The organism is Massilia sp. UYP32 (assembly GCF_050434365.1).
In the GTDB taxonomy this organism is placed as follows: domain Bacteria; phylum Pseudomonadota; class Gammaproteobacteria; order Burkholderiales; family Burkholderiaceae_D; genus Telluria; species Telluria timonae.
Window position 1 is genome coordinate 1 of the sequence record NZ_JBNDIK010000016.1, and the last position, 113,237, is coordinate 113,237.

100 protein-coding genes (1 of these 100 running past the window's edge) are annotated in these 113,237 nt (G+C 66.2%); 31 read left to right on the forward strand and 69 right to left on the reverse strand.

Annotated features, from left to right (window positions below; all coding sequences use genetic code 11):
• Positions 1-520, forward strand: a 520-nt coding sequence (locus ABIB42_RS13910; RefSeq protein ID WP_429248517.1) for a PH domain-containing protein, incomplete at its 5' end; no start/stop codon positions are given.
• 88 nt (positions 521-608) lie between these two features.
• On the opposite strand, the gene ABIB42_RS13915 is transcribed toward ABIB42_RS13910, so the two are convergent.
• From ABIB42_RS13915 to rpsP, 11 genes are all read right to left on the reverse strand, one after another.
• Positions 609-1,301: a choice-of-anchor E domain-containing protein gene (locus tag ABIB42_RS13915; protein WP_219863017.1), complete on the reverse strand. Its 693-nt coding sequence runs from the start codon at positions 1,299-1,301 to the stop codon at positions 609-611.
• Between the two features lie 162 nt (positions 1,302-1,463).
• Positions 1,464-2,255: an SDR family oxidoreductase gene (locus ABIB42_RS13920; protein WP_219863015.1), complete on the reverse strand. Its 792-nt coding sequence runs from the start codon at positions 2,253-2,255 to the stop codon at positions 1,464-1,466.
• A 103-nt stretch (positions 2,256-2,358) separates the two neighbouring features.
• Positions 2,359-5,124, reverse strand: a complete 2,766-nt coding sequence (locus ABIB42_RS13925; RefSeq protein WP_429248555.1) for a M16 family metallopeptidase — start codon at positions 5,122-5,124, stop codon at positions 2,359-2,361.
• A 145-nt stretch (positions 5,125-5,269) separates the two neighbouring features.
• Positions 5,270-5,719, reverse strand: coding sequence for a CBS domain-containing protein (locus ABIB42_RS13930; protein WP_005668893.1), 450 nt, complete (start codon positions 5,717-5,719; stop codon positions 5,270-5,272).
• A gap of 97 nt (positions 5,720-5,816) precedes the next feature.
• Complete coding sequence (locus ABIB42_RS13935; RefSeq protein WP_005668891.1) at positions 5,817-6,170, reverse strand: DUF3579 domain-containing protein; 354 nt, start codon at positions 6,168-6,170, stop codon at positions 5,817-5,819.
• A 131-nt stretch (positions 6,171-6,301) separates the two neighbouring features.
• Positions 6,302-7,261, reverse strand: a complete 960-nt coding sequence (locus ABIB42_RS13940) for a CobD/CbiB family protein (protein WP_005668890.1) — start codon at positions 7,259-7,261, stop codon at positions 6,302-6,304.
• A 91-nt stretch (positions 7,262-7,352) separates the two neighbouring features.
• Positions 7,353-8,063 (reverse strand): CoA pyrophosphatase, encoded by a 711-nt coding sequence (locus ABIB42_RS13945; protein ID WP_184234737.1) that lies wholly within the window; start codon positions 8,061-8,063, stop codon positions 7,353-7,355.
• Positions 8,064-8,097: 34 nt separating this feature from the next.
• Positions 8,098-8,484, reverse strand: a complete 387-nt coding sequence (gene rplS, locus ABIB42_RS13950) for a 50S ribosomal protein L19 (RefSeq protein ID WP_005668886.1) — start codon at positions 8,482-8,484, stop codon at positions 8,098-8,100.
• Positions 8,485-8,600: 116 nt separating this feature from the next.
• Positions 8,601-9,362, reverse strand: coding sequence for a tRNA (guanosine(37)-N1)-methyltransferase TrmD (gene trmD, locus ABIB42_RS13955; RefSeq protein WP_005668885.1), 762 nt, complete (start codon positions 9,360-9,362; stop codon positions 8,601-8,603).
• A 27-nt stretch (positions 9,363-9,389) separates the two neighbouring features.
• Positions 9,390-9,920 (reverse strand): ribosome maturation factor RimM, encoded by a 531-nt coding sequence (gene rimM / locus ABIB42_RS13960; RefSeq protein ID WP_005668883.1) that lies wholly within the window; start codon positions 9,918-9,920, stop codon positions 9,390-9,392.
• Positions 9,921-9,962: 42 nt separating this feature from the next.
• Entirely contained in the window at positions 9,963-10,211 is a 249-nt protein-coding gene (rpsP, locus tag ABIB42_RS13965; protein ID WP_005668882.1) for a 30S ribosomal protein S16, read from the reverse strand.
• A gap of 240 nt (positions 10,212-10,451) precedes the next feature.
• On the opposite strand from rpsP, the gene ABIB42_RS13970 reads away from it, so the two are divergent.
• On the forward strand, positions 10,452-10,865 hold the full coding sequence (locus tag ABIB42_RS13970; RefSeq protein ID WP_005668880.1) for an NINE protein: 414 nt from the start codon (positions 10,452-10,454) through the stop codon (positions 10,863-10,865).
• On the opposite strand, the gene ABIB42_RS13975 is transcribed toward ABIB42_RS13970, so the two are convergent.
• From ABIB42_RS13975 to ABIB42_RS13985, 3 genes are all read right to left on the reverse strand, one after another.
• Complete coding sequence (locus ABIB42_RS13975) at positions 10,862-12,652, reverse strand: acyl-CoA dehydrogenase (RefSeq protein WP_429248518.1); 1,791 nt, start codon at positions 12,650-12,652, stop codon at positions 10,862-10,864. The genes ABIB42_RS13970 and ABIB42_RS13975 overlap by 4 nt on opposite strands.
• 110 nt (positions 12,653-12,762) lie before the next feature.
• Entirely contained in the window at positions 12,763-13,692 is a 930-nt protein-coding gene (locus ABIB42_RS13980; protein WP_184234744.1) for an electron transfer flavoprotein subunit alpha/FixB family protein, read from the reverse strand.
• A 34-nt stretch (positions 13,693-13,726) separates the two neighbouring features.
• Entirely contained in the window at positions 13,727-14,476 is a 750-nt protein-coding gene (locus ABIB42_RS13985; RefSeq protein ID WP_005668874.1) for an electron transfer flavoprotein subunit beta/FixA family protein, read from the reverse strand.
• A 262-nt stretch (positions 14,477-14,738) separates the two neighbouring features.
• Here ABIB42_RS13985 and ABIB42_RS13990 point away from each other — a divergent pair, with 262 nt between their 5' ends.
• Complete coding sequence (locus ABIB42_RS13990) at positions 14,739-17,063, forward strand: DUF4214 domain-containing protein (RefSeq protein ID WP_005668871.1); 2,325 nt, start codon at positions 14,739-14,741, stop codon at positions 17,061-17,063.
• Between the two features lie 137 nt (positions 17,064-17,200).
• On the opposite strand, the gene ABIB42_RS13995 is transcribed toward ABIB42_RS13990, so the two are convergent.
• From ABIB42_RS13995 to ABIB42_RS14015, 5 genes are all read right to left on the reverse strand, one after another.
• Positions 17,201-17,428: a sulfurtransferase TusA family protein gene (locus tag ABIB42_RS13995; RefSeq protein WP_040777452.1), complete on the reverse strand. Its 228-nt coding sequence runs from the start codon at positions 17,426-17,428 to the stop codon at positions 17,201-17,203.
• 370 nt (positions 17,429-17,798) lie between these two features.
• A complete protein-coding gene (gene alaS / locus ABIB42_RS14000; protein WP_313633888.1) occupies positions 17,799-20,408 on the reverse strand; it encodes an alanine--tRNA ligase in 2,610 nt (869 codons plus the stop codon).
• A 113-nt stretch (positions 20,409-20,521) separates the two neighbouring features.
• Positions 20,522-20,740: a hypothetical protein gene (locus ABIB42_RS14005; protein ID WP_040777067.1), complete on the reverse strand. Its 219-nt coding sequence runs from the start codon at positions 20,738-20,740 to the stop codon at positions 20,522-20,524.
• A gap of 94 nt (positions 20,741-20,834) precedes the next feature.
• The gene (gene ugpQ / locus ABIB42_RS14010; RefSeq protein ID WP_005668863.1) at positions 20,835-21,587 is read right to left on the reverse strand and encodes a glycerophosphodiester phosphodiesterase; all 753 of its coding nucleotides are present in this window, start codon (positions 21,585-21,587) and stop codon (positions 20,835-20,837) included.
• Positions 21,588-21,606: 19 nt separating this feature from the next.
• Entirely contained in the window at positions 21,607-21,951 is a 345-nt protein-coding gene (locus tag ABIB42_RS14015) for a DUF1294 domain-containing protein (RefSeq protein WP_005668861.1), read from the reverse strand.
• A gap of 687 nt (positions 21,952-22,638) precedes the next feature.
• On the opposite strand from ABIB42_RS14015, the gene ABIB42_RS14020 reads away from it, so the two are divergent.
• Positions 22,639-23,091 carry a DUF3597 domain-containing protein gene (locus ABIB42_RS14020; RefSeq protein WP_040777446.1) on the forward strand — a complete coding sequence of 151 codons (453 nt, stop codon included), beginning with the start codon at positions 22,639-22,641 and terminating at the stop codon, positions 23,089-23,091.
• 23 nt (positions 23,092-23,114) lie between these two features.
• Here the strand turns inward: ABIB42_RS14020 and ABIB42_RS14025 are convergent, their stop codons facing one another.
• Complete coding sequence (locus tag ABIB42_RS14025) at positions 23,115-24,164, reverse strand: zinc ribbon domain-containing protein (RefSeq protein ID WP_005668857.1); 1,050 nt, start codon at positions 24,162-24,164, stop codon at positions 23,115-23,117.
• Between the two features lie 124 nt (positions 24,165-24,288).
• On the reverse strand, positions 24,289-25,332 hold the full coding sequence (gene trpS / locus ABIB42_RS14030) for a tryptophan--tRNA ligase (protein ID WP_005668855.1): 1,044 nt from the start codon (positions 25,330-25,332) through the stop codon (positions 24,289-24,291).
• Positions 25,333-25,635: 303 nt separating this feature from the next.
• On the opposite strand from trpS, the gene ABIB42_RS14035 reads away from it, so the two are divergent.
• The gene (locus ABIB42_RS14035; RefSeq protein WP_313633884.1) at positions 25,636-27,954 is read left to right on the forward strand and encodes a family 1 glycosylhydrolase; all 2,319 of its coding nucleotides are present in this window, start codon (positions 25,636-25,638) and stop codon (positions 27,952-27,954) included.
• 276 nt (positions 27,955-28,230) lie between these two features.
• Here the strand turns inward: ABIB42_RS14035 and ABIB42_RS14040 are convergent, their stop codons facing one another.
• The gene (locus ABIB42_RS14040; RefSeq protein WP_040777063.1) at positions 28,231-28,893 is read right to left on the reverse strand and encodes a hypothetical protein; all 663 of its coding nucleotides are present in this window, start codon (positions 28,891-28,893) and stop codon (positions 28,231-28,233) included.
• Positions 28,894-29,084: 191 nt separating this feature from the next.
• Here ABIB42_RS14040 and ABIB42_RS14045 point away from each other — a divergent pair, with 191 nt between their 5' ends.
• Positions 29,085-30,338 (forward strand): CaiB/BaiF CoA transferase family protein, encoded by a 1,254-nt coding sequence (locus tag ABIB42_RS14045; RefSeq protein WP_005668845.1) that lies wholly within the window; start codon positions 29,085-29,087, stop codon positions 30,336-30,338.
• A 4-nt stretch (positions 30,339-30,342) separates the two neighbouring features.
• On the opposite strand, the gene ABIB42_RS14050 is transcribed toward ABIB42_RS14045, so the two are convergent.
• Both ABIB42_RS14050 and ABIB42_RS14055 read right to left on the reverse strand, forming a co-directional pair.
• Positions 30,343-30,666, reverse strand: a complete 324-nt coding sequence (locus ABIB42_RS14050; protein ID WP_005668842.1) for a hypothetical protein — start codon at positions 30,664-30,666, stop codon at positions 30,343-30,345.
• A 127-nt stretch (positions 30,667-30,793) separates the two neighbouring features.
• A complete protein-coding gene (locus ABIB42_RS14055) occupies positions 30,794-31,708 on the reverse strand; it encodes a LysR substrate-binding domain-containing protein (RefSeq protein WP_005668840.1) in 915 nt (304 codons plus the stop codon).
• Positions 31,709-31,813: 105 nt separating this feature from the next.
• Between ABIB42_RS14055 and ABIB42_RS14060 the strand changes: the two genes are divergently transcribed.
• The gene (locus tag ABIB42_RS14060; protein WP_040777433.1) at positions 31,814-33,010 is read left to right on the forward strand and encodes an MFS transporter; all 1,197 of its coding nucleotides are present in this window, start codon (positions 31,814-31,816) and stop codon (positions 33,008-33,010) included.
• Positions 33,011-33,184: 174 nt separating this feature from the next.
• Positions 33,185-34,843 (forward strand): DUF4394 domain-containing protein, encoded by a 1,659-nt coding sequence (locus ABIB42_RS14065; RefSeq protein ID WP_005668836.1) that lies wholly within the window; start codon positions 33,185-33,187, stop codon positions 34,841-34,843.
• A 209-nt stretch (positions 34,844-35,052) separates the two neighbouring features.
• On the opposite strand, the gene ABIB42_RS14070 is transcribed toward ABIB42_RS14065, so the two are convergent.
• From ABIB42_RS14070 to ABIB42_RS14085, 4 genes are read right to left on the reverse strand one after another with little or no spacing between them, the layout of a single operon-like run.
• A complete protein-coding gene (locus ABIB42_RS14070; RefSeq protein ID WP_429248519.1) occupies positions 35,053-35,745 on the reverse strand; it encodes an anti-sigma factor in 693 nt (230 codons plus the stop codon).
• Positions 35,742-36,299, reverse strand: coding sequence for a sigma-70 family RNA polymerase sigma factor (locus ABIB42_RS14075; RefSeq protein WP_005668832.1), 558 nt, complete (start codon positions 36,297-36,299; stop codon positions 35,742-35,744). The genes ABIB42_RS14070 and ABIB42_RS14075 overlap by 4 nt, the downstream gene beginning before the upstream one ends.
• Positions 36,296-38,050, reverse strand: coding sequence for a response regulator (locus ABIB42_RS14080; protein WP_429248520.1), 1,755 nt, complete (start codon positions 38,048-38,050; stop codon positions 36,296-36,298). Before ABIB42_RS14080 ends, ABIB42_RS14075 begins: the two co-directional genes overlap by 4 nt.
• Positions 38,037-39,515, reverse strand: coding sequence for an ATPase domain-containing protein (locus tag ABIB42_RS14085; RefSeq protein WP_005668828.1), 1,479 nt, complete (start codon positions 39,513-39,515; stop codon positions 38,037-38,039). Before ABIB42_RS14085 ends, ABIB42_RS14080 begins: the two co-directional genes overlap by 14 nt.
• A 561-nt stretch (positions 39,516-40,076) precedes the next feature.
• On the opposite strand from ABIB42_RS14085, the gene infA reads away from it, so the two are divergent.
• Both infA and ABIB42_RS14095 read left to right on the forward strand, forming a co-directional pair.
• On the forward strand, positions 40,077-40,346 hold the full coding sequence (gene infA / locus ABIB42_RS14090) for a translation initiation factor IF-1 (protein WP_005668826.1): 270 nt from the start codon (positions 40,077-40,079) through the stop codon (positions 40,344-40,346).
• Positions 40,347-40,526: 180 nt separating this feature from the next.
• On the forward strand, positions 40,527-40,760 hold the full coding sequence (locus ABIB42_RS14095) for a hypothetical protein (protein ID WP_040777052.1): 234 nt from the start codon (positions 40,527-40,529) through the stop codon (positions 40,758-40,760).
• A gap of 5 nt (positions 40,761-40,765) precedes the next feature.
• On the opposite strand, the gene ABIB42_RS14100 is transcribed toward ABIB42_RS14095, so the two are convergent.
• From ABIB42_RS14100 to ABIB42_RS14120, 5 genes are all read right to left on the reverse strand, one after another.
• The gene (locus ABIB42_RS14100) at positions 40,766-41,974 is read right to left on the reverse strand and encodes an MFS transporter (protein WP_005668822.1); all 1,209 of its coding nucleotides are present in this window, start codon (positions 41,972-41,974) and stop codon (positions 40,766-40,768) included.
• A gap of 2 nt (positions 41,975-41,976) precedes the next feature.
• Positions 41,977-42,855 carry a hypothetical protein gene (locus ABIB42_RS14105; protein ID WP_005668820.1) on the reverse strand — a complete coding sequence of 293 codons (879 nt, stop codon included), beginning with the start codon at positions 42,853-42,855 and terminating at the stop codon, positions 41,977-41,979.
• A gap of 17 nt (positions 42,856-42,872) precedes the next feature.
• Entirely contained in the window at positions 42,873-43,655 is a 783-nt protein-coding gene (locus tag ABIB42_RS14110; protein WP_005668818.1) for a hypothetical protein, read from the reverse strand.
• On the reverse strand, positions 43,645-44,157 hold the full coding sequence (locus ABIB42_RS14115) for a hypothetical protein (RefSeq protein WP_005668816.1): 513 nt from the start codon (positions 44,155-44,157) through the stop codon (positions 43,645-43,647). The genes ABIB42_RS14110 and ABIB42_RS14115 overlap by 11 nt, the downstream gene beginning before the upstream one ends.
• A 76-nt stretch (positions 44,158-44,233) precedes the next feature.
• A complete protein-coding gene (locus ABIB42_RS14120; protein ID WP_005668814.1) occupies positions 44,234-44,527 on the reverse strand; it encodes a DnaJ domain-containing protein in 294 nt (97 codons plus the stop codon).
• Positions 44,528-44,703: 176 nt separating this feature from the next.
• Here ABIB42_RS14120 and ABIB42_RS14125 point away from each other — a divergent pair, with 176 nt between their 5' ends.
• From ABIB42_RS14125 to ABIB42_RS14145, 5 genes are all read left to right on the forward strand, one after another.
• Positions 44,704-46,458, forward strand: coding sequence for a glutamine--tRNA ligase/YqeY domain fusion protein (locus ABIB42_RS14125; protein WP_040777049.1), 1,755 nt, complete (start codon positions 44,704-44,706; stop codon positions 46,456-46,458).
• Between the two features lie 203 nt (positions 46,459-46,661).
• A complete protein-coding gene (locus tag ABIB42_RS14130; protein ID WP_219863001.1) occupies positions 46,662-48,710 on the forward strand; it encodes a PKD domain-containing protein in 2,049 nt (682 codons plus the stop codon).
• A 115-nt stretch (positions 48,711-48,825) separates the two neighbouring features.
• Complete coding sequence (locus tag ABIB42_RS14135; RefSeq protein ID WP_313633877.1) at positions 48,826-51,030, forward strand: metallophosphoesterase family protein; 2,205 nt, start codon at positions 48,826-48,828, stop codon at positions 51,028-51,030.
• Positions 51,031-51,266: 236 nt separating this feature from the next.
• Positions 51,267-53,108, forward strand: a complete 1,842-nt coding sequence (locus tag ABIB42_RS14140; RefSeq protein WP_229520366.1) for a sensor histidine kinase — start codon at positions 51,267-51,269, stop codon at positions 53,106-53,108.
• 254 nt (positions 53,109-53,362) lie between these two features.
• Positions 53,363-54,184: a glycine-rich domain-containing protein-like gene (locus ABIB42_RS14145; RefSeq protein WP_429248521.1), complete on the forward strand. Its 822-nt coding sequence runs from the start codon at positions 53,363-53,365 to the stop codon at positions 54,182-54,184.
• Between the two features lie 57 nt (positions 54,185-54,241).
• On the opposite strand, the gene ABIB42_RS14150 is transcribed toward ABIB42_RS14145, so the two are convergent.
• On the reverse strand, positions 54,242-54,514 hold the full coding sequence (locus ABIB42_RS14150) for a hypothetical protein (protein ID WP_005668804.1): 273 nt from the start codon (positions 54,512-54,514) through the stop codon (positions 54,242-54,244).
• Between the two features lie 159 nt (positions 54,515-54,673).
• Positions 54,674-55,558: an NAD(P)H-binding protein gene (locus tag ABIB42_RS14155; protein WP_005668801.1), complete on the reverse strand. Its 885-nt coding sequence runs from the start codon at positions 55,556-55,558 to the stop codon at positions 54,674-54,676.
• Positions 55,559-55,728: 170 nt separating this feature from the next.
• Here ABIB42_RS14155 and ABIB42_RS14160 point away from each other — a divergent pair, with 170 nt between their 5' ends.
• Positions 55,729-56,757, forward strand: coding sequence for a CDP-6-deoxy-delta-3,4-glucoseen reductase (locus ABIB42_RS14160; RefSeq protein ID WP_429248522.1), 1,029 nt, complete (start codon positions 55,729-55,731; stop codon positions 56,755-56,757).
• 76 nt (positions 56,758-56,833) lie between these two features.
• A complete protein-coding gene (locus ABIB42_RS14165; protein ID WP_312488727.1) occupies positions 56,834-58,081 on the forward strand; it encodes an MFS transporter in 1,248 nt (415 codons plus the stop codon).
• Positions 58,082-58,083: 2 nt separating this feature from the next.
• Here ABIB42_RS14165 and ABIB42_RS14170 read toward each other — a convergent pair whose 3' ends face one another.
• Entirely contained in the window at positions 58,084-59,706 is a 1,623-nt protein-coding gene (locus tag ABIB42_RS14170; protein ID WP_429248556.1) for a methyl-accepting chemotaxis protein, read from the reverse strand.
• 313 nt (positions 59,707-60,019) lie between these two features.
• Between ABIB42_RS14170 and ABIB42_RS14175 the strand changes: the two genes are divergently transcribed.
• Positions 60,020-60,397: an HPF/RaiA family ribosome-associated protein gene (locus tag ABIB42_RS14175; RefSeq protein ID WP_005668793.1), complete on the forward strand. Its 378-nt coding sequence runs from the start codon at positions 60,020-60,022 to the stop codon at positions 60,395-60,397.
• Between the two features lie 44 nt (positions 60,398-60,441).
• Here ABIB42_RS14175 and ABIB42_RS14180 read toward each other — a convergent pair whose 3' ends face one another.
• Positions 60,442-61,254 (reverse strand): helical backbone metal receptor, encoded by an 813-nt coding sequence (locus tag ABIB42_RS14180; protein ID WP_005668792.1) that lies wholly within the window; start codon positions 61,252-61,254, stop codon positions 60,442-60,444.
• Positions 61,255-61,367: 113 nt separating this feature from the next.
• Between ABIB42_RS14180 and ABIB42_RS14185 the strand changes: the two genes are divergently transcribed.
• Positions 61,368-62,327 (forward strand): GGDEF domain-containing protein, encoded by a 960-nt coding sequence (locus ABIB42_RS14185; protein ID WP_005668791.1) that lies wholly within the window; start codon positions 61,368-61,370, stop codon positions 62,325-62,327.
• An 87-nt stretch (positions 62,328-62,414) separates the two neighbouring features.
• Positions 62,415-63,860: an exodeoxyribonuclease I gene (gene sbcB, locus ABIB42_RS14190; protein ID WP_040777047.1), complete on the forward strand. Its 1,446-nt coding sequence runs from the start codon at positions 62,415-62,417 to the stop codon at positions 63,858-63,860.
• A 37-nt stretch (positions 63,861-63,897) separates the two neighbouring features.
• Here sbcB and pyrF read toward each other — a convergent pair whose 3' ends face one another.
• The gene (gene pyrF, locus ABIB42_RS14195; protein WP_040777044.1) at positions 63,898-64,722 is read right to left on the reverse strand and encodes an orotidine-5'-phosphate decarboxylase; all 825 of its coding nucleotides are present in this window, start codon (positions 64,720-64,722) and stop codon (positions 63,898-63,900) included.
• A gap of 149 nt (positions 64,723-64,871) precedes the next feature.
• On the opposite strand from pyrF, the gene ABIB42_RS14200 reads away from it, so the two are divergent.
• The 3 genes from ABIB42_RS14200 to ABIB42_RS14210 are packed head-to-tail and all read left to right on the forward strand — an operon-like array spanning position 64,872 to position 66,829.
• Positions 64,872-65,483: a LemA family protein gene (locus ABIB42_RS14200; RefSeq protein ID WP_005668788.1), complete on the forward strand. Its 612-nt coding sequence runs from the start codon at positions 64,872-64,874 to the stop codon at positions 65,481-65,483.
• A gap of 6 nt (positions 65,484-65,489) precedes the next feature.
• Complete coding sequence (locus ABIB42_RS14205; RefSeq protein WP_005668787.1) at positions 65,490-66,317, forward strand: TPM domain-containing protein; 828 nt, start codon at positions 65,490-65,492, stop codon at positions 66,315-66,317.
• Positions 66,317-66,829, forward strand: coding sequence for a TPM domain-containing protein (locus ABIB42_RS14210; protein WP_429248523.1), 513 nt, complete (start codon positions 66,317-66,319; stop codon positions 66,827-66,829). The genes ABIB42_RS14205 and ABIB42_RS14210 overlap by 1 nt, the downstream gene beginning before the upstream one ends.
• Here the strand turns inward: ABIB42_RS14210 and ABIB42_RS14215 are convergent.
• The 5 genes from ABIB42_RS14215 to ABIB42_RS14235 are packed head-to-tail and all read right to left on the reverse strand — an operon-like array spanning position 66,819 to position 71,214.
• On the reverse strand, positions 66,819-67,412 hold the full coding sequence (locus ABIB42_RS14215; protein ID WP_005668784.1) for a hypothetical protein: 594 nt from the start codon (positions 67,410-67,412) through the stop codon (positions 66,819-66,821). The two genes, ABIB42_RS14210 and ABIB42_RS14215, sit on opposite strands and share 11 nt — an antisense overlap.
• A complete protein-coding gene (locus ABIB42_RS14220) occupies positions 67,409-67,909 on the reverse strand; it encodes an RNA polymerase sigma factor (RefSeq protein ID WP_005668783.1) in 501 nt (166 codons plus the stop codon). The genes ABIB42_RS14215 and ABIB42_RS14220 overlap by 4 nt, the downstream gene beginning before the upstream one ends.
• Entirely contained in the window at positions 67,909-69,087 is a 1,179-nt protein-coding gene (locus ABIB42_RS14225) for an ABC transporter permease (protein WP_429248524.1), read from the reverse strand. The genes ABIB42_RS14220 and ABIB42_RS14225 overlap by 1 nt, the downstream gene beginning before the upstream one ends.
• Positions 69,084-69,818, reverse strand: coding sequence for an ATP-binding cassette domain-containing protein (locus tag ABIB42_RS14230; RefSeq protein ID WP_005668777.1), 735 nt, complete (start codon positions 69,816-69,818; stop codon positions 69,084-69,086). The genes ABIB42_RS14225 and ABIB42_RS14230 overlap by 4 nt, the downstream gene beginning before the upstream one ends.
• 10 nt (positions 69,819-69,828) lie before the next feature.
• Positions 69,829-71,214: an alpha/beta hydrolase gene (locus ABIB42_RS14235; RefSeq protein ID WP_005668775.1), complete on the reverse strand. Its 1,386-nt coding sequence runs from the start codon at positions 71,212-71,214 to the stop codon at positions 69,829-69,831.
• Positions 71,215-71,354: 140 nt separating this feature from the next.
• Between ABIB42_RS14235 and ABIB42_RS14240 the strand changes: the two genes are divergently transcribed.
• From ABIB42_RS14240 to ABIB42_RS14255, 4 genes are all read left to right on the forward strand, one after another.
• A complete protein-coding gene (locus ABIB42_RS14240; protein WP_429248525.1) occupies positions 71,355-72,122 on the forward strand; it encodes an SDR family NAD(P)-dependent oxidoreductase in 768 nt (255 codons plus the stop codon).
• 621 nt (positions 72,123-72,743) lie between these two features.
• Positions 72,744-73,046, forward strand: coding sequence for a hypothetical protein (locus ABIB42_RS14245; protein ID WP_005668771.1), 303 nt, complete (start codon positions 72,744-72,746; stop codon positions 73,044-73,046).
• Positions 73,047-73,126: 80 nt separating this feature from the next.
• Positions 73,127-73,540, forward strand: a complete 414-nt coding sequence (locus ABIB42_RS14250) for a VanZ family protein (RefSeq protein ID WP_219862975.1) — start codon at positions 73,127-73,129, stop codon at positions 73,538-73,540.
• Between the two features lie 158 nt (positions 73,541-73,698).
• Complete coding sequence (locus tag ABIB42_RS14255; RefSeq protein ID WP_429248526.1) at positions 73,699-74,307, forward strand: hypothetical protein; 609 nt, start codon at positions 73,699-73,701, stop codon at positions 74,305-74,307.
• A gap of 66 nt (positions 74,308-74,373) precedes the next feature.
• On the opposite strand, the gene ABIB42_RS14260 is transcribed toward ABIB42_RS14255, so the two are convergent.
• The 6 genes from ABIB42_RS14260 to ABIB42_RS14285 form a co-directional block, all read right to left on the reverse strand.
• Positions 74,374-76,185, reverse strand: coding sequence for a glycoside hydrolase family 2 protein (locus ABIB42_RS14260; RefSeq protein WP_314440341.1), 1,812 nt, complete (start codon positions 76,183-76,185; stop codon positions 74,374-74,376).
• The gene (galK, locus tag ABIB42_RS14265; RefSeq protein WP_005668765.1) at positions 76,172-77,281 is read right to left on the reverse strand and encodes a galactokinase; all 1,110 of its coding nucleotides are present in this window, start codon (positions 77,279-77,281) and stop codon (positions 76,172-76,174) included. The genes ABIB42_RS14260 and galK overlap by 14 nt, the downstream gene beginning before the upstream one ends.
• Positions 77,278-78,381: a M24 family metallopeptidase gene (locus ABIB42_RS14270; protein ID WP_429248527.1), complete on the reverse strand. Its 1,104-nt coding sequence runs from the start codon at positions 78,379-78,381 to the stop codon at positions 77,278-77,280. The genes galK and ABIB42_RS14270 overlap by 4 nt, the downstream gene beginning before the upstream one ends.
• Complete coding sequence (gene galT, locus ABIB42_RS14275; protein WP_071360060.1) at positions 78,378-79,472, reverse strand: galactose-1-phosphate uridylyltransferase; 1,095 nt, start codon at positions 79,470-79,472, stop codon at positions 78,378-78,380. Before galT ends, ABIB42_RS14270 begins: the two co-directional genes overlap by 4 nt.
• Positions 79,473-79,841: 369 nt before the next feature.
• Positions 79,842-82,094, reverse strand: coding sequence for an ATP-binding protein (locus ABIB42_RS14280; RefSeq protein ID WP_429248528.1), 2,253 nt, complete (start codon positions 82,092-82,094; stop codon positions 79,842-79,844).
• Positions 82,095-82,307: 213 nt separating this feature from the next.
• Complete coding sequence (locus ABIB42_RS14285; protein ID WP_429248529.1) at positions 82,308-83,855, reverse strand: dipeptidase; 1,548 nt, start codon at positions 83,853-83,855, stop codon at positions 82,308-82,310.
• 131 nt (positions 83,856-83,986) lie between these two features.
• On the opposite strand from ABIB42_RS14285, the gene ABIB42_RS14290 reads away from it, so the two are divergent.
• Positions 83,987-84,853 (forward strand): pirin family protein, encoded by an 867-nt coding sequence (locus ABIB42_RS14290; RefSeq protein WP_219862963.1) that lies wholly within the window; start codon positions 83,987-83,989, stop codon positions 84,851-84,853.
• Positions 84,854-84,877: 24 nt separating this feature from the next.
• Here the strand turns inward: ABIB42_RS14290 and ABIB42_RS14295 are convergent, their stop codons facing one another.
• Positions 84,878-85,270, reverse strand: a complete 393-nt coding sequence (locus tag ABIB42_RS14295; protein WP_071360064.1) for a hypothetical protein — start codon at positions 85,268-85,270, stop codon at positions 84,878-84,880.
• Between the two features lie 365 nt (positions 85,271-85,635).
• On the opposite strand from ABIB42_RS14295, the gene ABIB42_RS14300 reads away from it, so the two are divergent.
• Together ABIB42_RS14300 and ABIB42_RS14305 are read left to right on the forward strand one after the other, a co-directional pair.
• Entirely contained in the window at positions 85,636-86,670 is a 1,035-nt protein-coding gene (locus tag ABIB42_RS14300; protein ID WP_429248530.1) for an asparaginase, read from the forward strand.
• 20 nt (positions 86,671-86,690) lie between these two features.
• Entirely contained in the window at positions 86,691-88,388 is a 1,698-nt protein-coding gene (locus tag ABIB42_RS14305; protein WP_429248531.1) for a methyl-accepting chemotaxis protein, read from the forward strand.
• A gap of 27 nt (positions 88,389-88,415) precedes the next feature.
• Here ABIB42_RS14305 and ABIB42_RS14310 read toward each other — a convergent pair whose 3' ends face one another.
• Both ABIB42_RS14310 and ABIB42_RS14315 read right to left on the reverse strand, forming a co-directional pair.
• Positions 88,416-89,273, reverse strand: a complete 858-nt coding sequence (locus tag ABIB42_RS14310) for a hypothetical protein (RefSeq protein WP_219862959.1) — start codon at positions 89,271-89,273, stop codon at positions 88,416-88,418.
• 121 nt (positions 89,274-89,394) lie between these two features.
• Entirely contained in the window at positions 89,395-90,330 is a 936-nt protein-coding gene (locus ABIB42_RS14315) for an alpha/beta fold hydrolase (protein WP_429248532.1), read from the reverse strand.
• A 109-nt stretch (positions 90,331-90,439) separates the two neighbouring features.
• Between ABIB42_RS14315 and ABIB42_RS14320 the strand changes: the two genes are divergently transcribed.
• Positions 90,440-91,318: a hypothetical protein gene (locus tag ABIB42_RS14320; RefSeq protein ID WP_429248533.1), complete on the forward strand. Its 879-nt coding sequence runs from the start codon at positions 90,440-90,442 to the stop codon at positions 91,316-91,318.
• Here the strand turns inward: ABIB42_RS14320 and ABIB42_RS14325 are convergent.
• From ABIB42_RS14325 to ABIB42_RS14405, 17 genes are all read right to left on the reverse strand, one after another.
• Positions 91,219-91,908, reverse strand: a complete 690-nt coding sequence (locus ABIB42_RS14325) for a fumarylacetoacetate hydrolase family protein (RefSeq protein WP_005668748.1) — start codon at positions 91,906-91,908, stop codon at positions 91,219-91,221. The two genes, ABIB42_RS14320 and ABIB42_RS14325, sit on opposite strands and share 100 nt — an antisense overlap.
• A 68-nt stretch (positions 91,909-91,976) precedes the next feature.
• Complete coding sequence (locus tag ABIB42_RS14330) at positions 91,977-94,223, reverse strand: hybrid sensor histidine kinase/response regulator (RefSeq protein WP_273027944.1); 2,247 nt, start codon at positions 94,221-94,223, stop codon at positions 91,977-91,979.
• Positions 94,224-94,404: 181 nt separating this feature from the next.
• Complete coding sequence (locus tag ABIB42_RS14335; RefSeq protein ID WP_005668746.1) at positions 94,405-95,346, reverse strand: LysR family transcriptional regulator; 942 nt, start codon at positions 95,344-95,346, stop codon at positions 94,405-94,407.
• A gap of 40 nt (positions 95,347-95,386) precedes the next feature.
• Positions 95,387-96,367: a galactofuranose ABC transporter, permease protein YjfF gene (gene yjfF / locus ABIB42_RS14340; RefSeq protein WP_184234858.1), complete on the reverse strand. Its 981-nt coding sequence runs from the start codon at positions 96,365-96,367 to the stop codon at positions 95,387-95,389.
• Positions 96,364-97,458 carry an ABC transporter permease gene (locus ABIB42_RS14345; protein ID WP_312487508.1) on the reverse strand — a complete coding sequence of 365 codons (1,095 nt, stop codon included), beginning with the start codon at positions 97,456-97,458 and terminating at the stop codon, positions 96,364-96,366. The genes yjfF and ABIB42_RS14345 overlap by 4 nt, the downstream gene beginning before the upstream one ends.
• Positions 97,455-98,978: a sugar ABC transporter ATP-binding protein gene (locus tag ABIB42_RS14350; RefSeq protein WP_429248534.1), complete on the reverse strand. Its 1,524-nt coding sequence runs from the start codon at positions 98,976-98,978 to the stop codon at positions 97,455-97,457. Before ABIB42_RS14350 ends, ABIB42_RS14345 begins: the two co-directional genes overlap by 4 nt.
• Before the next feature lie 7 nt (positions 98,979-98,985).
• Positions 98,986-99,957, reverse strand: coding sequence for an ABC transporter substrate-binding protein (locus tag ABIB42_RS14355; protein WP_429248535.1), 972 nt, complete (start codon positions 99,955-99,957; stop codon positions 98,986-98,988).
• A 101-nt stretch (positions 99,958-100,058) separates the two neighbouring features.
• Positions 100,059-102,404: a beta-L-arabinofuranosidase domain-containing protein gene (locus tag ABIB42_RS14360; RefSeq protein WP_429248536.1), complete on the reverse strand. Its 2,346-nt coding sequence runs from the start codon at positions 102,402-102,404 to the stop codon at positions 100,059-100,061.
• Positions 102,401-103,399, reverse strand: coding sequence for an arabinan endo-1,5-alpha-L-arabinosidase (locus tag ABIB42_RS14365; RefSeq protein ID WP_229520365.1), 999 nt, complete (start codon positions 103,397-103,399; stop codon positions 102,401-102,403). The genes ABIB42_RS14360 and ABIB42_RS14365 overlap by 4 nt, the downstream gene beginning before the upstream one ends.
• Positions 103,400-103,433: 34 nt before the next feature.
• A complete protein-coding gene (locus ABIB42_RS14370) occupies positions 103,434-104,981 on the reverse strand; it encodes an alpha-N-arabinofuranosidase (RefSeq protein ID WP_429248537.1) in 1,548 nt (515 codons plus the stop codon).
• A gap of 25 nt (positions 104,982-105,006) precedes the next feature.
• The gene (locus ABIB42_RS14375) at positions 105,007-106,917 is read right to left on the reverse strand and encodes a glycoside hydrolase family 97 catalytic domain-containing protein (protein ID WP_429248538.1); all 1,911 of its coding nucleotides are present in this window, start codon (positions 106,915-106,917) and stop codon (positions 105,007-105,009) included.
• A 97-nt stretch (positions 106,918-107,014) separates the two neighbouring features.
• Positions 107,015-107,782 (reverse strand): SDR family NAD(P)-dependent oxidoreductase, encoded by a 768-nt coding sequence (locus ABIB42_RS14380; RefSeq protein WP_429248539.1) that lies wholly within the window; start codon positions 107,780-107,782, stop codon positions 107,015-107,017.
• Between the two features lie 53 nt (positions 107,783-107,835).
• Positions 107,836-108,828 carry an AraD1 family protein gene (araD1, locus tag ABIB42_RS14385; protein WP_005668732.1) on the reverse strand — a complete coding sequence of 331 codons (993 nt, stop codon included), beginning with the start codon at positions 108,826-108,828 and terminating at the stop codon, positions 107,836-107,838.
• A 46-nt stretch (positions 108,829-108,874) separates the two neighbouring features.
• On the reverse strand, positions 108,875-110,617 hold the full coding sequence (locus ABIB42_RS14390) for an IlvD/Edd family dehydratase (RefSeq protein ID WP_005668729.1): 1,743 nt from the start codon (positions 110,615-110,617) through the stop codon (positions 108,875-108,877).
• Between the two features lie 189 nt (positions 110,618-110,806).
• On the reverse strand, positions 110,807-111,688 hold the full coding sequence (locus ABIB42_RS14395; RefSeq protein ID WP_005668728.1) for an SMP-30/gluconolactonase/LRE family protein: 882 nt from the start codon (positions 111,686-111,688) through the stop codon (positions 110,807-110,809).
• Positions 111,685-112,740, reverse strand: coding sequence for an aldose epimerase family protein (locus tag ABIB42_RS14400; RefSeq protein WP_040777038.1), 1,056 nt, complete (start codon positions 112,738-112,740; stop codon positions 111,685-111,687). Before ABIB42_RS14400 ends, ABIB42_RS14395 begins: the two co-directional genes overlap by 4 nt.
• Positions 112,741-112,763: 23 nt before the next feature.
• Positions 112,764-113,237, reverse strand: the 3' portion of a protein-coding gene (locus tag ABIB42_RS14405) for a glycoside hydrolase family 43 protein (RefSeq protein WP_429248540.1). 477 nt of this gene lie beyond the right edge of the window; only the last 474 of its 951 coding nucleotides appear in the window; its start codon lies beyond the right edge, outside the window; its stop codon occupies positions 112,764-112,766.

Sequence of the window (113,237 nt, forward strand, 5' to 3'; positions counted from 1 at the left end):
TCTTGGGCTTTTTGGTGGTCATCACTTCGGTCATGGAACAGTCCTTTCGGGATTATTTCATGACCCCGTTCCACACAGAAAATCTGACAGGCTCGTCGACGGCGACTCGGCCGTGTCGTCGAAGCGCGCGATCAAGCGCTACGAGTATGCGTCGAACCTCATCACCGACGTCAGCATCGAAACCGCCGGAACGCTGGACATGGACATCGAGCTGAAGTTCAACGTGGATGACACGAAGTTCTCGATCGACGTTAAAAAATCCTTCATCGAACAGCTGAAGGACATCTACAAGGCCTTGATTACCATCGGCAAGCAGCAGCGGCGCGATGCCGTGTGCCGCGACAATGCGCTGCGCACGCTGGATGCCACCGCCTCGGTCCACAAGCTCAATATCGCCCCCGGCGCGGGCAGCCTGGTCAGCCAGTACGGCGAACTGCTGGAAGCGCTGAATACGGCCATGCTCGACACCCACACCAAACGCGATTTCAGCGACGTGTTCGCCAAATACATCCACAACTGACGCAGCGGTCGCCGCCAACAAAAAACCACCATGCCGGCGTGCGCCGGGATGGTGGTTTTTTCATGCGGCGCTGCCGCCTCGCCTGCAATCAGGCAGGCTTGCCGGCGCGGCGGCGGCGCACGGCGCCCATCAGGCCCAGGCCTGCGAGGATGGTCGCCAGGCTTGCCGGTTCCGGCACTTCGACCGCAAATGGCGTGTAGTCGTAGGTCACATTCACATTGCCAGACGCGAAGGTCTGGAAAATGGCTGCCAGGTTACCCGCGCCGTTCGCACCCGATGCGCCGGTCGCTTTCAGCGACAGATTGATCTGCCCCCCGCCCAGCGCCGAGAACAGGGCGAAATCGCTGGAACTGGTGCTCAGGAAGAAGTCATGCGCGTTGGCCGTGACCAGGCCGGTGCTGCCGCCGGAAGTGCCTGCAAAATCGATGTCGCCGTCGCCTGCGCTGAACTCGAAGACATGGTTGAATACCGGATTGCTCAGCACCAGCAGGCTGCCGTCCGGACGCGACAGCTTCAGGATCGACGCCAGGCTCGGGTTGACCGTGGTCGCTTCCTCATCGTCGCTCTCGGCCCTGCCAGTGCCCTGGATCAGGCCGCTCAAATCGAACCTGATCGAATTGAGGGTGCCCAGGCCGGTATCGAACTTGCCAAAGCTGAGGGTATTGGTCCAGTTGGTCTTTTTGAGCGCAGCGGCATCACTGAAGCTGATCGTGGCAGCCTGGACGCTGGCGACAGGGATCAGGGCGGCTGCGAGCGCCAGTGCGGCGAAAGTCTTTTTCAAGTTGATCGCACTAGTTGGATGGACGTCGGGACCATACGGCGACGTTGCAACCAATAAGCATAATTTATGCCACTAAGAAATACTTGATTAAAAACAGAGACTTGAACTTTCCCGGAGCGTCAATACGCCCCGCGCTGTAAAGATTTCCAACAAGAAAACTGCTCAAACGGCGGTGAACCCGCCATCGACCACCATCTCATGGCCATTCACATACGACGCCATGTCCGAGCACAGCCACAGGGCGGCCTGCGCCACCTCGCTCGCCTCGGCGAAACGCCCCATCGGATGCGCCGCCTTGAGCTTCTTCTCGATCGCCGGATCGCGCTCGAAGGCGCGCGCCAGCATCGGCGTCTTGACCGCGGCCGGGCACAGCACATTGACGCGGATACCCTCGCGCGCATATTCGGCGGCGGCGCTCCTGGTCAGGCCGACCACCGCGTGCTTGCTGGCGCCATAGATCGCATGGTTCGGGCTGCCGACCAGGCCGGCGATGCCGGCCATGTTGACGATCGCGCCGTGTCCCTGCTTGAGCATCTGGCGCAACTGGTATTTCATGCACAGCCAGACGCCCTTGACGTTGACGTTCATGATGCGGTCGAACTGCTCGTCGTCGGCGTCGGCCAGCGGCTGGCGCTCTTCCTCGACCGCGGCATTGTTGATCGCGAAGTCGAGACGGCCGTAGTAATTGATGGTCTTGTCGACCAGGGCTTCGACGTCGCCGGCACGGGTGACGTTGCTTTGCACGAACAGCGCCTTGCCGCCGTTTTCGACGATCATCGCCGCGGTGGCGTGTCCACCGTCGATCGAGACGTCGGCCACCACGACACAGGCGCCGGCGCGGCCGAACGCCAGGGCGATGGCGCGACCGATGCCACTGGCGGCCCCGGTGACCAAAACGACCTTGCCGGTGAACGAGAAACCGCTCGCCGGCTGCTGCTTGCTGATGGCCTTCATGATGCTCCCTGGATGAAACTTTTGCTTCTGAAAAGAAACATTTTAACGCATGGCTTCGTGCATTGTCACAATCCAGAGAGTTTTTGTCAGGAAACTGTTGTAGTTACGGCATAGTGACTGACGGTGTCGCCGCGCCGCCTGCCTTGGCCTGGTCGCCCGCCATGAATACCGATAGCTTACCCGGATCAATCGCCTTGCGGAATGCTGCATTCAGCTGAGGCAGGGTCACCGCCTGCATCTTGCGTTCGAGCTCGGCCGATGCCTCGAAGGTCTTGCCGCGATACAGGAACGAGGTCCAGCCGGATGCCAGCGCCCCATCGTTGGAGCGCGATTGCAGGCGCTGCTGCATCAGGCCCGACTTGGCGCCGGCCAGCTCCTCGGCAGTGAAGCCATCCTTGAGCGCCCGCGCCAGTTCCGCGCGCACGGCGGCGTCGAGCCTGGCCAGGTTCTGCGGCGCCGCGATCGCATTGATCGTGAAGCTGCCGGCGCGGTCCAGGGTGCCCGGCGACACGTCCGAGCCGCCGCCATACGACAGGCCATCGCGCTGGCGGATGCGGTCCATCAGGCGCGACTTGAGGCCGCCGTCGCCGAAGATGTAGTTGGCCAAGGTCAAGGCCGGATAGTCCGCATCGTCGATGTTCAGGTCCAGGTTCAGGCGCGCGATATAGAAACCGTTTTCCTTGTCCGGGGTATTCAGGGTGCGCGCCACCGGGGCCACCTCGGCATGCGCGACCAGCACCGGCGCGTGCGGTTGGGGTGCGCGCCAGGCGCCGAACAGGGTATTGACCAGCGGCGTGATCTCCTTCGGATCGAAGTCGCCCACGATGGCCATCTCGGCCGGATTGGCGCCATAGAACTGCGCGTGGAAGGCCTTGACGTCCTCGAGCCGCGCCGCCCTGGCGTCGTCGAGCTGTTCTTCCAGGCTCGGCGAGTAACGGATGTCGCCGCGCGGATAGCGGTTGAAATGCTGGCTGAGCGCGCGCACGGCGGCGCTTTGCGGCTCGTTGCGGCCCGCTTCGATGCCAACCACGAGTTGCTGGCGCAATTGCTCGAACTCGGATTCAGGGAAAGCCGGCTCCTTGAGCACGTGGGCCATGAGCTTGAGCGCTTCAGGCAGGTGTTCGCGCGTGGTCTGGAAATGGGTCGGACCGCCGGCGATCTTGAGCTTGTCGAAGGCGTCGGCCAGTTCGGCGCGCGTGTAGCGGGTGGTGCCGCGCGTCAGCATCAGGTTCGTCAGGGCCTGGGTCGTGCCCTTGCCGAACAGGCTTTTCTCGTCGCCGAAGTGCTGGCGCAGGTCGACCGTCACGGTTTCGCCGCGGTTCTTTTTCGGCAGCAGGGCCAGCTTGACGCCGCCGGCGGTCGTCAAGGTGGTGCGCTTCATGATGTTGTGCTGGCTCGGATCGAAATTCTCCGCCACCAGGGTCGAGACGGCCGGCTTGAAGTCCTTCATGGCATCAAGCACCGTGGGCGCCGGCGGCAGTTCGGCGCGCTTCGCCGCTTCTTCGGGGATGAACGTGCCGACCGTGCGGTTGCTGCGCAGGTAATAGCGCCCGGCGCTGGCGGCGACCTGTTCGGCCGTCATCTTCTGCACGCGCTCGCGGCCCACGAAATACATGCGCCAGTCGCCCAGGGCGATCGGTTCGGACAGGGCCACGCCCACCGCCTGCGGATTGTTCAGGCTGCGTTCGATCGTGTTCAGCCAGGAGCGGCGCACCCGTTCCAGTTCCTCGGTGGTGGGCGGCTTGCTGGCGAGTTCCTCGACCGCCTGGACCAGCGCCTCGCGCACCGGCTCGATCGGCTCGCCCAGCTTGACCACGGCGCCGAAGAATTGCAGGCCCGGCGCGTAGCCGGTCTGGCCGAAGCTGAACACCTGGCTGGCCTTGCCGGTCTCGACCAGCAGCTTGTGCAGGCGCCCGTTCGGCGCGTCGCCCATGATCTCGGAGGCGAAGCCGAGCGCCTCGGCTTCGGGATGCAGGTCGGACGGGATCTTGTAGCCGACGGCCACGAACTGCATATCGCCCTGGCGCCGCACGGCGAAGCTGCGCTCGCCGTCCTGGGTCGGCTCGACCGTCCAGAAGGCCGGCAGGCTGCGCTTCGGTTTCGGGATCGCGCCGAACAGGCGGTTGATCTTCGCTAAAGTTGCGCGCTGGTCAAACTGGCCGGCCACCAGCAGCACCGCATTGTCGGGCTGGTAATAGGTGCGATAGAAATTCTGCAGGTTCTCGATGCGCACGTTCTCGATGTCGCTGCGGTTGCCGATGGTCGAGCGGCCATAGCTGTGCCAGTCGTAGGCGACGCTCTGCATGCGCTTGAACAGCACGTTGCCGGGCTCGTTCTCGCCGGCTTCGTACTCGTTGCGCACCACGGTCATCTCGGACGCGAGATCCTTGCTTGATACGAAGGAATTGACCATGCGATCGGCCTCCATCTGCAAGGCCCAGTCCAGGTTTTCCTGGGAGGCCTGGAACACCTCGTAGTAATTGGTGCGGTCGAGCGAGGTGGTGCCGTTGAACTGCATGCCGCGCTCGGAGAACTGCCTGGTGATGTCGCGGTTGTTCTTCGCGCCCTTGAACAGCAGGTGCTCGAGCAGGTGGGCCATGCCGGTCTCGCCATAGTTCTCGTGGCGCGAACCGACCAGGTAAGTGACGTTCACGGTCACGGTGGGACGCGAGGCGTCCGGGAACAACAGCACTTTCAAGCCATTCGCCAGGCGGTATTCGGTGATGCCTTCGACCGAGGGGCCGAGGGTCACGCCCTTGGGGAGCGTTGCGCCGGCGGCGGACTTGCCGGCGGCCGGGGTTGCAGAGGCGGCGGTCGCCGGCGCGATCATGACCAGGGCCAGGCAGCCCGCTGCTACATGCGCGGCCATCCCGCGCAACTGAAATCTCGAATCCATGGTGTCCCGTTGACTCGGCGGGACGCCAGCCGTCCCGCCTGCCGCACGATGGTAGCAGACGGACGTCTTTCCTGTGACCTAACCAGCCACCCAGTTGACAAGACTTGCCGATAGGCAGCTATTGACGCACGCGGCGCTCGTGCGATTGCTGCCAGGAGCCGATGCGCGACAGCTCGCTCATTTCTTCGGCCAGGAATTCGAGCAGGTCGTCGGCGCTGACGATGCCGCTCAGGTTGCCCTGGGCGTCCACCACGGGCACCCGGCGGATGCCGCGCAGGCGCATGTGCTCGATGGTCTCGTAGACATCGTCGGACTCGCCGGCGGTGAGCAGGTCGTCGCTCATGATGTCGCCGGCCAGCAGGCTGGCCGGATCGAGGCCGGGGGCGATCACGGCCAGCACGATGTCGCGGTCGGTCAGGATGCCGAGCGGGACGTTGCCGCCGCCGTCGGTATCGATCACGACCAGGTCGCCGACGTGGTGGCGCCGCATCAGCATGGCGGCGCCCTGCACGGTCTCGTCGCGCGTGCAGCAAATGGTGTCAGTGGTACAGATTTCGCCGATGCGCATGGTGCCCCTCCCCCGTTGTCGCTTGAGGCTAGGCCGAAACAAAACTGGCGCTTTGATTTCGATCAAAGCGCCAGTGGTGGCAGGCTTGCAGCGACGGTCAGGCCGCGCCTGGTTTCTTTTCGCCCGGCAAGGGCACGAAACAGGCGTCGACGACTTGCATATCGTTGTCTTTGGCGAAATTGACCACGAAGTGGTAGGCCATCGGTTCGATCTTTTGCAGGGTGCGGTTGACCACGACGGCCTTGGTGCCGTTGACCACGGTCGGGTAAACGTAGGGCGAAAACTTCAGGTGGGCATTGGGGCCGCCGGCGCCGGGGCAATAGCAGGACATGACGCCGCACAGGCGCTCAGCCCAGTCGCTCGGGCGGAACGTCTTGCCTTTGTTCGTGATGCCCAGGATGAAAAACTCGCCAGACAGTTCATCATCCTTGGGGGGCGCTTGGTCGGTCATAGTCCTACGGGCTCAGACAGAAAATACTGCGTGGATGAGAGCAAATTCGGCTCGGTGCAATACGGCTTTGCTCGGCTCAGGCAGTATTATATCTTATAGAAGACTTGAGGACGAGGCCCGGCGCGCCACACTCAGCGCAGCCAGGCCACGCTCGAGGTCAGCAGCAGCAGGATCATCCACAAGATCAGGGCGCGCCACACCAGGCCAACCGTGCTCTGCAGCGCGCGCACGTTCGGCTCCTCGCCCGGCAGCACGTCGACGTCGCTTTCGCTCAAGTCCACCGTGGCGGCGTCCGCTGGCAGCAATTGTGGCGCATTTTCGTTCGGCGTGCCGAGGCGCACACCCATCGCGCCGCCGCCGGCCGACAGGATGATGCCGCGCGCCTCGTCGGCCCAGCGGTTGGCGAAATTGCGCCAGGCATAGACGGCATCCTCGAAATTACCGACCACGGCAAAGGCCACCGCCGTCAGGCGCACCGGCACCCAGTCGATCCAGTAAAAGGCCCTGGCGGCGAACTGGCCGAAGGCTTCGTTGCGCATGTGGTCGGGCTCGTTCCAGGCGCGCGACAGGTATTCCGACACGCGGTACATCACGGCGCCCGCCGGCCCCAGCGGCATCAAGAACCAGAAGAACACCCCGAACACGTTGCGATGGGTTGTGATCAAGGCCTTTTCGACCGCGATGCGGGTGATCTCGGTGCTGTCCATCCCGACGGTGTCCAGCCGCGTCCATTCGGCCAGGAGGGTACGCGCCCTGGCGTCATCCCCTGCATTGAGCGCGAACTGGATGGAGGTGAAGTAATGGCTGTAGTGACGGAAACCGAGGGTCAGGTAGACGATCAGGACATTCCAGGCGAAGGCCAGGAATACCAGGTTGTAGTGCATGAAGAACCAGTAGACGAGCCAGGTCGGCAGCATCAGCGCGGTCATCATCAGGATCCAGCCCATGCGCCCATTCTTTTGCTCGCCTGCATTGAACCAGGTCTCGATGCGCACGGCGAGCGACTTGACGCCGCCATACACCTGGTTATCGGCGCGCAGCGGTTTCAGTTGCTCGATGAGCAGTGCGCACAGGATGGAAAAGAATGTCATTCAGGAACCCTTTTTTGTTATGGCAATACGACTGCCCCGTTACGATAACGGAGAAGCCAGCCAGAATCAAATCCGGACCTGCGATAAAGCGTTACGCGCGCAGAAAATGGAAGAGGTTGCGCAGCATGGCCGCCGTGGCGCCCCAGATGAAATATTGCTCGTACGGCATCGTGTAAAAAGCGCGCCTGCCGGCCCCTTTCGGCAACTCGACTACCCGGCGCTGGTGGTTCAGGCCATCCATCAGGAAGCTGAGCGGCACTTCGAACGCTTCGGCCACTTCGCCCGGATCGGGCTGCAGCTCGAATGGCGGCTGGACCAGGGCCACCACCGGCGTCACGCGATAGGCGCTCACGGTGGTGTAGTCGGGCAGTACGCCGATGATCTCGATATGACGGCGGTGCAGGCCGACCTCTTCCTCGGTTTCGCGCAGCGCCGTCTCGATCGGGGACGAATCGAGTTCTTCGGCGCGGCCGCCGGGAAAACTGATCTGGCCGGCATGGCTGGACAAATGGTCGGTCCGCAGCGTCAGCAGCACGGTCACACCCTCGGGGCGCGCTACCAGCGGCACCAGCACGGCTGCACGGCGCAGCGTGGCGCCCGTCATGCCGCGGCCCTCGTCCGACACCTCCTCTTCCCACGGCAGGGTTTGCGCAAAGCGTGCGCGCAGCGCGGCCGGGATCAGGCGCGCGGGCGCAACCGGCGCTTCACCGGCAAGGCCGGCAACCGGCAACTGGGTCGGATCGAAAATGAGTTTGGCCAAACTGAATCCTTTGCAATACTCCGCCGGAATAGAAAAAGGCATCCTTGCGGATGCCTTTTTCTGAGCACGAATGCTATTACTCAGCAGCAGCGGCGGTCTTGACGCGACGCTGTGGCAGTTTTTCTTTGATACGCGCCGATTTGCCCGAACGCTCACGCAGGTAGTACAGCTTCGCACGACGGACGTCACCACGACGCTTCACTTCGATCGAAGCGATCAGCGGCGAGTACAGCTGGAACGTACGCTCGACGCCTTCGCCGGACGAGATCTTGCGAACGATGAAGTTCGAGTTCAGGCCGCGGTTACGACGCGAAATCACGACGCCTTCGTATGCCTGGGCGCGCTTGCGGTTGCCTTCGACGACGTTGACGCTGACGACAACGGTGTCGCCAGGTGCGAAATCAGGGATATCACGGCCGAGGCGCGCGATTTCTTCTTGCTCGAGTTGTTGAATCAGATTCATTTTTTTATGACTCCAAAAACCATCTTGCTGGCACTACCTTCGCCCAGTAGAGGATGGGGTTGAACCACGGGCAACATGCCCGTGATTGCATGCGCCATACTGCCGCGCATATTCTTTTAATCAGCAGGTTTTTCCAAACCCGCCAAAAACTGTTCATCGGCCTTGCTCAACTGGCCGGCGGCGCGCGCCTTGTCTAGCAGATCGGGCCGCTTGGTCGCGGTCGCTTCCAGCATGCGCTGGCGGCGCCACTTGACGATCTCGGCATGGTTGCCGCCCATCAGGACCGGCGGCACTGGCACGTCTTCGTACACTTCCGGCCGCGTGTAATGCGGCGAATCGAGCAGGCCGTTGACGAAGCTGTCTTCGACCGCCGAGGCATCGTCGCCCAGCACGCCGGGAATCAGGCGCACCACCGCATCCATCAAGGCCATGGCCGGCAATTCTCCGCCCGACAGCACGAAGTCGCCGAGAGAAATTTCCTCATCGACACAGCGGTCCAGCAGGCGCTGGTCCACCGCCTCGTAGCGGCCGCACAGGATCACCAGGCCGGGCTCGTCCTTCAGCGCCATCGCGCGTTCATGGGTCAATGGCTTGCCTTGCGGCGACATGAACACCACGCGCGGACTCGGCAGGCCGAGCTCGATTTGTCTTTGCTTTGCTGCATTGATGGTCGCTTCGAGCGGCTTGGCCATCATCACCATCCCGGGGCCGCCGCCGTAAGGGCGATCGTCCACGGTGCGGTGGCGGTCCTGCGTGAAATCGCGCGGATTCCAGAGGGTCAGGCCCCAGCGTTGCTGCTCGAAAGCGCGCCGGGTCACCCCCGACTGCGTCAATGCGGCGAACATTTCGGGGAACAAGCTGACGACGTCAAACTGCATCGCGCTGTGCTCCTCTATTGGATGGGCTCAAAAATCGAGACCCCAATCCAGGGTAATCAGTTTTTGCTCGAGACTGACGGTCTTGACGAACTGGTCCACGAACGGCACGAGGCGCTCTTGCGCCTTGCCTTCGGCAGCTGGATCAGCGACCGGAGTGATGCGCAAGATCGATTGCGCGCCGTTGTGCATCATGTCGGTCACCTTGCCCAGGGCTTCGCCCTGCAGGTTGACCACGTCCAGCCCGATCAGGTCGGACCAGTAATACTCGTCTTCCTCGAGCGCTGGGAACTCGCTGCGCGCGACTTGAACCGACGCACCTTTCAGTGCCTCGGCCTCATTGCGGTCGCGCATGCCGACCAGGGTCGCGACGACGTCGCCACCATGCAGCTTTGCACTCCGTACGGTGACGGCGTGCAGGGTCGGCTTGTCGAGCCACCAGGTCTTCACGTTCAGCAGCGCATCGGCGTCTTGCGAATACGGGGTGACACGGATGCCGCCCACGATGCCATACGCCCCGGAGATGTGCCCGACCTGGGTCAGGTCATCGGGGACGGCCACCGGGCTTGCTGCTGAATCGCTCACTACGTGTTGCTTGATAAATTAAGCAGCTGGCTTGTTCTGGGCGACCAGACGAGCGACGGTCGGCGACAGTTGTGCGCCAACGCCTTGCCAGTGAGCCAGACGGTCAGCAGCGATACGCAGGCCGACTTCGGCGCCCGAAGCCATCGGGTTGTAGAAGCCGATGCGCTCGATGAAACGGCCATCGCGACGGTTACGCGAATCGGTTGCAACGATGTTGAAGAACGGACGCTTTTTAGCGCCACCACGAGCCAAACGAATAACGACCATAATATTTCCGAAAAAGTTGTTCTGGACGGAGAAAGTCGACGATTATAGCGCGCGACACCGAACAGCAGCAAGCGTTAATGACAACAGGGCGCGCAGTCCCAGCAGAATCAACCATTATCGCTGATTTTTCACCACACCGCCACCGGCCATCCCGCCATTTCGCCAGCCTGTCGCCTGAAACGTGCCATTCCTGCAAATATGGACGATACTCTTGCTGTCCTGAATCCTGAACAACACGACATGGCTGCTACTCACAAGAACAAGACCGTCGCCACCCTGCTCGCCCTGCTGCTGGGCGGGTTCGGCGCGCATCGCTTTTACCTGAAGGGCGGCGCCGACCGGCTCGGATTGCTGCACCTGTGCGCGCTGCCCATCACCGGCATCCTGTACGGCGCGGTCAAGCCGCATCCCTTCTATGTGATCCTGCCGCTGCTGGTATCGTTCATCGCCGGCTTCATCGAGGCGCTGGCGATCGGCCTCACGCCCGACGAGAAATGGGATGCCAAACACAACGCCGGCAGCGGCCGCCAGTCGCGGTCGAACTGGACCTTGCCGCTGCTGCTGGTGATCACGATGCTGACCGGCGCCATCGTCCTGATCGGGACGATGGCGCGACTGTTCGACCTGCTGTTTACCGGCGGCGCCTACGGTTAGAACTGCTCGACGTCGAGCGCCAGCACGCCGGCGGCGCCTTCCATGATCGCGTGACGCAGGCTGTGCGCCTGCGACAGGATGTGGTCGGCAAAGAAGCGCGCCGTGGCGATCTTGGCGCGGTAGAAGGCGGCGTCGCCCTCGCCCGCATCCAGCTTGCGCTGCGCCACCAGCGCCGCGCGCGCCATCTGCCAGCCGCCCAGCACGATGCCGGCCAGTTTCAGGTACGTCACGCTGCCGGCGTACACCCCGCGCGGATCGTTCTTTGCGTTTTCCACCACGAAGCCGACCACGGACTCGAACGCGCTGGCGCCATCGCGCAATTGGCGGGCGATCGCGGTGAGGTCGATGCTCTGCGTTTCTGCCAGCTGCTGGACGACCTCGTCCATCTGCGCCCGCAGCGACCTGGCCACCGCCCCGCCATCGCGCACCGTCTTGCGGCCGACCAGGTCGTTGGCCTGGATCGCCGTCGTGCCCTCATAGATGGTGAGGATCTTGGCGTCGCGGTAATGCTGGGCCGCGCCGGTTTCTTCGATGAAGCCCATGCCGCCGTGCACCTGCACGCCGTCGCGCGCGACGTTCTCGCTCATCTCGGTCGACCAGCCCTTGATGACCGGGACCAGGTATTCATACACCGCCAGGTTCGCCTGGCGCGTCGCCTCGTCCGGATGGTGATGCGCCAGGTCCGAGATGCCGGCGCCGACGTAGGCCAGCGCGCGCGCCGCCTCGGTCTGCGCGCGCATCGACATCAGCATGCGGCGCACGTCAGGGTGGTTGATGATCGCCACCGGGCCGCTCGAGCCGGCCACGTCGCGCGACTGGATGCGGTCCTTCGCGAACGCCACCGCCTGCTGGTAGGCATGTTCGGCCAGGCCGACGCCCTGCATGCCGACGCCGAAGCGGGCCGCGTTCATCATGATGAACATGTATTCGAGGCCGCGGTTTTCTTCGCCCACCAGGGTGCCGATCGCGCCGCCGCCGTCGCCGAACTGCAGCACGGCGGTCGGGCTGGCCTTGATGCCCAGCTTGTGCTCGATCGAGACGCAGTGCACGTCGTTGCGCGCGCCCAGCGAACCGTCGTCGTTGATCATGAACTTCGGCACGATGAACAGCGAGATGCCTTTCACGCCCGGCGGCGCGTCGGGCGTGCGCGCCAGCACCAGATGGACGATGTTCTCGGCCATGTCGTGATCGCCATAGGTGATGAAGATCTTGGTGCCGAAAATCTTGTAGGTGCCGTCGCCCTGCGGCTCGGCGCGGGTGCGCACGGCGGCCAGGTCGGAGCCGGCCTGCGGCTCGGTCAGGTTCATGGTGCCGGTCCACTGGCCCGAGACCAGCGGCTCGAGGAAGCGCGCCTTCTGCGCATCGGAACCGGCGGTGAGCAGCGCCTCGATCGCGCCGTCCGAGAGCAGCGCGACCAGCGCGAACGCCAGGTTGGCCCCGTGCAGCATTTCCATGCACGGCGTGGCCACCAGCTTGGGCAAGCCCTGGCCGCCGAATTCCTGCGGATGCTGCACGCCCTGCCAGCCGGCGTCGGCGTAGGCGCGGAAGGCTTCCTTGAAGCCCCTGGTGGTGGTGACCTCGCCATCCTTCCAGAAACTCGGCTCCTGGTCGCCGGCATGGTTCAGCGGGGCGATCACTTCGCCGCAGAATTTCGCGTTTTCTTCCAGCACCGCTTCCACGGTGTCCGGGGTCGCGTCCTCGCAGCCGGGCAGCGCATTGACCTCGGCGAGGTTGGCCAGTTCATTGAGGACGAACTGCATGTCTTTCAGCGGGGCGTTATAGCTCACCTGTTGTCTCCTGATTGTCTCTCATGCATGAAAAACGCCGTTCCTGCGCGGGCGGGAACGGCGTGTGCGGGGTGCTTGTGGCGCGCCTTGCTGGATGGCGCGCCGCGCGATCAGCCCAGTTCCTTGACCAGCTCCGGCACGACCTCGAACAGGTCGCCCACCAGGCCGTAGTCGGCGACCGAGAAGATCGGCGCTTCCGGATCCTTGTTGATGGCGACGATGGTCTTCGAGTCCTTCATGCCGGCCAGGTGCTGGATCGCGCCCGAGATGCCCACGGCGATATACAGGGTCGGGGCGACGATCTTGCCGGTCTGGCCCACCTGCCAGTCGTTCGGCACGAAGCCGGCGTCCACCGCGGCGCGCGAGGCGCCCATGGCGGCGCCCAGCTTGTCGGCCAGCGGCTCCAGGATCTTGAAGTTGTCGGCCGAGCCGATGCCGCGGCCACCCGAGACGATCACCTTGGCGGCGGTCAGCTCCGGACGGTCCGACTTGGCCAGCTCGCGACCGACAAAAGTGGAGGTGCCCGAGTCGGCGACCGCGGTCACATTCTCGATGGCGGCCGAACCGCCGGCGCCCGCGGCGTCGAAGGCGGTGCCGCGCACGGTGATGACCTTGACCTTGTCGCCCGACTGCACGGTGGCGATGGCGTTGCCGGCATAGATCGGACGCTCGAAGGTGTCGGGCGAATCGACCTTGGTGATCTCGGAGATCTGCGCCACGTCCAGCTTGGCGGCCACGCGCGGCAGGATGTTCTTGCCGTAGGCGGTGGCTGGAGCCAGGATGTGCGAGTACTCGCCGGCGACGGCAAGGATCTGCCCGGCCACGTTCTCGGCCAGGCCGTCGGCGAAGTGCGGCGCGTCGGCGACCAGCACTTTCGACACGCCGGCGATTTGCGCGGCGGCTTCGGCGGCGGCGCCGCAGTTCGAACCGGCGACCAGGACGTGCACGTCGCCACCGCACTGGGCGGCAGCCGTCACGGTGTGGTGGGTAGCGCCCTTCAGGGAGCCGTTGTCGTGTTCAGCAATGACTAATGCGACCATGTTGATTCCTATGTATTAAGTAACGACAGACGACTCAGATGACCTTGGCTTCAGTGCGCAGCTTCTGCACCAGGGTCGCCACGTCCGGCACCTTGACGCCGGCCGAGCGCTTGGCCGGCTCGACGACCTTCAGGGTCTTCAGGCGCGGCGCGACGTCGACGCCCAGGTCTTCCGGCTTGACGGTCTCGAGCGGCTTCTTCTTCGCCTTCATGATGTTCGGCAGCGTCACGTAGCGCGGCTCGTTCAGGCGCAGGTCGGTGGTGATGATGGCAGGCAGGGTCAGGGCAACGGTCTCCAGGCCGCCGTCGACTTCGCGGGTCACGGTCACCTTGCCGTCTTCCAGCACGACTTTCGAGGCGAAGGTCGCTTGCGGCCAGCCCAGCAGCGCAGCCAGCATCTGGCCGGTCTGGTTCGAATCGTCGTCGATCGCCTGCTTGCCCAGGATGATCAGTTGCGGCTGTTCCTTATCGGCCAGCGCCTTGACGATCTTGGCCACGGCCAGCGGCTCGGTGTCGCCGGCGGTTTCCACCAGGATGCCGCGGTCGGCGCCGATCGCCATGCCGGTACGCAGGGTTTCCTGGCACTGGGCCACGCCCACCGAGACCGCCACCACCTCGGTGACCTTGCCGCCCTCTTTCAGGCGGGTCGCCTCTTCCAGCGCGATCTCGTCGAACGGGTTCATCGACATCTTGACGTTGGCGACATCGACGCCGCTATTGTCGGACTTGACGCGAACCTTGACGTTGTAGTCGACCACGCGTTTGACGGGTACCAGGACTTTCATAGGGTGCCTTTAAAAATGGAATGGATGACAGAACTGTGGCCCAGATTATAAGAGAAATTCGAGCGACGGGCTAAATTAAAGCACGATCGTACGATTTTTTGTTAGAGGAAACCGCCTAATGCACCCGTCCATTTCATGCACCTTGACTAAAAGTGATGCGCTACCCGAAAAGCGGTGATTATTTCCTACACACAATTACATTCTGAATACATAATGTTTCTACATGGCAATTTAACCATGCATAAAAACGAATGATCCTGATATGAACGAACTGACTTCCCACGCATCCGCGGTGCACGCCTTCTATCTCGCTTTCCTCGGCCGTCCGGCCGATCCTGACGGCCTGGCGTACTGGTCCGCGCGTCTCGCCGCCAATGAAAGCGACCTCGGCGCTATCGCCGCATCGTTCGCGCACTCCGAGGAAGCCCAGGACCGCTTCGGCGACGACACGCCGGCCGAGCGCATCGCCGAGATCTATCAACAGTTGTTCAGCCGCGCACCCGATGCCGGCGGCCTGGCTTTCTGGAGCGACGCGATCGGCGCCGGCCATGTGTCGCTGGCCGACGTCGCCATCACCATCCTCGATGCCGCCCAGGGAACGGATGCGGACCTGGTCGAGCTGCGCAAGCAGGCCGCCGTCGACTTTACCGCCCAGGTGGCTGAGTCCGGCAGCAACTATGCCGGCGACGCCGCGCTCGAGGCGGCCGGCGTGCTGATGCGCGCCGTCACGCTCGGCGCTTCGCAGGACGACATCGACCAGCTGGTGCAGGCCACGGTCGCGTTCACCGACATCGCCTCATCCAATCCGAAGGTGGTCGAGGCGATCGCCACCGGCACCACCCTGCTGGCGCTGTTCGACACCGAGCGCGGCGCGGCCGACCCGGTGACCCTGGCGCAGGCCCTGGCCGACATGGCCAAGGCCGCTGCCGACGATCCCTCCGCGCTCGCTGCGCTGCAGCGCCACGGCGGCATGGCCAAGGTGCTGGACAAGCTGCCGGCCAGGGCCAGCCTGCAGGACGTGGTGGACGCCGTGGCCAAGGGCGGACTGGACGCCGTGATCGACATCGTCGACCCGCCGCGTCCGACCCCGCCGGCGCCCACGCCGCCAGTCGGCGTGACGCTCAAGTTCGCCGGCGTCGATCACGACGCCAACGACCGGGCTCCCGACGACAACGTCACCAATGCGGAAGTCGCCGACGTCCGCTTCAGCTTTACCGGCACGCCAGCCACGGGCCAGAAGTTCCAGTACCGGCTCGATACTGAAGCGGACTGGACCGATATCGCGCCGGTTGGCAAGACCATCACCGTCACGGACGTCGACCTGACCGCCAGCCCCGCGGGCACGAATGTGCAGGTACGCCTGGTGAACGCCGACGGCGCGGCAGTCACCGCGATCGACCAGGACATCGTCCACGACGCCACGCCCCCGACCGAGCGGCTGGCCTTCCTGCGCATCGAAGGCCAGTACGACGGCGCGGTGATCACGACGAAAGAAACCGTCGACGTGAGCTTCAGCGTGGATCAGCGCGACGACAGCATCCTCCAGTGGCGCATGACCGGCAGCGATGCATGGATCGACGTCGAGGACGATGCCGGCGCCGGCACCGTCACGCTGAAGGGCATCGACCTGACGCAGAACGATCCGACGATCGAGGTGCGGGCCATCGACGCGGCCGGCAATATCGGCGAGACGGCCGAGGTTCGTATCGACGGGCCAGGCGGCATCGACATCGGGCTGGGCATGCGCTGGGTGAGGCTCAACAGCCCGTTCGACGGCGAGATCACGCTGGAATCGGCGGCCGGCTCGTTCGTGGTGGAGTCGAACCACGCCAGCAAGGGGGCCGTCGCAGGTGTCTCCGTCCAGATCCTGGAACAGCAAACGCTGATGCAAGGCACGCTCACGGTCACGTCGGCGCAGGGCGAGACGATGACGACCGGCGACAACTACATCTACACCTTCGGCAGCGCTGCCGGTGAAAAACTCACGGGCAATATGCTTTGGGGGTTTGGCGGCGACGACACGCTCACCGGCACCAGCGACTCCTACAACTTGCTGAGCGGCGGCGCCGGCAACGACACCATCTACGCGAACGGCGGCGAAGACACCATTTCGGGCGGTCTCGGCGCGGACACGATCATCCTGACCGCGGATGGGATACCGGCCCTGTTCATGTACAACGTGGGCGAGGCCCTGAGCGGCGTATTCGCGAGCGGTGATTCGATTGCCGAACTGGACCGGATCACGAATGCCGAAGCCGGCGACATCTTCTTCGCCTCCTACATCGATCCGGAAGTGGCCGTCGTCAGCGACACCTTCCTCACGACCGGCGAACTGAACCAGGCCGCCCTCGTCCGCGGCGACATCGTGGCCGACGCCTTCGTTGCCAATACGGGCGGCGAGGCCTGGATGATGCAATGGACCGATGAGGTCGGCATCAACAGTGTCGTGTTCACCAACTTCGCCGGCGGCACGCCGGGCCTGGACCTGCAGTTCGGCACCCTCGACCTGGTCGACCTCGATGCCGGTGCGGAGGGAGAACGGATCGGGCTGGTCGGCGTGGCCGACGGCGCCGGCTTCGGCGGCTGACGGCATCCCGTCACCGCGCAGGCACGCGCCCCGCCATCCTCGGATGCGGGGCTTTTCTTTTTGCGGGAAGCGCACGGGGCAGGACGCCCCGTCGCGGGATACGCACGCGGCTGCAGCATGGACTGCAGCCGAATCGCTTATTTGCGGCGCATCAGGAAGGTGAACTCGCCATTCTCATGGGTATGAGCCAGCAAGGCATTGCCGGTTTGCTTGGCGAAGGCCTGGAAGTCGCGCACGGAGCCGGTGTCGGTGGCAACGATGCGCAGCACCTGGCCGGTTTCCATCTCGGCGAGCGCCTTCTTGGCTTTGAGGATGGGCAGCGGGCAGTTCAGTCCGCGTGCATCCAGGTCTCTCTGGAATTCCATGGTGTCGGTGTCGGTTTCAAAAGTGATATCGCTCATCGCATTACCTGCTTTGATTAAGTGGTCCAACTTCAGTCGCATACTACTCCAATTCGGGCAGTATGACGCACCGCACCAAAATAGTCACACATTGTTGCAGGATTGCAACCACAATGTGAAATGCTTGACCAAATAACATTGACTGTGTACTCGGTGCTCACAAATCGGCACCGCAGCGGTGCAGCACGCCTCCTAGATGCGGTCCGAATCAGGGCGCGCAATAGTCGAAACGACCATCAAAACAAAGTGTTACCACTTCAGTCCAGGTTTCGTGCGGCGCATGCAAAACGCCACCCGAAGGTGGCGTCGATGGTCAAGCCAAGAGACGGAACGATCAGGCGCGTTCGCCGACCCAGCCGGCCACGCCGGCCAGCGCCGCCGGCAGGCCCGACGGATCGGTGCCGCCTGCTTGCGCCATATCAGGACGGCCGCCGCCCTTGCCGCCCACCTGCTGCGCGACGAAGTTCACCAGCTCGCCGGCTTTCACTTTACCGGTGGCATCCTTGGTCACGCCCGCGATCAGGCTGACCTTGCCGTCCGCCACGCTGGCCAGCACGATGGCGGCCGTCTGCAGCTTGTCCTTCAGCTTGTCCATGGCTTCGCGCAGGGTGGCCACGTCGGCGCCTTCCATCGTTGCCGCCAGCACCTTGATGCCGTTGACGTCGACCGCCTTGCTCACCAGCTCGTCGCCCTGGCCGGCCGCCAGCTTCGACTTCAGCGCGGCGACTTCCTTTTCCAGGACCTTGACCTGATCCTGGACCTGGGCGATGCGGGCCGTCAGCTCGTCCGGGCTGGTCTTGAGCGCGCCGGCCGCTTCGACCAGCTTGCGGTTGATCGACTGCACCAGGGCCAGGGCGCCCTCGCCCGTCACCGCTTCGACGCGGCGGATGCCGGCGGCAACGCCGCCTTCCGACACGATCTTGAACAGGCCGATGTCGCCGGTGCGGGTCACGTGCACGCCGCCGCACAGCTCTTTCGACGAACCGATGTCCAGCACGCGCACGGTGTCGCCGTACTTCTCGCCGAACAGCGCCATCGCGCCATGCTTGACGGCGTCGTCGAACGACATGTGGTGTGACTGGGTCGGATGGTTCTCCAGGATCTCGCGGTTGACGATGGCTTCGACCTTGGCGATTTCGTCGGCGGTCAGGGCTTGCGGGTGGCTGAAGTCGAAGCGGGTCTTGTCCGGATCGACCAGCGAACCCTTCTGCTGCACGTGGCTGCCCAGCACTTCGCGCAAGGCCTTGTGCATCAGGTGGGTGGCCGAGTGGTTGCGGATGGTGCGGCCGCGCTTGACGGTGTCGACCTGCGCGTCGACGGTGTCGCCGACCTTCAGCGAACCCTCGCGCAGCACGCCGTGGTGGCCGAACACGTCGGCCTGGATCTTGAGCGTGTCCTCGACCTCGAAGCGTGAACCTGCGCTGCCAATCACGCCCTGGTCGCCGACCTGGCCGCCCGATTCGGCATAGAACGGGGTGGTGTCGAGCACGACGATGCCGGCCTGGCCAGCCTTCAGCTCGTCCACTTTCACGCCGTCGGCGTACAGCGCCAGCACGTGGGTGTTGTGGGCCAGCGATTCGTAGCCGACGAACTTGGTCTTTTCGCCCGCATACTCGACGTTGGCGGCCATCTTGAACTTGCCGGCGGCGCGCGCGGTCTTCTTCTGCTGCTCCATGGCGGCGGCGAAGCCGGCCTCGTCGAGCGTGACGTTGCGCTCGCGGCAGATGTCGGCGGTCAGGTCGAGCGGGAAGCCATAGGTGTCGTACAGGGTGAAGGCGGTGGCGCCGTCGAGGTTCTTCGGATCCTTGGCCAGCTGGGCTTCCAGGATCTTCATGCCGTTTTCCAGCGTCTCGCCGAAACGTTCTTCCTCGGCCTTCAGCACTTGCGCCACGCGGTCTTTCGCGTCGCGCAGTTCCGGATAGGCTTCGCCCATCTCGAGGTCGAGGTCGGCCACCAGCTTGTAGAAGAACGGTTTCGTCTGGCCCAGCTTGTGCCCGTGGCGCAGCGCGCGGCGGATGATGCGGCGCAGGACGTAGCCGTGGCCTTCGCTGCTCGGGATGATGCCGTCGACGATCATGAACGAGGCCGAGCGGATGTGGTCGGCGATGACCTTGAGCGAGTTGTTGCCCAGCTCGTCGATGCCGGTCTCGCGCGCGGCGGCGCGGATCAAATTCTGGAACAGGTCGATCTCGTAGTTGCTGTGCACGTGCTGCAGCACGGCGGCCAGACGCTCCATGCCCATGCCGGTGTCGATCGACGGCTTCGGCAGCGGGGTCAACTTGCCCGCCTCGTCGCGGTTGAACTGCATGAACACCAGGTTCCAGATCTCGATGAAGCGGTCGCCGTCTTCTTCGGGCGAGCCCGGAGGACCGCCCCAGATGTCGGCGCCGTGGTCATAGAAGATCTCGGTGCACGGGCCGCATGGGCCGGTGTCGGCCATCTGCCAGAAGTTGTCCGAGGCGTAGCGCGCGCCCTTGTTGTCGCCGATGCGGATGATGCGCTCTTTCGGCACCCCGATCTCGTTGGCCCAGATATCGTAGGCTTCGTCGTCCTCGAAATAGACGGTGACCGTCAGCTTCTCGGCCGGCAGGCCATAGACCTTCGTCAGCAGTTCCCAGGCATACTGGATCGCATCGCGCTTGAAATAGTCGCCGAAGCTGAAGTTGCCCAGCATTTCAAAGAAGGTGTGGTGGCGCGCGGTGTAGCCGACGTTTTCCAGGTCGTTGTGCTTGCCGCCGGCGCGCACGCAGCGCTGGACCGAGGTCGCGCGCGAATACGGGCGCGAATCCAGGCCCAGGAACACATCCTTGAACTGCACCATTCCGCTATTGGTCAACAGCATGGTCGGGTCATTGCCAGGCACCAGCGGGCTGGAACGCACGATGGAATGGCCTTTGGATTCAAAGAACTTCAGGAACTTTTCGCGAATGTCTGAGGATTTCATGTCTGTTGGAGGGCGGAATGAGGCAGCGTGCCGTATAAAGGAACGATTATAGCCTAGCCGCCGCCGTCAATATCAGTCCCACTAATATTGACAACTTGCCAGCAACAACGGATTCAGCGCAGCAGGTTCGAGATCGCGCGCGTCCTGGGCTCGACCGGGGCCAGCATCGTCATTGCGGCTTGCCGCAGGATGCGGGAGCGCGCCTCGCCATCCGCCTCGATGGCGGACCGGCGCACGCCGGCCATCGCGACCTGGCCGAGCCAGTGGCTGACGGCGGCCTGGGTGTCTTCGCCATGCGAAGTGAACGGGATAATGGTGGTCGAGGGTGCCATGCTAGCTGCTTCAAAGAGATCGTCTGTACTTAACGTCTCCCCGGCCTCCATTCTTGAGGCCGCCTCACAAATATATTGCTGAGCCGAAAGTATCTCAGGCGAAGTCCGGCCCGATCAGGTCGATGCGGTCGGTGCAGAAGGCATCCACGCCCCAGTCCAGCAAGGTGCGTGCACGGCCGGGATCGTTGACCGTATAGCAGAACAGGCCCAAACCCGTTTCCTTCACCGCCCGCGCCATCTGCGGCCCCAGGTGCTGGTGATTGGTGTGGATGGCAACCGCGTCCAGCGCCCGGGCGCGCAGCTCCCAATCCGGCCCCAGCGCGCTGATCAGGCAGGCGCGTGGGAGTTGCGGCGCGGCCAGGCGCGCGCTGGCCAGCGCCACGTCGCTGAACGAGGACAGCAGCGGAACCCGGGCCATGTCTCCGGCCGCGAGTTCGGCGGCGAACAGGTCGGCGGCAAGCGCGGCCACGACCGCGCCGGTTTCCGCTTCGAACCCGGGCGCCGGCTTGATCTCGATATTCATCCACACGCCCTGCTCCCTGCAGCGGCGCGCGAACTCGGTAAACAGCGGCACCGGTTCACCGACGAACGCCGGGCCGAACCAGGCGCCGGCATCCATCGCCACGAGATCGCCGGCATCGTGCTCGAACACGCTGCCGCTGCCCTTCACCGTGCGGCCCAGGCCGGGATCGTGCATCAACACCGGCACGCCGTCGCGCGCCAGCATGACGTCGAACTCGATCGCGCGAAAGCCGGCCTGCATCCCGCAGCGCAGTCCGGCATAGGTATTCTCGGGCGCCAGGGTGCCGCCGCCGCGGTGGGCCAGGATACGGGGGTAAGGCCACATGCGATCCTCCTTTCGACGATCAGGCCGGCACGCCGAAGCGCCAGGCCAGCCAGGCGAAGGCGCCCAGGTTCAGCGCCACCGTCAGCTGGAACTTGCGCTGGAACGATGGCTTGCTGCTTTTGTGGCGCAACCATTGTTGGGCCAGCAAGGCGCCGGGCCAGCCGCCGACCAGGCCCAGGATCAGCAAGGTGCTTTCCGGCGTGCGCCAGGACTGCGCACGCGCCGCCGACTTGTCGATGGCGTAGGCGACGAAGCAGGTCAGGCTGGTCGTCAGGTAGGCCGCGCCGACCAGCTGGGACATATCCCAGGCCAGGCTGGCGAACAGGTAGACGGCGAGGAAGATGACGAGCGGCAGGTAGGGCATGGCGACAGCTTACCGCTCCCGGCTTGCAAATGTCCACTGGGCAAATATGGGCCGATCGTCGATGAATACCCTTCCTGGGTTCGTCATCGAACAGAGCCGGCGATACCAAACGCCTACGCTGAGCAATCACAGGTATCACATCACGTAGGAGATGACATGGCTTTCGATTTAGGAAACTTATTGCAGCAGTATATTGGCGGCGCCGTCGCCAATAATGGCAAGGCTGCCGACGACTTCGACCAGGTGGCGCAAAACGCGCCCCGCGCCAGCATCGCCCAGGGCATCGCCAGCGCCTTGCGCTCGGACCAGACCCCGCCCTTCCCCCAGATGGTCAGCCAGCTGTTCGGCCAGAGCAATCCCGACCAGCGCGCCGGCATGCTCAACAACCTGATCGGCGGCGCCGGCGGCGGCCTGCTGTCCTCGGTGGCTGGCGGTGCGCTCGGCAAGATCTTCGGTGGCAACACCTCCCAGGTGACACCGGAACAGGCGGCCCAGGTCTCGCCTGAGCAAGTGCAAGAACTGGCTGAAAAGGCGCAACAACAGAACCCTGGCATTGTCGATCGCATGAGCGACTTCTATGCCGAGCATCCGACCTTGATCAAGGCTGCCGGCGGCGCCGCGCTGGCGGTCGCGCTCGGCTATATGGCAAACAATATCCGTAAACAATCACCAGAAAAGGAGGGTCCCGTGGGTATCCTGAGCAATATTTTCCACAAAATTTTCCCAGGTAAGAAAGATGCGGCGCCTGCCGCAACGACCGCCGCGCCAGCGGCCGCACCGGCAGCCCCGAGCGCCGCGCCGCAGCCGCAAGCCGCGCCCGCGCCAGGCGCACCGGCTGCCGCTCCCGCCGCTTCCGCCGCTCCGGCCGCCGCCCCGATGCAGCAAGTCGACGTCGAGCAGATCCTGAACGATATGCAGAAGTCGTCCGGCCAGCAGCTGAACTGGCGCACCTCGATCGTCGACCTGCTCAAGCTGCTCGGCCTGGACAGCAGCCTGCAGTCGCGCAAGGAACTGGCCGCCGAGCTGAACTACACCGGCGACACGGGCGACTCGGCCAAAATGAACATCTGGCTGCACCGCCAGGTGATGAACAAGCTGGCCGCCAACGGCGGCAAGGTGCCGGCCGACCTGCGCGACTGACCCTGTCGCACGGCGCTGGCCGCCTAATCGGCCAGCGTGGTGTTGGCCGCCGTCCCGCAGGCGAAGCAAAAGCGCGCGAACGCATTCTTGCGGGTCGTGCAAGCGCCGCATCGGTTGAACAGGCCGATGCCGCAGTGCGGGCAGAAGTCGGTCTTGCCATCCTTGAGGTCGACGGCGCGCTCGCAACCGGGGCACACGCTTTTCGTCAGGCGCGCCTGGACGAGGTCGTAACGCATCCCCTGGCGCCGCTCGGCGTCGGGCAATGCCTCGGCCAGCTTCTGGCGCGCCAGGTAGCCCTGCAGCCATGCGACGGCGTAGCGCCCCGCGACCACGGTGAGGATGATGCCGACGATGTAGCGCACATAGCCGCCATAGCTCGGCAGGTAGGGCACCAGCTCGAAGAAAAAGGTGAACAGGGCAAAGATGATGAAGCCCCAGGCGAACGGCCAGTCCGGCGTCTTGCGCTTGTGCCGGAACAGCCAGCCGGCCGCCAGCAGCAGCGGCAAGGTCAATGCCAGGCGATACAGAAAGACGCGCAGCTCGCGCGCCTCGACTTCGTCGGCGAAGGCCTGCTGCGCCGGTTCCTGCAGGGCGTTCCAGCGCAGGTTGGCGCGCTCGTAGGCCTGGGTGGCGTCCAGCATCGTCTGCTGTTCGCCTTCCACCGCCGCCAGGGCGGCGCGTTCAGCGCGCTCCAGGGCCTCCAGGCCCTGGGTACGCTTGATCAGTTCGGGGTCTTGCTCGGGCCGCGCGGTGGCCTGCCGGGTCGCGAGCCAGTTGTCGAAGGTCGAGCGCGCCGAGCGCGTGTTCGACTGCGCCACGGCATGCTTCTGGCTGGCCTGCTCGAGGCGCGTGCGTGCGCCTTCGATGCGCGCGCGCTCGCTGTCCATCTCGGCGCGCAGCTTGCCGACCAGGGCCGGGTTCATGAACTGCTCGACCGTCAGCGGCTCTTCGACGTCGCGCAGCTGCTGCACGACCAGGCCGCCCAGGCCGATCAGGAAGCCGGCGAAGACGAAGGCGACGAGCCACAAGGCCCGCTGCATCCATTGTTCGGTCAGGCGCAAGCCTTTGCTCATGAAGCGCTCCTCGGCGATGGACAAGCCCGCAGCTTGCCATCGTCGCCGGCTCCGTGCTACTGATAGTTATCAGAGGCACGGGTTGCGCTACCGCAGGTATCGCGCAGCGATACCCGTGCCCTCATCAGAAGTAGGACAGGCCCAGCGCCTTCTTGACCTCGTCGGTGGTCGCGGCCGCCACTTCGCGCGCCTTGAGGGTGCCTTCCTGCAGCATCTTCATCACCTGGGCCGGATCCTTGGCGAACTCTTCGCGGCGAGCGCGGATCGGCGCCAGCAGGTCTTGCAGGATGCCTTCGAGGCGCTTCTTGACGATGCTGTCGCCCAGGCCGCCGCGCTGGTAGTGCGCCTTCATCTCGGCCAGGCCTTCCTTGTCGGTGTCGAAAGCGTCCAGGTAGCTGAAGGCGACGTTGCCCTCGATATGCCCTGGATCCGACACCTTCAGGTGCAGCGGGTCGGTGTACACGTTCTTGACCGCGGCGCGGATCTCGTCGGCGCTGGCGCCCAGGTTGATGGTGTTGCCGAGCGACTTGCTCATCTTGGCCTTGCCGTCGATACCCGGCAGGCGGCCGACTTCCGGCACGAAGGCCTTGGCCTCGACCAGGATGTCGCGGCCGACGATGCGGTTGAAGCGGCGCACGATCTCGTTGCACTGCTCGATCATCGGGATCTGGTCTTCGCCCACCGGCACCACGCCGGCCTTGAAGGCGGTGATGTCGGCGGCCTGGCTGGCCGGATAGGTCAGGAAGCCGGCCGGGATGTCGCGCTCGAAGCCGCGCAGGACGATTTCCGCCTTCACGGTCGGGTTGCGCTCGAGGCGCGCGACGGTCACCAGGTTCAGGTAATAGAAGGTCAGCTCGGTCAGTTCCGGAATCTGCGACTGGATGAAGATCGTGGTCTTGGCCGGGTCGATCCCTACGGCAAGGTAATCGAGCGCCACCTCCAGCACGTTCCGGTGTACCTTACTCAGGTCATCCATATTGTCGGTCAGGGCCTGCGAATCGGCCAGCATGACGAATTGGCGGTACTGGTGCTGGTAGGTCACGCGATCGCGCAGGCTGCCCACGAAGTGGCCGAGGTGCAGCGGACCGGTCGGACGGTCGCCGGTCAGGATGATCTGGCTTCCAGGAGCGGAAGCAGAAGCAGGAGCGGTAGTTTGTTGCAGGGTCATCGAGATTCCTTGGTAGATGCCTCGATTGTCCTGCGTCAAAGAAAAAACGCCACCCAAATCGAGGCGGCGTTAGCTGAAATGCACATCATTTCCGGGGCCGCGCGCTAGGAGCGGCGCCACCAGGCAAGAATGAGATGTGCTTTCGGAAAGATCATGGACCGCATGGTTGCAGGTTGGCGCTCCGCTGTCAACCGCTACCCGCACCGTGACTCGGCAGGCAGGGCTCTCCCCACGCAGTTTGAACGTCGGTAGCGCCGCATTGTCGAAACTTTGTTGTCATAAAATTAAGGATTCAAGACCACCATGAACAAGAGCACGAACAGCCCAGCACACCCCCTCGAACTCTGGGGCGGCCTCGAATGCACGGTCAACCGCGTGCAGGACACCTACTTCAGCCAGCTGGACCGCAACGGCCATAGCGGACGCGCCTGCGACATCGAGCGCTTCGCCGCGCTCGGCATCCGCGCCATCCGCTACCCCATCCTGTGGGAACGCACCGCCCCCGATGGCGTCGACGGCGCCGACTGGCGCTGGCCGGACGAGCGCCTGGCCGCCCTGCGAGAGGCTGGCGTCACCCCGATCGCCGGACTGATCCACCATGGCAGCGGCCCGCGCCACACGAGCCTGGTCGATCCCGGTTTCGCGCAAGAGCTGGCCGACTACGCCGGCGCCGTCGCCGCGCGCTACCCCTGGCTCGAGTTCTATACCCCGGTCAACGAGATCTGCACCACGGCGCGCTTCGCCGGCCTGTATGGCGTGTGGTATCCGCACGGCCGCGACGACCGCACCTTCATCGACGCCCTGCTCAACCAGTGCCGCGCCACCGTGCTGTCGATGCGCGCCATCCGCGCCGTCAACCCGAACGCGAAACTGGTGCAGACCGACGACCTCGGCAAGACCTACAGCACGCCGGAGCTCAGCCACGTGGCCGAGTTCTACAACGAGCGCCGCTGGCTGGGCTGGGACCTGCTGTGCGGCATGGTCGGGCCCGAGCACAAGCTGTGGAACTACCTGCTCAAGAGCGGCGCCAGGCCAGAGGACATCCTGTGGTTCCGCGACAACCCCTGCCCGCCCGACCTCATCGGCGTCAATTACTATGTCACCAGCGAGCGCTGGCTGGACCACCGCCCCGAGCGCTATCCGGCGCACCACCGCGGCGTGGCCGACGGCATTCCCTGCGCCGACATCGAAGCCTCGCGCGTGCTGGCCACGCCGACGCCCGGCATCGCCCCGCTGCTGTCCGAGATCTGGGAGCGCTATCGCATCCCGCTGGCCATCACCGAAGCCCACATCGACGCCAACCGCGAAGACCAGATGCGCTGGCTGCTCGAGATCTGGGAAGCGGCCCAGCAGTCGCGCGACAACGGCGTCGACGTGCGCGCCGTCACGGTGTGGGCCCTGCTCGGCTCCTTCGACTGGAACAGCCTGGTGACGGTCGACCGCGGCTACTACGAACCGGGCCCGCTCGACGTGCGCTCGCCGCTGCCGCGGCCGACCGCGCTGGCGAACATGATGCGCGAACTGTCGAGCGGCGCGCCGCTGTCGCACCCGGTGCTGCGCGCCCAGGGCTGGTGGCGCCGGCCGGGCCGCTTCCTGTGCCAGCAGCCGGTGGCCACGCCGGCCGCCCTCACCTCGATCGCGGCCGACGGCCACCGCCTGGTGGGCAGCGACGCCGCGCCGATCCTGATCCTGGGCGCGACCGGCACCCTGGGCCGCGCCTTCGCCCGCATCTGCGACAAGCGCAACCTGGCCTACAAGCTGCTGTCGCGCCAGGACATGGACATCGCCGACGCCGACTCGGTCGAGCGCGCGCTGGCGCGGCACAAGCCGTGGGCGGTGGTCAATACCTGCGGCTATGTGCGGGTCGACGACGCCGAGCACGACATGGAACGCTGCCAGCGCGAGAACACGCACGGCGCCGCCATCCTGGCCGCCGCCTGCGCGCGCCACGCCATCCACCTGACCACCTTCTCGAGCGACCTGGTGTTCGACGGGCGCAACGAGCGTCCCTACGTCGAATCGGATACGCCGAATCCCCTCAACGTCTACGGCCGCAGCAAGCTCGACGCCGAACGCGCGGTGCTGGCCAATCACCCGGGCGCGCTGGTGGTGCGCACCAGCGCCTTCTTCGGGCCGTGGGACCAGCACAACTTCGTGACCCAGGCGCTCGATGCCCTGGAGCGCGGCGACGCCTTCGTGGCGGCCGGCGACATGACCATCACGCCGACCTATGTGCCCGACCTGGTGCACGCCTGCCTGGACCTGGCCGTGGACCGCGAAGCCGGCATCTGGCACCTCGCCAACAAGGGAGAATTGACCTGGGCCGAGCTGGCGCGGCGCGCGGCCGGGCTGGCCGGCGTCGATGCATCGACGCTGGAAGCGAAGCCGGCGGAGGAATTCGGCTTCACTGCGGCGCGGCCGGCCTACTCGTCGCTGCACAGCGAACGCGGCGCGCTGTTGCCAGCGCTGGACGATGCGCTGCGGCGTTATGTCGAGTTGCGCAATGCCGAGAAGGCCGAGCGCTGCGCGCTGCTGGCCGAGGCCGAAGGGCGCCAGGCGGTGGCGGGTGGCGATAGCCAGGGGGAGGCCGATTCGGTTGCGGTAGTGCAGTCCGGGACGTAAGCAACTGCAATTAACGGAGAGCGCTACGGCGCTTTCTCCTAAGAAGGGCCTATTTCATTATTAGCAAAAAAGCCACGAAGATCGTGGCTTTTTATCAATGCTCAGCAGTACGAGGCTTGGAGAAGGTGACAATTGTCCCAGCTCGCCGTCTGCGGTAAACATCTGCCTGAAAGGCAACTGCTCCATGCTGGGGAGTATCACGCTCCCTACGCTGTGCACGTACCTCTTCAAGCGAAGTCGATTTGAGCTGCGATAGCGCTTGCAAAAATTTTCTTGTCATATTGAAATCCCCCTCGCCTTGGCGTACTCATGCAGAAGTTTCCAACTCACACTATCATCGTCAAGTTCGAACGTCAATTCGAGTCCTACCCCGTTATAGTACCACCAATCAGGCCCTCCATCTGCCTGCATCAAATCAGATACCCGCGCGCACCACTGAAGCTCGTCAGGAAGCTTGCTCAATATCACGCTTGGCAAATCTGCATCGAAACCCAAAGATGGCCAGACGTGATAACCGAAAAACATGCTTCGATTGCTTGCACTGCCGGCAGCTTCCAAGCCAACTGAATGAAAACCCAATTCTTTTGCCTGGTCGATACTGATCATTACCGACCTGACGCCAATGCCTTTGTCCTGATCTTCTTTACGAACATAGATTGAATCGACGATCAGCTGAAACCTGAGTTCTCCACCGTTGTTAATGATGAAATATTCTGACGGATACTGAAACACCTCATTGTGCACTTTGAGGTTGAGCGTATCAACTGCCCCTATACCCCGCGAAACAAGGATGGTGCTTCGATCGGGTGCACCAGTGAGACGAGCAAGTAAATCCACATTGTTAAATGTATCAAACTCGTCGTCAGTAATTGACGATCCGATCTCCAACGTGATGCAATGCTGATTGAAGTACTTTTGAGAGGTAATATCGCGAACCATCCAGCATCTTAGCACTCACCAATCCTCCCCGTCCCTTGAGCTCTCAAAAGGTGACGAACGATGAAGGCAGGTCTGAATCATCAGTGAAGCGATACAGACTGCGCCTACGAGCCAAGCGCTCGTCCACTCACAATGCCGTTTCGTTCCTGCCAGCTATAATCAGCCTTCCTTGTTGCCGCGCAAAGAACGTCATGACGCTATCCACCTCTCCCCCCTCAGCGCTGCCGAAAGCCCTCGGCCACATCCGCGTGCTCGACCTGTCGCGCGTGCTGGCCGGCCCCTGGTGCTCGCAGAACCTGGCCGACCTCGGCGCCGACGTGATCAAGATCGAGCGCCCCGGCGCCGGCGACGACACCCGCGCCTGGGGTCCGCCATATGCCAGGGATGCGCAGGGCAACGATACGCAGGAAGCGGCCTATTACCTGTCGGCCAACCGCGGCAAGCGCTCGCTCACGGTCGACATCGCGAGCAGCGAAGGCCAGGCCCTGCTGCGCGAGCTGGTGCTGCATTGCGACGTGGTGCTCGAGAACTTCAAGGTCGGCCACCTGAAGCGCTATGGCCTCGACTATGACTCACTCAAGGCAATCAAGCCCGACCTGGTGTACTGCTCGATCACCGGCTTCGGCCAGGACGGTCCCTACGCCCACCGCGCGGGTTACGACTTCCTGATCCAGGGCATGGGCGGCCTGATGTCGGTCACCGGCGAGCGCGACGACCTGCCCGGCGGCGGTCCGCAAAAGGCCGGCGTCGCGCTGACCGACCTCATGACCGGCATGTACGCGACGGTGGCCGTGCTGGCCGCCCTCACCCACCGCGACCGCACGGGCGAGGGCCAGCACATCGACATGGCGCTGTTAGACACGCAGGTGGCGATGCTGGCCAATGTCGGCAGCAATTACCTCAACAGCGGCAAGCCGCCCAAGCGCTGGGGCAATGCCCACGCCAACATCGTGCCCTACCAGACCTTTGCCTGCGCGGATGGCCACATCATCGTCGCCACCGGCAACGACGGCCAGTACCAGAAGTTCGTCGAGGCCGGCGGCCGGCCCGAGCTGGCCGGCGATCCGCGCTTCGCCACCAATCCGCTGCGCGTACAGAACCGCGATGTGCTGGTGCCGCTGCTGGCCGAGATGGTCAGGACGAAACCGCGCGACGCATGGATCGCCCTGCTGGAAGAAAAAGGCGTGCCCTGCGGGCCGATCAACGACGTCGGCGAAGTGTTCGCCAACGAGCAGGTGCAGGCGCGTGCGATGGCGATCGACCTGCCGCATCCGAGCGCGGGTCAGGTCAAGCTGGTGCGCAATCCGATCCGGATGTCGGCCACTCCTGCGACCAGCGGGATGGCCCCGCCCCTGCTGGGCCAGCACACGACGGAAGTATTGCGCGAGATGCTGGGCAGGAGCGAGGAAGAGATCGCGGCCTTGCGCGAGCGGGGTGTGGTTTAAAGGCTCAGTGCAGCTGGTGCTTCAGGTTCGACAGCTCGTCGTGCACGCGCACGACGACGGATTGCACTTGCGGTGAAGGCCTGGTCGAGGTGCAGACGCGCTTGGCCTCGTCGCCCATGGCTTCCAGGTCGTCGATGCACTGGATCATGCTCGACTGGTCGTTCGACTGCATGACGCTTTGCGCGCGCCCGGCTTCCTCGGCGATCTTGTGGATGCAGTCGCGGATTTCGCTGGGGACGCTCTGGTCGCTCTGGCAGACTTGCTCGGCCTGGTTCACGACCTGCTGGACGTTCATGAAACGTTGCTGGATTTCGGCGGTTTGCAGCATGATGTTCTCCTGAGAAAGATGTGGAAAAAACCACTGGAGCCTTCCAGCTTAGGATGGATTCGTGGTTTATCAAGCATCGATTTCGCCCGTTCCGCGGGACAATCGCGGTGCACTCCAGATGGCAGTGTTACGCCGCCGGCTCCGACAGCGCCGCGCGCAAGACGTCGACCAGCTCGCGCACGCGCGGCACGTCCTGTTTCGCCTTCGGCCACACCACGTGCATTGTCAGGCCGGGCGTCGCATAGTCCGGCAGCACCTCGACCAGGCTGCCGTCCGCCAGGTGGCGCTCGATCAGCCAGGTCGACAGCTGGGCGATGCCGAGCCCCGCCACGGTCAGCTCGGCCTGGGCTTCGGCGTCGCCGGCGACGATCCGCGCATCGAAAGCGCGCTGCTCGACCAGGGCGTTGCCGCGCCGGATCAGCAAGGGACTGACGCGGCTGTCGGCCTTGCCGTACATGATCACCGCGTGTTCCACCAGGTCTTCGACCGAGGCCGGTGCGCCGTGCGCCGCGAGGTAGGAAGGCGCCGCGCAGAACACCTTGCGGTCCTGGCCCAGCAGGCAGTGGCCGAGCGCGGGCGACCAGGCTTCCGGACTGCCGATGCGCACCGTCACGTCAATGCCTTCGTCCTCGAGGTCGACATAGCGGTCGGTGAAGGACAGCACCGGCTTGATACGCGGATAACGCTGCAGGAAAGCCGTCAGCACCGGCAATACGATCAGGCGTCCATAGGTGGCCGGCAGGTCGACCCGCAGCCGCCCGGCCAGCAGGTCGCCCTCGGCGTGCAATGCATGCTCGGCTTCCTCGAGTTCGCCGAGCACCCGGGTGCAGGCGGCCAGGAAACGGGCGCCGGCGTCGGTCAGCGCCAGCCGGCGCGTGCTGCGCTCGAACAGGCGCGCGTTCAGGCGCGCCTCGAGGCGGGCGATGGCCTTGCCGACGGCCGATCCGGTCAGGTGCAGGCGCTGGGCCGCGCGGACGAAGCTGCCGGCCTGGGCCACGGCCACGAAGACATCGACCCCCTTCAGGCGTTCACTGGTTTGCATAGGCTATTGCGGAAAAATATTCCGCCAAGTATAGAAAAAATGCCCGAGATAGGAAATGGTATTTCAAATAGGATGGCGACCCTGCTTAATCCTTATAAGAAATCCATGTCCCGTTCAAGCTCTGCGCTCGCACAGGCGGCCCCGGCGTCATCGTCGTCCGGCGCGCTGCCCATCCTGATCCTGGCGGTCGCCGCCTTCATCATCGTCACCACCGAATTCCTGATCGTCGGCCTGCTGCCGGCCTTGTCGCGCGACCTCGGCATCTCGATCTCGCTCGCCGGGCAGCTGGTGACCCTGTTCGCCTTCACCGTGATGTTGTTCGGTCCGCCGCTGACGGCCTGGCTGTCGCACCTGGACCGCAAGGCGCTGTTCATCGGCGTGCTGGTCGTGTTCGCGCTGTCCAATGCCCTGGCCGCGCTGGCGCCGAACGTCTGGGTGCTGGCGCTGGCGCGCTTCATTCCTGCGCTGGCGCTGCCGGTGTTCTGGGGCACCGCGAGCGAGACCGCGGCCGAACTGGCCGGTCCCGACAAGGCCGGGCAAGGCGTGGCGCGGGTCTACCTCGGCATCTCGGCCGCCCTGCTGTTCGGCATCCCGCTCGGCACCATCGCCGCCAACAGCATCGGCTGGCGCAATGCATTCTGGATCCTCGCCGCCCTGTCGCTGGCGATGGCGCTCGCGCTGCTGTTCCTGATGCCGGCCGTGGCGCGCGCCAAGCGTGTGGACTTCCGTTCCCAGGCGCGCCTGTTCCGTGAGCCCTACTTCCTGGCCAACGTCGGCCTGTCGATCCTGGTGTTCACCGCCATGTTCACCGCCTACACCTACCTGGCCGACATCCTCGAGCGGGTGGCCGGCGTGGCGCCGCTGGACGTCGGCTGGTGGCTGATGGGCTTCGGCGCGATCGGCCTGATCGGCAACTGGGTCGGCGGCAAGGTGGTCGACCGCGCGCCACTGAAAGCCACGGCGCTGTTCTCGGGCCTCTTGGCGCTGGCGATGGCGCTGGCGGCGCCCAGCGCCGGCTCGACGATCCTGTTCTGCGCGGTGCTGGCGCTGTGGGGCATCGCGTACACGGCGCTGTTCCCTATCTGCCAGGTGCGGGTGATGAAATCGGTCACCCACTCGCAGGCGCTGGCCGGCACCACCAATGTATCGGCCGCGAATGCCGGCATCGGCATCGGCGCCATGCTGGGCGGCGCGGCAATCCCGCTGGTCGGCCTGGACAAGATCGGCTACTTCGCGGCCGGCTTCGCAGTGCTGGCCGTGCTGCTGGCGCCCCTGGTGGCGCGCTTGCGCCAGGGCGAGTGACGCCCCGGCGGCCACCGTCGCCATCACTATTCTCTGCACCTTGTGAAAATATTTTTTCACAAGGTGCATCCATTCCTGCATCTGGCGCGTAGTACCAACGCCAACATTGCAGCCGACCCGGCCGCGATGCGCCCCCAATGAATTCAAGCAAGCAATTCTTACTGAGGACACATCATGACCCAACCGCAATTCACCAAGCTCGCTCTCGTCTCGTCGATCGCCCTTGCCCTGGCCGCCTGCGGCAGCAGCAGCGACGACGATCACGCCTCGCCGCCGACCACCACGCCGCCGCCCGCCGCCACCGTCGGCGACGTGGTCGCCCTGACCACCAGCAACCGCCTGGTGTCGTTCGACCGCGCCACGCCGGGCGCCATTCGCACCAACGTGCTGGTGACGGGCCTGCAGAGCGGCGAGAACCTGGTCGGCATCGACGTGCGGCCGGCCGACGGCATGCTGTACGGCGTCGGCTCGACCGGCCGCCTGTACACGCTGGACGCCGCCACCGGCGCCGCCACCAACAAATCGCGCCTTGTCGCCGATGCCGCCGACACCACGGAACCGTTCACCGCATTGGCCGGCACGAGTTTTGGCGTCGACTTCAACCCGATGGCCGACCGCCTGCGCATCGTCGGCAATACCGGCCAGAACCTGCGCATCAACGTCGACACCGGCGCCACCACCACCGACGGCGGCATCAATGGCGGCGCGGCCGGCGCCGCGATCTCGGCCTCGGCCTACACCAACTCGTTCGCCGGCACCGGCTCGACCACGCTGTACGGCATCGATGGCGCCAACTCGACCTTGTACACGCAGAATCCGCCGAACAGCGGCGCCCTGGCCACGCCGGTGCCGCTGGGCGTGACCATCGGCGCCGCCAACGGCTTCGACATCGATGCGCGCACGAATATGGGATACATGGTCGCCACCGTCGGCGGCGCGCGTAACCTGTATGGCGTGAACCTGGCCGCCACCAGCGCCCCCACGACGCTCATCGGCGCGCTCGGCGTCACCGAAGACATCCGCGGCATCGCGCTGCGCGGCGCCGCGGCGCCGGTCGTGCTGGGTCTCTCGAACGACAACCGGCTGATGGGCTTCAAGGTCGGTTCGCCGAATACCATCGACACCAACGTCGCCATCACCGGCCTGGCCGGCGGCGAAACCCTGGTCGGCATCGACGTGCGGCCGAAAGACAGCAGGCTGTACGGCCTGACGAGCAACGCGCGCCTGGTCACCATCGACCCGGCCACCGGCGCCGCCAGCGTCAAGGCGACGCTCGCCGCCGACGGCGCCGACACGAGCGCGCCCTACACCGCCATGCAGGGAACCGCATTTGCGGTCGACTTCAACCCGGTCGCCGACCGCCTGCGCGTGATCAGCGACAGCGGCCAGAGCCTGCGCATCAACGTCGACACCGGCGCCACCACCACCGACGGCAACATCAACCGCGCCGGCGTGGCCCCACGCGTGGTGGCCGCGGCCTACACCAACAGCATCCCGACCCCGGCCTCGACCCAGCTGTTCGACGTCGACGGCGCCAGTTCGGTGCTGGCGCTGCAGAATCCGCCGAACGACGGCACGCTGGTCGACGTCGGACCGCTGGGCGTGACGGTGGCGGGCGCAGGCGCCATGGACATCGGCGGCGGCGAGAACGGCCTGGTGCTGGCGGCGCTGCGCACCACGGCCGGCGGCCCCAGCTCGCTGTACCGGGTGAACCTGAGCAGCGGCGCGGCAACCCTGGTCAATGGCGCGGCGACGCCGGCGACGTCGGTGATCGGCGGCAGTAGTGGCAACAGCGGGCCAGGCGTGCGCGATATCGCGATCTGGCTACGCTGATGATCCGGGCGGCGGCATGCGGGCTGCCGCCTAGGGAAGCACTGATTTATTCTGGCGGGCTGCGATCGGTCACGAAAAATGTGCCCGGCAAGGCCTCGCCGGCCGCGCACAAACCGCAGCGATACCGCGTGGTATCGCGAGGATTTGCAACGCCGCAGGGCGCATTTTCTCGTGGACGAGCGCGCCGCCATGAATAAATCAGTGCTTCCCTATATCCTGACCGCGCGCCCGATGTAGAGAATGGGGCCGGTCGGACGGCCGATCGGTGAGCCGGCGGCCGGTTCCAATGTAATCTCGAACAGCTGGTTCGGCACCACCTTCGGCAGCTTGGCGAGCTTGACCTCGACCGCCTCGCCCGGCTTGACCAGCCCCAGCGAGACCGGACCTTCCCAGTCGTCGGCCTTGGTCCACAGCTGCAGCGCGCGATCGGCCGGGACCTCGGTCGTGACCAGCGGCTCGAGGCGCAGCGTGTCGTCGGCCACCAGCTCCAGCACCCAGCCCGGCCCCGCGTTCTGCGGCGCCGCCAGCACCACCATGTAGCGCGGCTGCGCGACCTCGAACTGGCGCACGCCGACCACGGCCGCCATGATCGCGGCGGCGGCGAAGCCGCCGGCGGCCAGCGCGCGCCACAGGCCCAGGCGTTCCCACCAGCCCGGACGGGCGACGGCGGACACGGACGCCGGCCCGAGGCTGCGCTCGATGCGCGTCCACAGCGCGGGGGGCGGCGCCACCGGCTCGACCAGCGCGCTCAGGGGCAGCAGCCGTTCTTCCCAATAGGCGACGGCGGCGCGCAGCGTGGCGTCGTCCGGCAGCATGGCGTCCACCTCGCGGCGGCGCTCGCGCGACAGGGTGCCGAGCACGTACTCCCCCGCCAGCTCGTAGGGATCGAATCGTTCGCTCATACCATGCACTCCCGCAGCGCGCTCAGGCCGCGCTTGATCCAGGCCTTCACCGTTCCCAGCGGCGACTTGAGGCGATCGGCGATCTCGCTGTGCGACAGCCCATCGACATAGGCATGCAGGATGCTGTTGCGCTTGGCGACGTCGAGCCGGTTCAGGCAGTCGTGCAGGCGTCCCATGTCCTGGCGCAGTTCGAACGCGTCCTGCATGCCGGGATCGAAGGCATCGGTGCTCAAGGCATCGAAGGCTTCCTCGCCAACGTTGATTTCGCGGGCGCCGTCGCGCACCGCATCGAGCGCCGCGTGGCGCACCACGGTGTACATCCAGCCGCGGCCCGAGCCTCGGGTCGGCTCGAAGCTCGCGGCGCGGGTCCAGATGGCGACGAAAGCGTCATGCAATACGTCCTCGGCCGCCTGGCGCTCGCGCACGATGCGCAGGGCCACGGACAGCAGGCGCGGACTTTCCTGGTCATACAGGCGGCGCAGCGCATGGCGGTCGCCGCGCGCGCAGGCCGCGAGCGCGGCTTCATAGTCGAACGGCGCGGTGGAGTCGCTCATCTTTCTCCTTCGATCGGTGGAACCATGGCTGGCCGCTGTGATTCGTCGCCGGCGCGCTGGCGCTGCAGCGCCTGACCGACGCTGATCGCCAGCTCGGCCAGCTGGAAGGGCTTGCGCAGCACCGCGCCATCGCCGATCACCTGCTCGATCGCCTTCATGTCGGCGTAGCCGGTGGCGATGATCGTCGGCAGGCCGGGGAACATCGCGCGCGTGCGCTGCACCAGTTCGGCGCCGGTCATGCCCGGCATCAGGTAATCGGTGATGAGCAGGTCGGGCCGCTCGTCGTGCAGCGCGCAGAGGCCGGCCTCGCCGTCGGGCGCCTGGCGCACCGTGTGGCCGAGGGCTTCGAGCGAAGACACCATCGAGGCGCGCACGAAGTCGTCGTCCTCGACGACCAGGATGCGCGCCGCCTGGATGGCGGCCGGGATGCGCGCCAGGGGCGCCGGCTCGGCGTCTTCCGTGCCGCGGGCCGTGCGCAGCCAGATTTCCACCGTGGTGCCGGCGCCCGGCTCGCTCAGGATGCGCGCGGCGCCGCCCGACTGCTGCGCCATGCCGTACACCTGGCTCAGGCCCAGGCCGGTGCCTCCCACGCCCTTGGTCGTGAAGAAGGGCTCGAACACCTTGGCCACCAGCTCCGGCGTCATGCCTTCGCCGCTGTCGGTGACGGCGATGCGCACGTACTCGCCCGGCGGCAGGAAATCGGGCGGTGGTTCGTCGCAGGCGGCGACGAAGACCAGTTCGCCGCCGTCCTGCATCGCGTCGCGCGCATTGATGGCCAGGTTCAGGAGCGCCATCTCCATCTGGTTGGCGTCGGCCAGCACCGGCGGGCAGTCCATGGCGGCGTCGAAGCGCAGCCGGATGCGCGAACCGAGCGAGGTGGCGACCAGTTCGCGCACGCCGTCGAACAGAAAGCCGATATCGGTCTCGCGCAGGTCCAGGCTCTGGTTACGGGCAAAGGCCAGCAACTGGCGGGTCAGCTTGCCGCCGCGCTGGCAGGCCTTGCGCGCGATCTCGGCGCGGCCCTTCGCCACTTCGTCCTTCGACATCAGCAGGATCAGGTCCATGCTGCCCTGGACCACGTTGAGCAGGTTGTTGAAGTCGTGGGCGATGCCGCCGGTCAGGCGCCCCACCGCTTCCATCTTCTGGTACTGCGCCATGGCCTGCTGCACCCGTTCGCGCTCGATAATCTCGCTCATCAGGCGGTCGTTGGCCTGGGCCAGGGCGCGGGTGCGCTCGTCGATGCGCGACTCGAGCGTTTCGTTCAGCGCCACCAGCTGCTGGCGGCTGTGATGCAGGCTGGCGGCGGTGCGCTCGCGGTCGGCCAGCACGTCGCGCGCCTGGTACTGGCGGCGCCGCGCGCGCAGCGCCGACACGCTGGCGCTGCGCAGGGTCTGGACGTTGAGCGGACGCTCGAGCAGGATCACGTTGCCCAGGTCGCCCAGGCGCTCGCGCGCCGCGCCCTGCTGCAGGCCGATCGTCTTGCCAAGCAATACGACGAAGGGAAAGTCGGACCACGGCTCCTGGCGCCCCAGCCAGGCATGCAGCGCCGCGACATCGACGCCGTGCAGGGCCTCCTCGGCCACGATGGCGGCGCCCGCCCCCGCGCCGATGGCGCTCACCAGGGCGCCGAAACCGGCGGCGACCTCGCATCCGAGGCCGTCGCGCGCCAGCATCGAGGCCATGACCTCGGCATCGCGCCCGAGTGGCGCGAAGATCAGTATCCGCTCTTCGTGCAGGCTATTCCGGTGCATGCCCGGCCGGCGCCATCAGCGGCGTTTCTCCGCGGTAGGTTGGCATCCCCGACAGGACGCCCTCGAATCCCACCAAAGGCGCGCCGATGCGCACCCCGCCCTCGCCCAGCAACAGCTCGTGGATGGTGGTGGCATGCTCGGTGGTGCGGCTCTTGATCACGCTGATCGCGCGCCGCACCTTGCCGCCCGCCTCGAAGAAGCGCAGCAGCACCGTGCTGTCGCTCAGGTAGCTCAGGTCGACGTCGGTGCGCGCATCGGCCATCAGGCCATGCTGGCCGAGGATCATCACCGTGGTCACGCCCTGCTGGTTCAGGTAGGACAGCAGTTCGTGCATCTGCAGGATCAGGAAGTGCTCGCCCGGCATCGCCTGCAGATAGGCGTTCAGGCTGTCGATGACGATGAAGCGGCTGCGGCGCTGGTCGACCGCGTCGCGCAGCTTCTGGGCGAATTCGCCGGGCGACAGCTCGGCCGGATCGAAGTGGTCGATGGTCAGCTGGCCATTGTCGAGATAGGGACGCAGGTCGAGACCGAGCTGGATGCTGCGGGCGAAGAAGGTGCCGAGCCCCTCGTCGAACAGGTAGTACGAGGCCTGCTCGCCGCGCTGCAGCGCCGACAGCAGGCAGCGCGTCGACAGCGTCGTCTTGCCGATGCCGGACGGGCCCACCAGCAGGGTGTTCGTGCCGCGCACCAGCCCGCCGCCGAGCAGCGCGTCGAGGCCGTCGGAACCGCTCGAGCCGACCTGCGGCGCGAAGTCGCGCACGTGTTCGGCGGCCACCAGGCGCGGATACATGACGATGCCGCCGGTGTCGAGCGTGTAGTCGTGGAAGCCGCCCCGGAAACGGATGCCGCGCATCTTGAGGATGTTGACCCGGCGCCGCTCCTTGCCGTATTCCCTGGTGATCTGCTCCAGGCTGATGACGCCGTGGGCCAGGCTGTGCAGGTGCTGGTCGGATTCCGCGGTCTTGTCGTCGAGCAGCAGCACGGTGCAGTCGCGCGCCGAGAAGAACTGCTTGAGCGCCAGGATCTGGCGCCGGTAGCGCAGCGGGTTCTGGGCCAGCAGGCGCACCTCGGACAGGCTGTCGAACACGATGCGCATCGGCCGCAGCGCGTCGACCCGGTCCATTACCTTGCGCGTCGTTTCACCCAGCTCGACTTCGGAAGGATGGAACACCGATTGCTGCGAGTGGGGGTCGAGGTCGTCGTCGCCGGCCAGCTCGACGATCGCCAGGGCGCCCAGGTCCCATCCATGGCTGTGACCCACCGCGACCAGCTCGTCGGTGGTCTCGGACAGCGTGATGTACATACCGCTCTCCCCCCGGGCGACGCCGTCGAGCAGGAATTGCAGGCCGAGGGTGGTCTTGCCGGCGCCGGGAGAACCCTCGACCAGGTACAGGCGTTTTGGCGTCAGGCCGCCACCCAGGATGTCGTCGAGACCGGGAATGCCGGTCGAAGTGCGGTCGTTCATGCAATGCAACCCTGGCTGTAGGCCGGTTCACGCGCGTCCGCGCCTGCGCACGAGGGACGGAACGGGGGATGGCCCGGGATCGGGAGGCGTCGCGCGCGGTACAAGCGCAGCGTAACGAATATTGCTGGGATTATATCCTCATCAAGGCCGACCCGGGACAGCAAGGCGCCAACCGTGCTACACTATCGGTTCTGCGGCATCGACCGCCCCTCGCGCGCGTTGCGCGTCATGCAGTGCTGGGGCTGGCGACACGAGATTGCCTCTGGAAATTCCTGATTCCGTCCCCATATCGTGTTCCTGCGGACGAATACTGCGCCAGCAGCGCAGCCCTGAAGCGCGACGCGGAACGCGGGCCGTCGCACCCAACGAAGTAACCGTCATACCTGACATCGAATCGAGGCCTGCAGCATGTGCGGGCTTTTTCATTCCCCGGCACGGCGCCTGCGCCGCGCCGCCACGGTCACCTACACTGCCCGCTTGCGCGGGCCGCTTCACCGCCCGCCCGTGCGCCTTCGCGCCAGGCTGGCCTGATATCGTATTTGCAACTAACAGGAGCCCATCTTGGCAAAAGAAGAACTCATCGAAATGAATGGCGTCGTCGCTGAAGTGCTGCCCGATTCGCGTTATCGCGTCGATTGCGAAAACGGCCACAAGCTGATCGCCTACACCTCCGGCAAAATGCGCAAGAACCACATCCGCATCATCGCCGGCGACCAGGTCAGCCTGGAGCTGTCGCCTTACGACCTGAGCAAGGGCCGGATCACCTTCCGCCACCTCGGCAAGACCGGCAGCGGTCCGCGTCCGCCGGTGAACCGCGCGGCGCGTCGCTGATCGGGGCGCCGCTCATCGGCAAGCAACGCCACGCCCAGCGTGGCGTTTTTCATTGGCGCACACTTTTCGGACCAGGCTGGCAGATCGTCTTCGTCACGGGGTATCATCCCCGGACGCGCGGATGCATACCGAACCATCCGCACTCGACAGTAAATGATGCAAAGGTGTTGTGAGATGCAAATGCGGCAACGACGCAGCGATGAAACCACCGCGAACGCCGTGGCGCGCGGCCTGAACATCCTGGCCGTGCGCGATGCCACCCAGGCGCGGCGCTATATGGAATACAAGAATGTCCCTGCAACCGTGATCGAGCGCGTCCTGCAAAGTCCGCACGCGTGCCGCCGGCTGACGCCCGAACAGGCGGTGTCCGAGGCGATCCTGCCGCTGCCGCGCAACGGCCGCTTTCCGAACTGAGCCGCTCAGCTCAGCAGCGGCACCGGCGCCAGCCTGCGCAGGCGCAGCGCGATCAGCAGGCCGACGCCGAGGATCGCGCCCAGCAGCGCCACCACTCCGGGCCAGGCCCAGTGCTCGTAGACATAGCCGGTAAACCACCCCACCACGCTCGAGCCGAGATAATAGAAGAACAGGTAAATGCCCGAGGCCAGCGCCTGCGGCGGCTGCGCACGCCGTCCGACCCAGCTGCTGGCCACCGAATGGGCGGCGAAGAAGCCGAAGGTGGCCACGCCCACGCCCAGCACCACGGCGACCACCGAATCGACCAGGGTCACCAGCAAGCCCGCGATCATCACCCCCATCAGCAGCCAGAGCACGTTGCGCCGGCCCAGGCGGTCGCCCAGCTTGCCGGCCCACATCGAGCTGAAAATGCCCAGCAGGTAGAGCAGCGACAACAGCCCGACCGCGCTCTGGCGCAGCCCGAACGGCGGCGCCAGGAGGCGGTAGCCGATGTAGTTGTACAGGCTGACGAACGCCCCCATCAGCAGGAACGGCAGCGCGAACAGCCACGGCAGGCCCGGGTCGCGCAAATGGATGCGCAGGCCGTCGACGAAGCCGGGGCCGCGCGCCGGCAGCGCGCCGCCATGGCGCGACGGCGGCAGGCTGCGCGAGAATTCCCAGGCCGCGTACAGCCCGGCCGCGCCGAGCAGCCCGACCGCCACGCGCCACGACGCGACGTCGCTGATGAAGGCCGAGATCACCCGCCCGCTCATGCCGCCGAAGGCGCTGCCGCTGATGTACATGCCCATCGACAGGCCGAGCGAGGTCGGCTCGATCTCGTCGCTCAGGTAGGCCATGGCCACGGCCGGCAAGCCGCCCAGCATCAGGCCCATCAGGCCGCGCACGGCGACCAGTTGCGTGTAATTGGCGGCGAAGGCGCAGGCCAGGGTCAGCACCGCCCCGCTGATCATCGAGGCCACCATCACTGTCTTGCGGCCGAAGCGCTCGGCCACGCTGGAAGAGCCCAGCAGCGCCAGCGCCAGGGTGGCGGTGGACACCGACAGCACCAGGCTGCTCTGGGCCGGCGACAGCCGGAAGTCATGGCCCAGGAGCGGCATCAAAGGCTGGACGCAGTACAGCAGGGCGAAGATGGAAAAGCCCCCGAACGCCATCGCGCGGTTGATGCGCCGGAACTCCGGGCTGCCGGAGGCGATGCGCGCGCCGGGGGCGGTCATGCTCAAGGGTATTCCGGATCCAGTTCGGAACCGGCGTAGTTCTCCAGCTCGGCCATCAGCTGGCCCATGGTCGCATTCGTCCCGATCTGCTCCAGCACCGTGCAGTGCTTGCGGTAGATGTCGATACGCTCGGCCACGACGGCCTGGTGGGCCGGCGGGATGCGCGCCATGAACTCGGCCCAGCCCTGCTCGAAATCGGGCCGGTGCTTGCGCACCGCCTTCACGAAGCGCTCGAACTCCGCCTGGCCGGTGCGCGCCGTGATGCGCGCGCCGCCTTCCGCCGCGAAGATGATCGCCATGGCGATCACGCCCTCGGCGTTCAGGTCCGGATCCTTGACCGGGCCTTCGTAATGGTTCTTGCGCAGCCATTCGGCGGCCTTGACGATCGCCTGGACCTGCTGGCGCTGCTGGACCTGGCCCAGGAAGCGCTCGTAGCCCGACCACGATTCGCCCGGGTCGGCGGTGCAGATGTCGACGAACAGCTCCTTCAGGCGCCGCTGGGCGTAGACCGGATCGTTGTCGTACTCGCTCACCAGGCTGTCCTCGGGCAGCGCGGCCAGCTCGCGGATCATGCGGAAACCCGCCTGGAAGGCGTGCTCGGCGCCCTCGCCCACCAGGATGTCGAGCGCGTCGAGGTCGCCCTCGTCCTCGCTCTGGATGAGGTGTTCGAGACCCAGCGAAACACAGCCAATGCTCAAGAGCAGCGCGCGCTGGATCCCTTCGGCGGTGCGGTCGTTGGTGAACTTCTCGGCCACCATGGCGGTGATCCCGGACAGCTCGTCGGCCAGGATCGCCGCTTCGTCGGGCGTGGCTTCGCCCGGCAGCAGCTTGATGGCGCGGATCAGGCGCGGCGGTTGTTCGATGACGATGGCTGGCAACATATCAGCGGCGGCTCCCGTCACGAGAAGATGTCCGTGCCCATGCTGCGGCGCGGGCTGCGGCGCGGCATGCTGCGCACCGACGGTACCTGCTTGCGCAGGCGCAGCAGGAGGTCGCGGGTCGAACGCTGCATGAACTCGGACTCTTCGTCCGGATCGTCGGGGAGCTCGATCTCGGCCATCTCGGCGCTGTGGCGGAATTCCGGGAACAGCTCGAGCAGCGAACGCTCCCAGCCGTCCTCGGTGGCCTTGGCCAGGTCGACCGCCAGCGGCACGACGTCGCTGTCGGCGCTGGTCTGGCCGCTGACGTAGCGGCCTTTCGACAGGATCTCGCCCGCCACTTCCAGGATTTCCTTCGGCGCCAGCGACCACAGGATCGCGAACACGGTCGCGCCATGGTCGGTGGCGGACGCCGCCTCGAGCAGCTCGTTGCGGCGTTCCTCGTCGTCCTGGGCGTAGACCACGCCGTGCACGTGGTTGAACAGGTTCTCGGCGATGCGCTCGGGATCGTCTTCGATCAGGTTGTCGGGCCAGGTGGCGGCGATGAAGGCCAGGCTGTCGGCCCAGGCCTTGGGCGGCACCAGCATGGTCGCCAGCGAGGTCTTGGCGCCGTCGAAGCCCGACAGGTGCAGGGCCGTCACTTGCGGCGGCAGCTCGGTCAGGACCTGGGCCACGGCGTAGTCGCCGTGCTCGTCGGCGGCCCTGGAGAACACCTCTTCGGCGTGCTCCAGCGAGCCGGCCAGCACCAGTTCGCCGACCTGGCTGACCAGGGCCGGCAGGTTCGATTTGGTGTCATCGCTCATCGCGCTCTCCTTCGTCGAACAGCTGGGTGAAGTCGTCGGTGGCGGCGCTGTCTTCGTCGTCGTCGTCGTCGCCATCGTCGTCGCGGCCGAGTTGCTCGAGCGACTGGTCTTCGTCGTCCCAGCGGTTCTGGTTCTTGAACAGGAAGGCGGTGATGATGGCCTGGCGCGCCAGTTCCGGATAGTTGGCGGTCATGCCCTCGTACATGGCCTTGCCGTCGTCGCCGCTGCACTCGGCCATCGCGAACACGCGCGCCGGATCGCCGTCGGCGTAGTCGGCCGCTTCGCGCATCAAGCCCTTCGGATCCAGGAAGCGGATCTTGTCGACCAGGGCGAACGCCATCATGTTGACGTCGTCGATGCCGCCGCCGTCGGCGTATTCGGCCACCAGCGCGCCGACCATCATGTCGTAGTTCTTGCGGTTGGGCGGGTCGCCCAGGGTGCCCTCGATCTGGCCTTCCAGTTCACGCGACTGGAAAGAGAATTCGGGATGTACGTTCTTCATGTTCTATCCTGTTGATGGGACGCGGCGCTTCTGGCCGCATCCGTTGCGTTGCCGTCGGATGACGTGCAAGGCCGGGTCAGTTCGCCGGCAGGTTCACGCCGTTGAGCGCGAACAGCGAACGCCACAGCTCGAAAGCCTCGGCCTCGGCGTCCAGCACGATGCGGTGGTTCACGCTCTGGTTGTATTCCTCGCGTTTGGCGCGGTCGGAGAGGATCTCGTAGGCCTTGGTGACTGCCTTGAAACGCGCTTCCGCGCCTGGCGCCTGGTTGCGGTCCGGGTGGTAGCGCATCGCCAGCGAGCGGTAAACTTTCTTGATCTCGTCGTCGCTGGCATTCGGCGCGACGCCGAGGATCGCATATAAATTTTCCAACAGAAATTCTCCGGCAACTATCTTAAAAATGCGGTGGATTGAGACCAAACAGAGATTATCCTATAGAAAACGCCAGACGTGGCGCGAACGCCGATGTCCGCCTTGCGACGCGGGCAACCTCAGGCGCGTCCGGGTACGGTAAAATGCCCCCCAACTTACCCTTCCAGAACTTTTTCATGAGCAACGACAAGAATACCCCGGCGCCGGGCAATGCACCGTCGTCGAACTTCGTCCGTGCGATCGTCGAATCCGACCTGGCCGCCGGCACCCACCAACGGGACGGCCTGCCGCCGGTCATCACGCGCTTCCCGCCGGAGCCGAACGGCTACCTGCACATCGGCCATGCGAAATCGATCTGCCTGAACTTCGGCCTGGCGCGCGACTACGCCGGCCTGTGCCACCTGCGCTTCGACGACACCAATCCGGAGAAGGAAGACCAGGAATACGTCGACACCATCATGGACAGCGTCAAGTGGCTCGGTTTCTCGTGGGAGCGCGAGGGCCAGGAACACCTGTACTACGCCAGCGACTACTTCGAGCAGCTGTACAAGATGGCCGAGTACCTGATCGAGAAGGGTCACGCCTACGTCGACAGCCAGAGCGCCGAAGACATGGCGAAGAACCGCGGCAACTTCGGCACGCCGGGCACCAACTCGCCGTTCCGCGACCGTCCGGCCGCGGAATCGCTGCAACTGTTCCGCGACATGCGGGCCGGCAAGTACAAGGATGGCGAACACATCCTGCGCGCCAAGATGAGCGAGGATGCGATGGCGTCCCCGGTCATGACCAACCGCGACCCGGCCCTGTACCGCATCCGCCATGCGCACCACCACCGCACCGGCGACGCCTGGTGCATCTACCCGATGTACGACTACACGCACCCGATCTCGGATGCGATCGAGAACATCACCCACTCGCTGTGCACCCTGGAATTCCAGGACCACCGCCCGTTCTACGACTGGCTAGTCGAGACGCTGGCCGAAGGCGGCTTCTTCAACAAGCCGGTGCCGCGCCAGTACGAATTCGCGCGGCTGAACCTGACGTACGTTGTCACCTCCAAGCGTAAACTCCGCGCGCTGGTCGACGACGGCACCGTGACCGGCTGGGACGACCCGCGCATGCCGACCATCGTCGGCCTGCGCCGCCGCGGCTACACGCCGGAATCGATCCAGCTGTTCTGCGAGCGCATCGGCGTGTCGAAGGCCGACGGCTGGATCGACATGAGCACCCTCGAAGGCGCGCTGCGCGACGACCTGGACCCGAAGGCGCCGCGCGCCATCGCCGTGCTGCGTCCTTTAAAACTGATCGTCGACAACTTCCCCGAAGGCGAGTCGGTGGAATGCTCGTCGCCGGTCCACCCGCACCACCCGGAACTGGGCAAGCGCACCTTCCCGTTCACGCGCGAGCTGTGGATCGAGCAGGAAGACTTCATGGAAACCCCGACCAAGGGTTACTTCCGCTTCACCCCGCCCGTCGGCGACCAGCCGGGCAGCCGCGTGCGCCTGAAATACGGCTATGTGGTCGAGTGCACCGGCTACGACAAGGATGCCGACGGTAACGTTATCGCCGTGCACGTGAAGTACTTCGAGGATTCGAAGTCGGGCACGCCGGGCGCCGACAACTACAAGGTCAAGGGCAATATCACCTGGGTCAGCGCGGCCAGCGCGCTCGAAGCCGAGGTGCGCCTGTACGACCGCCTGTTCCTCGACCCGCAGCCGGACGCCGGCGGCAAGGACTTCAAGTCGGTGCTCAATCCGAACGCCCTGGAAACCGTGACCGCCTACCTCGAGCCGGGCATGAAGGACGCCGTGGCCGACCAGCGCTTCCAGTTCGAGCGCCATGGCTACTTCGTGGCGGACCGCGTCGATTCGCAGCCGGGCAAGCCGGTGTTCAACCGCGTGACCACCTTGAAGGATAGCTGGGGCAAGTAAGCTCCCAGTCTGCTGCCGTTCTGAAGAATCCCGCCCCGGCATTGCCGTGGCGGGATTTTTTTCTTGCAGGGCCGGCTCCAGCAAGGTGGCTTCGAGCTGCATCATTCGTGCGCGCCGCCGTCGCCTGATTCTCCTCACGCCACTCCGCGGATCGCGCCGCGATCATGGAAGTCCTGACATGCACCCACCCAAGCGGAGGCGATATGCACGCAAGTTTCCACACCGTCCTGTCTTGTCTACTCTGCCTGCTCGCGCCCGGGTTGATCGGCGCCGCGTCCGCCCAGGGCGCGCCCGGCCAGGTCGACGGCAAGAAGCCGCACCATCCCGCGCCCGCCAAGACCACCTACCGCGTCATCAACCTCGCCGCAGGCGAAGTGATCTCGGCCTCGATCAATGCCAGCGGCCAGGTCGCCTATTCGCTCACGACCGATATCTTCAACGAGCCCATCAACGCCTATTTCTACAATGGCAGCAGCTCGCAGAACATCGGCAGCCTGACCGGCCCGGGAAATTTCGCCCGCGCCACCGGGCTCACCAATTCAGGCCAGGTGGCCGGGGTGTCCCTCAATGCCGCCGACGACATCCGCACCTTCACCTGGAACGCCGCGGACGGCATGACCGATATCGGCACCCTGCCCGGGGCCGACGAAGCCCTCGAGCCGGTCATCAACAACAAGGGCGTGATCACGGCCATCGCCCACAATACCGCCACCAGCTTCAACCGCGCCTTCCGCTGGAGCGCATTGGGCGGCATCACCGACCTCGGCGTGCTGGCGCCGGGGCCGGTTGAATCGTCCTATCCCCGCGCCATCAACGATGCCGGCATCATCGTCGGCGACTCGTGGGCCTTCGGCAACGACTACCATGCCTTCCTCTGGACCTTCGGCACCGGCATGATCGACATCCACACCAACGCCAGCAACGACTCGACGCCGGTCGGCATCAGCGCCTTCGGCCAGGTGGCCGGCAACTACCATGTCGACGGCGAGCTCTGGCGCGGCTACGTCTGGACCTTCGGCACCGGCATGGTGGACATCGCCCCGCCCGCCGTGCGCACCGAGACCTTCGGCATGACTTCCGGCGGGCGCATCACCGGCCAGATCGGCGACCCGTTCATCGGTTCGCGCGCCATGACCTGGACCCAGGGCGGCGGCCTGGTCGACCTGGGCACGCTCGGCGGCACCATCTCGTCCGCGCGCGGCGCCAACAACAAGGGGCAAGTGGTCGGCGGCGCCCAGACCGGCGCCGGGCCGGTCCATGCCTATGTCTGGACCGCCAAAGAGGGCATGGTCGACCTGAACACGCGCCTGAAACACGCGCCGCCGGGCCTCGTGCTGGAAGCCGCCCTGGGCATCGCGGAGAACGGCTACATCGTCGCCGTGAGCAACACCGGCCTGGTGTTGCTCAAGCCGGTGAGCAAGTCGCCCTGCGGCTGCCCGCACAGCGTCGGCCCGGTCGTGGCGAGCGAGATGGTGGCGGTGGGCGCGCCGCTGACGGCATCGGTCGGCGTCGCCGGCGAACGTCAGGCCGCGCGCTACGGCATCACCTGGCACTGGGGCGACGGCAATGCCACGCGCACGGCGAGCACGCCGGCCGCGAGCGGCGCCGCCAGCGCCGGCGCGACCCACAGCTATACCCGTCCCGGCATCTATACGGTGACGGCGAAGGTCGTCGACGGCAACGGCGCCAGCGTGGACGTCAGCCGCCAGGTCGTCGCCTACCAGCCGGGCAAGGGGATGGCGGCCGGCGCCGGCGCCTTCATCTCGCCGCTCGCGGCCAGCAAGGCGCCTCTGCGCCATACGGGCAAGGCCCGCTTTCTGTTCATCGCGCCGGCGGTCGGCGCCCAGCCGGCAAGCGCGGCGGCGTTCTCGCCAGCGGCGCCGGGCTCACTGCACTTCGATGCCGGCGACCTGGACTTCGTGAGCAAGGACCTCAGGCGCGTCGCGGCGCAGGGCGCCCAGAGCCGCTTCGAAGGCAGCGGCACACTCAATGGCAAAGGCGGCTACCGGTTCGCGCTGGCTGCCACCGCATCGAACGCCGCCGGCGGCGAACCGGGCCGTATCAAGCTCAGGATCTGGCATCTCGACCGGGCGACGGGCAAGGAAGTGGTTGCCTACGATAATAGTGGGGCCGACGACGGACGCGTGCGCGCTGCCGTGGCCGGCGCGACCGCTCGCGCTGCTGCTTCCGCGACCGGCGCCAGCGATGGCGCCGGCAGCGCCCTGGCCGAGGGCAGCATCACCCTGTACTAAAAACTATCCCGGTACCAGGACGGCGCGCGGCAAAGATGCCCCTTCGCGCCGCCCTGTAACAAAGCGGTCATGCAAGAATGTAATCATGCCGGCCATCTTTCTGACCGGAGCCTGCATGACCCGCTTATCCTTGCCCCGCTTGCGCCTGACCGGCGCTGCTCCCTGCGCCGCCGCCCTTTCCCTGGCCCTGCTGGCCGGCTGCAGCCCCAGCGATCCATCCGATCCCGTTGCGATTACGCCGCCTCCAGTACAGACGCCGGACCCGACGCCAACGCCTGCGGCGCCGACGCCGGTCGCCTTCATGAGCGACGTGCACTTCCAGAACGTCTATGGCGACTTCAAGAACAGCCAGTTCGCCGGCATCCCGACCAGGGACGGCAAGCACGCGACCATCCGCACCATGTACGCGCAGCTGACCTCGACCCGTCTGTTCAACGAGAACTACTTCGCCTTCTTCGCCGCGCTCGACGACGCCTACGCCAGGGGCATCCGCGTCGTGGCCCTGCCGGGCGACTACACCGACGACGCCCAGCCGATGAACGTGGACGGCATCGCCGCCATCATGCGCGAATACCAGGCCAAGGGCATGCGCTTCTTCCTGGCGCCGGGCAACCACGATCCGGTCGAGCCCTACGACGACAACGAAGCCGGCAAGAACGACTTCCTGACCAAGGAAGGCAAGGAACAGAAGATCTTCGCCACCGGCAATCCGGCCTGCATCGCCAAGGACCCGACCGTGATCTGCACCGACCAGATCATGGAGCAAGGCACCGAACGCCTGATGACCAGGATGGCCGAATTCGGCTTCATGCCGAACAAGGCCGACCTGCTGTGGGAAACGCCGTTCAGCAAGTACAGCGGCGGCAAGTACAGCTATGACGAAGCGCTGGCCCAGGCCGCGGTGAAGAACCGCCAGTTCGAGATCTGCCTCGAGGGTTCGGGCGGCGCCTACAAGGCGGCCGGCGAAGCCAAGCTTGGCAAGCCTTTCACCAAATGCACCGAAATGATCGACAGCACCTATCTGGTGGAACCGGTCAAGGGCTTGTGGCTGCTCTCGATCGACGCCAACGTCTTCGTCCCGAACGCGAAGTTCGATCCGGCCAAGCCGCACGACTTCAAGGGCTACGACGGCGCCGGCAACGCCGGCTGGAACAAGGTGATCACCCACAAGATGTTCCTGATGGACTACATCAAGTCGGTGGCGGCGCGCGCCAAGGCCGAAGGCAAGCAATTGATGGCCTTCTCGCACTACCCGACCATGGACTTCTACGCCAACCAGACCGCGGCCATGAAGGCGGTGTTCAAGTCGGGCGCGTTCCAGACCGCGCGCGTGCCGGACCAGACGGTGGCCAACGCGGTGGCCGCGACCGGCCTGCGCCTGCACGTCGGCGGCCACATGCACTTCAACGGCACCAACGACCACCAGGATGCCGGCGGCAACTACCTGGTCAACGTCCAGTCGCCATCGCTGGCGGTGTACGGCGCCGCCTACAAGATCGTCACCTATAAAGACCAGGACACGATCGACGTCCAGACCATGCCCCTGAACACGGTGCCGCGCTTTGCCGAGCTGTTCCCGCACTACGTGGTCGAGAACGACTACCTGAAGGGCAGCTCGGTCCCTGGCGACGCCAGCAAGCGCTGGGACCGCAGCATCCTCGAGACCCGTTCCTACGGCGAGTACACCCATCAGTACTTCGGCGAACTGTCGCGCCTGCGCTTCATGGACGAATACTGGCCATGCGAGATGAAGGAAGCGGCGATGGCGCTGGACGGCAAGCAGATGCTGATCCTGTCGCAGCTGCAGACGAAGGTGACGCTGGCCCAGCTGAAGGATGTGCCCGGCGTCGTGCCCCTCACCGCCTCCTGCGCAGCGGCCGGCACTGCCGCCGGCGCCGCAGTCGCCGCCTCGACCCTGGCCACCGACTGGCTTGACGCCACCGCGCGCGCCGACAAGCTGGCCGGCACCGCGGGCCTGCGCCTGGACGACTTCGCCACCATCTCTGCCTACGATTTCTATGGCGACTTCCACCGCACCGTGTATGCGGGCGAACTGGCCCTGCGCGACATGGGCCAGCAGCGCGTGAACCAGTACAAGGTCTTGATGGCCGCCTTCCCGGCGACGCCGGCGGCGATCGTCAAGGTCGGCGACAAGCCGTCCGACCAGAACCCGGTGCACGTGCCGTTCCAGAACCAGTTCAAGCAGGTGTTCGCCATCCTCAAGGGCCTGGGCTCGGCCAAGCCGAGCGACCATTTCACGGTCGACCTGAAGGGCAAGAAGGTCAGCAATGCCAGCAATAATGGGCTGAGCTTCAACTAACTGCCGCTCTCACTCACCCGAAGGCGCTGCGCCCCATGGCCGCAGCGCTTTTTTTTCGGGAACAGCGATGCGCACGCCGTCCGACCTGTTTCGCGGCCCCCGCCGCCAGACGTCGTGTTTTTGTAAAACCTAGTAAACCTGATAGCTCCTGTCTGGTCAGACATTGCTTAGCGTATGGACCATAGGTATTGATGTTAAGCATGGCCACGTGCCGTCCCGCCCTTTCGAGATACCGCATGCCTTCAGATCGTCCTCCCGCAATGTTCTCGCCGGCAACCTTGTTGACGGGTTTGCTGCTGTCGCTGGCGTTCGGCGCCGGCGCCTATTTCGCCACCGCGGAGGCGATCGAGAGCGATGCCCACGCGCGGTTTCGCGGCATGGCGCGCGCCGCCCAGAACAATATCGATACCCGTATCAAGGGCTACGGCGCCGTGCTGCGCGGGGTCGCGGGGCTGTTTCGCGTCAACCCCGACACCACCGCATCCGAGTTTCGCCAGTACGTCGAGCAGCTCGACATCAAGCGCAGTTTTCCGGGCATCGTCGTGATCAATTATGCGCGCATGGTGCGCGCTGACGGCCTGCCGGCACTGAACGAGGAATTGCGCGCGCGGCTGGCGCGCCATGGTGTGCGCCATCACACGCCGCTATTGCCTTCATCCGAACGCGACAGCTACACGGTGCTGGTGTACATGGAGCCGCTGTCGCCCGACCTGTACGACAGGCTGGGCCTGGACCTGGAGGCGCGCGGCATCACCCGGCGCGTGATGGCGCATGCGCGCGACAGTGGCCTGCTGAGCGCTTCCGGCACGCGCATCACCCTGCGGCCCGGGCCCAACCAGACCGCGCTGGCGCTGCGCCTGCCGGTCTACCGCGGCGACATGCCCGCTTCCAGTGCGGAACAGCGGCGCCTGGCCTATGTCGGCTCGGCCGGACTGGGGTTCGGCGTCACGCCGCTGGTCAGCGGCGTGCTGGACGAGTTCCCGGTCGAAGGCGTGCGCCTGATGCTGACCGAGCTGACCGAGCCTGGCGAACCGGCGCCGCAGACGGTCCTCTACGACAGCCTGGCCACCGTCGACTACCCCAACCCGGCGCTGCCGCCGGACGACAGCAGCATGTTCGCAACCAGTCTACCGATCGAATTCAACGAGCGCGTCTGGCGCGCCGACTTCAGCGTCGCCAAGTCGGCGCTGTACACCCGTTTCGACGTGTATTACCCGTGGCTGGCAGCCTTCGCCGCCAGCATGAGCGCGGCCCTGCTTTACGCCCTGTTCCAGACCCTGGCCTCGTCGCGCCGCAACGCCCTGCGCATGGCCGAGGAAATGACGCGCGAGCTGCGCGCCAGCCAGGCCAAGCTGCAGGCCAGCCACGAAAAACTGCGCATGCTGGCGGCGCACGCCGAGCAGATCAAGGAAGGCGAACGCAAGCGCATCGCGCGCGAGATCCACGACGACCTGGCGCAGAACCTGCTGGCCCTGAAGATCGAGGCCGAGCTCCTGGCCAATCGCACCCGCGGCGGCCACCGGCGCCTGCACGCGCGCGCCGACGCCACCGTCCGCCAGATCGACGTCACCATTCGCAGCGTGCGCCAGATCATCAACGACCTGCGTCCCAACGTGCTGGACCTGGGCCTGTCGGCGGCGGTCGACTGGCAGGTGGCCGATTTCGCGCGCCGCACCGGCATCGAGTGCGAACTGGTCGACGACGACGGCGAGCACCGCATCGACGACCATTGCGCGACCGCCTTCTTCCGCATCCTGCAGGAATCGCTCAACAACGTGGCGCGCCATGCACGCGCCACCAAGGTCAGGATCGCCTTGCAGCAGCAGGCCGACATGCTGACCATGACGATCCGCGACAACGGCGTCGGCATGCAGCCGGGCAGCCGCAACCGCCACGGCTCGTTCGGCCTGGTCGGCATCGAAGAGCGGGTCGGCATCCTGGGCGGCTCGTTCTCGATCAGCAGCGGACTCGATTCGGGCACCACGATCGTGGTCACGATTCCCGTCGTCGGCCTGTGCGGGGACGTGGGCATGGACTTCTATCCCGGCAAGGCGTCCCCGATCGCCGTAGCCGCCTAATGCCCGGCAATGTTCGCACGGCTGTTGCCAAAAACTCGCAATGCTACCGGCACTTGAGCAACCTCAACAGTTACTCTGACAGACCGCAGGACAATTCCTATAGCTGTCGCCGGTCAATACACCGGGATTCTTCCTATATCGAGTAGGCGGAGTCCATCACTGACCGTTCAGCAGCGCAAGCGCGGCGAATAAGCGCACGACCTGAACAGGGATGAAGCAACACCAACGTCTACAACACAACACGAGGTGAAACGATGTCGACCAATACCGAATTCTCCGTCTTTGAAGCACTCGACCTGGCCCCTATCAAGATGAAACTGATGCACGTGGAATCAGGTGAAGGCTGGTCCGAGCAGCGTGCCGATGCCGCCGCAGCCGAGTACCGCCGCTTCCTGTTCCTGATGAAAAAATACCCGGAGGCCGGTGCTTCGCCGACCGTTGAAGTCGACACCTTCTGGCACTACCACATCCTGGACACCATGAAGTACGCCCGCGACTGTGAGGCTACCTTCGGATTCTTCCTACACCACTATCCCTACGTCGGCATGGGCGCCGGCGCCAACGATGGCGAACGCCAGCGCGCCGGCGACCGCATGCCTGCGTTGTACGAGGCCGAGTTCGGCGTGGTCGTCAAGGGCGACGCCGCGTTCTGCGCCTACCCGAGCAAGCAAGCCGCCGAAGCCGCGTTCTGCGCCGCCCCGAGCAAGCAGGCCAGCGACACCGCCTTCTGCGCCGCCCCGAGCAAGCAGGCCAGCGACGCCGCCTTCTGCGCCGCCCCGGGCAAGCAAGCCAGCGCCACCGCCTTCTGCGCCGCCCCGGGCAAACAGGCCAGCGACACCGCGTTCTGCGCCGCCCCGGGCAAGCAAGCCAGCGACACCGCCTTCTGCGCCGCCCCGGGCAAGCAAGCCAGCGCCACCGCGTTCTGCGCCGCCCCGGGCAAGCAAGCCAGCGACATCGCGTTCTGCGCCTCCCCGGGCAAACAGGCCAGCGCCACCGCCTTCTGCGCCGCCCCGGGCAAGCTGGCCAGCGACATCGCGTTCTGCGCCGCGCCCGGCAAATCCCTGCAAGCCGCCTGACCTGCCTGTCTGACCCTCGCAGCCGGGAGGCAGCCATGCCGCCATCCCGGCTGTCGCCTATTCGGCGAGCGTCATCTCTGCTTCGCTGCCCTTCCTGATCATCAGCGCCCGCAATTCGCTGATGCTGAAATCGCTCTCCTCGTGCATGCGGATCAGCAGCGTGGCGCCGATCGGCAGGGTAGCGTGGCGGATCTTGCTGATCACGGGCGGCGCCACTTCGAGCAGCTTCCACAGGGCTGCGTCATTCTTCAGGCGCAGTCGGGCAATGATGGCGTCGAGGACCCGGTTGGGGTCGTACTCGGCGCCGGGCGGGAGGCGGCGGATCGGCATGGCTCTTTCAGTAATATTATTAATTTGCTATTTAACACGCTATACCGCGAAAAATTAGCAGAAAGAGGCAAACTATCAGTATTTATACGGCTATTTTCGCGGGACGCGAAATTATACAGATAGTCGATAAATAATGTTTACTATTCCATCATCTGGTCACTACGCCGCGCGCAGGCGCGCCAGCGTCGTGGCGACGTCGGGATGGCGCAGGCGCACGCGCAGTTCGCGCCTCAGGCGGGTGTCGTCCAGCTGCCGCGATTCCGACATGAAGGACAGCAGCATCGGCGACACCGCACCTTCCAGATCGGCGCGCGCCAGGCGCGGCGGGCGGTGCATGCCGAAGGCGTCGGCCACGGCATCGAAATAATCGGCCATCTTCATGCGCGTGCGGTCGACCGCGTGCACCACGCGCCCGGCCCGTCCGCGCTGCAAGGACGCCAGCACGATGCGCGCCAGGTCGTCGGCGTGCACGTGGCTGGTGTAGACGTCGTCCTCGGCACGCAGCGCCGGCGTGCCCTGCTCCAGGCGGCGCAGCGGCAGGCGGTCGTCGGCATAGATGCCGGGCACTCGCAGGATGGACAGCGACGCGCCGCTGGCCAGGGCCCAGGCGCGCAGGATGCGTTCGGCGTCCACGCGCCGCCGCGCGCGCGCGTTGCGCGGCGCCACCGGGCGGTGTTCATGGACCAGCGCGCCGCCGCAATCGCCGTACACGCCGCTGGTGCTCACATACACCATGCGCTCGACCTTTCCCAGCGCCGCCGCCAGGTGGCGCGTGCGCCGGTCGTGCTCGCCGTCCGGCTGCGGCGGCGCCAGGTGCAGCACCCATGGCGCGAGTCGCCGCAGGCGCGTCAGGGTCGCGGGGCGGTCCAGGTCCGCCACCAGCGGCACCGCGCCCAGCGCGCGCAGCTCGGCGCGGCGCTCGGGCTGGCTGGTCAGGGCGAACACCCGGAATTTCCCGGCCAGCAGCGGCAGCAGGCGCATGCCGACGTCGCCGCAACCGACGATGAGCAGGCGGGGACGGGCGAAGGAGGAGCGGTCTGGCATGGGTTCGGGCGATGGAGGCGGACCGCGGCACTGTAGCACAGCGCCGGCGCCGGGCCGGGCCCACCCGCGCCCGGCAAAACCGGGGCCGGTGTAGAATAGCGCCCAGTTGCGACAAAATCGCCATAGGATCAACCACTTGCGCTTAGCTTGCGCGCCAACCACCGAATCGCATGACCTTCCAGATCACCGTCCAGCCCAGCGGCAGCCAGTTCACCTGCGAAGCCGACGAAACCGTCCTTTCCGCGGCCATCCGCGCCGGCATCGGCCTGCCTTATGGCTGCAAGAACGGCGCCTGCGGCTCGTGCAAGGGCAAGGTGCTCGATGGCGCGGTGGAGCACAAGCCGCACCAGCAGCGCGCGCTATCCGACATCGAGAAGACCAGTGGCATGTCGCTGTTCTGCTGCGCCGTGCCGAGCGCCGACCTGGTGATCGAGGCGCGCGAAGTGGGCGGCAGCTCGGACTACCCGCTGCGCAAGATGCCGACCCGGATCGCCGCCATCCGCCGCGCCGCGCCCGACGTCGCGATCGTCAACCTGCAGCTGCCGGCCAACGAGCTGCTGGCCTACCGCGCCGGCCAGTACATCGAATTCCTGCTCAAGGACGGCAAGCGCCGCGCCTACTCGATCGCCAACGCGCCGTCGTTCGAAGGCCCGCTCGAACTGCACATCCGGCACCTGCCGGGCGGCCTGTTCACCGACCACGTGTTCGGCGCCATGAAGGAACGCGACATCCTGCGCTTCGAGGGTCCGCTGGGCACCTTCTTCCTGCGCGAAGAATCCGACAAGCCGATCGTGCTGCTGGCCTCGGGCACCGGCTTCGCCCCGGTCAAGGCCCTGGTCGAGCACCTGATGCACCTGAAGTCGACCCGCCCCGTGCGCCTGTACTGGGGCGGCCGCCGTCCGCAAGACCTGTACATGGACGAGCTGTGCCGCGCCTGGGAAACCACGCTGCCCGACTTCACCTACGTGCCGGTGATCTCGGACGCGCTGCCCGAGGATGCCTGGACCGGCCGCACCGGCTTCGTGCACGCGGCCGTCATGCAGGACATCATCGATCTGTCGGGGCACCAGGTCTACGCCTGCGGCGCCCCGGTCATGGTCGATTCGGCGCGCCGCGACTACACCGCCCTGTGCGGCCTGCCCGAAGACGAGTTCTTCGCCGATTCGTTCACCACCGAAGCGGACCTGGCGGGCGGCTGACCCGCCGCTGGCGGCGCCGACGCGGCGCCGCATCTTCGGGCACAATGATGGGTTCTCCCGTCGCCCCGAACAATCCATGTCCCTGCTGTCTCCCTCCGGCCGCCTCGGCGTCCTGCGCAACCGCAATCTCGCCTTCTATCTCTCGGCGCGCTTCCTCGCCACCTTCGCCGTCCAGATGCAGAGCGTGGCGATCGGCTGGCAGGTGTACCAGATCACCGGCAGCCTGTTCGACCTCGGCCTGATCGGCCTGGCACAGTTCGCGCCCTTCCTGCTGTTCATCCTGTGGGCCGGCCACGTGGCCGATCGCTACAACCGGCGCCTGATCGTCATGGCCTGCATGGCGGTGCAGCTGTTGTGCAGCGCGCTGCTGATCGCCTTCACCGCCAGCGGCAGCACGGTCGTGTGGCCGGTGTTCGCGATCCTGGTGGTGTTCGGCAGCGCGCGCGCCTTCATGATGCCGGCCTCGCAGGCGGTGCTCAAGAACCTGGTGCCCGACCGCGAATTCAGCCAGGCGGTGGCGCTCGGCTCCTCGACCATGCACGTGGCCGTGATCCTGGGACCGATCGTCGGCGGCCTGCTGTACGTGTTCGGCGCGCAGGTCGTGCACATGACGTCGGCCAGCCTGCTGGCGCTGGCGGTGCTCCTGATGACGAACACGCGCAGCATCCAGCAGATCATCAACAAGGCGCCGGTCAGCTGGCACACCCTGCTCGAGGGTCTGCGCTTCGTGCGCTCGCGTCCGATCGTGCTGGGCGCCATCTCGCTCGACCTGTTCGCGGTGCTGTTCGGCGGCGCCACCGCCCTGCTGCCGGCCTATGCCCACGACATCCTCGGCGCCGGGCCCACCGGCCTCGGCTTCCTGCGCACCGCGCCCGGCGTCGGCGCCGCCCTGTGTTCGATCACGCTCGCGATGTTCCCGATCACGCGCCGGGTCGGGGCCTGGATGTTCGGCGGCGTCGCGCTGTACGGCGTCTGCGTGATCCTGCTCGGCCTGACCGACAGTTTCCCGGTCGCCCTGGCCGCCCTGTTCCTGCTCGGCGTGGGCGACATGGTCAGCGTCTACATCCGCCACCTGCTGGTGCAGTACGAGACCCCGGACGAGATCCGCGGCCGGGTCAGCGCCGTGAACTCGGTGTTCATCGGCGCCTCGAACGAGCTGGGAGAATTCGAATCCGGCGTCACCGCCGGCTGGCTGGGCCTCACCCGCGCCATCCTGCTCGGCGGCGTGGCCACGCTGGTGGTCACCGGGCTGTGGGCGGTGCTGTTCCCGGTGTTGTCCAGGATGGACCGCTTCCCGCACCACGAAAAAGAGCGCGGGAGCTGACTTCAGGCCACCGCCAGCGCGCGCTGGCGCGTTGCCGATGCCGCCGACGCCGGACGGGCCGCTCCGGCGGTGCGCAGGCCAGTGTCCAGCTTGAACACGCTGACCGTCTCGGCCAGGCGCGCCGATTGCTCCTTCAGCGACTGGGCGGCGGCCGCCGCTTCCTCGACCAGGGCCGCGTTCTGCTGGGTCACCGCATCCATCTCGCTGACCGCCTGGTTGATCTGCTCGATGCCGTTTTCCTGCTCGTGGCTGGCGACCGTGATCTCGCCCATGATGTCGGTGACGCGCTTGACGCTCACCACGATCTCGTCCATGGTGGCGCCGGCCTGGGTCACCAGGCGGCTGCCTTCGTCGACCTTGGTCACCGAGTCGTCGATCAGCGTCTTGATTTCCTTGGCCGCGCTGGCCGAACGCTGGGCCAGGTTGCGCACCTCGCTTGCCACCACGGCGAAGCCGCGGCCCTGCTCGCCGGCGCGCGCCGCTTCGACCGCCGCGTTCAGCGCCAGGATGTTGGTCTGGAAGGCGATGCCGTCGATCACCGAGATGATGTCGACGATCTTGCTGGCCGACGCATGGATGGCGCCCATGGTGTCGACCACGCTGGATACCACGACGCCGCCGCGGGTGGCGACGTCGGAGGCCGAGCGCGCCAGGCCGTTGGCCTGGCGGGCGTGTTCGGCGTTCTGCTTGACGGTCGAGGTCAGTTCTTCCATCGACGAGGCGGTTTCTTCCAGCGAGCTGGCCTGCTGCTCGGTGCGGCTCGACAGGTCGAGGTTGCCCACCGCGATCTCGTCCGAAGCGGTGGCGATGGTGTCGGTGCCGCTGCGCACCTGGCTGACGATGTCGCGCAGGTTCGTGTTCATCTCTTTCAGCGCGCGCAGGAGCTGGCCCGTCTCGTCGGTCGAGGTGACCTCGATCTCGCTGCTCAGGTCACCGGCGGCGACGGTGCGCGCCACTTCCACCGCCTGGTTCAGCGGCTTGACGATCGAGCGCGTGATCAGCCAGGCGATCAGCACCGCGGCCAGGAGGGACACGACGCCCACGCCCAGCATCAGGGCCATGGCCTGCGAATAGGCTTCACGGCCGCGCGCCTGGTCTGCGGCATTGCGGGTCGCCTGCAGGACGACCATCTCGTCGATCGCCGCGGTCCACGCGCGCATCGCCGGCGCCATCTTCGCGCTCAGGAATTCACGGCCGCCCTCCAGATCGTTGGCGCGGGCAAATACCTCGCCCTGGGCCACCAGCGGCAGCGCGGCCTTGCGCGCGGCGACGATGTTCGCGTGGAGAGTCGTGCCCTCTTCGCTGATGAGCAGTCCGGCGAGCGTGCTTTCCGCCTTGTCGTAGGCTTCCCGGGCGACGCCGATGGTCCGCGCCAGCTCCTGCATCTGCGCCTCGTCCGAAACGATCGTCATGTCGCGTACCGCGATCGAGATCCGGCGCAGGCTGTCGCGCATATTGCTGGCCGCCTCGATGCGGACGTTGTTGCCCTCGACGATCCTGACCAGCAGCGCGTCCATGGCTTGCAGTTTCTGGATGCCGGTTCCCAGGACCACGACCAGCAAGGCCAGGACCAGGCCGAATCCGAGCGCGAGGCGCTGGCCGATTTTAAGTTGCTTCAACTGCATCATACTCTCCGTTCTGTGAAGGTGCGCCAGCCAGGTTGCTTATCGGTGCTTGCGCATTTTTATCGATGTTAAAAAATGCTGCCGCCACGTCCGCGCCCAACCTGAATGGGATCGTCCGCTGCAAGAATTCGATAGATTTGCAAATACGTGTTGGATTCTAGTAGGACAAGTCCTACAACACGAGCACTAAATTGCGATGTGGAAATAATGCAACTAAGATATAAAAATGGCTTATCAAGAAGATAACGCGAGCGGGCGCGGCGAAAATCGCGGGAGGTGTAAGATGAAGCCGTAATGACTACAGGAGCCATCCATGCAGATCAATGTAAATACCGATAACACCATCAACAAGCATCAGGGCCTGGACGAGCACGTCCAGGAAGTCGTGCGCTCCTCCATCGGTCGTTTCGGCGACCAGGTCAACCGTGTTGACGTTCACCTGAGCAATGAGAACAAGGAGAAGAAAGCGGACGGCGGCAATTCCTGCATGCTGGAAGCACGCCTGGCGGGCATCGCGCCGATCGTCATCCACGAGCACGCCACCGACCTGCACCAGGCCATCAACAACGCCGGCGGCAAGCTGGCGCGCGCCCTCGACAGCGCGATCGGCCGCCTGCAGGACAAGCAGCGCGCCGCCTCGATCACGCACACCGAAGATCCAACCGCCGACAAGCACTTGACGGACATGTGATCGTGACCCAATGAAGCGCAGGCCCGTCCGGGCCTGCCTTCAGCCTACACAGCGCTCCCCTCCAGCATCGCCTTCACTTCGCGCAGATAGCGCAAGCCCGCCAGCGCGCGGCTGCCGTACCACGACATCATCTCGCCATCGACGAGCAGCACCGGAATCCCGATCTGTTTTTCCAGCGCGTCCGCGTGCGCCTCCGTGAAGCGGTAGGGTTCGGTCGACAGCAGCACGGCGTCGAGCCCGTCCACCAGGGCTTCGGACCAGTCGAAACGGGGATAGCGCGCCGCTCCCAGCGCGGGCACCCGCCAGCCCAGTTCGGCCAGCATGGCGGCGATATACGTGTCTTTCGACACGCTCATCCACGGGTCTTGCCAGATGCAGTACAGGACTGTGCGCGCCGGGCCGGCCGGCAAGGCGCGCAGCCGCGCCAGTTCTTCCTCGAAGGCCCCGCACCATGCCCCGGCTTGTTCCGGGGCGCCGAAGATGCCGCCCATCAGCCGCGCCAGCGCCAGGTTGTCGTGCGGGACCAGGGGATGGGTGACCACCACGTGCGGCACGAACTGCGCCAGCGCGTCGACGGTCGGCTTTTCGTTCTCGTCGATGTTGACCACGACGTGGGTCGGCGCCAGCTTGCGGATCTTCTCGAGGTTGACGTCCTTGGTGCCGCCGACCTTGGGGATGTCCGCCACCGCCGCCTTCGGGTGAATGCAGAAACCGGTGCGGCCGACCAGCCGCGGCGCCAGGCCGAGGTCGCACAGCAGCTCGGTGATCGACGGCACCAGCGACACGATGCGGGCGTCCGCGGCCACGGCATGCCGACGGCCCAGCGCGTCGACGAGGAGATTGTCAGAAGTCGTCATGCGATGTTTCACCATTGTTGTTTAAGCCGCGCCGAATACGCATTCCAGGTCCGATAGGCTATCATTTCACCGCTGTAAGGACTCAACCTTACGCGATTCGCTCGAGGCCCCACTTGGAACACATCGGCACCTTCGGTGCTTCCCGTACGCTGCGCGACCTGCACCTGTTTCGCGACGAGACCGACCCGGCCATCGCCGCGATGGTGGCCGGCTGCGCCGTCGTGCGCATGGCGCGCGGCCGCCGCATCGACGATGGCGGCCAGGCGCGCCTGTACATCGTCCTGTCGGGCGTGCTCGAGATCGCACCCGACGCCCATGCCGGCGACGAAGGCAACACCAGCCGCATCCTCCCGGGCGAGAGCGTCGGCGAACAGGCGGTGCTGGACGACGCGGCGAACCTGGCGGCGATGACGGCGCTCGAGGACACCGAACTCCTGGTGATCGAGTCCGACATGGTGTGGACCCTGATCGAACGCTCCAGCGTGCTGGCGCGTAACCTGCTGCGCCTGCTGTCCTTCCGCATCCGCGCCACCAACGCCCTGCTGCGCCGGCGCCAGAAGCTGGGCGAATTCTACCGCCAGCTCTCGCTCAACGACCCGCTCACGGGCCTGTACAACCGCGCCTGGCTGGGCGAGATGCTGCCCAAGCTGGCCGCGCGCGCGGCCACCGACGGCAAGGCGCTGTCGCTGGTGATGATCGACCTCGACCACTTCAAGCGCTTCAACGACACCCACGGCCACATCGCCGGCGACGCCGCGCTGGCCGCGGCGGCGAACGTGATCCGCGGCGCGCTGCGCCCGTCCGACTTCGCGGTGCGCTATGGCGGCGAAGAGATGCTGGCCGTACTGCCCGACACCACGCCGGAACTGGCCGCCGGGGTGGCCGAACGCCTGTGCCGGCGCCTGCGCCTGGCCGTCGTGTTCCCCGACATGCGCCTGCCGCTGCCGCACCTGACCGCCTCCTTCGGCGTGGCCAGCCTGGCGCCCGGCGACGACGAGCGCAGCCTGATGGCGGCGGCCGACGCCGCCCTGTACCGCGCCAAGGAGGCGGGACGCGACCGCGTCTGCGCTTGAGGTCGCTTGCCGCCGGCCGTGACTGATCGGCGCGGATGTGCCACCATGCTGGTTGACGCTGTGAAGCAGCACACACAACAACAACACATGAGCACGCATACCTTCCTCTGGCACGACTATGAAACCTTCGGCGCAGTGCCGCGCCGCGACCGCCCGGCCCAGTTCGCCGCGATCCGCACCGACGCCGACCTCAACGAGATCGGCGAGCCGGTCATGCTGTACTGCCAGCCGGCCAACGACTTCCTGCCCGACCCGCAATCCTGCCTGATCACCGGCATCACCCCGCAGCACTGCCTCGAACGCGGCGTGCCCGAACACGAATTCGCGCGCCGCATCGAAGCCGCCTTCAGCGAGCCGGGCACGATCGGCGTCGGCTACAACACGATCCGCTTCGACGACGAGGTCACCCGCTTCCTGTTCTGGCGCAACCTGATCGATCCGTATGCGCGCGAGTGGCAGCACAACTGCGGCCGCTGGGACCTGCTCGACGTGGTGCGCATGGTGTACGCGCTGCGCCCGGAAGGCATCGAATGGCCGACCCGCGAAGACGGCAAGCCGAGCTTCAAGCTGGAACACCTGAGCGCCGCCAACGGGCTGGCCCACGAGGCGGCGCACGATGCGCTGTCCGACGTGCGCGCCACCATCGCGCTGGCGCGCCTGATCCGCGACAGGCAACCGCGCCTGTTCGACTTCTGCCTCGAGCTGCGCCGCAAGGACCGGGTCGCGACCGAGATCGGCCTGCACCTCGATCCGGGCCAGCGCCAGCCTTTCCTGCACGTGTCCGGCATGTTCCCGGTCGAATACGGCTGCCTGGGCCTGGTCTATCCGCTGGCCCAGCATCCGACCAACAAGAACGAGGTGCTGGTCTGGGATTGCCGCCACGACCCGTCCGAACTGTTCGCGCTCGACGCCGACACCATCCGCACCCGCATGTTTACGCGCGCCGGCGACTTGCCCGAAGGCGTGACCCGGCTGCCGATCAAGAGCGTGCACCTGAATAAATCGCCGATGCTGGTCGGTAACCTCAAGACGCTGCGGGCCGACCTGGCCACGCGCTGGGACATCGACCTGGAGCGCGGTCGCGCGCACGCCGCGCTGGCGGCCGGCGGGCCGGACATGCGGGCGATCTGGGCCCAGGTGCTGGCCAAGCCCGGCGCGGGCGAGACGGTGGACGTCGACGAAGACCTGTACGGCGGCTTCGTCAGCCGCGACGATCGCCGCCAGCTCGAGTCCCTGCGCATGCAGAAGCCCGAGGCGCTGGCGCGGCGCGTCAGCTTCGAGGACGAGCGCCTCAACGAACTATTGTTCCGCTACCGCGCGCGCAACTTCCCGCACACGCTTTCGGAAGACGAGATGCAGCTGTGGGAAGCGCACCGGGCGGCGCGGCTGTTCGAGGGTGCGCATGGGGCGCGTACGGTGGACCAGCTGTTTACCGAGATCGATGCCTTGTCGGAGACGGCGGACGAGCGCGCGGAGGAAATCCTCGGCGCCTTGTACGATTACGCCGAGTCGATCGCTCCCGACCGATATTGAACGTGTCGTGGACGGCGGAGGCGTCCACGACCCGGGATCAAGCGTGGCGATATGCGTTGATCGCATCGCGCGTCTCGCGCGCCACGCGCCGCGCCGCTTGGGCGAAATCCTCGCCCTCCTGCGGCGTCGCATACAGGATCGCGCGCGACGAATTGATCATCATGCCCGCGCCCGCCGCCGTGCGGCCGGCCTTGACAGTCGCCTCGACGTCGCCGCCCTGGGCGCCCACGCCCGGGATCAAGAGCGGCATGTCGCCCACCAGCTTGCGCACCTGCGCGATCTCGTCCGGGAAGGTCGCGCCCACCACCAGCGCGCACTGGCCGTTGCGGTTCCATTTGTCGGCGACCAGTTGGGCCACGTGCTGGTACAACGGACGCCCCGCCACGTCCAGGAACTGCAGGTCGGAGCCGCCCGCGTTCGAGGTGCGGCACAGCACGATCACGCCGCGGTCCGGCCATTCCATATAGGGCTCGACCGAGTCGAAGCCCATGTAGGGGCTGACCGTCACCGCGTCGGCGCCATAGCGCTCGAACGCTTCGCGCGCGTACTGGTGGGCGGTGGCGCCGATGTCGCCGCGCTTGGCGTCCAGCACCAGCGGGATGTGCGGGTAGGTGGCGCGCAGGTAGGCGCAGATTTGTTCCAGCTGGTCTTCGGCGCCGAGGGCGGCGAAATAGGCGATCTGCGGCTTGAAGGCGCAGGCCAGGTCGGCGGTCGCGTCGATGATGGCCTTGCAGAACTGGACGATGGCGTCCGGCTGGCCCTGCAAGTGGGCAGGCAGGCGCGCCAGGTCCGGGTCGAGGCCGACGCACAGCAGCGAATCGTTGCGGGCCCATGCGGCGGAAAGTTTGTTGATGAAATTCACCTCTAGCCCCTTGTATCTTTGTAAATGCAAACCCATTATTGTACCCGCCGGCGGTCCATCGCCGCTAATCGGCGCCCGCCCGGACGCCAAACCGTGGCTATTTCAGGTATATTTTGATCATTCGACAACTTGACCACACGAACAACATCATGACCCATTCCTTCTTCTTCCGTTGGACCCGTCTCCTCGGCGGCGCCGTCCTGGCCGGCGCCCTGCTGTCCGGCTGCGGCTACAACGAGTTCCAGACCAAGGACGAGGCCACCAAGGCGGCATGGAGCGAAGTGGTGAACCAGTACCAGCGCCGCGCCGACCTGATCCCGAACCTGGTCAACACCGTCAAGGGCTACGCCTCGCATGAAAGCGCCACGCTCGAAGCGGTGACCCGCGCCCGCGCCCAGGCCACCAGCTTCCAGATCACGCCCGAGGTGCTGAACAACCCGGAAGCCTTCCAGAAGTTCCAGCAGGTGCAGGGCGAGCTGTCGGGCGCGCTGTCGCGCCTGATGATGGTCTCGGAAAAATACCCCGACCTGAAGGCCGACACGAGCTTCCGCGACCTGCAGTCGCAACTGGAAGGCACCGAAAACCGCATCACGGTGGCGCGCCAGCGCTATATCGCCTCGGTCCAGGATTACAACGTGACCGTGCGTCAGTTCCCCAAGAACTTGACGGCGATGGTGTTCGGCTATGACACCAAACCGTCGTTCACCGTCGAGAACGAGAAGGCGATTTCGACCGCGCCGACGGTCGACTTCGGCAAGTAAGCGCGGATGGCTGCGCTCTCACGATTCTTCTGCATCCTGCTGCTCGCGCTGGTTGCCACCGCGCCGGCCTTCGCGCAGCTGCAGCCGGTGCCGACGCTGACCACGCGCGTCACCGACCAGGCCGGCATGCTCGACGCCGCCCAGCGCCAGCGCCTGGAAGCGGTGCTGGCCGACTACGAAGCCAAGACCGGCAGCCAGATCGCCGTGCTGCTGGTGAAGTCGACCGAGCCCGAGGCGATCGAGCAGTACAGCATCCGCGTCACCGACGCCTGGAAGCTGGGCCGCAAGGGCGTCGACGACGGCGTGCTGCTGCTGGTGGCGCGCGATAATCCATCGGCGCTGCGGCGCCTGCGCATCGAGGCCGGGCGCGGCGTGCAGGGCGTGCTGACCGACGCCCAATCCAAGCGCATCCTGCAGGACGTGATCGCGCCACACTTCCGGCAACAACACTATTACGAGGGGCTGGTCGCCGGCGTCGGCGCCATCGCCACCCTGCTTAACCAGGAAGCCTTCCCCGCCCCACCGCCGCAGCAACCGCAGCGCCAGGCGGCGGGCGACGGCGGTTTCCCCTTGTGGGCGATCTTCCTGATCATCATCGGCGCCTCCATGCTGCGCTCGGTGTTCCGGCCGCGCCGCGGCCGCACCATCGCCACCCGCCGCGGCCAGTCGCACTGGGGCAGCGCCACCACCGGCTTCGTCCTCGGCAACATCATCGGCAATATGAGCCGCGGTGGCGGCGGCGGCTTCGGCGGCGGCGGCGGTGGCTTCGGCGGCGGCGGATTTTCGGGCGGCGGCGGCAGCTTCGACGGCGGCGGCGCCTCGGGAGACTGGTAATGGGATCGATGACACACAAGATGCGCCGCGCCTGGCGCCACTGGAAGAGCAGCGCCAGCAAGGCGAAACAGGCTTTCCCCGACGCGACCCTGGACGCGATCGCCGAGGCGATCGACCAGGGCGAACGCGCCCACCGCGGCGAGGTGCGCCTGATCGTCGAAAAATCGCTGCCGTTCGAGGCGGCCTGGGAAGGCGTCACCAACCGCCAGCGCGCGATCGCCCTGTTCGCCGACTACGGCGTGTGGGACACCGAAGACAATTGCGGCGTGCTGATCTACGTGAACCTGGCCGAGCACAAGGTCGACATCGTGGCCGACCGCGGCATCGACCGCAAGATCGACGCCGCCACCTGGCAGGCCGTGTGCCGCACCATGACCGAAGGTTTCAGGCAGGGCAGCTTCCATGATGCGACCCTGGCCGCGGTCAACCAGGTCAACGACCTGCTGCGCCAGCACTTCCCGGCCAGCGGCGAGCGGCCGAACGAGCTGCCGGACCGGCCGGTCATATTGTAGGCGGCTCGTCCAGCCATTCGCGCGCCAGCGCGTCGACGTCGGCGATTTCGGCCGTCATCCGGCGCGTCTTGCGGCGCGCCCAGATCCAGCCGCCGGCCAGCACCAGGGTCACCGCCACCGAAGACCAGGCCGCATTCCAGGCGTCGCGCGCCGTGATCAGGGAGACCACCGGCGCCGGCAGCAGGGCGATGGTGGTCCAGCGCGTCAGTCTCGCCAGCCGCAACCCGAGCAGCGCGCGGCGGCGCCGCAGATCCAGCCAGTCGCGCAGGCTGGCGCCGCTTGGCTCCTGCAAGGCCTGGAGGCGGGTCCAGGTATAGCTGACCATGACGACGCACATCACCAGCACATAGAACAGCGTCCACAGCAACAGGATGCCCTCGGTAGCCGGCAGGGGCCAGCGGGCGACCAGCATGCCGGCAGCCACCGCCGCAAGAGCCCACTCGCCCACGATCGTCCACATGATCAAACGACGCTCGCGGCGCGCGCGCGCGATCATCGCCGTCACGTCCGGCATCGGTGGAGCAGCCGGCGCATCCGCGCCCCAGGCATCCTGCAACCTCGCCCATTCATCCGCATCGTTCATCGTTCCTCCAGCCTTTCCTTGAGCGCAGCCTTGGCGCGATTGAGCCGCACGCCGACGTTATTGACCGAGATGCCGAGCAGCTGCGCGATCTCTTCATAGCGCATTCCCTCCAGCGCCAGCAGCACCAGCTGGCGTTGCCCGACCGGCAGCTGGCGCAATGCCGCCAGCAGGCGTTGCTGCTGCTGGTTCAGGCGCGCCAGGGTTTCCGGCCCCGGTTGTTCGTCGGCCCATTCCTCATCGAGTTCCTCGTGCTGCGGCTGCGCCACCGCGCGCATCACGTGGCTGGCGCAGCGCCGGTGCGCCACGCCGATCACATAGGTCTTGAGACTGGATTCTCCGCGAAAGGCCGGCAAGGCCTGCCACACGGCGAGCATGATGTCCTGCACCAGGTCTTCGCGCGCATGGCGGTTGCGCTCGAAGCTGGCGGCGAAGCGCACCAGCATGCCGCCGTGCTCGGCCATCACGCTGTCGAACTGCGTCCTGTCGCCTGGCGCCATCACAGCCCGAACACGAAACGCTCGCTGCCCAGGCGCCGGCTGCCGAAGGCGATCAGCAGCGCGGCGCCGCCCAGGCAGCCGGCGGCCGACAGGGCCAGCAGCTGTGGCGCCACGGCCTGGCCGGAGAGCAGCGCGCTCAGTTGGGCGTGCTGGCTGAACATCGGCAGCAGGTGGGCGGCGGACGGCGACGTGGGGCCGAGCTTCTCCATCATCAGCAGCATCGGCGCCAGTTGCAGCAGGTTGAGATAGATCTGCCCTTCCTTGTGGGTGCGGGCATGCAGCGCCACCACGCATTGCAGGGCGCCCACCAGCAGCGCCAGCGGCAGCAGGATGATCAGCATCTGCACGAGCATCGCCGCGTCGGGCGCGAAGGCGATGCCCAGTTCGTGCAGCGGCAGGCGTGCGAGCGCCTGCGCCGACAGCAGCAGCGCGGCGGCGCAGCTGGCGTAGCCGAACAGCGAGGCGGTCAGCCATTTGCCGATGAAGAGCGTGCCGGGCGCCACCGGCTGCGCCAGCAAAGCCTCGAGGGAGCGCCGCTCACGCTCGCCGCCGGTGGCGTCCAACGCCACGTGCGAGCCGCCGACGACCAGGCCGAGCAGCCAGAACAGCGGCAATACGCCCAGCACCAGCGCCGCCCGACCGCCCTGGCCGCCCATGTCGCGCAGCTGCAGGTGCAAGGCATTGGCATGGCCGGGCGCCACGCCGGCGCCCAGCAGGCGCTGGCCGGACAGCTGCGCGCCATAGCCGGCCACCAGCGCCTGCACGCGCTGGGCCTGGCGCCTGGCGTCGTCGTCGGACATGTCGGCCCACAGGGCCAGCGTGGCCGCGCTCCCCTGCGCCAGTTCGCGCGGCGCCTGCGCCGGCACTTCGAGCACCACCGCGCCGGGCGAAGCCGCCAGCAGGCCCTGCGGCTTCCCGGCGCTTGCGCGCAGCGTGACGCCCGCGGCCTCCAGGTGCCGCACGAGCCCCGGCGCATGCGCCGCGCCGACCAGGTGCAGCAGCCGCGTGCCGGCGTCAAGCTCGGACGCGATCAGCGCCTTGAGCACGCCCGCCAGCACGAAAGGACCGAGCAGCGCGAACAGCAGGCCGGCCACCATCGAGCGGCGGTCGCGCACGGCGTCCATCACTTCTTTCGAGACCACGATCCACAGGTTCTCCACGAATTTTTCACGTCTCATGCCGCCATCCCCTCATCGCTGCCGATCACGTCGACAAATGCCTGTTCCAGGCTGCTCCCGCCGGTCTGCGCCAGCAGCGCCGGCGTCGTCCCCGCGAAGCGCACCCGGCCCGCGGCCAGCACCACCACCTGGTCGCACAGCTGGGCCGCCTCCTGCATCACGTGGGTCGACAGCAGCACCGCCGCGCCACGCACGCGCGCCCGCATCAGGGCCTCGCGCACGGCGCGCGTGCTCATCACGTCCAGGCCGCGCGTGGGCTCGTCCAGCACCAGCACGGCAGGATCATGCAGCAAGGCGCGCGCCAGCGCCACCTTGATGCGCTGGCCGGCCGAAAATCCCCTGGTCGGGCGCCCGGCCTCGGCCTCCAGCCCCACCTCCCGGACGACGCGCTCGATGGCGCGCTCCAGCATGGCGCCGCGCATGCCGTGCAGGCGGCCGAAGTAGCGCAGGTGGTCGCGCGGCGTGAGCCGTTCATAGAGCCCGAATTCGTCGGTGACGATGCCGAGCCGGCGCCGCGCGGCGAGCGGCGCGCGCGTCACGTCGATGCCGTCGATGGCGACCATGCCGCTGTCCGGCGCCAGCAAGCCATACAGGATGCGCAGGCAGGTCGACTTGCCGGCGCCATTCGGCCCCAGCAGCGCGGTGATGGCGCCGGGGCGGGCCGTGAAGCTGACCTCGTCCAGGGCCTGCAAGGTCTTGAAACGCTTGCCGATATGGTTCACGACGATCATGGCGCGCTCCTCACAGGGTGGGCTGGCCGTCGGCCAGCACGAATGGTGGCCGGCGAATCGCCGCCAGGCAGGCGCCATCCACGGCGGCAGGATCGGCGTGCTCGAGGAAGGCGGCGATCAGGCGCGGCGCGCAACCGGCGCCGCTGAACGTATGGCCGGCGCCGGCGGCCACCAGCACCCGGCTGTGGCGCAGGGTGCGCGCCGCCAGGTGGGCATTTTCCGGCGGCGTGACCGGATCGAGGCCGCCCGCCAGCAGCAGGGTCGGAACGTCGGACACCACGGCGCGCGTCAGTGCGGCATCTGGCCGCGCGGCCGGCCACACCGCGCACCAGTCGCGCCAGCCCCTGGCATAGGCTTCGCCGAAGCGGCTGCCGGCGGCGTCCCGGCGCATGGCGGCGGCGTCGAGGAATGGCGCTTCTTCGGCGCACAGCACCGACAAGGTCTGGCCGAAGGTCATGCCTTCCAGGCTCCAGCCGGCCAGGGCGTCGTACAGGGCGAGCAGCGGCTGCGGCCGGCCATTGGCGGCGGCGTGGATGGCGAACGGCAGCACGCTGGCATGCTGGGCGCTGTACATGGCGCCGCGCAGCAGTTGCGGCACCGCCTCGGCCTGGTGCTGGCCGAGGGCCGGCAGCGCCAGCACGGCGTCGAGCTCGCGCGCCAGGTTCGGGAAGGCCCGGGCGCAGCCCTGGTCGGCGGCGCAGTCGGCCAGCAGGCGCTCGAGCGCAGCCTGGGCGTGACGCGACGACAGCAGGATGCGGGCATTGGGCGGCGCCACCGAATCGAGCACCATGCCGCGCACGCTGCCGGGGTAGCGCCGCGCATACAGCAGCGCGGTGCGGGTGCCGTACGAACCGCCCCACAGGCTGAACTGGCGGTAGCCGAGCGCGCGCCGCAAGTCCTCGAAATCGGCCAGCGCGGCTTCGGTATGGAAGTGGCGCGGGTCGGCGTCGAGTCCTGCCAGGCAGGCGCGCAGGCTGGCCTGGACGGCAGCCGTGTCGCCTCGCGCGATCGCCTCCTCGGGCATCGGGCAGCGCAGCGGGGTTGACCTGCCGGTGCCGCGCTGGTCGACCAGCAGGATGTCGCGGCGCTTCCTCGCTTCACGGAAGGCGCTGGCCAGGAGCGGCCCGTAATCCATGGCGGCCTGGCCCGGACCGCCGGCCAGCACCAGCAGCGGGTCGGACGCCGGCGGTTTCGCGGTGGCCTTGAGGCGGGCGAAGTGAATCGTGATGCTGCGGCCGGCCGGCTTGGCGCGGTCTTCCGGCACCTGCAGCGTGCCGCACTCGACCCGCTCGGGGAAGTGCGGCAGGTGGCACGGTTCCAGCGCGGCGGCCATGCCGGAATACAGCAGCATCGCCAGGAACAGGGTCCAGGCGAGGGCGAGATGCTTGCGGGTCATTTTTATTCTCGTTGTGGTGGAGATACCCGTGTAGTCGTGCCGTGCGTGGAAAACTTACACGCGCAGCGAAGATCATGCATGGCGGGTAGCCACGCCGAGTGGTTAGAATGGCGGCCTTTGCCTCTCTACGAAAGCCCGCCATGAAACTCCATCAGAAGATTGCCATCGTCACCGGCGCCAGCCAGGGCATCGGCCTGGCCTGCGCTCAGCGCCTGGTGCGCGAAGGCGCGCGCGTGATGCTCGTCGACCTCAAGCCGGAAGTCGAGCAGGCCGCCGCCAGCCTGGGCGAAGCCGCCCGGTTCTTCCACGCCGACGTCGGCGTCAAGAAAGAGGTCGATGCGATGGTCCAGGCCACGCTCGACGCGTTCGGGCGCATCGACATCCTGGTCAACAACGCGGGCGTGACCCACGCGGCCGACTTCCTCGACCTGGAAGAAGACGATTTCGACCGCGTGCTGCGCGTCAACCTGAAATCGATGTTCCTGTGCAGCCAGGCGGCGGCGCGCGACATGGTGAAACGGGGCGAAGGCGGCTGCATCATCAATATGTCGAGTGTGAACGCCGAGCTGACCATCCCGAACCAGGTGCCCTATGTGGTGTCGAAAGGCGGCGTCAACCAGTTGACCCGGGTGGCGTCGATCGCCCTGGCCCAATATGGCATCCGCGTCAATGCGATCGGCCCGGGCACCATCCTGACCGAACTGGCCAGGCAGGCCGTGCTGGGCAGCCCCGAGGCCCGCCACACCATCCTGTCGCGCACGCCGCTGGGCCGCTGCGGCGAGCCGGAAGAAGTCGCCTCGATCGCCGCCTTCCTGGCCAGCGACGACGCCTCGTACATGACCGGCCAGACGCTGTACGCCGACGGCGGCCGCATGGCGCTGAACTACACGGTGCCGGTACGCGACTGACAATGACCGAAACGGGGCAGATATTACTTTAACGCATGTCTGGTATCCGAACTCGCAATTGGACACCCGAATGGCCGACCCCGATAATTACACCTGTCTCCACTATTCTCCTCCAAGAAAATAGTTTTGAGCCCGCGCAAGAGCGGGCTTTTTTTTTGCCTGAAACGGACAGGAAGGCTGCTGCTACGTAGTTCTACGTATAAGGCACATGCATGACACGACGGCGCCCGCCGGTCATTTGATACCGCCAGAACTTTGCGCTTGGTCACAATCGCGTCACAAACTCTCCCTATACTAAGAATCACCTGTCATACACGCAACCGATATGCCTGATGACAGCAGGTGTGCAGCGCCCGGGGTGCTACACACCAACCGATTTCGCATCTCTTGGCCCGATCTTGGGTTGTGCCCGCCACCGGCGGGCATTTTTTTAGGCGCCCGCAGGCTGGAACTTGACCTGTTGCAGACCGGTCTCACTCTCTGCCCTGGCGCAACTCGCAGTAAAAAAATTGTCACAGCGCTTGAAGCCGTCGCTGATTTGACTATCATAAAGTTCGCGCTTCCGATTCGGCCACCGGTCGGAAGACCACGTACAACGAAACGTCCAAGGGAACCCGTCCTATGAACCTACGTGTACCAGCCAGCGCCGCCCCCGACACTTGCCGCCGCCATCATGAAGACGGCGACCTCGTCCTGAGCGAACTCAATCCGTGCACCGTCGTCGACACGCTCGATAGCGACAGTACGCCGCTCAACCTGCTCACCTTCGGCAGCGTCCGCGAAGTCTGCCCCAAGTGCCAGCAAGCCCACCTCAAGCTGGTCCTGCGACAGGGCAGCGTGCGCATGGCCCACCTGTTCTGCGCCGATTGCGAAAGCTGTTTCGACGCCCATTACGCCGACGGCGCGCCGGCCCTGACGATCTGATCTGGCATTAGCGTGCGGGCAATTGGCTGCAAGCGTGGTATGGTTGCCGCTCTACGCATCCACCTATCCCGTTCGCCTCGATGCCCGCCCTGTCGTCCCTGCTGCAGCCCCCACCCACAGTCCGCCGCGCCCTGCATGGCTTCGCCCTGCTCGGGCTGCTGGCCATCCTGGTGGCGGGCTCGATCCCCGGCGCCCGCGCCGAGGTCGGCGCCTATGCATCCGGTGTGGTTCTGCATGGCATGACCTACGCCGTCCTGGCCGCCTTGTGGTTCCTGGGCGCCACCGGCACGCCGCTGCAGCGCGCCCTGAAGGCGATGCTGGCCATCGCGCTGATGGGCGCGGTCGACGAATGGGTACAAAGTTTCTTCCCGTATCGCTCGGGCGACGTGCGCGACTGGCTGGTCGACGTCACGGCCGCCACCCTCGCCTCCACCGTGCTGGCGGTGCTGGCCAGCCTCGCGCCGCGGCCGGCGCCGGCGGCGCGTCGGCGCTGACCATCATCCTCTGTTCGGGTTCCGCAAAGAACCCTCCAGCTTGATCCAACCGGCCTCCAAAGGAAGTCAGCTGGAACGCTGCCGCACTTCCCGCCTCTTATCCTCGTGGCGCGCGGCATCGTCACATCCCCACTAAACATCCAAACGAGGAGTTGATCATGAAGCAAACACACCAGAGCGTGGCCATGGCGGGCCTGCTGGCGGTCGCGCTCGCCATTTCGGGGTGCGCCGCCATGCGTGGCGAAGCGTCCAGCGGATCGTCGTCGAGTGGCGCCAGCGGCGCCAGCGGCAGCACCGGAACCAGCGACTACGGCGCGGGCTCCAGCGGCACCTCGGGCACCTCGGGCACCTCGGGCAGCACCGGCACGACCACCGAGAGCATCCAGGACGGCGCCGGCGTCTCGGGCAGCTCCGACACGTCGGGCAGCTCGGGCAGCTCCGGCGCCAGCGGCTCCGGCACCTCCAGCATGCAGGACGACGGCAGCGGCAGCGCCTCCACCGCGGGCGCGGCCGCGGCCAGCGCGGCGCCCAACAGCACCGTGCTGGCGATCGAGGTCCTGCCGGCATCGAGCGGCATCACCGAGGGCGATTCGTCGATGGGCAGCAGCGGCGCGGCCGGAGCGACCAGCAGCGCCGGCAGCAGCCAGTCCTATCGCGTCACGGTGCGCATGGACGACGGCAGCACGCAGGTGGTCACCCACGGCGCCACGCCCGACTTCCGCAGCGGCGACCGTGTCAACGTGACGGGTGGCGCCATCCAGCGCTAGCCGGCCCGCGCCGCCGGGTGGACCGGCCGTCCGCCCGTGACAGAAGCAAACGAGGGATTGCCGGGCTCAGGGCGTGCCCGGGTCCTTGCCCTCCTCCACCTCGCGGTGAAACATCGGGATGTTGCGCGTCGCATTGCTGATGACTTCCAGCGGCAGCTTGGGCGTCCGGTCGGCGTTCAGCAAGCCATTGGCCTCCTGGAAGGTGTCGGCGAACTGGGTATAGCAGAAGCCGCTGAACATGAAGGTCTCATTCACCACCTGCAACAGGCGCCGGTACTGCTTGAGATAGCTTTCCGCCGTATGGGCGCGGCTATAGCCCCAGGTGGTCTCGTCCGGATTCGGGGTCTGCTTCGGATCGTAGGCGATGCCGCCGAATTCCGTCAGCACGATCGGCTGGCCGCGGTGCGGGAAGCCATCCAGGGTCAGGATGCGCCCGCCGGGACGCCGCTGGTCGAACAGGGTGCGCACCGGATCGGTGACGGCGTAGCGCGCCAGGATTTTCTCCGGGTCGCTGTCGTAGTCGTGGATGCCGAGGATGTCGGTGGCCGACGCCTCCCAGCCGTCGTTGCCGATCACCGGACGGGTCGAATCGAGCGTACGCGTCAGGTGGTACAGCGCTTCGACCGCGTTGCGATGGGCCTGGGTCAGGGTCAGGTTGGGCACGCCCCACGACTCGTTGAAGGCCACCCACACGATGATGCAGGGATGGCTGTAGTCGCGCTCGATCGCCTCGGTCCATTCCTTGACCATGCGCGTGATCGCGCGCGGGCTGAAGCGGTAGGCCGAGGGCATCTCTTCCCATACCAGCAGGCCCAGCTTGTCGGCCCAGTACAAAAAGCGCGGGTCTTCGATCTTCTGGTGCTTGCGCACGCCGTTGAAGCCCATCAGCTTGACCAGTTCGACGTCGCGTTTCAGGTGCTGGTCCGACGGCGCCGTCATGAACGATTCCGGCCAGTACCCCTGGTCCAGCACCAGGCGCAGCTGGTAAGGGCGGCCGTTGAGCATGAAGCGGTCGCGGTTGATCGACACCGAACGCAGCGCCGTGTACGAGCGGATGCGGTCCAGCACCACGTCGCCGCAGCGCAGGGTCACTTCGGCGTCGAGCAGGGTCGGCCGCTCCGGGCTCCACAGGATCTCGTTGCGCGAATCGTCGATGCCGGGGTCGGACAGCGCGATCTTGCGGTTCGCTTCGCCGGCCAGCAGCTTGTAGTAATCGTCCGCCAGCAGCTGGTCGCCGTGCCAGATCTTGACCTCGACAAACAGCTCCTGCTGGATGTCGCCGGTCGCGAACACTTCGCAGCCGATCTCGTAGGTCTCGAATACCGGCGTCCAGCGCAGCTTCTGGATATAGGTCGGCGCCACCTGCTCGACCCAGACGGTCTGCCAGATGCCGGTCGTGCGCGGATACCAGATCGAGTGCGCGTCGAGCAGCCAGTCCTGCTTGCCGCGCGGCTTGGCCAGGTCGGCCGGATCGTCCTCGACCCACACCGTCACCGTCTGCTTGCCGTCGGCCTGCATGGCGCAAGTGATGTCGGCCGAGAACGGCGTATGGCCGCCCTCGTGCTCGGCCACCAATTGGCCGTTGACCCACACCTTCGCGCTGTAGTCGACCGCGCCGAAGTGCAGTATCGTGCGCCCGTCGTTGGGCATGAGTTCGAAGTCGCGCTGATACCAGACCACGCGGTGGAAGCCGGTGTCCTGGATGCCGCTCATCTCGGTCTCGGGCGCGAACGGCACGGTGATCTCGTGCGTCCACTCCTTGACGTCGGACGGCATGAAGTACTTGCCCTCGTCGTCGAAGCAGAACCGCCACTTGCCGTTCAGGTTCTGCCACTGGTCGCGCACCAGCTGTGGACGGGGATATTCAAACTGGTTCATCGTGGTCCTTTCTGTCAGTCGGCACCGGCACCAGGATCCGGCCTTGGCGTCCATCTTGGTTATAGGCCGCCAGCGCGCTGGCGGCGGCTTGCTGCGCCTGGCCCTTGCGGCACAGCGCCACGCAGGCGCCGCCGAAGCCGGCGCCGGTCAGGCGCGCGCCCAGCACGCCGGGGGCGGCGCGCAGGGCCTCGCACAGCGCGTCGAGTTCCGGGATCGAGACCTCGTAGTCGTCGCGCAGGCTGAAATGCGATGCATTCATCAATTCGCCGAAGCGCTCGGCGCTCACGCCTTGCGCCGCTTCGAGCACGCGCAGGTTTTCCTGCACCACGTGGCGCGCCCGCTCGCGCAGCGGCGGCGGCAGGCTCTCCACCGAGGCCGGGTCGGCGACGTCGCGCAGCGCCTGCACGCCGAGCTTTTTCGCGCCCTCCTCGCATTCGGCGCGGCGCTCGTTGTACTTGCTGGCGGCGAGCTTGCGCGCCACGCCCGAGTCGACCACGATCAGCTCGGTGTCTGGCGGCAGCGGCACCAGGCGATGCTCCAGCGTGCGGGCGTCGATGAACAGCATATTGCTCTCGTCGGCCAGGCTGGACGCCATCTGGTCCATGATCCCGCAATTCACGCGCGCATACTCGATCTCGGCGCGCTGGGCGATGCGCGCCAGCTTGACGTCGTCCAGCGCATCGGGTCCTATTTCCAGCAGCGCGCGCATGGCGCGCAGCATCGCCACCTCGAGCGCGGCCGAGGACGACAGGCCCGAGCCGACCGGCAGGTCGGTCTCGACATACACGCGCAGCGGCGGCACCTCGATTCCTTCCGCCTGCACCAGCCGGATGCAGCCTTCGATATAGCTGCCGAAGCCCTGCGGCGCGCTGCCGTCGCGGGCGAAGGTCACGGTCGCATCGAGGTTCGGCGAATAGAAGTGGAAATGGTCGTCGCCGCTGCGGCTCAGTGCCACCATGGTGCGCTGGGGCGTCGCCACCGGCAGCATGAAGCCGTCGTTGTAGTCGGTGTGCTCGCCCAGCAGGTTGACCCGGCCCGGGGCCGAGGCGTTCACTTCGGGCGCGCCGCCAAAGAAGGTGTCGGGGTTCAAGGTCATGCCTGCGCCTCCAGCCAGAGCGGCCGCTTGCGGCCATGGACGTCCAGCGCCGGCCAGCCCGGATCGCACGTCAGGTTCTCGAGCCCCTGCGGGCCGAGCAGGAAGGTGTCTTCGATCTTCATGCCGCCGAAGCTGGGGTTGAAGGCGAAGGCCATGCCTTCCTCGAGCTGGGTCGCGGTGCTGGCGGTGGCCACGATCTCGCGCGCCAGGTAGCCGGTGATGCCGCCCTGGTGGTGCTCGCGGATCGCGCCTTCGACGTCGGCATGGTGGTAGGCCTGGGCCAGCGCATGATAGACGCTCGACAGCGATTTACCCGGCGCCACGGCGGCCAGGCCGGTGGCCTCGACATCCATCAGCGCGCGCTGCGCCTCGGGCGCCGAGCCGGCGCCGCCGAAGCTCACGAAGCGGGTCAGGTTCGCATACAGGCCGTGGCGGCGCGCGCAGAACACCAGCATGGCGCGCTCGCCGAGCAGCTCGTGCGACGGCGTCGCGTGGCGGTACAGGGGCAGGCGCCGCGCGCCGGCCGCCAGCACCAGGGCCGGATGGATGCCGCGCCGCCACAGCGCCTCGGCGCCGGCGCCGGCCAGCTGCTGCTCGGTCCAGTCGGGCCTGGCCCGGTGCAGCACTTCCGTCATCGCCTCGGCGGCCTCGCGGCCCAGCAGGCGGTAGCGCGCCTGTTCGGCGTCGCCCAGCACCAGCTTGCGTTGGCGCAGCGCCAGCGGCAAGGGAAGTTCCTCGCCCACGGGACGGTCGGACAGGACGGCGCGGCCCTGGGCCGCATTGGCGACGAAGCGCTCGCGCAGCTCCGGCTCGGCCCACGGTTCGATGTGGAAGGTGAAGCCGCCCGGGACTTCCTCGGCGCGCAGACGCTCGCCCTCGATCTCGTCGGTCAGCACGCAGGCGTCGTCCTGCGTGACGAGCACTTCGGCGACGCCGACGCCGGTGGTCAGCAGCACCGCGCTCGAGCCGCCGGCCGTGACCCAGGCGAACCAGTCGGTGCCGCGCAGGCGCACCGCGCCGGCCCCTTCCTGGACCAGTGTCGCGCGCAGCAGCGCCAGTTTGTCGGCCACCTCCGTGGCCCGCATATCCAGCCCCGTCATGCGGCGTCCTCCAGGCTGACTTCGACCTGCTGCAATTCATAGGCCGTGGTTTCGGGCAGCACGTCCATCGCGAACATGCCGGCCGCCAGCTCGGTGCCGGCCAGGTATTTCAGGCGGTCGCGCGTGCGGTAAGGCGGATAGAACTGGGCGTGCAGCTGGGTTTCCGGGTGCTCGGCGCCGTCGGTCGGAGCCTGGTACCAGGCCATCAGGTAGGGGAAAGGCCGGTTCCACAGGGTCTCGTACTTGAGCAGCACGGTCTTGAGCGCGCGCGCCAGTCCTTCGCGCTGCGGCGGCGTGAGCGCGGCGAAATCCTTGCACGGCGCGGTCGGCATCACCCACACTTCGTAGGGATAGCGCGCGCAGGCCGGCACGAAGGCGATCGCGTACTCGTCCTGGTACAGCACGCGCCGGCCGTCGGCGGCCTCGTCGCGCGCCATGTCGCACAGCAGGCTGGCGCCGTGCTGCAGATAGTATTCGCGCTCCTGCGCCAGCATGCGCGCCGGCACCGCCGGCACGAAGGGATAGGCATAGATCTGGCCGTGCGGATGGTGCAGGGTCACGCCGACCTCGGCGCCGCGGTTCTCGAACGGCAGCACGTAATGGATGTGCTGGTGACTGCCGATGCGGGTGGTGCGATCGCCCCAGACCTGCAGCAAGAGCTCGATGCGCGACAGCGGCAGGTGGGCCAGCGCCGCATGCGGATCCTGCGTGAACACCACCACCTCGCAATGGCCGTTGGCAGGCGCGGTCGGCACCGTCGCCAATGGCGGATCGTGCGACTCGAGCGCCAGCGAAGGAAAGCGGTTGTCGAACACGGCGATCTCGTAGTCGCCGGCCGGCATCTCGGTGGGATGCTCCTGGTCCACGGTCGGCGCCAGCGGATTGTATTGCGGCGGCGGCTGGTAGGTGCGGTTCTGGCGGAAGGCGGCGTAGGTCACCCATTCGCCGCGCAGCGAATGCCAGCGCAGGTGTGGATTCGCATGCTGCGGATCCGGGAACGGACTGGGCGCGACGATGCCGTCAGGGATCGGCCCATTGCTGTACAGGGTGAGGTGACGTCCGTCCGGTTTCTTGAGTTCTTTACTATGCATGGCAACAGTTCAGGTTCGATCAAGCGTTCGATCAAGCATTGGTCGGTCCGGGCGCAAGCGCGCACGCCGGATACCAATGCATCGGCGCGCTCGCGGCACGAGAAACCGATCCTAACATGCTGTTTTCGCCACACTTTCAGAGGCGTACAAACTCATTTTCCGGGCGACAATACCGCTCTGTCACAGGGGCGAGACAGCGCTCAGTCTAAGACGTGGATTCATAAGGGACAGTGCATGAGCTGGCTCTCCTTCACCAAGATATTGTAGGCGCATACTTACATCGCAAATAGAAGTAATTACACCAAACGCCAAGAAAAACGCTGACACGCACAGCAGGTGCAATGTCAGCGCATATTGCTACCAGGCAGTTTATTCCTGACGCAGAGGAAGCGTGAAATAGAAGGTCGATCCGACGCCGACGGCGCTGTCGACCCAGAGGCGACCGCCTTCCTGTTCGACGATCCCCTTGACGATCGACAGGCCCAGGCCGGCGCCCTTTTCCGAGCCGACGCGCCCCTGCGTGAAGCGATCGAAAATGCGCGGCAACAGCGCTGGCGCGATGCCGATGCCCGTGTCCGCGACCGAGACGACGACCTCGCCGTCGCTGCGGCGCGCGACCACGGTGATGCGGCCTCCAGCCGGCGTGAACTTGAGCGCATTGCTGATCAGGTTACCCAGCACCTGCTCGACGCGCGTCCGCTTGCAGGCAATCATGAGCTTGCCGGGCTCGACCGCAGCGGAGACGCCGACCTCGGCTTTTCTCGCCAGCGGCAGCGCCAGGTCGATCGCTTCGCGGATCAGCGCATTCACGTTTTCCAGCTGAAGGCCGGGCGCCAGGGCGGCGTGCTCCTTCTTGGCGAAATCCAGGACCGACGTCACCAGCCGCTCGATCGAGTCGGTCGCACGCAGGCCACGCGCGACCAGTTGCGCCAGCATGGCCGGCGTGAGCGCCTGGTCCATCTGCATCACCTGCAAGGTCATCTTCAGCACGCTCAGCGGGTTGCGGATGTCGTGCGACACCATGTGGACCAAGCTTTCCTTCTCGAGGCTGGCGCGCTCGGCAAGCTCCCTGGCGGCCTGCTCCTGCCGGAAGGCGCGCCGCAGGCCATAGGCAAGCACGCTGACCCGGAAGTCCAGCACCGCCTCGACCTCGGCACGTTTCCATGGCGTGGCCACGCCATCGACCACCTGCTTCCACGAATCGAAGGAAAAACGCGGATGCAGCCGGGCGACGCCGTCCTCGACCTGCACCCGTTTATCGGGCGCGCCGGCCCACACCACGGTCGTGATGACTTCGGGACGAAACCAGAATATGTAGTTCTGGTCGGCCTTCAGGATCGACATTGCCAGCAGGCCGCTGGCGATGTCCTTGTATTGCCGGGCTTGCGGAAAGAAATTGCCCAACTGATTGGTCGCGTAAATCTGCTCATCGGCATGCTCGGCCGACAACCACTCGACCAGCAGTTCGAGCTGCCCGACATCCGGCGTCTGCCCGATCGTGGTCCAGCTGCCGTTGTAATAGATCGCGGCGCTGCCGCCGCCGGCCAGGTCCAGCATGTCCTGGCTGCGTTTGACCAGCCCCGGGACGAGGTCGTCCTCTTCTTCGGTACGCGCGATCAGCTTCGCATGTATCCGTTTCAACTCGCCCCGGTAGCGCTGGTCTTCCATCGACTCCTTCAGCACCAGCTGCGACGACACGATCTGCGCGATCATCTTGGCGCCCAGGCGGCGGTCGGAGCCCAGCTTGTTGGGGGTCGGATGATGGCAGGCGATCAGGCCCCACAGCTTGCCGCCATCGATCAGCGGCAGCGTGAGCGTGGCGCCGACGCCCATATTGCGCAGGTACTCGACATGCAACGGGGACACGCTGCGCAGCGCCGACAGGCCAAGATCGAGGGCGTCGCCCGTGGCCGGATTCCGGTCGGGGTAAATCGGCACCGGCGCATAGCCGACATCCGGAATCATGCGCAGCCAGTTTTCGAGGAAAATCCGCCTTGCCTGCGCCGGAATGTCCGATGCCGGGAAATGATGGTGCAGGTACGATTGCGCCTGTTCGGACCTGGCTTCGGCGACGACGTCGCCATGCCAGTCCTCGGTGAAGCGGTAGATCATCACGCGGTCGAAGCCGGTGATCATCCTTACCTGCTCGGCGGTGCGCTGGCACAGGTCAAGCAGGCTGCTCGCGGCGAACACCACGTGAACGGCGCTGCGGATCGAACGTTGCAGCGAGGTGGACAGCGCCTCCTGCGGCGCCAGGGCCTCGCACTCGAGGATCAGCACGCCATGCCGCAGGTGGGCCGTCAGCTCCCATTCCCGCTCGCATTGCGTGGCCAGATCGAGAATGGGAATGACCAGGGGCGCCGCTTCGACCAGATCGTCGGCGCTGATATACGCCCGCAACGAGGCCAGCGCGGTGGCCGACAGATGCTCGGCCAGCGAACGGTTGACCAGCGCAGCGGCATTGACGCCGAAGACCTCGGCGCAGTTGACGCTGGCGTTGGTGATCTTCAGTGAAGGAATGTCGATACTGACCAGGATGCCGAACGGCTGGATCGCGCCCGGGATGTGGATCGGTTCGTTCTCGCACTGGACCAGGGTCGCTTGCGAAATCGTCTGGCTCATGTGTATCAGATACTCGGGATGTTCCGGGATGTTGAGAAAACCCGCTTCCACTCGATACTAAAGCCAAACGATTAAATACGCGGAGTCGAAAGTCGGGCACGACTTCACATTCTATCCCCGGCATTCAACCAAATTTTCACTTGCCAATAATTTAGACGATCGGCAATTTTTTCAAGTCGCAAGAGCAAGTCGTAACCATTGACTTCGATGCGCTTACCTGGCCAGATCGACCAGGACGGCCGTGTACATCTGCAGGTTCAGCAACAGCTGCCTGGTGGTGATGAATTCGTGTTCCGAGTGACCGGTGTACTTCTGGCCCGGCATCGATGGACCGAAGCTGACCGCGTTCGGGAACAGGCGCGAATTGGTGCCGCCGCCGATCGCCACCGGTTTGGCGTCCTTCATGCCGGTGAAATAGGAGAACGTCGACAGCAGGGTCGGCACCTGCGGCGCATTCTCGAGAATCCAGGGGTCGCGCACGCCGACCCTGACGTTCGCCAGCGGCAGGCGGCGCGCCTGCCACTCGGCCAGGGCGGCGTCGATCTCGGACGTCAGCTGCTCGGTCGTCTTGCCGCGCGGCCGGCGCACATTGATCGCGACCTCGATGCCTTCGTCCAGCTGGCGGATCACGGTCGGCTTGAAGGTCATCGGGCCCATGAAGCTGTCGCGGTAGGCGATCTTGCCGAACTTCTCGCCGTGATAACCGGTGCCGACCAGGTCGTTCAGGTAGTTCACCACGCCGCCGGCCACCGTGTTCGGCCAGTCGCGCACCGCCAGCGCGTCGGCCAGCATGCTGACCGCGTTCACGCCTTCCTGCGGCTTGGACGAGTGGGCCGACACGCCTTTCGCGACCACCTTCAGGTTCGCGCCCTGGCGCTCGAAGGTGTAGCGCATGTCGTCCTGCGCCGCGGCGCGCGCGCGGATCTGCCGCTCGATCTCCGGCGTGGCATTGGCCACCAGCGCCTCGGCGTCTTCGGGAATCTGGGTATTGAAGGAGCCGCCCCTGAATTCGGCGATATGGGCGTCGCCGGCCGCAGGGAGCGCGGCGCCCGCCTTCGGGATCGTCACGGCCACGGTGCCGCCGCCCTTCTCCGCCGTCACCACCGGATACTCGGCGTCGAGCGTGATGCTCATTTGCGGCGGCACGTGGGTCTTGAGGAATTCGGTCAAGGGTCCCCAGTCCGACTCCTCGCCCATGTACACGTAGAGTTCAATGCGCTTGTTCAAGGGGATCTGGCGGTCGCGGATCGTCTTCATCGCATACAGCGCGGTGGCGATCGGTCCCTTGTCGTCCTCGGCGCCGCGCGCGATCAGCTTGCCCGGCTCGCTGGTGCGGTCCAGCACGAAGGGCGACTTCTTCCATTTGCCCGGGTCGACCGGCTGCACGTCGCCATGGGTCACGATGCCGACCCGCTCGCTGCCCTTGCCGAGACCGACGATGACGGTCCAGCCATGGTCCTCGTAATCGAGGCCGAGGCGCTCGGCCTCCTCTTTCAACGCGGCCTTGAACGCGATATGGACCGGGTTCCGGTCGGACGGGTAGCGCGCATCGACCACCGTATTGAAGCTGACCAGCCTGGCCAGGGTATCGACCACGTCGTTGCGGTAGGTCTGGACCGCATACTTGGCGGCGCTGACGGCGGCGTCGCTCGGCGCCGTCGCCGGCGCGGAAGATGCGGCAGGCGCTGCTGTTGCAGTGGCGGCGCCGGTGGCGGCGGTCCACGCCAGCACCAGGCTGGCAATCAAGGCTTTCTTGTACATACAACTCCGGGAAACGGCGCAGGAATACGGCGCGGGATTGCAAATGCGCAAGGAGTCTAGCACAGGCATGTGTGCACCCGATCCGCGTTTTCCGCGTATCGTTAGGCGCTTCGCACCAAGAGAAAACGCCCATGACCGACAAGACCATCCGCCGCCTGCACCCCGCCCTGCGCGACGACATCGGCGACCTGCTGACACAGCGCCCCGTGCCCTCGCACCAGCTCGAGCAGATCGACCCGTTCCTGTTCCTGAACCATCACGGCCCGCAGGTCTACGGACCGCACAACCGCGGCCTGCCGTTCGGACCGCATCCGCACCGTGGCTTCGAGACCGTCACCTTCATCGTCGACGGCATGCTGGCGCATCGCGACAGCGCCGGCCACGAGAGCGTGATCCACGCCGGCGGCATCCAGTGGATGACGGCCGGCAGCGGCATCGTGCACGCCGAGGTCTCGCCGCGCGATTTTCTGGAACACGGCGGCCCGCTCGAGATCCTGCAGCTGTGGGTGAATCTGCCGTCGCGCCTGAAGATGAGCGCGCCCGCCTATACCGGCCTGCAGCGCGACCAGATCCCCGCCCTGCCGCTCGATGGCGGCAAGGTGACGCTGCACCTGATCGCCGGCGAATGGGAGACGAGCACGGGACCGGTGCGGTCATTGACCGGCGTGTTCATGAGCACGGTCGCGATGCAGGCCGGAGGACGCTTGAAGGTCGCCGGCCTGCAGGGACGCAACGTGCTGCTGTACGTGGTGCGTGGACGTATCGGCGTGGGCGACCCCGGCGATCTCGTCGACGCTTACCAACTCGTGGAACTGGACGACGACGGCGACGCCCTGCACATCCGGGCCGAGGCCGATTCGCTGCTGCTGTTCGGCCATGCCGAACCGATCCGCGAACCGGTGGTGGCGCACGGTCCCTTCGTCATGACCACCCGCGAAGAGATCGTGCAGGCGATCGCCGACTACCAGGCCGGGCGCTTCGGTTCGACGCAGGCTTGAGACCACCCGAGGTTCGCGCCGGGTTCAGCGCTGGGTCGACGCCACGGCGCGCCTGTCGCCCTCGCGCACGAAGACGGTTTCCGGAATCCGGTCGCCCTGGAAGCGCAGGCTCAGCTCCCTGTCCACGGCGACAAAGCGCTTGCTGCCGACGTGGACCAGTTCGACCGGCCCGTCGCCCAGGTCGGCATACAGGGCGCGCTGACTGCCATTGAGCTTGCCGCTCACCTGCAGCACGCGGCCGTCCTCGAGCGCATATTCACCCTGCACACGGTCATACATGAACGGCGCCATCCTTACCTGCTTGACGTTGGGGGCGCGGACTTTGACCACTTCGTTGTCGGTCGTTTGCGGCGCCGCGCCGCTGGAGAACGAAACGGCGGCGACGGCGGCGAACAGGGCGATGTGCTTGATGCGCATGATGTTTTTCCTTTCAGGTCGAATGCGAGAGAAGAACCTGTGCGGCAAGCGTTCGGTCGCTCGTGAAGAGGCCGCATGGTCCACGTGTTTCGTCGTCGCCAGGGCTGCTGTTTTTGTCTGGCGATGAAGCCAGTCTAGCCAGACTTCGCGAACGCTCAAGCGGCAGTGGGATGAAGCGCCGAAACGCGCGATGAAACGCTGAAAACGTGAGGTGAATGGGAGGTGCATATGGGCCCCGTTCGGACACGTCTGCACCCCATCTGCATGCCTGTTTCCTGCTGCGGCGCAGGCGCTGTCAAGCGTGTGTCTGCATTGGGTGCAGATGCCGTACATTAGCGCCATCGACAACGAAACAGACCCAACCCATGCAAGCGATTCCCCTCGTCGCGACCACGCGCGGCTATCCCGACTCCGGCAATGTGATCGAAAACGTCCACTGGGGTTCGGTCGCCGTGGTCGACACCCGCGGCCGGCTGTTGTGGTCGGCGGGCGACCCGGACTATCCGACCTTCACCCGCTCCGCCCTGAAACCCTTCCAGGCCCTGCCCTTTATCCTGTCCGACGGTCCGGCGCGCTTCGGCCTCACGCAGGACGAAGTAGCGCTGCTGTGCGCCAGCCATTCGGGCGAGGACATCCACCTCGAGGGCGTGCGCGCCATCCTGGACAAGATCGGCCTCGAACCCGGCCATCTCGAATGCGGCTGCGCGCAGCCGCTGCACTACGAGTTCACCGGAACGAAGCCGCCGCAGGATGCGCAGTGGACGCCGTTGCACCACAACTGTTCCGGCAAGCACAGCGGCTTCCTGGCCTGGTGCAGGCTGCACGACGTGCCGACCGCCAACTACGTCGAGCGCGGCCACCCGCTGCAGCAGGCGATCCACGCCACGCTGGCCGACACGGCCGGGGTGCCGGCGGACGCCATGCCGACCGGGATCGACGGTTGCTCGGCGCCGAACTATGCGCTGCCGCTGTCGCGTCTGGCGCACCTGTATGCGCGCCTGGCGCATGGCCCCAACGATCCGCAGCTGGGCAGCGCGATGGGCATCCTGTACGACGCCATGACGGCGCGGCCCGACATGGTCTCGGGCTTGGCGCGCACCGACCTGCACTGGATGACGGCCGGCGGCGGCGACTGGGTGGCCAAGATCGGCGCCGACGCGGTACAGGCGATCGGCGTGCGCTCGGCCGGGATCGGCATCGCGATCAAGATTGCGGACGGCAACAGCCGCGCGCTGCATCCGGCCGTGTACGCCGTGCTCGACCAGCTCGGCCTGCTCGACGCCGGGCGCAAGGCCGCGCTCGAGCTCTACCGCCAGCCCGCCATCAAGAATGCGCGCGGCGCGGTGGCGGGCGACATCCGTCCCATCTTCACGCTGGAGGGGCGGCCGGTGAAAGGGTGACTTCACCGAAATAACAGGCGATGCGCCCATACAACAGCCAGCACATCGGGAGATTTCATTTTAGGTTTAAACAGGTGATACTTTCCTGGCGGAATTTTCCGTTTCTACGGGTTACTGACATCGTGTTAAAAAATCTACGCATCGGCTCGCGCCTGACGCTCGCGTTCGCCACGATCCTCGTTCTCTCCCTGGCCGGCACCGCGTTCGCGCTGTACACCACGCGCAGCAGTGCCGAAGCCACCCACCAGATGATGCAGAAGCCCCTGACCAAGGAACGCCTGGTCTCGGACTGGTATGTCATGACGTATTCGGCGATTGCCCGCACCTCGCTGATCGCGCGCAGCACCGACAGCACCTTGTCGACCGTGTTCGCCAAGCCGATCAAGGACAGCGTCGCCGACACCACCGCGATCCTCAAGAAGGTCGAAGTCCTGCTCGACTCGCCCGAAGAAAAACAGACGCTGCAAGAAATCCTGGGCCTGCGCAAGCAATACCAGGCGGCCAAGGAAGTGGTGATGAACGCCCGCACCGCGGGCGACGCGGCCGGCGCCGAGCAGGCCTATGAGACGGTCTTTTCCCCGGCCGCTGCGGCCTATGGCGCGCGGGTGCTGAGCCTGCTGCAGATCCAGCGCAAGTCGATCGACCAGATCGCGCTCGACATCGAGGTCGCGAACGAGCGCAGCACGCGCCTGGTGATCCTGCTGACCGTGCTGGCCACGGCGCTCGGCTCGGTCGCCGCCGTCATGATCACGCGCAGCATCACCCGGCCGCTCGACACCGCGGTGGACGTGGCCAGGACGGTGGCGGCGGGCAACCTCGGCAATACCTTCGCCACCTACCCGAAGGACGAAGTGGGCGACCTGATGCGGGCCCTGGAAACCATGAACGGCGCCCTGGCCCGGGTCGTGGCCGAAGTCCAGCAAGGCACCACCGCCATCTCCACCGCGTCGAGCGAGATCGCGGCCGGCAACCTCGACCTGTCGAGCCGCACCGAGCAGCAGGCCAGCTCGCTCGAAGAGACGGCGGCCTCGATGGAAGAACTGACGGCGACCGTGCGCCAGAACGCCGACAATGCGGTGCAGGCCAACGGCCTGGCGCAGGCGGCGTCCGAGGTGGCGGCGCGCGGCGGCGCCATCGTCGGCCAGGTGGTCGACACCATGGGCTCGATCGACGCCTCGGCGCGCAAGATCGTCGACATCATCGGCGTGATCGACGGCATCGCCTTCCAGACCAATATCTTGGCCCTGAATGCGGCGGTGGAAGCGGCGCGCGCCGGCGAACAGGGCCGCGGCTTCGCCGTGGTGGCGAGCGAGGTGCGCAACCTGGCGCAGCGCTCGGCCAGCGCGGCCAGGGAGATCAAGGGCCTGATCGGCGACTCGATGACCCAGGTGAATGCCGGCACCGCCCTGGTGCAGCAGGCCGGCACCACCATGCACGACGTGGTGAGCAGCGTGGCGCGCGTGACCGACATGATGTCCGAGATCACCTCGGCCACCCAGGAACAGCGCACCGGCATCCACCAGGTGAACGAGGCGATCACGCAGATGGACCAGGTGACGCAGCAGAACGCGGCGCTGGTGGAACAGGCCGCGGCGGCCGCGGCCAGCATGCAGGAACAGGCGGCGCGCCTGGCCGAGGTGGCGGCCGGCTTCAGGCTGGGCGATGCGGATGCCCGGCCGCGCCTGGCGCTGCGCAAGAGTCCGGCGCTGGCGATTTAAGCAAGGCCGGCGGCGGCCGGCCGAAATTCAGGCCGCCAGCCGGCGCAGCATGGCGGCGATCGCGTCCAGCACCGCGGCGTCTTCCCAATAGCTCTCGTGCGACAGCGGATTCCAGCTGCGCGCCAGCAGGCTGCCAATGCCGCCGCTGGCATTGATCGCGCGGTCCTCGACCAGCGCCCGGTAACCGCCCGATAGCGGCTGCAGCGGCCAGCCCAGCACGTCGTCCGGATCATAGAAATTGATCCATTTGAACAGCGAAGTGGGCGGCGCGATCGGGATGATGTCCATCTCCTTGTGCGCGGCGACGAAGATCGGGATGTTGCAGCCGGTGGTGACCAGGCCGGCGCAGGTGCCGCCGCCCAGGAACACGCGCTCGCTCGCGGTCAATGGCCGGCCCAGCGCGCTGGAGGCCCAGGCGTCGATATTGCGCCAGACGCCGGCGCCGACCGGCCGCCCGGCGGCCGCCTTCTGGGCGTCGTACAGATAGCTCGACAGCACCTGGCCGCCCAGCGACTGGGCCACGAACACCACCGGCATGTCGGGACGCACCGCATGGGCCGACAACAAGGCGCCTGCGATTTCGCCCTGGGCCAGCTCATAGACCGAGCCGGGGATTTCCTTGCGGTTTTCCAGTCCGGCGGCGTCACCCAGCCCGTACAGCACGAACCGACGCAAGGCGTCGTAGCGCACCTTGCCGCCGGCGGCGGTGCGCTCCCAGACCTGGCGCTGGTTCTCGTGCAGGATGCCCTGATAATAGACCGAGCGCATCGTCACCTGGCCCGCCAGCCCGCCCAGGCGGCTGCGCAGCTGCGCCATCAGGCCGTCCGCATACGCGGGCAGCGTCTCTCCCATGCCGTGCACGGCGATCAATGCAACTTGCGACATGAAAACCTCCGCTCGATCTGGCGCAAAGTGCGTCGTTATCGCTAGCGTATCAGTTCATGCGCACTGACGCATCTCAATGCATTGAGCAGGACATGGTTATATAGGCCAGGCCCGTGTTGGCTCAGCGGGCGGCAACCCCGGCGGTCAGGAAATCGTCGATCAGCTCGACGGTGGCGTCCGGATTTTCTTCCATCATCCAGTGACCGGCGCCGGGCACGACGGCTTGCCGCACGTCGAGCGCGGCATTGCGCATCACCGTGGCCATCATCGGGCCGAACGATTTTTCGCCGCCCACCGCGAGCACCGGCATCGTGAGCTTGACCTTCGATGCGGCGCGGTTGTCGGCCACGTCGTGGGTGGCGATCGTGTTGAATTGCGCGAACGAGGCCCGCATGGCGCCGGGTTGCGCATACAGCCTGGTGTAGTAGGCCCGGGTGGCCTCGTCGACCTTCGCCGGGTCGGCGGCGAACTGGTTCCACAGGCGGTCCAGGAAGATGCGTTCGCGGCCGGCCACCAGGCGTTCGGCCTCCTTGCCGCCGAAATTGAAGTGCCACAGGCGCGGGTCGAGCACCAGCTCGTCCCACGGCGCCACCCCGGGCACGGGGGCGTCCATCACGACCAGCCGCGTCACCTTGTCCGGATAGCGCACCGCGTAGGCATAGGCCACCATGGTGCCGATGTCGTGGCCGACCACGTCGGCGCGGTCCTGGCCGAAGCGCTCGACCACGGCGCGGATGTCGGCGGCCTGCGATTTCTTGTCATAGCCGCCCGCCGCCTTCGACGACAGGCCCAGGCCGCGCAGGTCGGGCACGATGACCGTGTGGCGCCTGACCAGGCGCGCGGCCAGCGGCCCCCACATGTCGCCGGTGTCGCCGAAACCGTGAATCAGCACGACCGCCGGCCCCTTGCCGCCGCTGCGGACGTGGATGGTGGCGCCGTCGGCGGTCTGGACGCTGGCCGTCTTGAAGCCCGCGGGCATCGACGGCTCGGCGGCCTGGGCCGCCAGCGCAAGGAAGCAAACGATGAAGGTGCAGCAGACTGAGCGGTACGTGTTCATGATCGTCTCCTCGTACGCGACACCGCCAGCGTAGCGCATTTATCCCGGCTTCACGCCTCCCGAAAGACTGGCACAATGCCCAGCTCGTCGCATTCGCACAACCTGTCTCATGGAAATTCTTTTCGACCACTACGCCGACGCCATTGCCCGACTGGACCTGGATGCCATCGCCGCGCCAGCCGACATTCCAGAACACTTCCTGTTGGCACATGAAGGGCGTTACCGCAGCTATTACATTCCGTTCGAGTCGGTGAACCGCGCGGCGCGCGTGGTGGTGGTCGGCATCTCGCCCGGCTTCGTGCAGTGGAAGAATGCGATGCGCGAGGCGCAGCACCAGATGGCCGCGGGCGCGTCACGCGACGCGCTGCTGGTGGCGGCGCGCCAGGCCGGCGCCTTCAGCGGCGCGATCCGGCCCAACTTCGTGGCCCTGCTCGATGCGATCGGGGTGCAGCGCTGGCTCGGCATCGCCAGCTGCGCCACGCTGTTCGGCCCGGATGCCGGGTTGGTCCACATCGGCGCCATCCTGCGCCATCCTGTGTTCGTCGACGGCAAGAACTACAGCGGCACGCCCGCCATGCCGCGCCACGCTTTTCTGCGCGAGGAAACACTGCGCTACTTCGCGCATGAAGCGGCCATGCTGCCCGACGCCCTGTACATCCCGATGGGGGCCAGCGTCGGCGCAGGTCTGGACTGGCTGGCGGCGCAAGGCGTGCTGACGGCGAGCCGCATCCTGCACGGCCTGCCCCACCCTTCCGGCGCGAACGCCGAGCGGGTCGCCTACTTCCTGGGCCGCAAGGAGCGTGTCGCGCTATCGGCCAAGACCAATGGCGCGCAGCTCGACGCGGCGCGCCAGGCCTTGCTGGCGCAGATGGCGGGGTTGATGGAAGGTCAGCGGATCTCGAGTTCGAAGGTGTCGACGCCGTCGACGCCGCCGCGCACGCGGTCGCCGGGCTTGAGCGCCGCCACGCCCGACGGCGTGCCCGAATAAATCAGGTCGCCCGGCGCCAGCGTCACGAAGCGCGACAGGTAGGCGATCACGTCGGCGATCGGCCAGATCAGCTCATTGAGGTTGCCTTCCTGGCGCAGGGCGCCGTTCACCTCCAGCCAGATACGGCCTTCGGCCGGATGGCCCACCGCGCTCACCGGATGCAGGGCGCTGCAGGGCGCCGAGGCGTCGAAACCCTTGGCCATGTCCCAGGGACGGCCGGTGTCCTTGGCCGCCGCCTGCAGGTCGCGCCGGGTCAGGTCCAGGCCCACGCCATAGCCCCATACCAGGTCGAGCGCATTGGCCGGGTCGACGTCGGCGCCGCCCGCGCCGAGCGCCACCACCAGTTCGATCTCGTGGTGCAGGTCACCGGTCGACGGCGGATACGGCACCGCGCCGCCGGCGGGCACCACGGCATCGGCCGGCTTGGAGAAGAAGAACGGCGGTTCGCGGTTCGGATCGCTCCCCATCTCGCGCGCGTGCGAGGCATAGTTGCGGCCGACGCAGAACACGCGGCGCACCGGGAAACGGCTGCTCGAACCGCTGACGGCCACCGAAGGCGTGGCGGGAGCGGTGAAGACGAATTCGGACATGCTCATCCTTTCATTGAGGGAAGCATGATCATACTACCGCCATCGCTGGCCGTGGCCCCAGGAAATACTCAGGCCGGCGCCATCGTCTCTTCGGATTCGGACGCCGAAGCCGGCTTGGGCGTCACCGGAGTCGATGCCGCCTCCGCCACCGCCGCGAGCGCCGCGCTCGATTCCAGGATGCGCACCAGCGCCGTCATGTCGACCGGCTTGACCAGGTGGTGGGCGAAGCCCGCCTGCAGCGCCCGCTCGCGGTCCTTGGCCTGGCCGTAGCCGGTCACCGCGACCGGCACCGTGGCCGCCGTCTCGGGCAGGGACCGCAGCGCCGAGGCCAGCTGGTAGCCGTCGACGTCGGGCAAGCCGATATCGATCAGCATCACGTCGGGCCGCTCGGCGCGCGCGCGGCGCAGGGCCGATTCGGCGTCGTACTCGACCGAGGTGGCGTGGCCCTGCACCTGCAGCAGGTTGGCCAGGCTGTCGGCGGCGTCGCTGTTGTCGTCCACGATCAGCACCCGCAGCTTGCGCTGCAGGACCGCGCGCGCGGCCTCGGGGTCGCCCGGCTGCATGTCGCCGCCGTCGCAGGCGCCCGTCACGCAGGGCAAGGTGAGCGTGAAGGTGCTGCCCAAGCCGACGCCGTCGCTGTGCGCGGCCACCTCGCCCTCGTGCAGGTCGATCAGGCGCTTGACCAGGGTCAGGCCCAGCCCGAGCCCGCCCTGCGAGCGCGCCAGCGTGCGCGCGCCCTGCGTGAACAGGTCGAACACGCTCGGCACCAGGTCGGGCGGCATGCCGGAGCCGTTGTCGCGCACGCGCAAGACCATGCGGCCATCGACCGCCTCGAGGGCGAGCACGAGCTGGCCGCCTTTCTGCGTGTACTTGGCGGCGTTGTTGACGATATTGGCCACGCTCTGCACCAGGCGTGTCTGGTCGCCGCGCACCCAGACCGGGGTCTCCGGCAGCTCCACCCGCACCTGGTGCGCTTTTTCCAGCACCAGCGGACGGGTCTGGTCGAGCGCCCCGGTCACCACCTCGCGGAAGTCGACCGTCGCCAGCTTGAGCTTGACCAGGCCGCGCGTCACGCGCGAGACGTCCAGCAGGTCGTCGATCAGGCGGCTCATGTGCTTGACCTGGCGGCTGATGATGGAACTGGTCTGGCAGATGCGCGGCTCGCTGGAGAACTGCATGCTCAGCAGGCTGGCCGAGCTGCTGATCGGCGCCAGGGGATTGCGCAGCTCGTGCGCCAGCATGGCCAGGAATTCGTCCTTGGCGTGGCTGAGGCGCTCGGCCTGCACCCGCGCCAGACGCTCGCTCTGCAGCAGCGCGTCACGCTCCAGCGCCGCATCGCGCAGGGTTTCCTCGAGGCGCGAGCGACGCACCACTTCGCGCGTGTGGCGCGCCACGTCCTCGGCCATCGCCGTCTCTTGCTCGGTCCAGTGGCGCGCGGACGGTTCATGCAGGTAGAACACGGCCGCCAGGCGCGCTTCCTCGATGATCGGCACGATCACCACCGCGCGCGCGCCGATGCCGGCATAGGCAGCCGCGCACGGCGCCGAGCGGGGGTCGGCGGCGACGTCGTCGATGCGCACGGTGCGGCCCTGGCGCAGCATGGCGGCGATCTCGGGCCCGAAATCGTCCAGCACATGCGACATGCCGCCCAGGCTGGCCATGCGGCCGTCGGTCCAGTCGCGGTCGACGTTCACGGTGCGGCCGGCGGGATCGATCTCGCCATAGCCGACGCGCGCCGCGCCCAGGGTCTGCCCGGTCATGGCGCTGGTGGCCTTGATGATGTGGATGGCGTCGTCCAGGCCTTCGAGGGTCTCGCCCAGCTTCTGGTGAAAAGCGTGGCGGTGCTCGGACAATACGTCGGACGTGGTCTCGGTGAGCACGCAATAGACGCCGGCCACCTGCCCCGCATGGCGCACCGGCGACAGCGAGACGGAAAAGAAACGCCGCTCGCGCTTGCCGTTGCGCTCGAACTCCATCAGGGCGTGCTGGAGCTGGGTCGCTTCGCCGGCCAGCACGAGGTCGAAATACGGACGCATGCGCTCCCACAGCTCGGGCCGGACGCTGGCGTACGGCGCGCCATGCGCGCCAGGGTGCTTGTCGCCCAGCAGGTCGGAATAGGCGTCGTTGTAGAACAGGCGCAGGTCGTGGCCCATGGCCAGGAACATCGGAAAGCGCGATGCCAGGATCAGGTCGAAGATGGCGCGCAGGCCTTCGGGCCAGGAGTTTGGCTCCAACTGCGCAGGCTCGGACTGCGCCGGCTCTCCCAGCGCCAGGCCGCCGACGGCCGCCGGCGGGAAACTGCTCAGATTGCTCATCAGGATTGCCCAGTATGGTTCTCGCGAAGCTGGCTGGGCTTAATACACTGGAACGTTTCCCCTCACGTTCTTATTGCCCCGCCGCCAACATTTTCTTATTGTCGGCGATTATAACGAGCAAACAGAATGGGCTGCGCCCGTTACACATCCGTGACTTTTGGTGGTTGTATCTATGGCAAAATCAATAGATCTCGGCGGCCGCGGCCCGCACGGCCGTCAAGAGCAGGTCGGCGCCCGGCGACAGCAGGTGGTCTTGCTGGCGGATGATGCCGAAGGCATCCATCTTGCATGGCAGCTCGATCGGCAGGATGCGCATCACGTTCAGCGAGGCATAGTACTGCGCCACCTCCTGCGGCATCACGTGCAGGGCGTCGGTCTGCTGCAGCAGCGCCGTCACTACCAGGATCGCGGTGGTATCGACCACGTTGCCGGGTGGCGGCAACCCAACGCGCCGGAACATCATGTCGAAGCGGTGGCGCAGGATGCTGCCGGGCGACGGCAGGATCCACGGCCGGGCGGCGATGTCCTCGAGCGTCAGGCCGCGCCGCTCCAGCAGCGGATGGCCGGGGCGGACGACGGCGCAGGCCGGCTCCTCGCTCAGCTCTTCGTAGATCAGGCCCGTCGAATCCTCTTTGTCCAGGATGCGGCCGATCATGAAGTCGAGGGCGCCGTGCTTGAGCTTGTCGAGCAATACGTTACTGGATTCGAGCTGCACGCCGATGCGCAGCAGCGGCGCCTGCTCCTTGATGCGCGCGATCGCGCGCGGCAGCAGCGCCATCGCCGGCGCCATGATGACGCCCACCTCCACCTGCCCCGCCAGCCCGGCCTTGAGCGCGACGATGTCGTCGTGCGCCAGCGCCAGGCTGGTGAGCGCCATGCGCGCGTGGCGGATCATGGTCTCGCCGTAGATGGTCGGCTCCATCCCGCGCGGCAGGCGCTCGAACAGGCGCACGTCGAGCATCTCTTCCAGGTCCTTGACCTGCTTGGACGCCGCCGGCTGCGTCATGTGCAGCTCCTCGGCCGCGCGGTGGATGTTGCGGTAGTCGTCCAGCGCGATCAGCAGCAGCAGCTGGCGCGTCTTGAGGCGCGCCTTCAGGAACCAGTTCGGGTTTGTCGTATCCATCAGGAAATCATATCAGCGTGGACGGCGGCCCGGCGGCGAGTCATGTCGATTTGAACGCCATCACGCGTTGCACCACGCAGAACACGAACAGCAGGCCGCCGATCACGATTTTGGTCCACCACGAGCTGAGCGTGCCGTCGAAGGCGATCAGGGTCTGGATCGTGCCCAGCACCAGCACGCCGGACAGCGCGCCCAGGATGTAGCCGTAGCCGCCGGTGAGCAGGGTGCCGCCGATGACGACGGCGGCGATCGCATCGAGTTCGGTGCCCTGCGCATGCAAGCCGTAGCCGGATAGCATGTAGAACGCGAACAGCAGGCCCGCCAGCGAGGCGCAGAAGCCACTGAAGGCATACACCAGGATCTTGGTGCGGCCGACCGCCAGGCCCATCATCGCGGCCGACTGCTCGTTGCCGCCGACCGCGTACACGGCGCGCCCGAAAGCGCTGTAGTGCGCGAGCCAGACCGCGAACGCCAGCATGGCGAGCGCGATCAGCGCGCCGGGCGAGAGAAAGCCGCCGAAGAACGGGATTTGCGTCTGCGACATCGCCACGAACAGCGGATCCTCGATCGTGATCGACTCGATGCTGATCAGGTAGCACAGGCCGCGCGCCAGGAACATGCCGGCCAGGGTGACGATGAAGGGCTGCAGGCGGAAGTAATGAATGACGGCCCCCATGCCGCCGCCGAACAGGAAGCCCAGCGCCAGCACGGTGGCGACCACTGCCAGCGGCGGCCAATGCGCCACCTGCAGCAGCCAGGCCGCGATCATGGTCGACAGCGCCAGCACGGCCCCGACCGACAGGTCGATCCCGCCCGAGAGGATGACGAAGCCCATGCCGATCGCGATCACCAGGAGAAAGGCGTTGTCGATCAGGAGGTTGAGCATCACCTGCAGCGACAGGAATCCTTCATACAGGGCGCCGCCGATCAGCAGCATCGCGGCCAGCAACACCACCGTGACCAGCGAGGTGAAGGACGGCGCGCTTGACAGCTTGCGTGCGTGCTCGACGACCGCGTTCATGCCGCCCTCCGCTTCCACAGGCGCTTGAACTGGTCCGACTGCGAGATACAGACCAGGAACACGACGACCGACTTGACGACCATATTGACCTCGGGCGGCACGCCCAGCGAATAGATGGTGTAGGTAAGCGTCTGGATGATCAGCGCACCGACGATGGAGCCGGCCAGGCTGAACTTGCCGCCGGCGAGCGAGGTGCCGCCCAGGGTCACGGCCAGGATGGCGTCGAGTTCGAGCATCAGGCCGGCGTTGTTGGCGTCCGCGCTCTTGACGTTGGAGCTGATCATCAGCCCCGCCATGCCGGCGCAGGCGGCGGCGAACACGTAGACGAACACGATCAGGGCCGCGGTGCGGATGCCGGCCAGGCGTGCGGCCACCGGATTGATGCCGACCGCCTGGATGAACAGCCCGAGCGCGGTATGGCGCAGCAGCAGCGCGGTGACGCCGGCTACCGCAGCCACCACGAACAGCGCAAACGGCAGGCCGAAGAGGTAGCCGCTGCCGAGGAAGAAGAACGGCTGATAGTAGACGGTGACGATCTGGCCGTCGGTCAGCAACTGCGCCAGGCCGCGGCCCGCCACCATCAGGATCAGGGTCGCGACGATGGGTTGCAGGCCCAGGCCGGCGACGAGCAGACCATTCCACAGGCCGCACAGCAGCGCGACGCCGAGGGCGGCGGCCATCGCCAGCAGCATCGGCGTCTCGGCCACGTAGACCGGCACGCCGTCCTGGATCACCATCGTCCCGCCAATCAGCATCGACGCCACGGTGCCGGACAAGGCCACCACGGCGCCGACCGAGATGTCGATGCCGCGCGTGGCGATCACCAAGGTCATGCCGATCGCCGCCAGCATCAACGGCGCGGCGCGGTTGACGATGTCGACCAGGGAACCGTACAGGTGACCGTCCTTGATCTCCAGGCGGAAGAAACCGGGGACGAGAAGAAAATCGATCAGCAGCAGCGCGGCCAGCGCGGCCAGGGGGCGCAGCAGGTGGTGCGCCAGCGCCCGGGAGAGCAGCGAGGCGCGCACCGGCGGTACTGGCTTTGCAGCTGGCGTGGCCGCCGCCACGGACGCTTGTTCCTTGACGATCATCGGCAGCCCTCCCCTGCAATCACGTGCAGCACCGAGCTCTCGTCCAGCTCGCCACGGCGGTACTCGCCGCAGGCCTTGCGGTCGCGCATGACGACGATGCGGTCGGAGACGCGCAGCACCTCGGGCAGTTCGGACGAGATGAACAGGATGGCCATGCCCTTGCGGCACAGCGTGGTGACATAGTCCATGATTTCCTGCTTTGCCCGCACGTCGATGCCGCGGGTTGGTTCGTCGAGGATCATCAGCCTGGGCTCGGTGGCCAGCCAGCGCGCCAGCAGCACTTTTTGCTGGTTGCCGCCCGAGAGCGTGCCGATCGGCGTCTCGATACTCGCCGTCTTGATCCCCAGTTGTTTGACGTAATAGTCGGCCAGCGCCTGTTGGCGCCGCAGTGGGATAGCGCGCAGCAATCCCTGGCGCGCCTGCAGGGCCAGGATCAGGTTTTCGCGCACCGACAGGTCGAGGATCGCGCCCTCGTGCTTGCGGTCTTCGGAGCAGAAGCCGATGCCCTCGCGGATCGCGTCGCGCGGGGTGGCGAAGGTGGTCGAACGGCCGCCGATCTCGATCGCGCCATCGTCCGCCTTGTCGGCGCCGAACAGCAGGCGCGCGGTCTCGGTGCGCCCGGAACCCAGCAGGCCGGCAAGGCCCAGCAGTTCACCCTGCTTGATGGTCAGGTCGAGCGGCGCCAGCACGCCGCGGCGTGCGAGTTCTTTCGTGCGCAGCAGGGTCGGGCCGGCCTGGTGGCCCTCTTCGATGCAGGTCTGCGGCTGCTCACTGGTGTCGGCGGCCACGCCGATCATCTTGTTCACCAGCGCCAGGCGCGACAGCTCGCTGCACAGGTACTCGCCTTCGCGCTCGCCATTGCGCATCACCGTGATGCGGTCCGAGATCGCATAGGTCTGGTCGAGGAAGTGGGTGACGAACAGGATCGCCATGCCCTGCGCGCGCAGGTTTTTCAGCACCGAGAACAGCAACTGCACCTCGGCCTCGTCGAGGCTGGACGTGGGTTCGTCGAGGATCAGCACCTTGGCCGAGATGTTCAGGGCACGGGCGATGGCCACCATCTGCTGGATCGCCAGCGGATAGCTGGCCAGCGGCTGCTTGACGTCGACATTCACCTGCAAACGCGCCAGCAGTTCGGCGGCATCGCGCCGCATCCTGCGCCAGTCGATCATGCCGAAGCGGCGCGGATAGCGGCCGATGAAGATGTTCTCGGCGACCGACAGGTTCGGGCACAGGTTCACTTCCTGGTACACCGTGCTGATGCCGAGTTCCTGGGCGTGCTGGGTCGAGCGCGGCGCGATGCGCTCGCCATCGAGCACGATGCTGCCGCGCTCCGGCTGGTAGACGCCCGTCAGCACCTTGATCAGGGTGGACTTGCCGGCCCCGTTCTGGCCCATCAGGGTATGGACTTCGCCCGGATACAGGCGCAGGCCCGCCTCCGACAGCGCTTTCACGCCCGGGAATTGTTTATGGATGCCGGTAACGTCGAGCACCGGCATTACCGTGGTCGAGGCGAGCATGGCCGCCTCAATATTTGCGGTTCGGGAATTCCTTGGCTGCGACTTCGGCCGGGAAGACACCTTCTTGCACCACGATGCGCCTCAAGAGCGGCTTGCCAGCCTTGATCGCCTTGGCCGCTTCCATCAATTGCGGGCCGAGCAGCGGGTTGCATTCGACGGTCACGTTCAGCTTGCCCTGCAACATGGCCTCGAACGCGCCGCGCACGCCATCGATCGACACGACCAGGATGTCCTTGCCCGGCTTGAGGCCGGCCTCCTCGATCGCCTGGATGGCGCCGATCGCCATGTCGTCGTTGTGCGCGTACAGCACGGTGATGTTCTTGCCCTCGGACTTGAGGAAGGCTTCCATCACCTCCTTGCCCTTGGCGCGGGTGAAGTCGCCGGTCTGGGAACGGATGATCTTCAGTCGCGGTTCAAGCTTCATGACTTCCGCGAAGCCGGCCTTGCGGTCGATGGCCGGGGCCGAGCCGACCGTGCCCTGCAGCTCGACGATGTTGTAGGCGCGGGTCGGATTCTTTTTCGCATGCTCGACCAGCCAGCGCGCGGCGCGGCGGCCCTCCTCCACGAAGTCGGAACCGAGGAAGGTGACGTACAGCGACTCGTCGCTGACCTTGACGCCGCGGTCGGTCAGGATGACGGGGATATTGGCGCGCTTGGCTTCGCGCAGCACGGTGTCCCAGCCGGATTCCACGACCGGGGAGAATGCGATGACGTCGACGCGCTGGGCGATGAAGGAGCGGATCGCTTTCACCTGGTTTTCCTGGCGTTGCTGGGCGTCGGCGAACTTGAGGTTGATGCCGGCCTTCTTGGCGGCGTCCTTGATGGAGGCGGTGTTGGCGGTGCGCCATTCGCTTTCGGCGCCGACTTGCGAGAAGCCGATGGTGAGGGGCTTGGCGGCGAAGGCGGTGGCTGGCGCGATTGCTGCGGCCACCGTCGAGGCAACTGCGACACCCAGGAGGTTCCTGCGGGCGAGTCTCATCACTTTGTCTCCGATATTATTGTTCTGCAATCCTAGGCCAAACTGAGATACTGTTCCAATCACTTTTTTGATAATTGCGATACGGTTTTCGGCATCAACAACTATCGCAACAGCCTGAGCCCGTACAAGCCGCCGGCAATCGATCCGGGCTTGGCCACGAACCGCACGCTGAGCTTTCCGTTCGTCTTCATGCGTACCGCATCAGGGATTGGGTAATCGACCGTATAGATGTCTTCCTTTGCATCGGCCGTCAACGTCACGTTCACCAGCGCCTGCCCGTTGACGAGGATGTCGAACCGCCGCCCCGCGTCCGCCTTCGCGAAGGCCAGGCGCAGCACCCTGGCCTCCTTCTTCGGATCGTTCAGCTCATAGCTGAACCACCCGGTCGCATGCCGCCAGCGCCGCCCGTTGTTGATCCCGGCGTCGACGCCCTCGCCCTTGAAGAAGTGATCCGACTCCGGCTGCTGCTCGCCCGGCGCCACCTGGTCAATGGTCCTGGCATCCAGCGCAATCCGGTCCGCCTCGCGCGCCGCATTCGCGGCCTGCTGCGCCTTCAGTCCGCCCGGCGTCGCATGCTGCCAGTACATCGTGTAACGCGATTCGTACAGGCGGAAGAAAGGAATGAACTCGGTGCGCGGCCCATCCGCGCCGTGCACCAGGTCCGGCGCGGTAAACGTCAGCGGCTTGCCGGCCACCGGCTTAAAGCGGGCGACGAAATCGGTCGAATCGCTGACGAACATCGGCGCCGCCTCTAGCGGGCAGGTCGGCCCCGAGGCGATATGGCCCATGCGTGAGTCGTCGGCCAGGTAATTCAGCTTGTCGTCGCCCACCATGCGCGTGCGCGCGGCCAGCACGACTGGGCCATGCAGCACGGCGTAGTAATTCGACTTGCCCGGCATTTGTTCAAGGTGGGTGGTCATCGGCAGCCGCACGTCGACCCGGTCGCCCTTGCGCCAGGCGCGCTCGATCGACGCATAGCCGCCCGGCCGGGCGTCGATCTTCACCTCTGCGCCGTTGACCCGCACCTTCATCCGGCCCAGCGCTACCCATGCCGGGTAGCGGATCCTCATCGTGAACCGGCCCTCGCCGTCGACCGTCAGGCGTGTGGTGTCGGCATCCGGGAACGTCGTCGCCTGGGTGATCCTGACGCCCTTGTCTTTCCAGTCCAGGGTCGAGGCGACGAACAGGTTCACGAACAGCGTGTCCTTGTCGCGCGCGTAGATGAATTCGCCGTATTTGGCGTGGCTTTCGATGCCCGAGCCGACGCAGCACCACATGCCCTTGTCCACCTGCGAATACACGCGGTAGTGGTTCGGCCGCATCGGCGTGAAGTAGACGAAGCCGCCTTCCGGCCGCTGCGACGACAGGATGTGGTTGTACAGCGCCCGCTCGTAGTAGTCGCCGTATGTACCCTTCTGCTCCGACCGGAACAGCATCCCGGTCAGCTTCAGCATGTTATAGGTGTTGCAGGTCTCCGGGCCTTCGACCTCGTGCACCATGGGCTCGAAGTCGTCGGTACTGTGGAAGTGCTCCTTGACGCTGTTGCCGCCGATCGCCACCGTGCGCTTGTCGACCACGGTCTGCCAGAAGAAGCGCGCAGCTTCTCCCATGTCCTGCCGTCCCGTCATGTCGGCGATGCGCTGGAAGCCGATCACCTTCGGGATCTGGGTGTTCGCGTGCAGGCCGGTCAGCTGGTCCTGCTTTCTCGCCAGCGGCTGCAGGACGGCCTGGTGCGAGAAGGCCAGCGCCAGCTCGAGATATTTGCGATCGCCCGTCATCTCGGCCACGTCGACGAAGATCTCGTTCATGCCGCCATGCTCGCTGCGCAGCATGGTCTGCATCTGCTCCGGCGACAGCTTCGAGGTCAAGGCCAGCGCCCAGTCGGACAGCTGCACCAGCATGGCCTTCGCATCCTCGTTGCCGGCGTAACGGTAGGCGTCGCGCAGGCCGGCGTATACCTTGTGCAGGTTATACCAGGGCACCCACTTGCCGTTGACCGAGAAGTTATCGGCCTCCAGCTTGCCGGCCGCGATGTCGCGCCAGGCCTGGCGTCCGCCGGGAATGCCGCCGAGATAACCGTCGCCGTTGGCCTGCTGTGCGCGTTTGAGCTCGGCCACGAAGTAGTTCAGGCGGCGCAGGGCTTCCTGGTCGCCGGTCGACGCATGCATGAGCGCCAGCGCCGACAGGTAGTGGCCGCCCATATGGCCATCCAGTCCGGTCGACTCCCAATTGCCGTAGCTGGGCTGGCGCGGCTGCAGGCCGGCTTCGCGCAGGAACGGCGCCAGCAGGCGGTCGGGCTCCATCGCCATCAGGTAGTTCAGGTTGGTGGTCTGGGCGTCGAGGAAGGGACCAGGGCCCAGGCGCACGGCGGACAGCGGAAACAGCTCGGCCGCCTGCGCCCAGGCGCCGGCGACCATCAGGCTCAAGGCGGCGATGTGGGTTTTCATTGTTGCAGCACGCTCTGGTAGCGGTTCAGGTCCTTCTGGTCGAGCACGGGCCAGCCGTCGCCGTCCCAGGTCATGTCCAGCACCTTCAGCTTCTGCCGGTACTTATCAAAGGTCTCGTAGGCGTGCAGCACCATATAGTCCTTGCCGTCGAAGGTATAGGCGCTGTTATGGCCGAGCGCCTGCCAATCGCCGTCGCCCTGGATCACGAGCGAACCGCCGCCCCTGGCCATGTCGACGCCATTGCGGTCGAGGTAGGGACCGGTGACGCTCTTCGACCGTCCCACCACCACCTTGTAGGTGCTGTCCTTGCCCTTGCAGCACAGGTCCCACGACGCGAACAGGTAGTACCAGCCGTTCTTCGGGAAGATGAAGGGGGCCTCGATCTGCGCCGGCGCGGCTTCTTCGTCCGGCGTGAAGGCCGGACGCTCGCGGCGGGCGATCGTATGCCACTCCTGCGGTTCGGCCAGGCGGGTGCGGCTGGCGTCCAGCTTCACCAGTTTGAGGCCGCCCCAGAACGAGCCGAACGACATCCACGGCGTGCCTTTCTCGTCGTCGATCACGTGCGAGTCGATCGCATTCCACAGGTCGCGGCCCGGCACCGACTGCACCACCAGTCCCTGGTCTTCCCATTTGTAGCCGGGCGCACGCGGGTCCAGCGTGCTGTTGACGGTCACGCCGATGGCCGAGGTGTTCTTGCCGAAGCCGGACACCGAGTAGTACAGATAGTACTTGCCGTCATGGTGATAAATATCGGGCGCCCAGACATGGCCGTTGAAGCTCGGCGCGGCCTTTGTCGCCCACGCCGGGCCTTCCGGGAATACGCGTCCTTCCGGCTTCCAGGTCTTCATGTCGCTCGAGCTGTAGAAGGTGATGCCCGGGCCGGTGCTGAACAGGTAGTAACGATCGCCCTGTTTTGCCATGACCGGATCGTGCACGCCGACCTGGGCGGCGTATGCCGCACCGGTCAGCGCGGCCAGTAAAGAAAATACCGCCATCGCTACAGCCGCGATTGCGCGCGCGGCCTTCACCTCACGCCTCGACGGCGAAGACCATCACGGCCTTGGCCGGCACCTTGATCGTCAGCTTGCCATCGGCCGCCTTCGCGCTGAACGGCGCCGGCTTGACCGCCTGCGGCTGCTCGAAGGTGTTGTGGGCATCCATCTTCTCCGCCGTGAGCACCTGGCCCGAGACGCCGCCCACGTTCAGGCCGGCCACGTTCAGCGCCACATCGCTGGCGCGGGTCGGGTGCGTGTTGACCAGGGCGACATAGACCTTGCCGTCCTTGGCGCGCGCCGCCGTGGCGCTGATGCCCGGCACCGCCTTGCCATTGCTCGAATAGGCCACGTCGTTGTCGATTGCCACCGGCAGCTTGGTCGCGTCCTGGAACGGGATGTACATCTTGTAGGCGTGGTAGGTCGGCGTGAGCAGCATCTTTTCCTTGTCGGTGATGATCATCGCCTGCAGCACGTTGACCATCTGCGCGATATTCGTCATGCGCACCCGCTCGGCGTACTCGTGGAAGATGTTGAAGTTGAGCGCCGCCACGACCGCATCGCGGATCGTGTTTCGCTGGAACAGAAAGCCCGGATTGGTGCCCGGCTCCACGTCGTACCAGGTGCCCCACTCGTCGACATAAAAGCCGATCTTCTTCTGCGGATCGTTCTTGTCGAGGACGGCGATGTTCTGCCTGATCTGCTGGTCGATGCGCAGGGTCTGCTGGATGGTCGAGAACCATTCCGATTCCGGGAAGCCGGTCGCGGCGCCCTTCTTCTCCCAGACGCCGGTCGGCAAGGTGTAGTAGTGGTAGCTGATGCCGTCGGTGCCGCGCGCGGCTTCGCGGCTCAACACATCGGTCCATTTGGTGTCGTTGTCGTTGCCGCCGCTGGCCACGATCTTCGGCCGCGCGCCCGGCGGCGTCTTCAGGAAGGTAGCGTAGTGGTTGTACAGGTGGGCATAATACTCCGGCTTCATGTTGCCGCCGCAGCCCCAGGCCTCGTTGCCGATGCCGAAATAGGCGACCTTGTACGGCTCCTTGCGACCGTTCTTGCGCCGCAGCTCGGCCAGCGACGACTTGGTATCCGAGGTCATGTACTCGAGCCACTCGGCCATCTCTTGCGGGGTGCCGGAACCCAGATTGCCGTTGACGTAGGCTTCGGTGCCGAGCAGCTCGACCAGGTCGAAGAACTCATGGGTGCCGACCGCGTTGTCCTCGGCCACGCCGCCCCAGTGGGTGTTGACCTTGACCGGACGCTTGTTGCGCGCGCCGATGCCGTCGCGCCAGTGGTACTCGTCGGCGAAGCAGCCGCCCGGCCAGCGCACCAGCGGCACCTTCAGTTCCTTCAGCGCCCCCACCACGTCGTTGCGCCAGCCACGGGTGTTCGGAATCCTGGAATCCGGCCCCACCCACAGCCCCTCATAGATGCCGGTGCCGAGGTGCTCGGCGAACTGGCCGTACACGTTCTTGTTGATGACCGGGCCCGGCTTGGTGGTGTCGACCGACACGCTCACCTGGGCGAAGGTCAGAACCGGCAAGGCGGCAAGGCTGCATGCGAGGATGAGGGGCTTGAGTGCTTTCACTGATGTCTCCTGGTTTTAGTCAGTCTTATTTGAATACCGCGACGAAGCCGCCGCGCGCTTTGATGCGGACGCTGGACTTGCCCGCCTTGATCGGGGCCTGGCTGAATGCGCGCTCGCCATCGCCGTCGGTGGTCAAGGTCCCGCTGCGTCCCGCGATGAACGACAGGTCGAGGTCGAGGCTGCGCTCTTCACTGTCCGCGTTGAATCCGGCCACATACCAGCTGTCGCCGCTCTTTCTCGCGATGACCGCATGGCGACCCGGGTAGCCGTCGATGAAGCGCACGTCGTCCCAGCTGCGCGGCAGGTCGCGCAGCAGCTGTTTCACGTAGTCGGGAACGCCGGCCATGCCTTCGGGCCGCTCGGCGACGTGCTGGATTCCGGACAGGAACAGCACCGCCTCGGCCAGCTCGAAGCCGTTGCGCGTGACGCGCTTGATCCTGGGGATGTCGCCGAACACCAGCGGCGTGTAGTCCATCGGATCGAACAGGTTGCGGCTGAACGGCAGCATGGCGGCGTGCGGCGGCATCGCATCCTGGTCCTTCTGGTCGAAGGTGGTGAACTCGAAGCCCTTCACCGCTTCCACCGTCATCAGGTTCGGGAAGGTGCGCGACCAGCCGCGCGGCAAGGTGGCGCCGTGGAAGTTCACCAGCAGACCGGCATCGGCCGCGTCCTGGAGCAGGTCGACGTAATAGGCGACCATCGACTTGCCGTCGCCGGCGAAGAAGTCGATCTTGACGCCCTTGACGCCCATGTCGCGCAGGCGTGCGAATTCGCGCACGCGCGCTGCGCGGGTGAGCAGCGCTCCCTTCGGGCTGTATGGCGTCTTGTTCCAGGCGCCGGACGAGTTGTACCAGACCAGGATGCCGATCTTCTTCGCAGACGCATAGGTCACCAGCTCGCGCATGCGTTCGAAGCCGATCTTGCGGTCCCAGTCGGCATCGACCAGCGTGTAGTCCCACCCCATGTCGGCGGCGTAGTCGACGAAGCGCTTCTGGGTGTCGATGTAAGTGCCGTCGTCCTTGAGCAGCGCCCAGCTCCAGGATGCGTGGCCGGGCTGGACCTTCGCCTTGTCGAAGGCGATCGCGGGCGCCGCGAGATCGGTGCCGAGGGTCGATTCCACCAGCGTGCGCAGGCTGCCCAGTGCGATGATGCGCCACGGCGTGACCAGATCGCCCTTTGACTCGGCCAGCAGCGCGCCGTCCGTGAACACTTCGGGCGCGGCCGGGACGTCGATGCGGTAGACGCCGCCGGGCGAATCGGTGTGCAGGCGCGAGGCATGGAAGCTGCCGTCCAGGTTCGCCTCCGTGAGCGCGACCCAGGTTTCGCCGGTGCGAAACAGCGCCGGGAACACCCAACCGGCGCCCAGGGTCGACGGCGTGCCGACCGGGATCTCGCGCTGGTAGTGTTCTTCGTAGGAGGGATTCGTGTTCGACCAGCCGGTCTGGGCGACCGACATCGGCTGCAGCCAGGCTTTCGTGGACTGATCGAAGGCGAAGGCCGAGGTTTCGCGGACGAATTTCAGGTTCTTGCCGGCGACGCGGTAACGGAAGGCGACGCCGTCGTTCGAGACGCGGAAGGTCACGTCCATGGCCTGGCCCTGGGCATTGCGCACGGTATGAGTCTGTTCGTTGGCGCGGTAGGTGATGTGGCGCTTCTTGGCGGTGGCCAGTTCGTAGCGGTCTTCGATCGGCTTGACCGGCGAGCTGGCGGCCAGCCTCAAGCCCGTGGTCAGGTCGGCGCCCTGCACCGCCAGGCCGAGGCTTGAGCGCAGGATGACGGGCGTGCCGTCGCGGGCGACGGAGTAGGTCAGCGCGCCGTCCGCCGAGACGCCAACATCGACCGCGATGTGGCGGTCGGGGCTGCTGAGAGGCGCGGCGTGCGCATGGGCGCAGAGTGTTCCAAGGACGAGCAGTGCGGTGGAGCGGGATGCGGTCATGGCGGACTCCAATGGTCCATCGTCGCCACGCAAGCGGCAACGATGGTAACGGGTGGACGACTGGGGCGTGAAGGAATCGTGCGGACGTGCGGATCGATCAGGTCCAGCCGGCATCCACGACAAAATCCTGCGCCGTGCACATCCTGCTGTCGTCGGCGCCGAGGAACAGCACCATGCGCGCGACATCGTCGGGCATCAGCTTGCCCGGCAGGCACTGCGCCTTCCCGATCTCGACTTCCGCCGCCGCATCGACCCACAGCTCGACCTGGCGCTGGGTCATGACCCAGCCCGGCGTGACCGTGTTGACCCGCACGCCGAACGGCCCCAGGTCGCGCGCCAGGCTGCGCGTGAGCCCGATCACGGCCGCCTTGGTGGTGGCGTACACCGGATACCCGGCGCCCTTGGCATGCCACGACATGGAGCTGAAATTGATGATGGAGCCGCCGCCCTTCTTCTTCATCCCGGGCAGGACCGCCTGGCAGGTGAAGAACATCGGACGCTGGTTGATGGCGATGCGCTCGTTCCAGTAGTCGAGCGAGACGTCCTGGATGTCGTGGCGCTGGTCGTTGGCCGCATTGTTGACCAGGACGTCGAAGTCGCCCAGCTGCGCGGCCAGTTCGGCCATCGTGCGCTGCAGCGCCGGGATGTCAATGATGTCGCAATGGCGGTAGACCGGGGCATGTGGCCCCGCATCGGCCAGCCGCGCGCATAGCGCCTCGCTGGCCTGCTGCGCGATGTCGACGAAGGCGACGGTCGCGCCCTGCTCCACGAAGGCCTGCACGATCGCTTCGCCGATGCCGCTGCCGCCTCCCGTCACGAATACCCGCTTGTCCCGCAGGCTGGGGTAGTTCCCCATCTGTTCCATGCTTGTCTCCATCCTGTTATCGAGCCGAAGCCTCTGCGGGCCGGCTTACTGCATCATAAGCGCTTGACCTTGACGAACGGGGCGTCATGCACGGCGAGGCGGTTGCGCAGGGCCGGACCGAAAGCCGGCGCCTCGATCTCGAAGGTCTCCCCCGCCGCGACCTGGACGCCGTCGGCAAAGCTCAGGGTCGCGGTGCCGAAGAAGTGGACGTGCACGTCGCCCGGGCGTTTGAACAGGCCATATTTGAAGTGATGATGTTCGAGGTTTTCCAGCGTGTGCGACATATTGTCTTCGCCGCTGACGAACGCCTTCTCCCAGCGCACCTGGCCGTCGAGGCCAATGACGCGCGACACGCCCGCCACGTGGGCCGGCAGCTCGCCGACCAGCAGCGCTGGACCGACACCGCAGTTGCGCAGCTTCGAGTGCGCCAGGTAGAGGTAGTTCTGGCGTTCGGTGACGTGGTCCGAGAATTCGTTGCCGATCGCATAGCCCAGGCGGTAGGGCTGTCCATCGTCGCCGATCAGGTACAGGCCGGCGATTTCCGGCTCCTCGCCGCCGTCGAGCGAGAACGCCGGCATGTCGAGGTCCTGGCCGCTGGCGCGCAGGATCGAGCCGTCGCCCTTGTAGAACCATTCCGGCTGCACGCCGGGCGTGCCGGGCGCCGGCTTGCCGCCTTCCACGCCCAGGCGAAACATCTTCATGCTGTCGCTCAGGGCCTCGATGTCGCCGCCGATCTTCTTGTGCATGCTGTCGCGCGTGTCGGCGCTGCCCAGGTGGGTCAGGCCAGTGCCGGTGACGTAGCAGTGGGCGGGGTCGGGATGGTCGACCGGGGGCAGGATACGGCTGGCAGCGGCCAGCTCGTCATAGGCGACCTGCTGCGCACCGGCGGCGCTGTCGGCCAGGTGCGCCAGGCCCCTGCCCTGCGCGATCGCGGCACGCGCGAGGTCGAGCGTGGTGGCATAGCCGTCGATGATGCGGATGGTGGCGTCGTTCAGGATGCCGACGCGGCGTTCATTCGATTCGGTCAGAAATTGGACGAGCAGCATGGTTCGGGTCTCCTTTATATTATGGTGATTGACGCTTTCCATCGACTCAATGGGAATGCTTCGGCACCGCCGACCCGCGACACCCGACGAGAAAATCGAAGTCGCACCCTTCATCGGCCTGCATCACATGGTCCAGGTACAGCCGCTGGTAACCGCTATGCTGCACGGGCGCGGCTTTCTCGGCCCGATCCGCCAGCCGCGCGCGGATCTGTTCATCGCTCAGCTCCACGTTGAGCAGGCCGGCATGGCAATCGAGCTGGATCATGTCGCCGTCCTGCACGATGCCCAGCGGGCCGCCGGCCATCGCCTCAGGCGCCACGTGCAGCACCACGGTGCCGTAGGCGGTGCCGCTCATGCGCGCGTCCGAGATGCGCACCATGTCGGTGATGCCCTTGGCCAGCAGCTTGGGCGGCAGTCCCATATTGCCCACTTCGGCCATGCCCGGATAGCCCTTCGGCCCGCAGTTCTTCATCAGCAGCACGCAGTTCTCATCCACGTCCAGGTCGGGATCGAGGATGCGCTCCTTGTAGTGGTCGAAATCCTCGAACACCACCGCGCGGCCGCGGTGCCGCATCAGGTGGGGCGACGCCGCCGACGGCTTCAGCACCGCGCCGCGCGGCGCCAGGTTGCCGCGCAGGATGCAGATGCCGCCGTCCGCGATCAGCGGATTGTCCAGCTGGCGCACCACCTCGTCGTTGTATATCGGCGCGTCGACGCAGTTCTCCCACAGCGACTTGCCGTTGACGGTCAATGCGTCCCGGTGCGGAATCAGGCCGCCTTCGCCCAGGCGCCGGACCACCGCCGGCAGGCCGCCGGCGTAATAGAACTCTTCCATCAGGTAGCGGCCCGACGGCAGCAGGTCGACCACGGTCGGGGTGCCCTTGCCGATGCGGGTCCAGTCCTCGAGTTCGAGCTGCACGCCGACGCGGCCGGCGATCGCCTTCAGGTGGATCACGGCATTGGTCGAACCGCCGATCGCCGCGTTCACGCGAATCGCGTTCTCGAAGTTCTCGCGCTTGAGGATCTTCGAGATGCGCAGGTCTTCGTGCACCATCTCGACGATGCGGATGCCCGACATATGGGCCAGCACGTAGCGCCGCGCATCCACGGCGGGAATCGCCGCATTGTGCGGCAGCGAGGTGCCCAGCGCCTCGGCCATGCAGGCCATCGTAGACGCCGTGCCCATGGTGTTGCAGGTGCCGGCCGAACGCGAGTGCCCCGCTTCGGCCGACAGGAATTCGTGCATCGTGATGGCGCCGGCCTTGGCTTGCTCGTGCAGCTGCCAGACGGCGGTGCCGGAACCGATGTCCTTGCCGTTCAGTTTACCGTTGAGCATCGGGCCGCCGGTGACGACGATGGTCGGCAGGTCGACGCTGGCCGCGCCCATCAGCAGGGCCGGCGTGGTCTTGTCGCAGCCGACCAGCAGCACCACGGCGTCCATCGGATTGCCGCGGATCGACTCCTCGACGTCCATCGACGCCAGGTTACGGGTCAGCATGGCGGTCGGCCGCAGGTTCGATTCGCCGTTCGAAAACACGGGGAATTCGACCGGGAAGCCGCCGGCTTCCAGGATGCCGCGCTTGACGTGTTCGGCCAGCTTGCGGAAATGGGCGTTGCAGGGAGTGAGTTCGGACCAGGTATTGCAGATGCCGATGATGGGTTTGCCCTGGAATTCATGGTCGGGAATGCCCTGGTTCTTCATCCAGCTGCGGTACATGAAACCGTTCTTGTCTTGCGTCCCGAACCACGCCGCCGAGCGCAGCGGCGTCTTTTTCTTTTCCCCGGACATGCAGATCTCCTGTTTATTCTTGGCCGAGCGAGGCGTCGAGCCTGGCCCATGTCTCCTGATGAGAGTAATGGTAAAGACCAGCCAGATAACTTTCCAATCACATTTTTGGCGACGTCGATACCGTTTTCAGTATCGATCAGCGGGTGGATCGGCGGGAGATGGGGCGGCGCTGGCCGCCAGGATGGAAGGTCAGCGGTGCAGGAAGCGTGCTTCGGGCAGGCCGCGCACGTCCAGGGGCAGCTGGAACACCGCGCCCGACAGCGGCGCAGCATCCCGGTCGCGCGCCGTCATGCCCACGTGCGCGCTGGTGACGAACAAGGTCGATAGACCTGGCCCGCCGAAAGCCGGGCAGCTCGGCTGCGGCGCGGCGAGCGGGATCACCCGATCCAGCTTGCCGCTTGGTGCGAAGCGCCTCACCTGCCCCGCGCCCCAGCGCGTGCTCCACAGGTAACCCTCGGCATCGACCGTGGAACCATCCGGTTCGCCCGGCGCGGCATCGGCCGCGACGAAGGTGTGCACCCGCCCGACTTCGGCGCTGCAGGGGTTGTAGTCGGCGTACAGGATGGCCTTCTCTTGCGAGTCGGCGAAATACATGCGCCGGCCGTCGGGGCTGAAGCAGATGCTGTTGGCGATCGCCGCCTTCGGCAGCGGCAGCGATTCCAGCGACAGGTCGAGGTTCAGGCGATAGAAGCCGCCCACCGCGCGTTTGGGGTTCTCGTCCTGGTTGAACATGCCGAACACGAAGCGCCCCTGGCGGTCGCAACGCCCATCGTTCAGGCGCGTCGATGGATTGTCCGCTTCGACGTCGACGATGCGGGTGACCTTGCCGGTCGAGAAAGTGAAGAAGGCCAGGCCGGAGGCAAGCCCCAGCAGCAAGCGATCGTCGCTGCCGGTGAGCGCGAAGCTGCACAGGCGCTCGGGCATGCGCCAGGAGACGGTGCGCCCGCTGGACGGCGAATGCGACCACAGGGTCGCGGCCGGGATGTCGGTCCACAGCAGCCGGCCAGTGCGCTCGCACCACAGCACGCATTCGCCGAGCTCGTGCCCGGCGTCGAGCAGCACTTCCATCATGCGCCCGGCTCCACCAGGAAGCGAAAGCGCGACTCGGTCTGGTATGCCTCGCCCGGACGCAGGATCACGTTCGGGAACAGCGGCTGGTTCGGCGAATCCGGGAAGTGCTGCGGCTCCAGGCAGAAGCCGCTGCGGTGCTGGTAGGTCCTGCCCTTGCCCGCCAGCGAACCGTCGAGGAAGTTCCCGCTGTAGAACTGCACGCCCGGCTCCTCGGTCCACAATTCCAGCACGCGTCCCGATGTCGGTTCGGACACGCGCGCCGCGCGGCTCAATGCCTTGCCCTGCGGCTTGTTGAGCACGAAGTTGTGGTCATAGCCGCCGCCATGGCGCAGCTGCTTGTCCGGCTGGCCGATGCGCTCGCCGATCGCGCGCGGCATGCGGAAGTCGAACGGCGTGCCCGTCACCGGCGTCAGTTCGCCGGTCGGGATCGATTCGGCGTCGATGGCCACGAAAGCGTCGGCCTCGATGCTCAATACGTGGCCGAGGATGTCACCATCGCCGGCCAGGTTGAAGTAGCTGTGCTGGGTCAGGTTGACCGGCGTCGCCTTGTCGGTGACGGCGTGGAAGGACACCACCAGCTCGTTAGTATCCAGGAGCGTGTAGGTGACGGTCGCATCGAGGTTGCCGGGATAGCCCATCTCGCCATCGGCGCTGCGGTACTGCAGGCGCAGACTGGCGCCGTCGATCGTGGCCTCCCACTTGACGCGATCGAAACCATCCGGCCCGCCATGCAGGTGGTTGCTGCCGTTATTGACCGGCAGCTGGACTTCCTGGCCGTCGAGCGTGAAGCGTCCGTGCCGGATGCGGTTGCCGTAGCGGCCGATCAGCGCGCCGAAATATGGGCTATCCGTGCGGTAGGGCTCGAGCGTGTCGAAACCCAGCACCACGTCGGCGAGGTTGCCGTCGCGGTCGGGCGCATGCAGCTCGGTGATGATGCCGCCATAGTCGATGATCTTCGCCACCATGCCCCCGGCATTGGTCAGCGTGAACTGGGTGATGGCCCTGCCGTCGGGCAGCTGGCCGAATGGCGCTTGCGTGATACCGGTTTGCACGTTGTATCGATCTCCAGATGTCATCAATAAGTGGAAGGACGGCCGAACAGCGGCATGCCCTGTTCGTCCCAGCGCAGCGGTTTCACGAAGGTGTGGCGGTCCGGATTCCAGAGCGGATCGCCGACGATCTCGGTATGGGTGCGCGCATGGTAGACCAGCATGACGGTGTCGTCGTCTTCGGCATAGGTAAAGCTGTTGTGGCCCGGGCCATAGACGCCGTGATCGTAGCACGACCGCAAAACGGGCTGCGCCGACTTGGTCCACGCTGCCGGGTCGAGCAGGTCGGCATCCTCGTCGGCCCACACCAGGCCCATCGCGTAATTGTGGTCGGTGGCGCTGGCCGAGTAGCTGATGAAGATCCTGCCGTTGCGGCGTAGCACGGATGGACCCTCGTTGACCCGGAATCCGATGGTTTCCCAGTCGTGCTCCGGACGGCTGATGAGGACCGGCTTGCCCTCGATCTGCCACGGCGTCTTCATCGGCGCGATGTACAGGTT

Bases quoted from the DNA above. Each gene is read 5' to 3' on its own strand.
- ABIB42_RS13920 (WP_219863015.1), bottom strand. From the start codon at position 2,255: ATGAAGGCCATCAGCAAGCAGCAGCCGGCGAGCGGTTTCTCGTTCACC.
- ABIB42_RS13925 (WP_429248555.1), bottom strand. From the start codon at position 5,124: ATGGCCGCGCATGTAGCAGCGGGCTGCCTGGCCCTGGTCATGATCGCG.
- ABIB42_RS13930 (WP_005668893.1), bottom strand. From the start codon at position 5,719: ATGCGCATCGGCGAAATCTGTACCACTGACACCATTTGCTGCACGCGC.
- ABIB42_RS13935 (WP_005668891.1), bottom strand. From the start codon at position 6,170: ATGACCGACCAAGCGCCCCCCAAGGATGATGAACTGTCTGGCGAGTTT.
- ABIB42_RS13940 (WP_005668890.1), bottom strand. From the start codon at position 7,261: ATGACATTCTTTTCCATCCTGTGCGCACTGCTCATCGAGCAACTGAAA.
- ABIB42_RS13945 (WP_184234737.1), bottom strand. From the start codon at position 8,063: ATGCCTTTTTCTATTCCGGCGGAGTATTGCAAAGGATTCAGTTTGGCC.
- rplS (WP_005668886.1), bottom strand. From the start codon at position 8,484: ATGAATCTGATTCAACAACTCGAGCAAGAAGAAATCGCGCGCCTCGGC.
- trmD (WP_005668885.1), bottom strand. From the start codon at position 9,362: ATGCAGTTTGACGTCGTCAGCTTGTTCCCCGAAATGTTCGCCGCATTG.
- rpsP (WP_005668882.1), bottom strand. From the start codon at position 10,211: ATGGTCGTTATTCGTTTGGCTCGTGGTGGCGCTAAAAAGCGTCCGTTC.
- ABIB42_RS13970 (WP_005668880.1), top strand. From the start codon at position 10,452: ATGGCTGCTACTCACAAGAACAAGACCGTCGCCACCCTGCTCGCCCTG.
- ABIB42_RS13980 (WP_184234744.1), bottom strand. From the start codon at position 13,692: ATGGTCGCATTAGTCATTGCTGAACACGACAACGGCTCCCTGAAGGGC.
- ABIB42_RS13985 (WP_005668874.1), bottom strand. From the start codon at position 14,476: ATGAAAGTCCTGGTACCCGTCAAACGCGTGGTCGACTACAACGTCAAG.
- ABIB42_RS13990 (WP_005668871.1), top strand. From the start codon at position 14,739: ATGAACGAACTGACTTCCCACGCATCCGCGGTGCACGCCTTCTATCTC.
- ABIB42_RS13995 (WP_040777452.1), bottom strand. From the start codon at position 17,428: ATGGAATTCCAGAGAGACCTGGATGCACGCGGACTGAACTGCCCGCTG.
- alaS (WP_313633888.1), bottom strand. From the start codon at position 20,408: ATGAAATCCTCAGACATTCGCGAAAAGTTCCTGAAGTTCTTTGAATCC.
- ABIB42_RS14005 (WP_040777067.1), bottom strand. From the start codon at position 20,740: ATGGCACCCTCGACCACCATTATCCCGTTCACTTCGCATGGCGAAGAC.
- ugpQ (WP_005668863.1), bottom strand. From the start codon at position 21,587: ATGTGGCCTTACCCCCGTATCCTGGCCCACCGCGGCGGCGGCACCCTG.
- ABIB42_RS14015 (WP_005668861.1), bottom strand. From the start codon at position 21,951: ATGCCCTACCTGCCGCTCGTCATCTTCCTCGCCGTCTACCTGTTCGCC.
- ABIB42_RS14025 (WP_005668857.1), bottom strand. From the start codon at position 24,164: ATGAGCAAAGGCTTGCGCCTGACCGAACAATGGATGCAGCGGGCCTTG.
- trpS (WP_005668855.1), bottom strand. From the start codon at position 25,332: ATGACCCTGCAACAAACTACCGCTCCTGCTTCTGCTTCCGCTCCTGGA.
- ABIB42_RS14035 (WP_313633884.1), top strand. From the start codon at position 25,636: ATGAACAAGAGCACGAACAGCCCAGCACACCCCCTCGAACTCTGGGGC.
- ABIB42_RS14040 (WP_040777063.1), bottom strand. From the start codon at position 28,893: ATGGTTCGCGATATTACCTCTCAAAAGTACTTCAATCAGCATTGCATC.
- ABIB42_RS14045 (WP_005668845.1), top strand. From the start codon at position 29,085: ATGACGCTATCCACCTCTCCCCCCTCAGCGCTGCCGAAAGCCCTCGGC.
- ABIB42_RS14050 (WP_005668842.1), bottom strand. From the start codon at position 30,666: ATGCTGCAAACCGCCGAAATCCAGCAACGTTTCATGAACGTCCAGCAG.
- ABIB42_RS14055 (WP_005668840.1), bottom strand. From the start codon at position 31,708: ATGCAAACCAGTGAACGCCTGAAGGGGGTCGATGTCTTCGTGGCCGTG.
- ABIB42_RS14060 (WP_040777433.1), top strand. From the start codon at position 31,814: ATGTCCCGTTCAAGCTCTGCGCTCGCACAGGCGGCCCCGGCGTCATCG.
- ABIB42_RS14065 (WP_005668836.1), top strand. From the start codon at position 33,185: ATGACCCAACCGCAATTCACCAAGCTCGCTCTCGTCTCGTCGATCGCC.
- ABIB42_RS14070 (WP_429248519.1), bottom strand. From the start codon at position 35,745: ATGAGCGAACGATTCGATCCCTACGAGCTGGCGGGGGAGTACGTGCTC.
- ABIB42_RS14075 (WP_005668832.1), bottom strand. From the start codon at position 36,299: ATGAGCGACTCCACCGCGCCGTTCGACTATGAAGCCGCGCTCGCGGCC.
- ABIB42_RS14080 (WP_429248520.1), bottom strand. From the start codon at position 38,050: ATGCACCGGAATAGCCTGCACGAAGAGCGGATACTGATCTTCGCGCCA.
- ABIB42_RS14085 (WP_005668828.1), bottom strand. From the start codon at position 39,515: ATGAACGACCGCACTTCGACCGGCATTCCCGGTCTCGACGACATCCTG.
- ABIB42_RS14095 (WP_040777052.1), top strand. From the start codon at position 40,527: ATGCGGCAACGACGCAGCGATGAAACCACCGCGAACGCCGTGGCGCGC.
- ABIB42_RS14100 (WP_005668822.1), bottom strand. From the start codon at position 41,974: ATGACCGCCCCCGGCGCGCGCATCGCCTCCGGCAGCCCGGAGTTCCGG.
- ABIB42_RS14105 (WP_005668820.1), bottom strand. From the start codon at position 42,855: ATGTTGCCAGCCATCGTCATCGAACAACCGCCGCGCCTGATCCGCGCC.
- ABIB42_RS14110 (WP_005668818.1), bottom strand. From the start codon at position 43,655: ATGAGCGATGACACCAAATCGAACCTGCCGGCCCTGGTCAGCCAGGTC.
- ABIB42_RS14115 (WP_005668816.1), bottom strand. From the start codon at position 44,157: ATGAAGAACGTACATCCCGAATTCTCTTTCCAGTCGCGTGAACTGGAA.
- ABIB42_RS14125 (WP_040777049.1), top strand. From the start codon at position 44,704: ATGAGCAACGACAAGAATACCCCGGCGCCGGGCAATGCACCGTCGTCG.
- ABIB42_RS14130 (WP_219863001.1), top strand. From the start codon at position 46,662: ATGCACGCAAGTTTCCACACCGTCCTGTCTTGTCTACTCTGCCTGCTC.
- ABIB42_RS14135 (WP_313633877.1), top strand. From the start codon at position 48,826: ATGACCCGCTTATCCTTGCCCCGCTTGCGCCTGACCGGCGCTGCTCCC.
- ABIB42_RS14140 (WP_229520366.1), top strand. From the start codon at position 51,267: ATGCCTTCAGATCGTCCTCCCGCAATGTTCTCGCCGGCAACCTTGTTG.
- ABIB42_RS14145 (WP_429248521.1), top strand. From the start codon at position 53,363: ATGTCGACCAATACCGAATTCTCCGTCTTTGAAGCACTCGACCTGGCC.
- ABIB42_RS14150 (WP_005668804.1), bottom strand. From the start codon at position 54,514: ATGCCGATCCGCCGCCTCCCGCCCGGCGCCGAGTACGACCCCAACCGG.
- ABIB42_RS14155 (WP_005668801.1), bottom strand. From the start codon at position 55,558: ATGCCAGACCGCTCCTCCTTCGCCCGTCCCCGCCTGCTCATCGTCGGT.
- ABIB42_RS14160 (WP_429248522.1), top strand. From the start codon at position 55,729: ATGACCTTCCAGATCACCGTCCAGCCCAGCGGCAGCCAGTTCACCTGC.
- ABIB42_RS14165 (WP_312488727.1), top strand. From the start codon at position 56,834: ATGTCCCTGCTGTCTCCCTCCGGCCGCCTCGGCGTCCTGCGCAACCGC.
- ABIB42_RS14170 (WP_429248556.1), bottom strand. From the start codon at position 59,706: ATGCAGTTGAAGCAACTTAAAATCGGCCAGCGCCTCGCGCTCGGATTC.
- ABIB42_RS14175 (WP_005668793.1), top strand. From the start codon at position 60,020: ATGCAGATCAATGTAAATACCGATAACACCATCAACAAGCATCAGGGC.
- ABIB42_RS14180 (WP_005668792.1), bottom strand. From the start codon at position 61,254: ATGACGACTTCTGACAATCTCCTCGTCGACGCGCTGGGCCGTCGGCAT.
- sbcB (WP_040777047.1), top strand. From the start codon at position 62,415: ATGAGCACGCATACCTTCCTCTGGCACGACTATGAAACCTTCGGCGCA.
- ABIB42_RS14200 (WP_005668788.1), top strand. From the start codon at position 64,872: ATGACCCATTCCTTCTTCTTCCGTTGGACCCGTCTCCTCGGCGGCGCC.
- ABIB42_RS14205 (WP_005668787.1), top strand. From the start codon at position 65,490: ATGGCTGCGCTCTCACGATTCTTCTGCATCCTGCTGCTCGCGCTGGTT.
- ABIB42_RS14210 (WP_429248523.1), top strand. From the start codon at position 66,317: ATGGGATCGATGACACACAAGATGCGCCGCGCCTGGCGCCACTGGAAG.
- ABIB42_RS14215 (WP_005668784.1), bottom strand. From the start codon at position 67,412: ATGAACGATGCGGATGAATGGGCGAGGTTGCAGGATGCCTGGGGCGCG.
- ABIB42_RS14220 (WP_005668783.1), bottom strand. From the start codon at position 67,909: ATGGCGCCAGGCGACAGGACGCAGTTCGACAGCGTGATGGCCGAGCAC.
- ABIB42_RS14225 (WP_429248524.1), bottom strand. From the start codon at position 69,087: ATGAGACGTGAAAAATTCGTGGAGAACCTGTGGATCGTGGTCTCGAAA.
- ABIB42_RS14230 (WP_005668777.1), bottom strand. From the start codon at position 69,818: ATGATCGTCGTGAACCATATCGGCAAGCGTTTCAAGACCTTGCAGGCC.
- ABIB42_RS14235 (WP_005668775.1), bottom strand. From the start codon at position 71,214: ATGACCCGCAAGCATCTCGCCCTCGCCTGGACCCTGTTCCTGGCGATG.
- ABIB42_RS14240 (WP_429248525.1), top strand. From the start codon at position 71,355: ATGAAACTCCATCAGAAGATTGCCATCGTCACCGGCGCCAGCCAGGGC.
- ABIB42_RS14245 (WP_005668771.1), top strand. From the start codon at position 72,744: ATGAACCTACGTGTACCAGCCAGCGCCGCCCCCGACACTTGCCGCCGC.
- ABIB42_RS14250 (WP_219862975.1), top strand. From the start codon at position 73,127: ATGCCCGCCCTGTCGTCCCTGCTGCAGCCCCCACCCACAGTCCGCCGC.
- ABIB42_RS14255 (WP_429248526.1), top strand. From the start codon at position 73,699: ATGAAGCAAACACACCAGAGCGTGGCCATGGCGGGCCTGCTGGCGGTC.
- ABIB42_RS14260 (WP_314440341.1), bottom strand. From the start codon at position 76,185: ATGAACCAGTTTGAATATCCCCGTCCACAGCTGGTGCGCGACCAGTGG.
- galK (WP_005668765.1), bottom strand. From the start codon at position 77,281: ATGACCTTGAACCCCGACACCTTCTTTGGCGGCGCGCCCGAAGTGAAC.
- ABIB42_RS14270 (WP_429248527.1), bottom strand. From the start codon at position 78,381: ATGACGGGGCTGGATATGCGGGCCACGGAGGTGGCCGACAAACTGGCG.
- galT (WP_071360060.1), bottom strand. From the start codon at position 79,472: ATGCATAGTAAAGAACTCAAGAAACCGGACGGACGTCACCTCACCCTG.
- ABIB42_RS14280 (WP_429248528.1), bottom strand. From the start codon at position 82,094: ATGAGCCAGACGATTTCGCAAGCGACCCTGGTCCAGTGCGAGAACGAA.
- ABIB42_RS14285 (WP_429248529.1), bottom strand. From the start codon at position 83,855: ATGTACAAGAAAGCCTTGATTGCCAGCCTGGTGCTGGCGTGGACCGCC.
- ABIB42_RS14290 (WP_219862963.1), top strand. From the start codon at position 83,987: ATGACCGACAAGACCATCCGCCGCCTGCACCCCGCCCTGCGCGACGAC.
- ABIB42_RS14295 (WP_071360064.1), bottom strand. From the start codon at position 85,270: ATGCGCATCAAGCACATCGCCCTGTTCGCCGCCGTCGCCGCCGTTTCG.
- ABIB42_RS14300 (WP_429248530.1), top strand. From the start codon at position 85,636: ATGCAAGCGATTCCCCTCGTCGCGACCACGCGCGGCTATCCCGACTCC.
- ABIB42_RS14305 (WP_429248531.1), top strand. From the start codon at position 86,691: ATGCGCCCATACAACAGCCAGCACATCGGGAGATTTCATTTTAGGTTT.
- ABIB42_RS14310 (WP_219862959.1), bottom strand. From the start codon at position 89,273: ATGTCGCAAGTTGCATTGATCGCCGTGCACGGCATGGGAGAGACGCTG.
- ABIB42_RS14315 (WP_429248532.1), bottom strand. From the start codon at position 90,330: ATGAACACGTACCGCTCAGTCTGCTGCACCTTCATCGTTTGCTTCCTT.
- ABIB42_RS14320 (WP_429248533.1), top strand. From the start codon at position 90,440: ATGGAAATTCTTTTCGACCACTACGCCGACGCCATTGCCCGACTGGAC.
- ABIB42_RS14325 (WP_005668748.1), bottom strand. From the start codon at position 91,908: ATGTCCGAATTCGTCTTCACCGCTCCCGCCACGCCTTCGGTGGCCGTC.
- ABIB42_RS14330 (WP_273027944.1), bottom strand. From the start codon at position 94,223: ATGAGCAATCTGAGCAGTTTCCCGCCGGCGGCCGTCGGCGGCCTGGCG.
- ABIB42_RS14335 (WP_005668746.1), bottom strand. From the start codon at position 95,346: ATGGATACGACAAACCCGAACTGGTTCCTGAAGGCGCGCCTCAAGACG.
- yjfF (WP_184234858.1), bottom strand. From the start codon at position 96,367: ATGAACGCGGTCGTCGAGCACGCACGCAAGCTGTCAAGCGCGCCGTCC.
- ABIB42_RS14345 (WP_312487508.1), bottom strand. From the start codon at position 97,458: ATGATCGTCAAGGAACAAGCGTCCGTGGCGGCGGCCACGCCAGCTGCA.
- ABIB42_RS14350 (WP_429248534.1), bottom strand. From the start codon at position 98,978: ATGCTCGCCTCGACCACGGTAATGCCGGTGCTCGACGTTACCGGCATC.
- ABIB42_RS14355 (WP_429248535.1), bottom strand. From the start codon at position 99,957: ATGAGACTCGCCCGCAGGAACCTCCTGGGTGTCGCAGTTGCCTCGACG.
- ABIB42_RS14360 (WP_429248536.1), bottom strand. From the start codon at position 102,404: ATGAAAACCCACATCGCCGCCTTGAGCCTGATGGTCGCCGGCGCCTGG.
- ABIB42_RS14365 (WP_229520365.1), bottom strand. From the start codon at position 103,399: ATGGCGGTATTTTCTTTACTGGCCGCGCTGACCGGTGCGGCATACGCC.
- ABIB42_RS14375 (WP_429248538.1), bottom strand. From the start codon at position 106,917: ATGACCGCATCCCGCTCCACCGCACTGCTCGTCCTTGGAACACTCTGC.
- ABIB42_RS14380 (WP_429248539.1), bottom strand. From the start codon at position 107,782: ATGGAACAGATGGGGAACTACCCCAGCCTGCGGGACAAGCGGGTATTC.
- araD1 (WP_005668732.1), bottom strand. From the start codon at position 108,828: ATGCTGCTCGTCCAATTTCTGACCGAATCGAATGAACGCCGCGTCGGC.
- ABIB42_RS14390 (WP_005668729.1), bottom strand. From the start codon at position 110,617: ATGTCCGGGGAAAAGAAAAAGACGCCGCTGCGCTCGGCGGCGTGGTTC.
- ABIB42_RS14395 (WP_005668728.1), bottom strand. From the start codon at position 111,688: ATGATGGAAGTGCTGCTCGACGCCGGGCACGAGCTCGGCGAATGCGTG.